The following is a 113146-nucleotide window of genomic DNA, read 5'->3' on the forward strand; positions in this document are numbered from 1 at the left end:
GGCACGCCCAGCGATGCATATGCTTTGCAGGCCTATCCGTCGCCTGGGGCGCCGGTCGTGCGCTCGACCCATCGCCGTCATCGTCGATGATCTAGACGATCTGTCTGGTGTCGGCGGGCTTCTGCAGCGCGCCGACCAGGATGCGTAGCGCTTCCGTCAATTCTGACCTGTTGCGTGCCGCGCCCAGCGAGACGCGCGCCGCGTGCGGCGGTGTCCCATCAAGCGTGAAGGCCTCGCCGGCGACGACCGCAAGTCCGTTTCGCAACAGATGCGCCGCGACATCGGGCCGGTCCTCAGGCAGCTGCAGCCACAGATGATGCGCCGCGGGCTTGGCCAGGAACTGGAAGCCTTTCAATGCGCGCTGCGCGAGCTGCTGACGGCCGACCGCCTCGCTGCGGATGGCGGTAATGATACGATCGGCAATGCCGCTTTCGATCCAATGCGTCACCAGCGCGACCATTAGCGGCGCCGGCATCTGCACGGTCGCCTGCAAATATGTCCGCATCTCCCGCTGCGCCTCGCTGTCGGGCGTCGCCAGATAGGCAACGCGGAGCGCCGGCGAGATGCATTTTGACAGCGTGGTCGCAAGATAGGTCCGCTCGGGAATGAGATTGGCGATCGGCGATGCCGAGCGGTCGAGCAGGCCGTAGGCGTCGTCCTCGATCAGGATCGTGTCGGTATCGCCGATGATCTTTGCGATCGCACTGCGCCGCTCGGCGGCAAGCGTCGCCGTGGTCGGATTGTGCAGCGTCGGAATGAGATAGACGGCCTTCGGCTTGTGCGTGCGGCAGGCCTTTGCCAGCGCATCGGGCAGGATGCCGCCATCATCCATGGCGACGCCGACGAGCTTGATGCCGAGCCGCGCTGCTGCGGCCTTGACGCCGGGGAATGTGAGCGCCTCCGTCAGCACGATGTCGTCGGGCCGCGCCAGATGGGCGAGCAAGTTGAACAGGATCGTCTGTGTGCCGGGAAAGATCACCAGCCTGTCGGCATGCGCGTGCGGCACCCGTGCACGCATCCAACGCGCGGCGACCTCGCGCTCATGCTCGCTGCCGCCAGGCGGCTGATAGTTGAGATACGCCGTCAGGCCCGATTGCGCGCGGATCGCTTCCATCCCGGCGATGATGCGCTCGTCGAGCTGCGCCTCCAGCGGATGCGGCGGCACGTTCATCGAAAGATCGATCGCGACGGGATGCGGCAGATCGACCGTGCGGCGCGCGCTGGTCTCCGACACGAACGAGCCCTGTCCGACCCGCGCCTCCATGATTCCGCGACGCCGCGCCTCGGTGTAGGCGCGCGTCACCGTGGTGAGGTCGACGTCGAGCGCCTTTGCAAGCGCGCGCTGCGTCGGCAGTTGCTGGCCACGCACCAGCCGGCCGGCGGCGATGTCGGCCTCCATGGCCTCGACGATGCGCTGATAGCGCGGCCCTGATAGCTCCGAGATTGTCGGGCTCCAATCCATGCAATTAAGCCCTTATCCTTTGAATGTATGGATGCAAGATATTATTGTATGGATTGTCGAAAAGGAAGGGGTGTGGTCATGGCGGCCGATTCAGTCTCTCTGGCGAAGGCGATGTGGCGCGGCTTTCGCGGCAAGTGCCCGAACTGCGGCGAAGGACATCTGTTCGGCCGTTTCCTGAAGATCGCAAACAGCTGCGATCATTGCGGCGAGGAACTGTTCCACCAGCGCGCCGATGACTTTCCCGCCTATCTCGTGATCGTCGTGGTCGGCCATCTCGTGGTCCCCGCGATCCTCGCGATCGAGACCGCGTATGCGCCGGCGGTCTGGCTGCAACTCGTGGTGTGGTTGCCGGTGACGCTGTTCGCCTCGCTCGCGTTGCTGCAGCCGACCAAGGGCGCCATCGTCGGGCTGCAATGGCAGATCGGCATGCACGGTTTCGAGGCGAGCAAGCAGCGGCGCGAGGCGGACGAGCTTGCGCCGGTGCTGGTAAAAGCGGACACGCGCGCGGCCTGAGGCGCGGCGACGTTGAGGCGTTCCTGAAAATGGTGAGGGGTTCGATGCGGTCAGCATCGAACCCCTCGTTGCAAGATATCAGCCGGCCTGTAAGCCGGGTTCTGTAAGGCACCGTCCGCTTGCGCGAACGATACGTGACGGCCATTCCTCTGGGACCATGTTTGCACATGGCCTCGAGCAACCTACCCGGACGGCGGGCCTGACATCGCCCCGCGGCGTTATCGCTTGCGCGAACAGCCCACTACGCCGTCCCTATTCGGTTTTGCTCCCGGTGGGGTTTGCCATGCCGGCTCCGTTGCCGGACCCGCGGTGCGCTCTTACCGCACCTTTTCACCCTTACCCGTCTACGCAGCGTTCGCTGCTACGACGCGGCAGGCCCGAGGGCTTGCCGCGCCAAAGCCCCGTAGGGGCGAAGGCGGGCGGTTCGTTCTCTGTGGCACTTTCCCTGGGGTCGCCCCCGCCGGACGTTATCCGGCACCGCATGTCAAGGGAGCCCGGACTTTCCTCCCCGGCGGCCTTTCGGCACCTGCCGGAGCGGCCGTCCGGCCGACTGACTGACAACGCATGGGGCATTTGTGACGGTTTCGTCAAGCCGATATCGCGGCCCACGATCCGCCCGAAATAATTTATCCTGAAGGTGTCGTTTGCTGCGTGCCCCGTTCGACTGGATGTCGGCGACACAGCCGAACAACAGGAGTGAAGCGATGCAATATCTGCTGATGATCTACCAGAACGAGGCCGAGTACGCGAAGATTGACACGGGAACCAGCCAGAAGATGTCGGCGGAATACGAAGCCTTCACGCAATCCATCATCCGGAACGGCAATTTCAAGGCCGGGGATCGGCTGCGGCCGACCACGACCGCGACGACGGTGCGTGTGCGCGACGGCAAGATGCTGACGACCGATGGACCGTTTGCGGAGACCCGCGAGCAGCTCGGCGGCTACTATCTGATCGAGGCCAAGGATCTCGACGCCGCGATCGAGATCGCGGCGCGGATTCCGAGCGCGCGCGTCGGTTCGATCGAGGTGCGGCCGATCTGGGTCTACGACAAGTGACGGCCGGGCCGCGCGTCGCCGCATGACCCCTGGCGAGATCGACAAAATCTTCCGCGACGAGGCGGGGCGGGCGCTGGCCACGCTGATTCGCCTCGTCGGCGATTTCGATCTCGCCGAGGACGCGCTTCAGGATGCTTTTGCCGTCGCGCTGGAACGCTGGGCGGCGTGCGAGGTCCCCGACAATCCGCGCGCCTGGCTGGTCAATGTCGCCAGGCACAAGGCGATCGATCGTGTCAGGCGCCAGGCTGTCTTCCGCGGCAAGCAGCAGGCGCTCCTGCACGAGATCGAGCTCAACGCGCAAACGGTCGACGAGCCGGCGACAATGCTCGACGACGATATGCTGCGGCTGATCTTCACCTGTTGCCATCCGGCCTTCGCGCCCGAAGTCCGGGTCGCGCTGACGCTGCGCACAGTCTGCGGGCTGTCGACCACGCAGGTCGCGCGTGCCTTTCTCGTGGGCGAGGAGGCAATGGCGCAGCGGCTGGTCCGCGCCAAGCAGAAGATCAGGCTCGCCGGCATCCCCTACGAGGTACCCGAGCGCGACACGCTGGCGCCGCGGCTCGATGGCGTGCTCGCCGTGATCTATCTGGTCTTCACCGAGGGCTATGTCGCGACCGAGGGCGCGGATCTGATGCGGCCTGATCTTGCGGCCGAAGCCATCCGGCTCGGCCGCTTGCTCGATCGGCTGATGCCGGATCGCGGCGGCATCAAGGGCCTGCTGGCCCTGATGTTGTTGCACGATGCGCGCCGCGCCGGACGCGAGACCGCGGCCGGCGATATCGTGCTGCTCGAGGAGCAGGATCGCATGCTGTGGGATCGCGGGCAGATCGAGGAGGGCCTGGGCCTGGTCGAGGATGCGCTACGCGTGCCGGGACGGCCGCAGCCTTATGCTGTGCAGGCCGCGATCGCCGCGCTGCATGCCCGCGCGCCGAGCTTCGAGCAGACCGACTGGCGGCAGATCGCCGGGCTCTATGAGGTGCTGCTGCGCATCAGTGCCTCTCCGGTGATCGAGCTCAACCACGCTGCCGCCGTGTCGATGGTCGATGGGCCCGCACGAGCGCTCGATCTCGTCGATGCGATCAGCGCCCGAGGCGGGCTCCGCGGCTATGAGCTGCTGCCCGCAGTGCGCGCGGATCTGTTGCGGCGAATGGGGCGCAAGGAGGAGGCGCGCGCGGCGTATCGGGCGGCGACGGAGGCGACGCAGCTCGAGCCGTTGCGGCGGCTCTACGCGCGGCGGGTGAGGGAAATGGAGTAGGGCTCTCGTGCCCCGGACGCAGCGCAGCGCCCCCGGCGATGCGAAGCATCGTCCGGTGCGGTGCGCTGCAGAGCGGGGGCCCATCCCGCAGCAGGGCGTGTCGCTGACTGGGTCCCGGCTCGCGCTTCGCGCGTCCGGGACACGAGAGCGAACTGCGCGGCTACGCCGTCACTTCGACGCGACGGCCGTCCCCTCTGCCGGCAGGCTCGCAAGCAGCGCCTGCAATGTCGACAGCGTCGAGTGGTCCGCGACACCGTCCAGCCGCGCGGGGCGGAAGTGGCGCTGGAAGGCAGTGACGACTTCCATGGTCGCGGCGTCATATTTGCCGGTCAGCGGCACGCCGTAGCCGTATCTGGCGAGCGCCTGCTGCAGGCTCAGCACCTCGTCGCTGATGGTGCCCAGCATCAGGGTCTCGCCGCGCACGACAGGGGCGGGCGTCACCCAGTGACCGACGCCGGAATTGGCCAGCGAGTGCCACGGAAACTTTTCGCCGGGGTCTTTCTTGCGCGCGGGCGCGACGTCGGAATGGCCGAGCACCCGGTGGGCCGGCACCTTGCGGCGAAGCATGATGCCGCGGCACAGCGCGATCACGGCGGCGATCTGGCGCAGCGGATATTCGGGATAGCCCCAGTCGTGGCCGCGATTGATGATCTCGATGCCGATCGAGCAGGAGTTGATGTCGTCCTCGCCCGCCCAGGACGAGACGCCGGCGTGCCAGGCGCGCCTGGTTTCGGGCACGCATTGCACGATGCGGCCGTCCTCCAGCACGACGTAATGCGCCGAGACTTCGGTCCCGGCCGTGCACAGCCGCGCCAGCGCGCCCTCGACATCGGGCATGCCGGTATAGTGCAGCACGATCATATCGGGCTGCCGTGTCTTGTTGCGCTCGCCATGGTTCGGCGAGGGGATGATGTCGGACACGATCGAGGAATCCGGCTCGAATGCCCTCATGCTCGCCGCGGCCTTGGGAACCGGAAGAACGCGTTGACGCTTCGAATCAGATCCAGACGGTGTGGACGAACCGGACGGCGGCATAGACAAACCAAGGTCGGACGGAGAGTTGGGCCAAGCCCTTCTCTTTACTATTCCTTTACCCTCCACCGTACGCAATCGCGCGGCGCGGTTAACGGATGCATTTTGGCGCAAGTGTGTGGATGAAGCATCACCGCCTCATCAGCTTTTCGACTTGTCACGAGCCGAGCAACGCTTTCTTAACGCTAAGGGCCGTTACTGAGGGATGAAGAGCCGACCCGCGTCCGGAGGCGGCCAAAGCGTATTTTGGCTCGAAATCCCATGGCTGCCCGACAAATTCCGCTGGGAACACTGGGTTTGCCGCCCGGGACGACCGGGCGCGGTAACCATGCTGGACGGTGCGGTCGTGGAACCGCCGCGATACGGAGTCATTCGAGGCGTCATGGGCTTGTTCGTCCCCAATCTCGCTTGGACGTCAGGCTGGGCCTCCAGCAGGCCTGGCGCATGAGCTCGGCTCCGCACATTCCCGTTCTTGGCCGTGAGGCCATCGCCCATCTCGTCCCGCGCGATGGCGGTATCTATGTCGATGCCACCTTCGGCGCCGGCGGCTATAGCCGTGCCATCCTCGACGTCCCGGGAACCCGGCTCATTGCCATTGACCGTGACCGCACCGCAATCGCGGGCGGTGCCGAACTGGTCGAACGCTCCGCGGGCCGGTTGACGCTGGTCGAGGACCGATTCTCCAATCTTGCCGAGGTCTGCGCGGCGCAGGGCGTCGAGGCCGTGGACGGTGTCGTGATGGATGTCGGGGTGTCCTCGATGCAGCTCGACCAGGCCGGTCGCGGTTTCTCGTTCCGGCTCGACGGTCCGCTCGACATGCGGATGGGGCAGGCGGGGCCGACCGCGGCGGACGTCGTCGCCCGTGCCTCGGAAGGCGATCTCGCCGACATCATCTATCTCCTCGGCGAGGAGCGGCATTCGCGCCGCGTCGCCCGCGCCATCGTCGCGGACCGTCAGGAGACGCCGTTCACGACCACGCGCGCGCTCGCCGACCTCATCGGTAGGGTGGTGCGCTCCAAGCCCGGCGACATTCATCCGGCGACGCGGACGTTCCAGGCCCTGCGCATCTTCGTCAACGAAGAGCTCGAGGAACTTCAGACCGCGCTCGCTGCGGCCGAGCGCGTGCTCAAGCCGGGCGGACGCCTCGTCGTGGTCTCCTTCCATTCGCTGGAAGATCGCATCGTCAAGAATTTCCTCTCCGAGCGTTCGAAAACCGGCGGCGGCTCGCGGCATCTGCCGGAAGTGGCGCAAGTGCCGCCGAGCTTCCAGCTTCTGACGCGGCGGCCCGTAATCGCCGGTGAGGACGAAGTCGCGCATAACCCGCGCGCGCGTTCCGCAAAGCTTCGCGCCGCCGAGCGCACCTCGGCGCCCGCGCATCAGGATGGCGAGCCATCGTCCTGGCCCAAACTCTCCGACGTGATGAGGGGCGGCTAGCGCATGCGCATCATCCACCTCCTCGTCATCGGCGCGCTGATCTTCGCAGCGGCCTATGTCTACCGGATCAAGATGGACTCCACGGCGCGCACCGAGAGGGTGCTCCGGCTGCATGCGGAGATCCGCGAGCAGCGCGACGCGATCGCCTCGCTACGGTCCGAATGGGCCAAGCTCGACGCGCCTCATCGGCTGCAAGGCCTGTCCGACCGGCATCTGCAGCTCAAGCCGGTCAACGGCACACAATATGACCAGCTGAAGAACCTGCCGGAGCGTCCGCCGCGGATGTTCAGGCCGGGCGAGCCCGATCCGATCGGAGCCATGCTCAACACCATCGAAGCCGCGAGCGATCCTGACAATGTGACGGGCTCCGTGCCTCAGCCCGAGGACAAGCAATGAGCGCTGCAACTCCGGCCAAACCGACGGAACCCTGGCGCCAGCGGCTGATCCGCAGCCTGCTCTACGGGCGCAATGTCGACCGCGCCGCGAAGGCGCGCGCGCGCGTTGGTCTTGCGATGCTCGCCTTCGCCTCGGTCTACGCCCTGATCGGCGGCCGGCTCGTGATGTTTGCCATTGGCGCCGATGCCCATGGCGCACGCCGCGCCGCGGCGCAGGAGGTGGTGGCGACCGCACGGCCCGACATTGTCGACCGCAACGGTGCCATCCTTGCGACCGACGTCAAGGCGGCGAGCCTGTTCGGCGAGCCGCGCCGCATCATCGACAAGGACGAGGCGATCGAGCTTCTCACGGCGACCGTGCCCGACCTCGACGAGGCCGAGGTGCGCGAGCGCCTGAGGACACGCAAGGGCTTCGTCTGGCTCAAGCGCGAGGTCACGGCCAAGCAGCAGCAGGCCATCCACAAGCTCGGCATTCCCGGCATCGGCTTCCTGCGCGAGAACAAGCGCGTCTACCCGACCGGCAACGAGGTTGCCCACCTCATCGGTCTGGTCAACATCGACAACCAGGGCATCGCCGGCATGGAGAAGTGGCTCGACAATCAGGGCCTCGCCGATCTCCACCGCGCCGGCTTTGCCACCGACCGGCTGCAAAAGCCGATCGAGCTCTCGATCGATCTGCGCGTTGAGCACGCGCTGCGCGACGAGCTGTTGAAGGCCAAGGAGAAGTACCACACCAAGGCCGCGTCCGGCATCGTCTCGAACGTCAAGACCGGCGAGATCGTGGCGATGGTCTCGCTTCCGGACTTCGATCCGAACAATCCGAAGGAAGCGCACGACCCGGACCGCATAAACCGCTTAACCACCGGCGTGTACGAGATGGGCTCGACCTTCAAGGCGTTCACGCTGGCGATGGCGCTCGATTCCGGAAAGATCAATTTGAACACGTCGTGGGATGCCCGCGGAAACCTGCACTACGGCAAGTTCACCATTCACGACAGCCACCCGCTCGGACGCTTCATCAACACCAAGGAAGTGTTCACCTACTCGTCCAACATCGGCGCCGCGCGGATCGCGCTCGGCCAGGGTGTCGAGGCGCACAAGGCGTTTCTTGCCAAGATGGGCCAGTTGACGCGGCTGCGCACCGAGCTGCCGGAGAGCGCGGCTCCGCTGATCCCGCGCCGCTGGGGTGAGCTGAACACGGTCACCATCGCGTTCGGCCAGGGCATGTCGGTGGCGCCGCTGCAGGCGGTGATGGGCATCAACGCGCTGGTGAACGGCGGCTATCTGATTCCGCCGACCTTCATGAAGCGCAGCGAATCCGAAGCGGCCGCGATGGCCAAGCGCGTCATCAAGACGGAGACCAGCGACAAGATGCGGTTCCTGATGCGGCTCAATGCCGAAATCGGCACCGCCAAGACCGCTGACGTCAAGGGCTACTATGTCGGCGGCAAGACCGGCACGTCCGAAAAGGTCATCAACGGCCGCTATGCCAAGAAACGCGTGCTCAACTCGTTCACCGCCATCATGCCCTGCGACGATCCGAAATATCAGATCCTGATCATGCTGGACGAGCCGCAGGCGATTCCTGAAACGAAGGGCTTCATCACCTCGGGCTGGAACACGGTGCCGACCGGCGGCAAGGTGATCGAGCGGATCGCGCCGCTTCTCGGCGTCGAGCCGCGGTTCGACCTGCCGCCGTCTGAGCGCCTTATTCTTGCAGCATCCAGGACAACCCAGTAATCAATCGGGTGGGCCGTAGCCGCTGCTGAGTCGGGGATTTCCCTCAAGATTCGGCTTTCCGGTACGGCGACTGGAAGACCATGAAGCTGCGCGACCTCTTAAGCAATGACGCCGCGATCGAGCCCGCCGTCGCGGCGCTCGAGGCGACGGGCATTGCGCTCGACAGCCGCGTGGTCAAGGCCGGCGATCTCTTCTTCGCACTCGCGGGCAGCAAGACGGACGGGGCGCGCTTCATCGACGCTGCGGCGACCGCAGGCGCCGTGGCCGTCGTCGGTGACCATGCGCCTGATACGAGCAGGGTGCCGTTCATCACTGTCGCCAATCCGCGCCGCGCGCTGGCATTGGCCGCTGCAAAATTCTTCCCATCGCAGCCCGCGACCATCGCCGCGGTGACCGGCACCAGCGGCAAGACCTCGGTCGCAGCCTTCACGCGCCAGATCTGGGAACGGCTGGGGCACGCCTCCGCCAGCATCGGCACCATCGGCCTCGTCTCGCCCAAGCGCACCGTCTATGGCTCGCTGACCACGCCGGATCCGATTGCGCTGCACCGGCAGCTCGACGAGATCGCGCGCGAGGGCGTGACGCACCTTGCTTTCGAAGCGTCCTCGCACGGGCTCGATCAGTATCGGCTCGACGGCGTGCGCGTCTCCGCCGGCGGCTTCACCAATCTGTCGCGCGACCACATGGATTATCATCCGACCGTCGCGCATTATCTTGCGGCGAAACTCCGCCTGTTCCGGGAACTCGTTGCTCCGGGCGGCCCGGCGGTGGTCTCGGCCGATCATGATTGCTCGGCGGAAGCGATCGATGCTGCGAAGGCACGCGCCCTGCGCGTGATCGCGGTCGGCCGCAACAGCGACGGGGCAGGCGACGGCATTCGTCTCGCCGACGCCAAGGTCGAAGGATTTTCGCAGGTGCTCGCGCTCGAGCATCACGGTAAGCGCTATGTCGTCCGGCTGCCGCTGGTTGGCGAATTCCAGATCGAGAACGCTCTAGTGTCGGCCGGCCTTGCGATCGGTACCGGCAGCGATGCCGCCAATGTGTTCGCAAGCCTCGAACATCTCGAAGGCGCCAAGGGCCGGCTCGAGCGCGTCGGCGAGCGCAATGGCGCGCCGATCTTCGTCGACTACGCGCACAAGCCCGATGCGCTGGCCAAGGCGCTGCAGGCGCTGCGACCCTACGCGAAACGAAAGCTGGTCGTCGTGTTCGGCGCCGGCGGTGACCGCGATGCCGGCAAGCGTCCGATCATGGGCGAGATCGCGGCCGAGAATGCCGACGGCGTCATCATCACCGACGACAATCCGCGCAGCGAGAAGCCCGAAACCATTCGCGCCGAAATCCTCGCCACCGCAAAAGGCGCCCGCGAGATCGGCGACCGTGCCGCGGCAATCCGAACCGCGATCGAGGAACTACAGGAAGGCGATGCACTGCTCGTCGCCGGCAAGGGACACGAGACCGGACAGATCGTCGGCGGCCAAGTGCTGCCCTTCAGTGATCACGAGGCGGTCGCCGCCGCATTAGCGTCGAGGACAGCATGAGCGCGCCGATATGGACGGTTGGCGAAGTCGCGCGCGCACTGGGCGCTGCCGGATCATTCCCGGACACGCCGATTGATTTCGTCACCCAGGACAGCCGCCTGGTGAAACCGGGCAGCCTGTTCGTGGCGCTGAGCGGCACGCCGAGCGGCGGCTTCATCTCGGCCTTCGCCAGCGCGCGTGACGGCTGGGAGTTCGCGGACAAGGCCGAGGCTTCCGGTGCGGTCGCGATGATCGTGCCGCACGAGATCGCGGGCATCCGCATCCCCCAGATCGTCGTCAAGGACACGCTGATCGACGGCCTCTGGGGCCTCGCACGCGCCGCCCGCGCCCGCTTCCGCGGGCCTGTGATCGGGCTCACCGGCAGCGCGGGCAAGACCAGCACCAAGGAATTTCTGGCGGCCTATCCGAACGCCTATGCAAGTCCGTCCAGCTTCAACAATTTCTGGGGCGTGCCGCTGACGCTGTGCAATGCCAGGCCCGACGCAAGTCTCTGGGTCGTCGAGATGGGCATGAACCAGCAAGGCGAGATCGCGCGGCTCAGCGAACTGACGCGGCCCACCGTTGCACTCGTCGTCAACGTCCAGCCCGTTCATCTGGAGAAGCTCGGTTCGCTCGAAGCCATCCGCCGCGAGAAGGTGTCGATCGCGCTCGGCCTGCCCGAGGACGGCGTGCTGGTGCTGCCGGCCGGGCTGAAGGCATCCGAATGGAAGGGCAAGGTGGTGCGCTTCGGCGAGCATGCCGAGGTGCATGAGGTCACGCACGCGCCGCATGGCGAGAGCTGGCAGGTCGTGGCCATGATCGGCAAGAAGCAGATCGCCTTCAGCCTGACGCCGGGCGCGCCGCACCGCGTGCAGAACGCGCTGGCCGCGCTCGCCGCCATCCGCGCCGCGAGCCTCGATGCGGCGACGCTGGCGATCAAGCTCGACCGGGTCGGCATCATGACCGGCCGCGGCGTCGAGCAGGCGGTCGGCGGTATCACCGTGATCGACGACAGTTTCAACGGCAATCCGGCCAGCGTCGCCGCTGCGCTGCAAAGCCTCCAGGCGCGCAATGTGACCGGCGGCCGCCGCGTTGCGGTGCTCGGTGACATGCTGGAACTCGGCGATGATGCACCGGGGTATCACACCGGCCTTGCCAAGCATCTCGACGGTATCGACGGGATCTACTGCGTCGGCCCTCTGATGCGCCACCTCTATGACGTGCTCCCGGCCGGCAAGGGCCTCGGCTGGCACGGCGATCCCGCCACGCTGAAGCCGAGTGAGGTCGCGAACCTGCTGAAGGCAGGCGACGTCGTGGTTGTCAAGGGCAGCAAGAAGATGTTCTGGGTCAACAAGTTTGTGCCGGGCCTGGTGGCCGCCTTGCAGGCAAAGGCGTAAACTGCTTGGAAGGCGCCGTTCCCGAATCCCACCCTTTGCGGCGCGAAGCCGTCCGGTTTCCCGGAGGTCGCGCGACCCATGATGAAGACCAGCGAATGCGCGTAAGGCACGTTGAGGCCAAGATAAAGACCAAGATCAAGGCCGAGACCGCGTATGCAAAGGCGCCATAGGACCGTCTGAATGTTTTACTGGCTGATCGAGCTCTCCAACACATTTCCGGGCTTCGGTGCCGTTCGCACCTTCCTGAACGTCTTCCGCTACATAACCTTCCGCACCGGCGGCGCCGTCGTCACCGGCGCGCTGTTCGTGTTCCTGTTCGGGCCCTGGATCATCGATCATCTGCGGATCCGCCAGGGCAAGGGTCAGCCGATCCGGACCGACGGCCCGCAATCGCATCTCGCCAAGAAGGGCACGCCCACCATGGGCGGGCTGATGATCCTGTCCGGCCTCACGGTCGGCACGGTGCTGTGGGCCAATCCGCTTAACCCCTATGTCTGGATCGTGCTGGCGGTGACGCTCGGCTTCGGCTTCGTTGGCTTCTATGACGATTACCTCAAGGTGACCAAGCAGACCACGACCGGGTTCGGCAGCAAGCTTCGCCTGCTGATCGAGGCGGCGATCGCGCTGGTGGCCTGCTACGCGCTGGTGCGGCTGAACCGCGATCCCGCATCGACCGCGCTGACGATCCCGTTCCTGAAGGACACCGTGCTGCATTTCGGCTGGTTCTTCGTCATCTTCGGCGCCTTCGTCATCGTCGGCTCCGGCAACGCGGTGAACCTCACCGACGGGCTCGACGGCCTCGCCATTGTGCCGGTGATGATCGCGACAGCGAGCTTCGCGATGATCGCCTATCTCGCCGGCAACGCCGTGTTCGCCGAATATCTGCAGATCAAATATGTCGCCGGCACCGGCGAGCTCGCGGTGCTCTGCGGCGCGTTATTGGGCGCCGGCCTCGGCTTCCTCTGGTTCAACGCGCCGCCGGCCTCGATCTTCATGGGCGACACCGGCTCGCTCGCGCTCGGTGGCATGCTCGGCGCCATCGCGGTCGCGGTGAAGCACGAGATCGTGCTCGCGGTGATCGGCGGCCTGTTCGTGCTGGAGGCGGTCTCCGTCATCGTGCAGGTGGTCTCGTTCAAGCTCACGGGCAAGCGTATCTTCCGGATGGCGCCGATCCATCACCATTTCGAGCAGCTCGGCTGGACCGAGCCGCAGATCGTGATCCGCTTCTGGATCATCTCGGTGATGCTGGCGCTGGCCGGTCTCTCCACCCTGAAGCTGCGGTGATGGTACCGCGATGATCCCGGTCACATCCTTCGCCGGCAAGACCGTCGCGGTGTTCGGCCTCGGCGGCTCGGGGCTTGCCTCCTGCCACGCCTTGAAGGCCGGCGGCGCCGAGGTGATCGCCGCCGACGACAATGCGGACAACGTAGCCAAGGCCGCGCAGGCCGGCTTCATCACCGCCGATTTGCGCAACGTGTCCTGGGCGAATTTTGCCGCGCTCGTGCTCGCGCCCGGCGTGCCGCTGACTCATCCGGTGCCGCACTGGAGCGTGCTGAAGGCGCGCGAGGCAGGTTGCGAGGTAATCGGCGACATCGAGCTGTTCTGCCGTGAGCGGCGGCGCCATGCGCCGGATGCGCCGTTCGTCGCCATCACCGGCACCAATGGCAAGTCGACCACGACGGCGCTGATTGCGCATCTGACGAAAGTCGCCGGCTACGACACCCAGATGGGCGGCAATATCGGCACCGCGATCCTGTCGCTGGAGCCGCCGCGCATGGGCCGCGTCCACGTCATCGAGATGTCGTCCTACCAGATCGACCTCACGCCCTCGCTCGATCCCTCCGTCGGCATCCTGCTCAATGTCAGCGAGGACCACATCGATCGCCACGGCACCATCGCGCACTACGCCGCGGTGAAGGAGCGTTTGGTTGCCGGCGTGCAGGCCGGCGGCACCGCGATCGTCGGCGTCGATGACGGCTTCTGCCGCGACATCGCCGATCGGCTCGACCGCGCCGGCAAGACCGTGGTGCGGATCTCCGTCAAGAACCCGCTGGCTTCAGGCATTCATGTCGAGCACGGCAATATCGTGCGCACCGCGGGCGGCGCCCGCAGCGAGATCGCAAAGCTCGGCGGCATCGGTTCGCTGCGCGGCCAGCACAATGCGCAGAACGCGGCCTGCGCCTCCGCCGCCGCGCTCGCGATGGGCATCCGCCAGGACGTGCTGCAGAATGGCCTGCGCAGCTTTCCAGGCCTTGCGCACCGCATGGAGCAGGTCGGCCGCCGCGGCAACGTGCTGTTCGTCAACGATTCCAAGGGCACCAATGCGGATGCCACGGCGCACGCGCTGTCGTCTTTCGCTGACATCTTCTGGATCGCCGGCGGCAAGCCCAAGGCCGGTGGCATCACTGGCCTGACCGGCTTCTTCCCACGCATCCGCAAGGCCTATCTGATTGGGGAGGCCGCGCAGGAGTTTTCGGGAACGCTGGGCAGCGAGGTTGCGCACGAGATCAGCCAGACGCTGGACGTTGCCGTCGAGCACGCCGCGCGCGATGCGGAAGCGTCGGCTCTTGCCGACGCGGTCGTGCTGCTCTCGCCGGCCTGCGCTTCCTTCGACCAGTACCGCAATTTCGAGATCCGCGGCACCAGGTTCCGCGACCTGGTTCAGGCGCTGCCGGGCGTGAAGCCGGTGGTGTGAGGATGTCGCGGCGACGCTGGATCGGGATCGCCGTCGCTGCTCTTGCTGTTCCGGTCGTCGCGGGTTTTGTCTTCGTTGTTATCGTCGATAATGTCATGAGCGGATTCGGTGCATGCCGCGTCGTTCGCCAGCGCGCCTTCGCCTCGCCAAGCGGTAGCCAGTTGGTCGTCGTGGTCTGGAAGTCGTGCGGAGCGACGGTACCCGACAGCACGCAAGCCAGCATCGTGGCGCGCGGCCGGACGTTCTCGCCTGAGAGCACGCCGACCTTTCTCAGTGTGCGCGAGCACCAGGATGTTAGCGTTGCCTGGCGTAGCGAGCATGCCGTCAGGATCGGGTCCATTTCGGGGACAGTCCAGATTTACAAACGCGACCAACGCGTGGGGGATGTCACGATCAATTACGAGTAGGCCTCTCGTGTCCCGGACGCGGTGCGGCACGAAGTGACGCTCCGCAGAGCCGGGACCCAGGAGCCGCTGGGCCCCGGCTCTGCAGCGCACCACGCCGCGAAGAGGCGGCGCGCTGCGCTGCGTCCGGGGCACGAGACTGTGCACAACTTCATCCACTTCCTTAACCCTGCGGTAACCAACCTCGGCGACCAATGGACGGACCTCTGTCCGAAAGCGGCCGCCCATGCTCTCCCGTGAAGAACGCACCCCCTTTTCCGAGTGGTGGTGGACCGTCGACAAGCCGCTGATGGGCGCCATCCTGGCGCTGATGCTGACCGGGGTGATCCTGTCGCTGGCGGCAAGTCCGCCGGTTGCGACCCGCATCGGGCTCGATCCCTTCCATTTCTTCAGTCGTCACGTGCTGTTCCTGCTGCCGTCCTGCCTGGTGCTGCTCGGGGTGTCCTTCCTGTCGCCGCGCGCAATCCGCCGCTCGGCCCTGATCATCTTCGCGGCGAGCATCATCCTGATCGTGCTCACGCTCGCCATCGGCCCGGAGGTGAAGGGCTCGCGGCGCTGGATCACGCTGCTCGGCGTCAACATCCAGGCCTCCGAAATCGCAAAGCCGTCGTTCGTCGTGATCGCCGCCTGGCTGTTCGCGGAATCGACCAAGCGGCCGGAGATGCCGGCGACCTCGATGGCGCTGGTGCTGCTCATGATGCTGGTCGCGCTGCTGGTGATGGAGCCGGATTTCGGCCAGACCATGCTGATCCTGATGGTGTGGGGCTCGCTGTTCTTCATCGCGGGCATGCGGATGATCTGGGTGTTTGGCCTCGCGGGTCTCGGTGCGGCCGGCCTGTTCAGCGCCTATCTCTTTGTTCCTCACGTGGCCGGACGCATCAAACGCTTCATGAACCCGGCCTCGGGCGACACGTTCCAGGTCGATACCGCCATGGAAGCCTTCTACAATGGCGGCTGGTTCGGGCTCGGACCGGGCGAGGGCATCGCCAAGCGCAGCCTGCCGGACAGTCACACCGACTTCGTGTTCGCGGTTGCCGCTGAAGAGTTCGGCATCATCCTGTGCCTGGCGATGCTGACGCTGTTCGCCTTCGTCGTCATCCGCACGCTGTCGCGCGCCTATGCCAATGAGGACATGTTCTCGCGCTTTGCCGCGTCCGGACTTGCCATCCTGTTCGGCGTGCAGGCCGCGATCAACATGTCGGTGAACCTGCAGCTGATCCCCGCCAAGGGCATGACGCTGCCGTTCATCTCCTACGGCGGCTCCTCGATCGTGTCGCTCGCCTATGGCGTCGGCATGATGCTGGCGCTGACGCGGCTTCGCCCGCGCACCGAGGTCGAAGCCAGCGGCCACGCCGACGCGATGCGGAGTTACGCCTAGCCGCTCTCGTGTCCCGGACAAGCGCAGCGCAGAGCCGGGACACAGCATGCCGCAACCATTGGGCCCCGGTTCAGCAGCGCACCACGTCGCCCAGAGCGACGCGCTGCGCTGCGCCCGCGGCGCGAACACCTTGTGTTGCCGCGCTCGCAATGGCGAAAAAGTCCCTGTAAAACCTTCCACCATGGACAATTTCCCCCTGATTCTTCTCGCCGCAGGCGGCACCGGCGGCCATCTGTTTCCGGCCGAGGCACTCGGCGTCGAATTGATCCGGCGCGGCTTTCGCGTCCGCCTCGTCACCGACGAGCGCGCGCTCCGTTACAGCGGGCTGTTCACCAAGGACATGATCGACGTTGTCGCGAGCGAGACCGCGCGCGGCCGCAATCCGCTCCAGCTCGCCTATGCCGGGCTCACGCTCGCTGCCGGCACGCTGTCCGCCTACGCCCTGATCAAGCGCTTGAAGCCGGTCGCCGTCGTCGGCTTCGGCGGCTATCCGACGCTGCCGCCGCTGGTCGCTGCGAAATTCGCCGGCGTACCCGGCATCATCCACGACGCCAACGCAGTGCTCGGCCGCGCCAACCGGTTCCTCTCGAGCCGCGTACGCGCTATCGCGACGTCGCTGCCCGGCGTGCTTGACCGCGATCCGGCACTCTCCGGCAAGACCACGACGGTCGGCACGCCGATGCGCCCGGCGGTGCTCGCCGCGGCTGCCGTGCCTTACGCCACGCCCGAGGTGAACGGCCCGCTGCGGCTGCTCGTCGTCGGCGGCAGCCAGGGCGCGCGGATAATGGCCGACATCGTGCCCGGTGCGATCGAGCGGCTCGAGCCTGCGCTGTGGGGCCGGCTCATCCTGACCCAGCAGGTGCGGGACGAGGACATGGCGCGTGTGCGCGCGGTCTATGACAAGCTCAAGATCAAGGTGGAGCTGGCGCCGTTCTTCACCGATTTGCCGGCACGGCTTGCCTCCAATCATCTCGTGGTATCGCGCTCCGGCGCCGGCACGGTGGCCGAGCTCGCGGCGATCGGCCGGCCCTCGATCCTGGTGCCGCTGCCCGGCTCGATCGACCAGGACCAGTTCGCCAATGCCGGCGTGCTGGTCAAGGTCGACGGCGCGATCCGCATCCCACAGACCGAGTTCACCTCCGACCGGTTGGCATCCGAAATCTCCGCCTTCGCCGCCGAGCCCGCGCGCCTCGCCGCTATGGCCGAGGCCGCCCGCGGCGCCGGCCGGCTCGACGCCGCCGAGCGACTGGCCGATCTGGTGGTCAAAGTCGCGGGAATCTGACGCGAAAAAGCCCTTGTCTTCGCCTTCTAAAGCGGGGCATCCAGTAGGAAAGGCGCGCGGCTGATTTGGCCGTGACCTTCGCCAGATGCCGCCTCCGCAAGGCGGCGAGGTCAGGGAACAGAGCATGAGACTGCCGCGCGAGATCGGACCCATCCACTTCGTCGGGATCGGCGGGATCGGCATGAGCGGGATCGCCGAGGTGCTGGTCAATCTCGGCTATGCCGTGCAGGGCTCGGACGCCTCCGACAATTACAATCTCGACCGTCTCCGCAAGAAGGGCGCAAAAGTCTCGGTCGGTCACAAGGCCGAGAATGTCGACGGTGCCGAGGTCGTGGTCGTGTCCACCGCGATCAAGCGCGACAATCCGGAATTGATGGCGGCGCGCGAGCGCCGCATTCCCGTGGTGCGCCGCGCCGAGATGCTCGCCGAGCTGATGCGGCTGAAGAGCTGCGTCGCGATCGCCGGCACCCATGGCAAGACCACGACGACCACGATGGTCGCGACGCTGCTCGATGCCGGCGGGCTCGATCCCACTGTGATCAACGGCGGCATCATCAATGCCTATGGCTCCAACGCGCGCCTTGGCGCGGGCGACTGGATGGTGGTGGAAGCCGACGAGAGCGACGGCACGTTCCTGAAGCTGCCGACCGATGTCGCGATCGTCACCAATGTCGACCCCGAGCATCTCGATCACTTCAAGACGTTCGAGGCCGTGCAGGACGCCTTCCGTCATTTCGTCGAGAACCTGCCGTTCTACGGCTTTGCCGTGATGTGCATCGATCATCCCGTGGTGCAGAGCCTCGTCGGCAAGATCGAGGACCGCCGCATCATCACTTATGGCGAGAATCCGCAGGCCGATGCGCGGCTCGTCGATCTGACCCCCATGGGCGGCGGATCGAAGTTCAAGGTCGCGTTCCGCGATCGCAAGACCGGCGCCGTGCACGAGATTCCGGATTTGATGCTGCCGATGCCGGGCCGCCACAACGCCTCCAATGCGACGGCGGCGATTGCTGTCGCGCGCGAGCTCGGCATCTCCGACGAAGCGATCCGCAAGGCGATCGCCGGCTTCGGCGGCGTCAAGCGCCGTTTCACCAAGACCGGCGAATGGAACGGCGTCACCGTGATCGACGATTACGGCCATCACCCCGTCGAGATCGCGGCGGTGCTGAAGGCGGCGCGGGAATCCACCAACGGCAAGATCATCGCCGTGGTGCAGCCGCATCGCTACACCCGCCTGCAATCGCTGTTCGAGGAATTCTGCACCTGTTTCAACGATGCCGATGCGGTCGTTGTCGCCGACGTCTATGCTGCCGGCGAAGCGCCGATCGACGGCATCGACCGCGATCATTTCGTCACGGGCCTGCGCGCCCACGGCCACCGCGAGGTGATCCCGCTGCCGGCCGCGCCAGAGCTCGCGGGCATCGTCAAGGGATTGGCGAAGTCCGGCGATCTCGTCGTGTGCCTTGGCGCCGGTAACATCACGCAATGGGCATATGCGCTGCCGGACCAACTGAAGGCGCTGGGGTAGGGCAGTGGGATTCCCCGATATCACTCCCGATCTCAAAGCAGCGATGCCGGAGCTGCGCGGTCGGCTGCTCGCCAATCAGTCACTGGCCGAGCTGACCTGGTTTCGCGTCGGCGGCCCGGCCCAGGTGCTGTTCACGCCGGCGGATGAGGACGATCTCGCTTACTTCCTCGCGCATCTTTCTCCCGACGTTCCCGTCTATATCGTCGGGGTCGGCTCCAATCTGATCGTGCGCGACGGCGGCATTGCGGGTGTCGTGATCCGGCTGGCGCCGCGCGCCTTCGGCGAGGCCAGCGCCAGCGGCGATGTCGTCACTGCCGGTGCTGCTGCGCTCGACAAGCGCGTGGCGGAGGTTGCCGCGTCGGCCAATATCGGCGGACTCGAATTCTACTTCGGCATTCCCGGCACCATCGGCGGCGCGCTGCGCATGAATGCCGGCGCCAATGGCGGCGAGACCAAGGACGTATTGATCGAGGCGCGAGGTGTGGCGCGCGACGGCACCAAGCACGTCTTCTCCAACGCCGACATGAAATTTGTCTACCGCAACAGCGGCCTCGATCCCTCCATCATCTTCACCTCCGCGCGCTTTCGCGGCGAGATCAGGGACGCGGAAGCGATCCGCGCGCGCATGGCGGAGGTACAGACCCATCGCGAGACCGCGCAGCCGATCCGCGAAAAGACCGGCGGCTCGACCTTCAAGAATCCGCCCGGCCATTCCGCCTGGAAGCTGGTCGACGCCGCCGGCTGCCGCGGTTTGCGCGTCGGCGGCGCGCAGGTCTCCGAGATGCACTGCAATTTCCTGATCAACACGGGCGATGCCACGGCGCACGACATCGAGACGCTGGGCGAGACCGTGCGCGAACGCGTGAAGGCAAATTCCGGGATTGAGCTACACTGGGAAATCAAGCGGATCGGGGTTTCATGATCCCTGTCATTCCGGGATGCGCCGTTAGGCGCAGGCCCGGAATCCATAACCCCAGGCTGTGGTTATGGATTCCTGGCTCGCGACTTCGTCGCGCCCCGGAATGACGAACTGGAGAGATTGCAGGCTATGACCATGCGCATCACCATCCTCTTCGGCGGCTCCAACCGCGAGCGCCTGGTTTCGGTCGCCTCGGCCCAGGCCCTGCATCAGGCATTGCCCGAGGCCGATCTGTGGTGGTGGGACGTCGAGGACAAGGTACACACCGTCCAGTCGAAGCAGTTGCTCGAACATGAGCGCCCCTTCGAGGACGAGTTCTTGCCCGGAACGCGCGGCATCCCGCTTGCGCAGGCGCTCGACCAGGCCAAGGCCGAGGATCGGGTGCTGGTGCTCGGCCTGCATGGCGGGCGCGCCGAGAACGGCGAATTGCAGGTGATGTGCGAAGCGCGCGGCGTACCCTTCACCGGCTCCGGCTCGGCCTCCTCGCATCTGGCCTTCGACAAGATCGCGGCCAAGCATTTCGCCGCGCTCGGTGGCGTGACGCCGCCGGCAAACATTGCGCTCGACGACATCGACGAGGCCTTCGCCGAATATGGCAAGCTGATCGCGAAGCCGGCGCGCGACGGATCGAGCTACGGCCTGATCTTCGTCAATGCCAAGCAGGATCTCGTCGCCGTCCGCAATGCGGCGAAGCACGAAGAGTACGTCATCGAGCCCTACATCGCCGGCATCGAGGCGACCTGCGGCGTGCTGGAGCGCACTGATGGTTCGATCATGTCGCTGCCGCCGATCGAGATCATTCCGGGCGAGGGCAGTTTCGATTACGCTGCAAAATATCTCCTGAAGTCGACCCAGGAGATCTGCCCCGGTCGTTTCGCGCCCGAGATCACCGCGGCGCTGAAGGCGCAGGCGATGTCGGCGCACCGCGCGATGTCCTGCGCCGGCTATTCCCGGTCGGACTTCATCGTCTCGGACAAGGGCCTCATCTATCTCGAGACCAACACGCTGCCCGGGCTGACCAAGTCCTCGCTCTACCCCAAGGCGCTGAAAGCCGAGGGCATCGAATTCGTCGACTTCCTGCGCGGCCTGGTGGAGCTCGCTGGGCGGCGCGTGCGGAAATAATTAGGACTGGTTAACGGCCGAATCGGCGAAACGGGCCGGTTTGGGGTCCAAAACCGGTAAAATGCCGGACATCGCGGCATAAATGCCTCACATCGCGGGGCAAAATGCGCCGGACGTTAACGAACTTTACCTTTTGTTTACCAGGACGTCCGAAGGTTAACGCTGGCGGCGCATATGGCGCTTTGGCTGCCGGCGCGTGAGCTGTCGGGGGTGATGTCACCTCCAGCGAACGCTTTGATGGGGAGAGGCTTCTTCTGCTGAAGACCAGCACCCGGCCCGGCACGTCGAAGACGTCATGTTCGCCAGGATCCGCGCGATGTCGCGGGCAAACTGTTGACGAGCTCGTGCAATGGATGGAGCAGGAAGCCTCACCCGGTCGCTTTTCAGATCGCTGAGGCCCCAAGCTGACCTGAAAGCGGCCGCTGTCGGAGCGGTCGTGCTTCTGCGCGAGTGGCTGCAGGACAAGCGGCAGGAAAGACTTCACGCCGCGCGTGCTGCCGCCAAGATCAAGGCCAAGGCCATCGTCGAGCGTGAGCCGCCGCCGCGCGTGGTCGCGCTGATCGAGCGCTATCTGCCGCGCCGGGTCGGGATCAGCATGACCGTGCTGCTTTTGATCGGCAGCTGCGGTTTCGGCATCGTCAAGGGCGGCCATCTCCAGGATTTCATCACCGCGGTCAGCGATGCCCGCAACGCGCTGGCCAATTCCGCCGGCTTCCGCATCACCTCCGTCGTGATCAACGGCCGCAAGCAGCTCACCCAGGACGAGATCCTGGCCATTGGCGGCGTCAGCGGCCGTTCCTCGCTGCTGTTCCTCGATGCTGACGCGGTGCGCGACAAGCTCAAGGCCAATCCGTGGATCGCCGATGCGACCGTGCTGAAGCTTTATCCGGGCCAGCTGATGATCGAGCTCACCGAGCGCAAGGCATTCGCGCTGTGGCAGGAGGCGGGCCGGCTCTCGGTCATCGCCGATGACGGCGCCGTGCTCGAACCCTACGTTTCTCGGCGCTTCCTGTCGCTGCCGCTCGTGGTCGGCAAGGGCGCCGAGACCCAGGCCCGCGATTTCCTCGCGCTGCTGGCGCGCTATCCGCAGGTCAACTCGATCACCAAGGCCGCGATCTTCGTCGGCGAGCGGCGCTGGAACCTGAGGCTCAAGGACGGTCTCGATATCCGTCTGCCCGAGCAGGACGTCGGCAACGCGCTGGCGATGCTGTCCAAGCTCGACAAGGAGGACAGGCTGTTCTCGCGCGACATCGTCGCCATCGACATGCGCCTGCCTGATCGTCTGGTGGTGCAGCTGTCCGAGGACGCCGCCAAGGCGCGCGAGGAGCTGTTCAAGGACAAGAAGAAAAAGAAGGCCGGGGATTCCGCATGACCGGTCTTGATCGCACCCAGACGCCGAAGACGCGCCCGATGCCGCACAAGCGCGGCGGCCTCGTCGCCTGTCTCGACATCGGCACCAGCAAGATCGCCTGCATGATTGCGCGGCTGAAGCCGTCGCCGCCGAGCGAGGCGCTGCGCGGCCGCACCCATGCGGTGGAACTGATCGGTTACAGCCAGATCCAGTCGCGCGGGATGAAGGCCGGCGCGGTGATCGACCTTACCGAATGCGAGCAGGCCGTGCGCCAGGCCGTCGCGCTCGCGGAGAAAATGGCCAAGGTGCGGGTCGAGTCCGTGCTGCTCTCGGTCTCCGGCGGCCGGCTTTCCGGCCAGCTGGTCGAAGCCGCCGCAGATATCCGTGGTGGCGCGGTGACGCAGGCCGATGTCAGCCGCGTCACCTCGACCGGCATGCGTCACGCCACCGGCGAAGGCCGCACCGTGCTGCACGCGCTGCCGGTCGGCTACACACTCGACGGCGTCAAAGGCATCCGCGACGCCCGCGGCATGGTTGCCCATCAATTCGGTGTCGACATGAACGTCGTGACCTGCGACGCCACCGTGGCGCGGAACCTGATGCTGGCGGTCGAACGCTGCCACATCAATGTCGAAGCCATGGCGGCGAGCCCATATGTCGCCGGGCTGTCGGTGCTGACCGACGACGAGGCCGATCTGGGAGCTGCCGTCGTCGAGATGGGCGCGGGCACCACCACGATCGCGGTCTATTCCGGCGGCCGTTTCGTTCATGCGGCGGGTTTTGCGGTCGGCGGGCAACACATCACGATGGATCTGGCGCGCGGACTCTCCGCGACCATTGCCGATGCCGAGCGAATCAAGACGTTATACGGGACCGTCATCACCGGCGGATCGGACTCGCGTGAGCTGATGTCTGTGCCGACAGCCGGTGACGAGCAGGATCTGCCGCAGATCGTCTCCCGCGCCACCATCGCCAACATCGTCAAGCACCGTGCCGAGGAAGTCTTCGAAATGGTTCGGGACAAGCTGAAGGATTCGCCCTTCGCCTCAGAGCCCAACGGCCGGGTCGTGCTCTCGGGCGGCGCCTCGCAGCTGACCGGCCTCGTCGAACTCGGCACCCAGATTCTCGGCCGGCCCGTGCGGGTCGGACGTCCGCTCGGCTTCGGCCGGCTGCCCAACGAGGCGAAGAACGCCGCGTTCGCGGTGCCGGCCGGACTTCTCGTCTACCCGCAATATGTTCACCACGAACATGTCGAACCGCGGCATACGCGGCAGCAGGTCAAGACAGGGACCGGCGGTTATTTCGGAAAGGTCGGACGATGGCTACGCGAGGGCTTCTGATGATTCCTTTCCGCAATTCCCGACTTTCACCAACTCCCGCGGCCGCCGGCCGGGGCGAACCCACGCGCACGTGATCGAGAGGCAAACATGACCATCAGCATCAACGTTCCTGATATTCACGAGTTGAAGCCCCGGATCACCGTGTTCGGCGTCGGCGGCGCCGGTGGCAACGCCGTCAACAACATGATCACGGCGGGCCTTCAGGGCGTCGACTTCGTGGTCGCCAACACCGACGCGCAGGCGCTGACGATGTCGAAGGCGCAGCGCATCGTGCAGATGGGCACGGCGGTCACGCAAGGCCTCGGCGCCGGCTCGCAGCCGAACGTCGGCGCGGCGGCGGCGGAAGAGGTGATCGACGAGCTGCGCGACCATCTCTCGGGTGCCAACATGGTGTTCGTCACCGCGGGCATGGGCGGCGGCACCGGTACCGGTGCAGCTCCCGTGATCGCCAAGACCGCGCGCGACATGGGCATCCTCACCGTCGGCGTCGTGACCAAGCCCTTCCACTTCGAGGGCGGCCGCCGCATGCGCACGGCCGAAGCCGGCATCAACGAGCTTCACAAGGTCGTGGATACGCTCCTGATCATCCCGAACCAGAACCTGTTCCGGGTCGCCAACGAGAAGACCACCTTCGCCGACGCCTTCGCGATGGCCGACCAGGTGCTCTACTCGGGCGTTGCCTGCATCACCGACCTGATGGTCAAGGAAGGCCTGATCAACCTCGACTTCGCCGACGTCCGCGCCGTCATGCGTGAGATGGGCAAGGCGATGATGGGCACCGGCGAAGCCTCCGGCGACAAGCGCGCGCTGACTGCCGCCGAAGCCGCGATCGCCAACCCGCTGATCGACGATAGCTCGATGAAGGGCGCCAAGGGCCTCCTCATCTCCATCACCGGCGGCAAGGATCTCACCCTGTTCGAGGTCGACGAAGCCGCGACCCGTATCCGCGAGGAAGTCGACCAGGACGCCAACATCATCGTCGGCGCCACCTTCGACGAAGCCCTCGACGGCCTGATCCGCGTCTCGGTCGTTGCAACCGGCATCGAGCAGGCCGCGATCGCCCGCAACAGCCAGGCGACCTCCGCTCCGGTTGCGAACGCGGCGCCGCAGGCGCAGCAGGCTCCCGCAGCTCCGGCCGTCGCCGCCGAGAGCCGTCTTGCCGACCTGACCGCGCGGCTCCGCGCCGACAATCAGCGTATGGCTGAGCGCGCCCAGAAGCTGGAAGGCCAGATTCCGGCCGCAGCCCCGGTCGCTGCCGCGCCGATGGCGCCCCGTCCGAATGTCGAGCGCGCCGCGCTCGCCGCCATCGCCGCCGCCGTTGCGGAGGTCCCGCAGGCGCCCGCGCCGATGCAGACCTATGGCGACGTCACCGTTCGCCCGATCGCGCAGAAGCCGACGCTGTTTCCAGAGCCCGACATGGCCCCGGTCGCGATGCAGGAGCCAATGACGCCGGAAAACTTCATTCCGCCGCAGGCCGAGCGTGCGCCGGCCCGTGCGCCGCGGATGCCGCGCCTCGATGAGCTGCCGATGCCGGCCCAGGCCGAGATTCGCCAGGCCCGCGGCGAGGTCGAGGAGGAGACCCCGCAGAAGACCCGCCTGTCGCTGCTGCAGCGCCTCGCCAATGTCGGCCTCGGCCGTCGCGACGAGGAAAGCGAGCCGCCGGTCGCGGCCCGCACCGCCGGTCCCGCGATGCCGCCGCTGCCCGAGCGTCGGCAGCAGAAGACGGTGGCGCAGCAGATCGCATCGAGCGAGCCGGTATCGGAGTATGCCCGTCGTCCCGCGCCGCAAGGGCTGGACATGCACGGCCGTCCGGCGCCTGTTGCGCCGGCGCCACAGGGTGACGACCATCTTGATATCCCGGCGTTCCTGCGGCGGCAGGCGACCTGAGGATTGTTACAATAAGGCAGACGAAAAAAGGTCCCGGCAACAAGCTTGCCGGGACCTTTCCTTTTGTCCCGTGGATGTCCGGATTGCGCAGGCAAGCAACTGATTTTAAATAATTAATTACGTGTTTGGGTGTTCAGTCAAACTGCCGGAAGCGACCTAAAACCTCGGCGCAATTTGGTTAAGCCTTGGCGCGAATACGGCAGGTTTGGGGTAACAATCGGTAAAAAAGCGTGAGTTGGCGCTGTTTGAGGCAGTGACTATGGTTTGCCGTGACTTGGGGATACGGATTCGCAGGAGCTCGGCACTGGCCGGCCAAGTGAGTCCAGTATAAGTCGCAGTGGGTCGTAGTGGGGCGGGTTCCTGATGAAATTTAGCCGGCAAACAACGCTTCGTGCGCAAGCCTCCGTGGCAGGCGTGGGCGTTCATTCCGGTCTTCCCGTCACTCTCACCCTTGGGCCTGCGCCTGTCGACGCGGGTTTTATTTTTGTCCGCACCGGCCTCGAGGGAAGTGATCGCGAAGTTCAGGCGACCGCCGAGCAGGTGATCGCGACCGACTTCGCCACCGTCCTCGGCGATCGCAACGGTCCGCTGGTGTCCACCGCCGAGCATGTGCTTGCTGCACTGCGGGGTATGGGTGTCGACAACGCCACCATCGAGATCGATGGTCCCGAAGTGCCGATCATGGACGGCAGCGCCGCGGCCTTCATTGCGGCGATCGACCAGGCCGGCATCGTGACCCAGCCCGCACAGCGCCGCTTCATTCAGGTTTTGAAGCCGATCTCGGTCAAGATCGGCGACTCCTTCGGCGAGATCAGGCCCTATGCCAACGGGTTCTGCGTCGAGGTCGAGATCGATTTCACCAATCCCGTCATCGGCCAGCAGAGCTACGCCTTCGACCTCAATCCGGAGCGTTTCCGCCGCGAAGTCGGCCGGGCCCGGACCTTCGGTCTGATGAGCGACGTGGCGCGGCTCTGGAGCGCGGGCTATGCCCTCGGCGCCTCCTTCGACAACACCGTCGTGTTCGACGACGAGCGGCTGCTCAACACCGAGGGCCTGCGCTACGCCGATGAATGCGCCCGCCACAAGGTGCTGGACGTGATCGGCGACCTGTCGCTGGCCGGCCTGCCGCTGCTTGGCGCCTACCGCTCGGTGCGTGGCGGCCACAAGCTCAACCACGCTGTCCTGACCGCGCTGCTCGCCGACCGTACCGCCTGGCGGGTGGTCGAGGGCGAGGCGGCCCGCCGCACCACGCGTCCTGTGGGCGAGGTCGGTCGCGGTATCGTCGGCGGCCGGATCGCTGCGGCCTACGGGCCGGACGTGTCCTGAACAGAGCTATTGCCGCGAGCCTCTGGCAGCGGCTTACCCCGGGAAACTCCTGGTAACCACGATCGGCTAGGATTGCGGCACGTTCGCCTTAATCCGGGCGAAATGCCTGCCTATCCGGTTGGTTAAAGATCGCTTTTCGGATACATCGGCGTGGTCGCATGGCAGGCACCACGGTTACATTTCGCGCCCATGACGGGGTTCATGGGCTGGCGGCACCGCATCACAGGGCGTCAGGGCTTAAACTCATGTCGGCACAGCGTATGACGCGCGGATATTTCTCGGTCTCGTCGCGAGCCCGCGGGCTGCTGCAGGCCGTCACCTTCATGATGCTCGCGCTGCCGCTGGCCGGCTGCGGCACCGGCTCGCTCTGGGACAAGTTCACCGCCAAGGACGACACCTTCGTCGAGGAGCCCGCCGACAAAATCTACAATGAGGGCCTGTACCTCATGAACGAGAAGAAGGACATGAAGGCGGCGAACAAGAAGTTCGAAGAGGTCGACCGCCAGCATCCTTATTCCGACTGGGCCCGCAAATCGCTGCTGATGTCGGCCTATGCGTCCTACCAGGGCGGCGACTTCGACGGCTGCATCGGCGCCGCCACCCGCTACGTCACGCTGCATCCCGGCAGCCCGGATGCTGCCTATGCGCAATATCTGATCGCCGCCTCCCATTACGACCAGATCCCGGACACCAGCCGCGACCAGGCCCGCACCGAGAAGGCGATCGCCGCCCTTGAAGAGGTGGTGCGCAAATATCCGAACTCGGAATACGCGACATCAGCCAAGGCCAAGATCGAGGGTGCGCGCGACCAGCTTGCCGGCAAGGAAATGAATGTCGGCCGCTATTACGCGCAGAAGCGCGACTACACGGCTGCGATCAACCGCTACAAGACCGTCGTCACGCAGTATCAGACCACCCGCCATGTCGAGGAGGCGCTGTTCCGGCTGACCGAGGCCTATATGGCGATCGGCATCGTCGGCGAGGCGCAGACCGCGGCGGCCGTGCTTGGGCACAATTTTCCTGACAGCCGCTGGTACAAGGACGCCTATAATCTTGTAAAATCCGGCGGTCTCGAACCGAGCGAGAATCAGGGGTCTTGGATCAGCCGGACCTTCAAGAAGATGGGTCTCGGCTAGGAAATTTGGTTCCATGCTGGCGCGTCTGTCGATCCGTGACATCGTCCTGATCGAACGGCTCGATATCGAATTCGCCACCGGCCTCGCGGTTTTGACCGGCGAGACTGGTGCGGGCAAATCCATCCTGCTCGATGCCTTTGCGCTGGCACTCGGCGGCCGCGGCGACGCCGGCCTCGTGCGCCACGGCGTGGAGCAGGGGCAGGTGACTGCCGTGTTCGATGTCCCCAAGAATCACCCCGCGACGAAGATCCTTGCCGAGAACGGCCTCGACGACACCGGCGAGATGATTCTCCGCCGCGTGCAGCTCGCCGACGGCCGCACCCGGGCCTTCATCAACGACCAGTCGATCAGCGTGCAGACGCTGAAGGCGGTCGGCGCCGCCCTGGTCGAGATCCACGGCCAGCATGACGAGCGCGCGCTGGTCGACGCCGCCACCCACCGCCGCCTGCTCGACGCGTTCGCCGGCCTGGAGAAGGACGTTGCCGCAGTCGAATCGCTCTGGGACGCACGCCGCACCGCCAACACCGCGCTGGAGGAGCATCGCGCCGGCATGGAACGCGCCGCGCGCGAGGCCGACTATCTGCGTCACGCCTCCGCCGAGTTGAAGCAGCTAGCGCCCAAGGACGGCGAGGAAACCTCCCTCGCCAACCGCCGCACCACCATGATGCAGGGCGAGAAGATCGCTTCCGATTTGCGCGAGGCGCAGGAGGCTGTCGGTGGCCACCATTCGCCGGTCTCGACGCTGTCGGCGGCGGTACGCCGGCTAGAACGCCGCGGCGTCAATTCGCCCGCGCTGGTCGAGCCTGCCGTGAAGGCGATCGACATGGCGATCAACGCGCTGGAGGAAGCCGACCAGCATCTGCAGGCGGCACTCGCCGCGACCGATTTCGATCCGGCCGAGCTCGAACGCATCGAGGAGCGCCTGTTCGCGCTGAGGGCCGCCTCGCGCAAATATTCGACGCCGGTCGACGGGCTCGCCGCCCTGGCCGCCAAATACGCCGCCGATGTCGTGCTGATCGATGCTGGCGCCTCGCGGCTGAAAAAGTTGGAGCAGGCCGCGATCGAGGCAGATAGCCTCTATGCCGCCGCCGCCAAGAAGCTGTCGCTGGTTCGGCAGAAATCGGCGGAGAAGCTCAACAAGGCGGTCAACGCCGAGCTGGCGCCGCTCAAGCTCGAACGCGCCAGGTTCATGACCCAGGTCGCGACCGATGAGGCAGCTCCAGGCCCGCAAGGCTTCGACCGCGTCGAGTTCTGGGTGCAGACCAATCCGGGCACCAAGCCAGGACCGATGATGAAGGTCGCCTCCGGCGGCGAGCTGTCGCGCTTCCTGCTCGCGCTCAAGGTCGTGCTGTCCGACCGCGGCTCGGCGCCGACGCTGGTGTTCGACGAAATCGACACCGGCGTGGGCGGTGCGGTCGCCGACGCCATCGGCGGGCGCTTGGCGCGGCTTGCCGGCAAGGTGCAGGTGATGGCCGTGACCCACGCCCCGCAGGTCGCCGCCCGCGCCGACCAGCACCTCCTGATCTCCAAGGATGCCCTCGACAAGGGCAAGCGTGTCGCCACCCGCGTCAATGCGCTGGCCGCCGACCACCGCCGCGAGGAAATCGCCCGCATGCTGGCCGGCGCCGAGATCACGGCCGAGGCGAGGGCGGCGGCGGAGCGGCTGCTCAAGGCGGCCACGGCTTGATTGTGCGTCCGGGACGCGGCGCAGCGCGTAGCGCTGCTTCGCAGAGCCGGGACACGAGATTTCCACACGCCTTTACCGTGCTACCCGCTCCGTCGTATCCAAGCACCATGGCCAGAGCAGCAAAATCCAAAGCAACACCGCTTCGCGACGTCGCCGACCTCACCAAGGCCCAGGCCAAGGTCGAGCACATGCGGCTCGCGCTTGAGATCGAGGGGCATAACGAGCGCTACTATCAGGAGGACGCGCCCACCGTCACCGACGCCGAGTACGACGCGCTGCGCCAGCGCTTCAACGCGATCGAGAAGCGCTTTCCTGAATTCGTGACCGCGGAATCGCCCTCGCAGAAGGTCGGCGCGGCGCCGTCAGGCCGCTTCAAGAAGGTCCGGCATTCCGTTCCGATGCTGTCGCTCGACAACGCCTTTGCAGAAGAGGACGTGCGCGACTTCGTCGGCCGCATCGTGCGCTTCCTGAAGCTCGACGACGACAAGATCAATTTCTCCGCCGAGCCGAAGATCGACGGCCTCTCGATGTCGCTGCGCTACGAGGGCGGCGAGCTCGTCACCGCGGCGACGCGCGGCGACGGTGCGGTCGGCGAGGATGTCACCGCCAACATCCGCACGCTCGAAGACGTGCCGCAGAAGCTGAAAGGGCGCAACGTGCCCGACATCTGCGAGGTGCGCGGCGAGGTCTACATGACCAAAAAGGCGTTCCTCGCGCTCAACGAGCGGCAGAAGGCGGCCGGCGACACCATCTTTGCCAATCCGCGCAATTCGGCGGCCGGTTCGCTCCGGCAGAAGGACCCGACCATCACGGCCTCGCGCCCCCTCGGCTTCTTCGCCTATGCGTGGGGGCAGATGAGCGCGATGCCGGAAGGGACGCAGAGCGGCATGATCGGCTGGTTCGAGCGCTGCGGCTTCAAGACCAATCCGCTGACCAAGCTGTGCCACTCCGTCGAGGAGCTGGTCGCGTTCCACCAGAGCATCGAGGAAGAGCGCGCCGAGCTCGATTACGATATCGATGGCGTCGTCTACAAGGTCGATCGCATCGACTGGCAGGAGCGGCTCGGCTTCGTCTCGCGCACGCCGCGCTGGGGCATCGCGCACAAATTCCCGGCCGAGCGGGCCATGACTGTGCTGCGCGACATCGAGATTCAGGTTGGTCGCACCGGCTCGTTCACGCCGGTCGGCAAGCTCGAACCGGTCGGCGTCGGCGGCGTGATCGTGCAGAACGTCACGCTGCACAACGAGGACTATATCAAGGGCATCGGCAACAAGGGCGAGGTGCTGCGCGAGGGGCGCGACATCAGGATCGGCGACACCGTCGTGGTCCAGCGCGCCGGCGACGTGATCCCGCAGATCGTCGACGTCGTCCTCGACAAGCGGCCGAAGAGCGCCAAGGAATTCTCCTTCCCGAAGAAGTGCCCGTGCCCGCTGCACACCGACGTTGTCCGCGGCGCAACCGCCGCCGGCGAAGAGGAATCCCGTGCCCGCTGCAGCGGCGAGTTCGCCTGCCCCTATCAGAAGATCGAACACCTCAAGCTGTTCGTCTCGCGCCGTGCTTTCGACATCGACGGTTTAGGGGAGAAGCAGCTGCAGTATTTCTTCGACGAGGAATGGGTCAAGGAGCCCGCCGACATCTTCACGCTGGAGAAGCGCAACGCGAAGCTGAAGCTCGAGGAGATCGAGGGCTACGGTGCCACCTCGGTGCGCAACCTGTTCGGCGCCATCGAGAGTCGGCGCACAATCGCGCTCGAGCGCTTCATTTATGCGCTCGGCATGCGTCATGTCGGCGAGACCACGGCGCTGGCGCTGGCACGCGGCTACGGCTCGTGGGACGCCTTCCACGATGCCTGCCTCAAGGTCGCCAAGGGCGACGAGGAGGCGATGGCGGAGATGGACGCGCTCGACCAGATCGGCGACACCGTGATCAAGAGCATCGCCGATTATTTCGGCGAGAGCCACAACCGCGGCATCGTCGAGCGGCTGACCAAGGAGGTCGAGATCGTCGACGCCGAGAAGCCGAAGAGCAATTCGGCCGTCGCCGGCAAGACCGTGGTGTTCACAGGCTCGCTGGAGAAGTTGACGCGCGACGAAGCGAAGGCGACCGCGGAACGACTGGGTGCGAAAGTGTCCGGCTCGGTGTCGAAGAAGACCGATCTCGTCGTCGCCGGCCCCGGCGCGGGGTCGAAGCTGGCAGAGGCCAACAAGCATGGCGTCAAGGTGCTGACCGAGGACGAGTGGCTGACACTGATCGGGGAGTGAGGGTTCGCGCTTTGCGCCACACACTCCGCCGTCATTCCCCGCGAAGGTGGGGAATCCAGTACGCCCCAGCCTATGCGTATCCCCGCAGCGTCTCTGGAATACTGGATCCCCCGCCTTCGCGGGGGATGACACCGAATGCAGGGTGACGCCGTCGCACCCAGCGACAGCTACATCATCCCGCTCTCTTCCGCCTGCTCGATCAGAGCCTCACTCACCACCACTTCGCGGCGGGGGACGACGAAGATCATCACGCAGGCGCAGAGCAGCGAGATCGCGAGGACTGCGGCGGTGAGTGGCAGCGTCGTTGCGGAGTGGCCGCCGAGATAGGCGCCGAATTGCGACATCAGCGCGCCGATGCCCTGCTGGAGGAAGCCCATCGTGCCGGAAGCGGTGCCGGCGGCTTCGGGGCGGATGCTGATGGCGCCGGCGGCCGAATTCGCCATCACGAAGGCATTGCCGGCCATCACGATCATCTGCGTGCCGAACAGCCAGGCCGGGGCCTCGTTCCAGCCGATGATACTCCAGAGTAGGTTCGCAAGGCTGCCGGCGAGCTGGAGGGCGAGCCCGAACCAGATCAGTTTTTCCAGCGAATGCCGCGGCGCAAAGCGCACGCAGAGCAGATTTCCGACGAGAAACGCAAAGCCCGAGGTCGCAAACCAGGCGCCGTATTCGGCGCTGCTGCGGCCCATCTGCGTCACCACGATGTAGGGGCCGCCGCCGGCGAAGGTGAAGATGATCTGCGAGGCCAGCACCTGGCACATCACATAGCCGACGAAGGCGCGGTTGCGGATCAGGATGCCGACGTCGCCGCGGAAGCCGCTGCCGGCGGCGCGGCTGCGCCGCGTTTCAGGCAGCGCCACTGCGATGCCGACGGCGACAATGATCGCGGCGATGGTGATGGCGTAGAAGATCGCGCGCCAGCCGAACGCGGTCTCGATCAGGCCGCCGGTCAGCGGCGAAACCATCTGCCCGATCATCAGCGCCGCGACCACGAGGCTGATCATCGAGGCGACGCGGTCGCGCTCGTAGATGTCGCGGATGATGGCACGGCTGATCACCATGCCGGAGGCGCCGCCGAGCGCCTGGAAAAAGCGCGCGGCGATCAATTGCGGCAAGGTCTCGGCGAAGATGCACGCGACGCTGGCGACGACCATCAGCGCCAGCCCTCCGAGCAGCACCGGGCGCCGGCCGAACTTGTCCGACAGCGGTCCCATGGTGAGCTGCGACAGCGCGATGCCGACCATGTAGAGCGACACCGTCATCTGCGCGATCGAGATGTCGCTGCCGAAATTCGTCGCCAGCACCGGCAGTGCCGGAACCAGGATGTAGAGCGAGATCGGCGCGATCCCGGTCATCACGACCAGCAACAGCAGCACCAGGCGCGACGTCGCGAGGTTCGCCGCCGCTCCCGGCGGCTTGCTGATCATGCCGTGCATTGTGTCCGTCTTTCGAGTTCGAATCGACTGTAGCGCGCCCGCGCAAGACGGATATCGGTGTTTCGGAATGCGGCTATACGGATTCCGGGATGGTGATAATGGGGGCGCAACGGCGACCGATCGGGCTATGGCTCGTGCCAAAAGTTCGGTGTCATTCCCCGCGAAGGCGGGGAATCCAGTACGCCGCGGTTTATCCGGATACGTCTGCTGTCTCTGGAATACTGGATGCCCCGCCTTCGCGGGGCATGACAGTGAGTTTGAGGTGAGAGCCTTGCGGAAATCGCGTAGCGTCATGCATCCGCCCCGGACGCGCGCCTATGCCTTCAGCTCCGCCGTCGCCTGATCGAGCCAGGCCTGTGTCGCCTCGTCCAGCGCGGGTCGTACCTCGGCCCGGACGCGCGCGTGGTAGGCATTGAGCCAGCCGAGCTCGTCGCGGCTCAGCATCGCCACATCGATCAGCCGCCGGTCGATCGGTGCCAACGTCAGCGTCTCGAACGCGTTCATCGGCTTCTCGGCGCCCTTGATGTCGGCGGCCACCACCAGCTCGAGGTTCTCGATGCGGATGCCGAAACCGTCGGTCTTGTAGTAGCCGGGCTCGTTGGAGAGGATCATGCCGCGCTTCAGCGGCGTGGTGCCGAGCTTCGAGATCCGCGCCGGCCCTTCGTGCACCGAGAGATAGCTGCCGACGCCGTGACCGGTGCCGTGCTCGAAATCGACGCCGGCGGCCCAGAGATATTGCCGTGCCAGCGTGTCGAGCTGCGCGCCCGTGGTGCCGTCCGGAAAGACGGCGCGCGCGATCGCGATATGGCCGCGCAGCACGCGGGTGAAGCGGTCGCGCATCTCAGCGGTGGGTTCGCCCACCGCCATGGTGCGCGTGACGTCGGTGGTGCCGTCTTCGTACTGCGCGCCGGAATCGATCAGCAGCAGGTCGCCGGCTGCGATCCGCCGGTTGCTCTTGCGGGTGACGCGGTAGTGCACGATGGCGCCGTTCGGGCCGGTGCCCGAGATGGTGGGAAACGACACGTCCCTCAGCGCGCCGGTGTCGCGGCGGAATGTCTCCAGCGCCTCGACCGCGTCGATCTCCGTGAGCTTGCCGCTTGCGGCCTCGCGGTCGATGAAGGCGAGGAAGCGCGCCAGCGCCACGGCGTCGCGCCGATGCGCCGTCTGCGTGCCCTTGATCTCGGTCGCGTTCTTGACCGCCTTGAGCAGTGCAATCGGATCGCTGCCGCGTACCGGCTTGCCGCCGGCCCCCGCGATCAGCCGGCTGAGTGCGTCGGCCGCGGTGGCGCTGTCGAGTGCAATCGATCCGCCGCTCTTGGCGAGCGCCATCAGCGTCGGTGCCATCGCATCGGGCTCGCGCACATCGGCGGACTGCTCGAGATGGTCGCGCGTCAGGTTGGAGAGTTTTCGATGATCGATGAAGATGGTGGGGCGACCGTCCTTCGGCACCAGCGCATAGGACAGCGGCAGCGGCGTGTGCGCGACGTCGGCGCCGCGGATGTTGAAGGTCCAGGCCACCGCGTGGCTGTCCGACAGCACCAGCGCGTCGACGCCGAGCTTGCCGATCTCGGCTCTGATCTGCGTCAGCTTCTCGGCTTCAGTGATGCCGGCATTCTGCAGGCTGTGCACGGCGACGGGGGCGAGCGGCGGCTGCGGGCGGTCTTGCCAGATCGCGTCGATGGGATTGCTGTCGACGGCAACCAGCTCGGCGCCGGCCTTGGCGCAGGCGACGGACAGGCGCTCGGCTGCCGCAAAAGTGTGCAGCCACGGATCAAATCCGAGGCGGTCACCGGCTTTCAGATGCGCGGACACCCAGCTTTCCGGCGGCGGGTCGATCAGCGATTCCACGGCCCAGGCCTTTGCATCGACCTGCTTGGCGGCCTGAAGCGTGTAGCGGCCGTCGACGAACAATGCGGCCTCCTGGGTCAGCACCACCGCGAGTCCCGCCGAGCCCGTGAAGCCGGTCAGCCAGGCCAGCCGTTCTTCCGACGGCGGCACATATTCGTTTTGCTGCTGATCGGCGCGCGGGATCACGAAGCCGGTCAGCTTGCGGCGGGCGAGTTCTTCGCGAAGGGCGGCGAGCCGCGCCGTCAATGCGACGCCGGCTTCCGGCTCCTCGAATGTCTGGAAGTGTGCTTCGAACATGGTGGATCACTTTAGGATCATGGGGACGAGTCCGCAATCTGGACGCATTCTGCGTCGCATCTGGCATGGACTGTGCTTGAATGGTTCCATTCGAATTGAGTGGAGTAAAGGATGCGGCAGTTGCGCTTCGTCCGGATGACAGGGAAATTCGAGCAGGTGGTTCATCTCAACGGCGAGGGGACACACGATGCCAGCGTTCACGTTTGAAAAGATTACGCCGCCGGTGCACCGCGCCCCGACTGCGGCTGCAGCGAAGAAGCCGCGCGGCGTCATGCGCCAGATGATCGACCGTATCGCCGAGCGCCGCGCGAGGCGTACCTTGCAGGACGAGCCTCCGATGCGGCGGGACGAGAAGCCCGCGGAGTAGGGCGGCGGAATTTCGTAGGGTGGGTTAGCCGAAGGCGTAACCCACCATGTCTTTTCCCGCGGTGACAGAAGAGGTGGGTTAGCCCTGCGACACCTTCCGCAGCAACAGGCTGCTCCACCCCTCGATCCGCAGATGCTTCAACGGCACGAGGCCGCGCGCGCGATAGGCGGCGATCACGGCGGGGGCCTGATGCGTCAACAGGCCGGAGAGGATGACACGTGCGCCGGGCGCGAGATGCCGCGCCATCGGGCCCGCCAATTGCCTGAGCGGGTTGGCGAGGATGTTGGCCAGCACCAGGTCGAACGGACCGGCCTTTCCGAAATCCGGGGCGGCGAAGCCGGTGGCGCGGATCACCCGGACCCGGTTGCCGACCTCGTTCATTACCGCGTTCTCGGCCGCCACCCGCACCGACGGCGGGTCGATGTCGGAGGCGAGCACCGCGCGATGCAGCGCCTTGGCGGCCGCGATGCCGAGGACGCCGGTTCCGGTACCGAGGTCGAGCAGGTTCCTGGGACGGGAACTCTTAAGGACATGGTCAAGCAGCAGTAAACAGCCACGGGTGGTGCCGTGGTGGCCAGTGCCGAAGGCAAGCGCCGCCTCGATCTCGATGGCGAGCTTGTTCGGCGCCACGCGGTCGCGGTCATGGCTGCCGTGCACGACGAAGCGCCCGGCCGGAACCGGGACGAGATCTTCCAGGCTGGCCTTGACCCAGTCCTTGGCCTCGACGGTGTCGAAGAGAAGCGTCGCGGCGATCGCATTTCCTGCTGAAGTTGCAACGAGTTCACGTAGCCAAGCCTGATCGGGCGCCTCGGCGAAATGGAGCGTGACGTCCCATGGTCCGTCCGGCCGCTCGAAGGCGGCAACCGCCGCATCGCCGTCAAAAAACACCTCGGTGAGCACGTCGACGACGCGTCTGGCGTCGGCCTCGCTGCCGATCGAAAAGCTGGCGCGATGAGTAGGAGAAGGCTGCATTCAGGGTTCCGTTGAGTTCAATTTTTGGAACTTTCGTCGCCGTTTTTCCGCATAGTTTGCGGTTCCCGATTAACCGGGCTGTAGGTTGCGCCCCGTATATTTGCGGATGTCGAAACCCACCAACACAGCTTGGAATTGAAACGGAGGCGAGTTTTGAAGGGCATGGTTCAAAAGTTCTGGTCGGACGAGTCCGGCGCAACCGCGATCGAGTACGGCCTGATTGCCGCAGGTATCGCTCTGGCGATCATCACCGTGGTGAACAGCCTGGGCGTCACCCTGAACGACAAGTTCACCTCGATTAGCAGCTCCTTGAAGTAATTTCCGCCTCCATTTCCCAGCGGGGGCTATTTTTCTTTGAGGTTTTTCCTGATCACCGCCCGCGAGGGGATACCCCTGGCGGGCGAGGTCGTTTTCGGGCGAGCGTTCTCAGGGATCTTCACAAATTGTCCACCGCTTGCCGGGACGCGGTCCACCCGCTTGTCCCGCGATTTTTCACCGGCTTTCCCCAAGTTCGGTCCCGACGTTCTGGCCCATGTATCCTCGGTCTGACCACAGACCATTCAACAGCCAGTCCACAGCTCATCCACAGACCTATCCACGGCTTCCGAACAGCGACCGGTGATCCCTCAAGATCGTCTGCGCGGCGTTATGGCCGGGAGCGCCGGTGACGCCGCCGCCGGGGTGGGCGCCGGAGCCGCAATGGTAGAGGCCCCTCAACGGCCCGCGATAATCGGCATGGCCCAGCATCGGCCGCGCCGAGAACAGCTGGTTCAGCGTCAGCGCGCCATGGAAGATATCGCCGCCGAGGAGGCCGAACTGCCGTTCGAGATCGAGCGGAGACAGGATCTGGCGGCCCAGCACGCTCGCCGCAAAACCCGGCGCGTATCTGTTCACCGTCGCGATCATGAGATCGGCGACCTCTTCGCGATGGTCGTCCCACGATTGTCCGTCGGGAAGCTCCGGCGCGACGTGCTGGCAGAACAGGCTGGCGACGTGCTTTCCCGCTGGGGCCAGCGTGTCGTCGAGCGTGGAGGGGATCAGCATCTCGACGACTGGCTCCCGGCTCCAGCCCTGTGCCCGCGCATCGAGATAAGCGCGGTCCATGTAGCCGAGGCTTGGCGCCAGGATGATGCCGGAGCTGAGATGATCGCCCTCGCCCGGCAATGCCGTGAAGGAGGGCAGGCGGTCCAGCGCAACGTTCATGCGGAAGGTGCCGGAGCCGTTCTTCCAGTGCCGGATGCGGGTGAGGAAGTCCGCAGGAAGCGCGTCGGCCGCGACCAGTCGCGTGTAGAGCAGCTTTGGATTGACATTGGCCGCGACATATTTGGCGCGGATGGCCGTGCCGTTCTCCAGCACGACGCCGACGGCGCGGTCGCGCTCGACGATGATCTCACGGACGCCGGCATCCGTTTCGATCACGACGCCGCGGCCCTGTGCCGCGCGCGCCATCGCCTGCGTGATCGCGCCCATGCCGCCGATGGCGTGACCCCAGACCCCCTTCTTGCCGTTCACCTCGCCGAAGGCGTGATGCAGCATCACATAGGCGGAGCCGGCGGCGTAGGGGCTGGCATAGTTGCCGACGATGGCGTCGAAGCCGAACAGGGCCTTGACCAGATCATGCTCGAAGCGCTCGTCCAGCATCTCGCCGGCCGAGCGGGTGAAGAGATCGAGCAGGCTGCGGCTCTGTTCCAGCGTGAGACCGCGCAGGATGTTGGCCGTCTTCCAGGCGTTGACGCCTTCGCGAACGGCTGCTGTGCCAAAACCGTCGACGAGGTTCGGCGGCGCGCGGAGCACGAACTGCCTGAGCACGTCGGCGATGTCTTCCAGCTCGCGTGAAAACCCGTCGAGCGCGTCTGCGTCATGCGCGCTCAGCCGCGCGACTGATGCCTTCGTCCGTCCTTCGCCGGTCAGGAGATAGCTTCCATCAGGCGCGGGCAGAAAGTTCTGGGCGCGCCGTTCGACGATCCGCAGGCCCTGCTCGGCGAGCTCGAGGTCACGGATCACTTGCGGATTGAGCAGGCTCACAGTGTAGGCCGCGACCGAATTGCGGAATCCGGGGTGAAACTCCTCCGTGACCGCGGCGCCGCCGACCACCTTGCGGCGCTCGACCACGCGCACGCGCAGGCCCGCGCTCGCGAGATAGGCCGCGCAGGTGAGGCCGTTATGGCCAGCGCCGATGATGATGACGTCGGTTTCGTTCATGATTTCCCTGGCGTCATTCCGGGGCGATGCGCAGCATCGAACTATGGTGCGGGCTCCGCACCGGAGAATCTCGAGGTTCCGGGTTCGCGCTTCGCGCGCCCCGGAATGACATCTCTATATCAGGCATTCCTCGCTGCAACATCACGAGTGCCTTTATTGCCCGTTCAGGCGCCTTGTGCTCCATTGCGCGCGTCCGGCGCCCGCCGGGGAATGTAGGCTGGAGCTTCCATGGATTCGATCGTGCAACCTGCCGCCACGGAGCAGCCGTCGTCCTCGCGCAACCGGCTGCTGCTGACGGTCTACACCGCTGCGATCTTCGTCAGCGCGCTGCTGCTGTTCTCGGTGCAGCCGCTGTTCACGAAGATGGTGCTGCCGCGGCTCGGCGGCTCGCCGGCGGTGTGGTCGGTGGCGATGGTGTTCTTCCAGTCGCTGCTGCTGGCGGGCTATGCCTATGCGCATCTGTTGATGCAGGCGAGGAGCCGCGTCGTGCCGGTGGCGGTGCATCTGGTGCTGCTGATCGCGGCCTTCGTGACGCTGCCGCTCGGCATTGCCTCCGCCTATGGCGAGCCGCCCGCTTCGGGCTATGCTTTCTGGCTGCTCGGCCTGTTCGTGGTCTCGATCGGCCTGCCGTTCTTTGCGCTCGCCGCCAACAATCCGCTGCTGCAGGCCTGGTTCGTTCGCACCGGCCATCCCGCTGGGCACGATCCCTATTTCCTCTACGCCTCCTCCAACATCGGCAGCTTCCTGGCGCTGCTGTCCTATCCGTTTCTGCTGGAGCCGATGTTCACGCTGCATGCGCAGAATCGGTTCTGGACCGGTGGCTATGGCCTGTTGATCCTCCTGATCGCCGCCTGCGGCGTGCTGTTGTTGCGCTCGCCGAAGCTCGCGATGGCCGATACGCGGACCGAGGATGCCAATGCGCCGGCGCCTGATATCGTGACGCGGCTGCGCTGGATCTTCCTCGCCGCGGTGCCTTCTGGTCTGCTCATTGCGGTCACCGCACACATCTCGACCGATGTCGCCGCGGCGCCGTTGCTGTGGGTGCTGCCACTGTCGCTGTATCTGCTCACCTGGGTCGTGGTGTTCCAGTCGCGGCCGCTGCTGCCGCACAAATGGATGTTGATGCTGCAGCCGGTCGCGATCGCGGGCGTCATCGTCCTGCTCGCCTTCGGCGGCGAGCAGAATTTGCTGCTGACACTCGGCGGCCATCAATTGTGCTTCTTCGTCATCGCCATGGCCTGCCATGGCGAGCTGGCGCGGACCCGGCCGGCGGCCAGATATCTCACTGGTTTCTATGTCGCACTCTCGTTCGGCGGCATGGTCGGCGGTCTCTTTGCTGGCCTCGTTGCTCCCTTCACCTTCTCGTGGATCGCCGAATACCCGATCCTGATCGCGCTCGCCGCGCTGTGCCGGCCGTCCGCGAACGAGCGTCTCGCCGGCATCGTCAAATGGTACTGGCTGGTGCTCGCCGCGCTCGGGGTGGCGCTCATCGCGCCGTCCTATACCACCGGCGGCCCCTCGACCTGGTTGGAGGATCACCGCGTCTGGGTCGCCGGCGCCGTCGGCGTGCTCGCCGCGCTGCTCGCGCTGGGGCTCAATGCCGGCCGCTGGAAGATCTTCGCCACCGTCGCGCTCGCGCTGGCGTTGATCCGCGTCTATCCGGCGGACGAAGGCCGGGTCACGACGGTGCGCAGCTTCTTCGGCGTGCACAAGATCGTGGTGACGCCCGGCGGCTATTTCCATGTGCTGATGCACGGCACCACCATCCACGGCGCCGAGCGCTTCCGCAACAATGACGGCACGCCGGTCACCGGCCGGCCCGAGCCGATCACCTACTATCACAAGGACGGCGGCATCGGTCAGGCCGTCAGCGCGATCCGCGAGCGCAAGGGCGCGCCGCTCAAGGTCGCCGCGATCGGCGTCGGATCGGGCACGCTCGCCTGCGCCGCCGAACCTGGCGAGGACTGGAAATTCTTCGAGATCGACCAGTCGATGGTGGATGCCGCGCGTGATCCCAAAAATTTCCGCTACATCTCGAGCTGCCTGCCGGACATGAAGCCGGTGATCGGCGATGCGCGCCTCACCTTCGCAAAGGAGCCCGACGGCGCCTACGACCTCATCATCGTCGATGCCTATTCGTCGGATGCGATCCCGATTCATCTCGCCACCGAAGAGGCGATGAAGATCTACAAGGACAAGCTCGCGCCGCACGGGGCCGTGGTGATGCACGTCTCCAACCGGCATCTCGATCTCGAGACCGTCGTGGTCGGCATCGCCGACGCCAACGATCTCAAGAGCTGGGTCTTCAACGAGGATTCCGGGCGTGATGGCGACTACATCTTCTCGACCGACGTCGTCATCTCCGCGCGCGAGGAGGCCGACATCGGTCGGCTCGCGTCCTCCAAGGTCTGGGAGCAGACCGAAGCCGACGACAGGGTGCGGGTCTGGACCGACGACTATTCCAACATCCTGGGCGCCCTGTACCGGCGTTTGAAGAATGGAGAGTAGGGCGGCACGACGACCGCGTCCGGGACACAAGACCGACGGTTACGGCGCGACCGGCGTCCCCGCCGGCAGCACAATGCCCTTCTCGCCGGCAACCTCGCGCAGCAGATCGGGCCTGTCGGAAATGATGCCGTCGACGCCGAGCTCCATCATCCGCGCCATGTCGTCGCGCTTGTTGACCGTCCACACCACGACGCGTAATCCGAGCTCGTGGGCTTCCGCGATGAGTGCGGCGGTGACATCGCCGAAATAGGGCGACCAGACTGCGCCGCCCGCCGCCTTGATCGTCCGTGGCAGCGAGCTGCCATGATCGGCCGGGTTGAAGCCTGCCGTCCAGTTGGTGGCTTTGTCCAGCACGATTGTCTGGCCTGTGCCGCGCTGGAGCGTCAGGTACACCGTCGGTATCTTCGGCGCCTGCTGCTGGACGAGCTGCAGGGTTCTCCAGTCGAAGGACTGGATCATGACGTGGTCGGAGAATTTCTCGGCGTCGATCAGTCCCAGCAGCTTCGTGACAAAGGCTTGCGGATCGAGCGTCTCGTCCGGGCGATTCGGATCGATCTTGGTCTCGATGTTAAAGCGCACACGCGAGTTGCCGGATTTCCGTACCAGCGCGAACAGCTCGCTCAGGGTGGGAATGCGTGTCCCTGGCACGGCGCGCTGGTCGGGGAATTGTTTCGCATAGGCACTGTCCGGCCGGATCTGGCCGACGTCATAGGTCCTGACCTCGTCCAGCCGCAGTTTTACGAAGGGCGTGCCGGGCGGGGTAATGTAAGTCCCGCCTGCGCTGCGTGCGAGATCAGGATTGAGCCCGCGTTCATGCGAGATGACGACCTCGCCGTCCGCGGTTACGCCGACGTCGAGCTCCAGCGTGTCCACGCCGATCGACAGCGCGTTGGCGAAGGCCGCCAGGGTGTTTTCCGGCAACAGCGCTCGCCCGCCGCGATGCGCCTCGATATCAAAGGCCATATCTAGAGCCTTGGCTTGTCCCGTCATGAAAATCGAGAGCAGGGTCAGGATTATCGTGGCAGGTGACGGCATCGGGGATCACAGCGCTCGTGAAAACAGGAGCTTATGAAATCTTTGCGCGTTTCGTCCAGTCTCGCGGTTGACGGCGGCCGTGGAAGGCGGAAACTGTCGCTCAAAAAAGCAACGGTTCAGGGAGCCACTCACATGCGGCTTGTCTTCATCGGAGCGATGGCGGTTCTCATGGTCGGACAGGCGGCAGCCAAGGACGTGCTTTCGGGCGCGAGTCTCTATGAAGATGTGGCGCGCTATGCTTCCTTCGGTCTGCACCGTTTCGGCTCTGCGGGCGATCGCGCGACCGCCGACTGGATTGCCGGCGAGCTTTCGGCCGCGGGCTTTGCAATCAGCTTCCAGCCCGTCGTGCTAGGCCGCCAATATGTCGTCGAGCAGGCCAGCGCCGAAGCTGTCGGCACGATTGTCGAGGCGACGCCATTCTGGTGGCCGCCGGAGGACCGGGCGAGCTTCCGCCTGTCGGCACCGCTCGCACGTGATGGCGATGTCGCCGGCAAGATCCTCTGGTTGGAGCTGCCATTCGATCGCGGTGCCTATCTGGGGCCGACCCATCGCGCGGCCATCACTGAAGCGGCAGCGAAGAAGCCGGCCGCGATCCTGCTGATGATCGGCAATCCCGCCGACGATCGCTTCGTTTACAATGTCACGCAGGAGGATGCGCCCTGGCCGGTGCCGGTGATCGTGGTCGGCGCCAGATCGAAAGCGACGTTCGAGCGCGCGCTCGCCGATGGCGCGGCTGTCAGCTTCGACGTCAAGGGCCACTACGAACGCGATGTCACCGGCCGCAACGTCATCGCCGAGACCGGCGCCGGCCGCGGGCCGACCGTCGTGGTCTCCACGCCGATGACCGGCTGGTATAGCTGCGTCTGCGAGCGCGGCCCGGGCATTGCCAACTTCCTCGCGCTGGCGCGCACCGTCGTCGCCGAGAAATGGCCGGCGCATTTCGTCTTCGTCGCCACCGCCGGCCACGAGATCGGCCATGGCGGCATGGAGCTGTTCCTGAAGCACGGCGCGCCGGCGCCGAAGGACACGCTGGCGTGGATCCACTTCGGCTCGTCGAATGCGTGCTACGGCTTTGCGGAAGGTGCGCGCACCGAGCGGCCCGAGGAAGAACGCTATCTCGTGCTCAGCAAATCCGCGGTTGCGCTCACCGATGAGGCCTTTGCCAAGGTCGCGGCAAAACGCCTGGTGACGGAGAAGCAGGCGGTCGGCGAGCTGCGCGACGTGCACGCGGCGGGCTACGCCAACTTCCTCGGCATGGCCGGCCGCCATCGCACCTTCCACACGCCCTCGGACGATCTCGCAGCGACCGGGCCCGAGATTCTCGAGCCGGTCGTACGCGCCTTCGTCGATGCTGCGCGAAAGATCGTGGAACGCGGCGACGCCGCGTTCAGATAGCGTCAGTTCTGGTAGTAATAGCCGCGCGGCTGGTAAACTTGCCGCGGCTGCGGCTGATAGTAATAGCCCTGCTGGCCGGAGCCTTGGTCGTAATAGGGACGCGGCTGCTGCTGGTAAACCCGCGCGTCATAGAGCGGACGCGTGCCGCGCGGCGCCGGATACCGTGCGCCGGTGTCGCTGCCGTCGGCCGGATAGATGTAATTGTCGTCCTGCGGCATGTAGCGGCGGGCGGGCTGCGCCGGCGGCGTCAGGTTCACGGGATCGCCCGTGGTCGCGTACTGCTCTTCGGCTGGCTGCTGCGGCGCGCGGGCGACTGCATTGTTAGTGCGGCCGCGCGGATTGCGCGCCAGCGCCACCTGCGCCGAGCCGGTCAGCGTCACCGTGGTGTTGAGCACGCCCTGCTGCTGCACCAGCGCGTAGAGCGTCGTGGCATTCTGGCGCGACAGCCGCACGCAGCCATGGGACGCCGGCGAGCCGAGACGGCCGACCGAGTCGGTGCCGTGGATGGCGTGCCCGACCTTGGTGAAGAAGATCGCGTGCGGCATCGGCGCGTCGTCGAATTCCTTGGAGTAGTGATCCTCTTCCATCCGGAAGGTGCGGAACGCGCCATTCGGCGTTTCGCGCGAGGGGATGCCGGTCGACACCGGCCAGTGGTAACGTGCGACGCCGTCGACCGCGACGGTCATCTGCTGATTGTCCTTGTCGACGGTGATCTCGACCTTGGCCTGCGCGCTGCCCGCGCTCAAAAGCATCAGTGAGGTGAAAGCGATAAAAAATGAACGCATCTGGAAACGCATTTGAATCCTGGCCTCCGGCCTGTTCACGCTAGGCGCCGCGGCTCTCCGTCCCCGGCGTGCAATATGCCTGCAATCCGGCTTTCGTTCCAGCGGCCTGCCTGCCCATCGTTAACGCGGCGCGGGGCGTAAGCAAGGCCGCTTTGTGCCGCGCCGCGCGCGGTGGCGCTGACATTTTCGCGAGCGGTGCGCCGTTCACAACGCCGACAATTCGTCACAAAGGCGCAACCATTTGGCCGCCCGGTGCGTTGACGATCACCTGCCTCGACAGGCGGCGTTCGCCGCCATTCACCTTTGGGATCGAAGATGAACAAAGCCCGCATCGCCGCCGCGCCGTCGCCGGCCGGTTCAGCCGTCCGCCTGGCGTTCGCAATCGCCGCCATCCTGCTCGCGCTGTTGGCGCTGCCGCAAGCCGGCCACGCCCAGGGCATCGTGCGCGGCGCCCAGGAAGGCTCGTACGAGGGCAACCGGATTGCCGGCCCCGTGGGTGGCGCGGTCGGAGGCGTCGTCGGTGCCGGCGTCGGCGGCGCCGTTGGTGCAGTCGAGGGCGTGCTCGGTATTCCGCATCGTCACTACCGTCACCGCTGCCACGGCTATTACGACGGCTATCACCGATTCCATTGTTATCGGTGATGACGCGTCAATTCTTCAGCCGATACCCCGTCCGAAAAATCCACCAGATCACGACGAGACAAATCACCAGGAACGCCAGCGTCATGCCGACGCTGACGGACATGCTGACGTCCGCGATCTCGTAAAAGCTCCAGCGGAAGCCGGAGATGAGATAGACGACCGGGTTGAGCATCGCCACCGTGCGCCAGGTTGGCGGCAGCATGTCGATGGAATAGAAGCTGCCGCCGAGGAAGGTCAGCGGCGTCACCACCAGCATCGGGATCATCTGCAGCTTCTCGAAGCCGTCGGCCCAGATGCCGATGATGAAGCCGAACAGGCTGAACGTCACCGCCGTCAGCACCAGGAAGGCCAGCATCCAGACCGGATGATGGATATGCAGCGGCACGAACAGTCCGGCGGTCGCGAGGATGATCAGGCCCAAGATGATCGACTTGGTCGCGGCGGCGCCGACATAGCCGAGCACGATCTCGAAATAGGAGATCGGTGCCGACAGGATCTCGTAGATCGTGCCGGTGAATTTCGGGAAGTAGATGCCGAACGAGGCGTTGGCGATGCTCTGAGTCAGCACCGAGAGCATGATCAGGCCCGGCACGATGAAGGTGCCGTAGCTGACGCCCTCGACCTGGCTGATGCGCGAGCCGATCGCGGCGCCGAACACCACGAAATAAAGTGAGGTCGAGACGACCGGCGAGACGATGCTTTGCAGCAGCGTGCGCCAGGTGCGCGCCATTTCGAACAGATAGATGGCGCGGATGGCGCGGTGGTTCATGACGTCCTCACGAGATCGACGAAGATGTCCTCGAGCGACGATTGTGTCGTGTCGAGATCGTTGAAGCGGATGCCGGCGGTGCGGAGATCGCCGAGCAGGCTGGTGATGCCGGTGCGCTCGCCCTTGGTGTCGTAATCGTAGACCAGCGTCGCGCCGGCATCGCAGAGCTCCAGCTCGTAATGCCCAAGGCTCTCCGGCAGCGCATCGAGCTTGCCCTGCAGATGCAGCGTCAGCCGCTTCTTGCCGAGCTTTTGCATCAACGTCGCCTTGTCCTCGATCAGCACGATCTCGCCCTTGTTGATGACGCCGATGCGGTCGGCCATCTCCTCGGCTTCCTCGATGTAATGCGTGGTGAGGATGATGGTGACGCCGGACTGCTGGAGGGTGCGCACCACTTCCCACATGCCCTTGCGCAGCTCGACGTCGACGCCGGCGGTGGGCTCGTCCAGGAACAGGATCTGCGGCTCGTGCGACAGCGCTTTCGCAATCATCACGCGGCGCTTCATGCCGCCGGAGAGCGTGATGATCTTGTTGTCTTTCTTGTCCCAGAGCGAGAGGTCCTTCAGCACCTTCTCGATGTGATCAGGATTCTTCGGCTTGCCGAACAGGCCGCGGGAGAAGCTCACGGTCGCCCACACGCTCTCGAAGGCGTCGGTATGCAGCTCCTGCGGCACGAGGCCGATCAGCGAGCGCGCCTTGCGGTAGGAGGTCTGGATGTTCTCGCCGCCGACGAGGACGCGGCCCTCGCTCGGATTGGCGATGCCGCAGATGATGGAGATCAGCGTGGTCTTGCCGGCGCCGTTCGGGCCGAGCAACGCGAAGATCTCGCCCCGCTTGATGTCGAGATTGACGTTTTTGAGCGCCTTGAAGCCGGACCCATAGGTCTTCGACAGGTTGGCGACGGAGATGATGGAGGACATGGATGGCCGTCAGGCTGAGGGGCAAAGGCTGGGGAGGGGAGGCTGGAACCTGCCGGGAAGGGCGGGTCAGCGGAGCCCTGAGATAGGAACGCCTTTGCCGGGCCGCAATTGGCGAGAGAAAAATGGTCTCAAAACAGGCCCTTCGGTGGCAGGTTTCGGGCAGGTGTTGCGCGATGGTCACGGGCTGTGGCTAAGATTGCCATTCACGCGGCTCTTTGTTGCGTCTGCGAGCAGGCCATGGCTACGATTCCGGCCAATCGCAAAGCGTATGTCCCCAGGGAAAACACCGATGAGACCGAACGGCCGTCACACCGCCGGCGCCAGCCAGTTGTCCGCCCTCCGTGTATGGGCGATGGGCCTGCTCCTGCTGTCAGCTGTTGCCATCAGCCCGACCACGGCCCGGGCGGCCCCGAGCCAGGCCCAGGTCGCGACCACGCATGTCTATCTGCTCCGCGGCGTGCTCAACATCTTCTCGCTCGGCCTCGACACGATCGGCGCCCGGCTTCAGGCGCAGGGCATCCCGGTGACGGTCGCCAACTTCGTCTCGTGGTCCTCGCTCGCCGATGAAGCCGCGACCGCCTACAAGGCCGGTCGGCTCAAGACCATCGTCCTGGTCGGCCATTCCTCCGGCGCGACCGCGCTGCCGGACATGATCGCGAAGCTCAACCGGCTCGGCGTGCCCGTGAAGCTCGCGATCGGCCTCGATTCCGTGTTCAAGACCAAGCTCTCGACCGGCGCCGAGCGTTACATCAACATCTATATCGGCGACGGCCCCGGCGAGCCGGTCAAGCGTGCCGACGGTTTCCGCGGCAAGCTCGACAATGTCGACGTGCGCGGCACCGGCGTCGGCCACATCTCGATCGACAAGAACGAGGCGATCCAGCGCCGCGTCATCGCCGAGATCGACGCCGCCATCATGCGCTCGCGCGCGCCGGCGGTCCCGGTCGCCGAACCCGGCGCACCGCGGCAGGCGCGCTCGGCGGCCGCAACGGCGCCGGCAAGGAACTGAGCCTGCCAAAGCAACTCGAGACTTCGCAGCTCAAGCTTTCATCGATGCCGCCGCTGGCCTCGGGTCGACGGCGGCTTTGCTTTATGGCCGGTCCTCGCCGCCGGGCGCTTCCGGCTTCAGATAGACGATCAGGCAGCAGCAGCACAGCGCAAGTCCGGCCACCGGGTATCTCAGGGCGACGCCTGCTGCGAGCGCGAAGATGGCGAGCGTGACGACCGAGCGGATGCGCATGATCCTGCGCTCGCGCGGCGGGACCTCGTCCGCCGGCGCCCGCCCCACGAGGTCGAAGATCAGCGCGACATAGGTCGCGTTCACCAGGAAGAACACTGCGGCGTAGAACGCGACCGGCTGCGGTGCGAGCTCGCTGACCGCCATCCACGCCGTAGAGAGTGGCAGCAACGACACCGAGAACAGGTGTGCGAAGTTGAACCACATCAGCCGCGGCGTCGCCTCGTTCGCATAGCGCATCAGATGGTGATGGTTGGCCCAGACGATCGCAATGAAGACGTAGCTCACCGCATAAGAGAGCCAGGTCGGCCATAGCGCGAGCAGCGCCGGGAAGGTCGGGAGCTCCGGCGGGCGCAGCTCCAGCACCAGCACGGTGATCAGGACGGCGAATACGCCGTCGGAGAATGCGCTCAGCCGTTCCGGAGTCCGTCTCGCATGGGCCATGCTGCCGCTCCCGTCATTTCAAGAATGCGCGGATGCTCTCCGCGATCTCCTTCGCATGCGTCTCCAGCGCAAAATGGCCGGTGTCGAAGAACTGCACCACCGCGTTGGGATTGTCGCGCTTGAACGCCTCGGCGCCGGGCGGGATGAAGAACGGATCGTTCTTGCCCCATACCGCCAGGAACGGCGGCTTGTGCGTGCGGAAGTAGCTCTGGAAGAGCGGATAGAGAGCGACGTTGCTCTTGTAATCGCCGAACAGGTCGAGCTGCACCTCGTCCGAGCCCGGGCGCGCCAAGTAGAAATTGTCGAGGTTCTGGCCGTCCGGCGACACCAGGGTCGCGTCAGGGACGCCGTGCGTGTATTGCCAGCGCGTCGCCTCCGGCGTGAGGAAGGCGCGCAGCGCCTCGCGGTTCGCAGGGGAAGGATCCTGCCAATAGGCCTCAATCGGGGTCCAGCCGTCGCTGAGGCCGTCCTCGTAGGCGTTGCCGTTCTGGGAGATGACCGCCGTGATCCGTTCGGGATGGTTCAGCGCCAGCCGAAAGCCCGTCGGCGCGCCATAGTCGAACACGTAGACGGCGAAGCGATCGAAGCCGATCACCTCGGTGAAGCGCTCGATCACATGCGCGATGTTGTCGAAATTGTAGACGAAGTTTTCGCGCGGCGGCATGTCGGACTGGCCGAAACCGGGCAGGTCGGGGGCCACGATGTGAAACCTGTCCGCCAGCAGCGGGATCAGGTCGCGGAACATGTGGCCGGCGCTCGGGAAGCCGTGCAACAGCAGCAGCTTCGGCGCGCCCTTGGGGCCGGTCTCGCGATAGAACACCTTGAAGCCATCGACGCCTGCGGTGCGGTAGGTGGTCGGGGTCATGGGCCGTCTCCAATCGTAACCTGTTAATACCTGTATTGAGGGTTACTTGCACTGATCGTAACTTGTCAACTGCGATTTTAGTGGTTACTAGGTCGTTGCCGCTTGCCGACAGGCCAAGGACCCGATCATGGACAGACCGCCCGCCATGTTCATCGCCGACTCGCTCGGCCTCGATTTCCTCAACTCCGTCGCCACACCGATCGATACGCCCGTCGATTGGATCGACGATGGCGAAGGCCTGATCGACTGGCTGTTGCAGGCGAAGCTGGTGCCGGCGGAGGAGCTGGATGCGCTGAAGGTGCGGGCGAGGCCGAATGAGCTGGACGAGGTGGCCGGTCGGGTCCGGGCCTTGCGCGAGTGGTTTAGGGGCTTCGTTCTGAGGCATGCGGGGCGGCCCCTGACCGCGCACGCGTTGCTGGAGCTTGGCCCGTTGAACAACACCCTGGAGCGCGACGAGGCGTTCCTGCAGATCGTGCCGCCCCGCGGCGAAGGCGGACTTGCGCTGCAGCGGATGCGACGCTGGCGCCCGGAGTCCCTGCTGCTGCCCATCGGCGAAGCGATGGCAAGGTTGGTCTGCGAGGAAGCCTTTTCCGATGTGAAGGCGTGCGAAGGCCACAATTGCACGATGCTGTTCGTCGACCACACCCGCAGGCATGCGCGGCGCTGGTGCACGATGGCGATCTGCGGCAATCGCGCCAAGCAGGCCGCACACCGGAGCCGACTCAAGGGCAGGCCGTGAGCGACGCAGCACCCCTTGCAGTGAGGCCTAAGCTGCCGTCACACGTACGGGCATGCTCTCCAGCCCGCGCAGGGAATTGTTGAGCCTGCGTTTCGGCTCCGCGGTGAGCTCGATGGTCTTCACACGCCTCGCAAGCTCGCTGAAGATCAATTCGCCTTCCAGACGCGCGATCATCTGACCGACGCAGGCGTGGATGCCTGCGCCGAAGCCGACATGGCCGGTCGCGGTCCGTTCGACCTCGAAGCGATCGGCTCCGTCCCATCGCGCCGGATCGCGGTTGGCGGAGGCCATGAACAGCAGCACCTTGCGGTGTGCCGGGATCACGCCGCCGCCGATCTCGACGTCGCGCGAGGTGGTGCGAAAGAACGTCTGCACCGGTGAATCATAGCGTAGGCCTTCCTCGAACGCATTGCGCGCCAGCTCCGGCCTGTGGTGGAGTTTTCGGTATTCATCCGGATGGCTGGCGAGCGCGAGCAGGGTGTTGCCGATGCCGTTGACGGTGGTGTCGATCCCCGCCGTGAGGAACGGCCGCACCAGGTGGGTCGCTTCGTGCTCGGTGATCTCGCCGTCGTCGGCCGCCTGGTAGATCATCATGCCGAGGCTGTCGGGCCGCAACGCATCGCGTGCGCAGCAATCCATGATCCAGCTTTGCGCCGCGAGACCTTCCTTCCGCGAAGCCGCAAGCATCTCGTTCTCGGGGCCAAAGCTGTCGAACACGAATGTGCTCCAGGCCAGCAGCTTCTCGCGGCCGTCCGGCCGGATGCCGATCGCATCCGGAAACACCTTCATCGGATAGGCTTCGGCAAGATCGGTGACGGCATCGAACTTACCTTTGTCGATCAGCTCCGTGACTTTCTTCTCCGCCTCCCGCTGAAACGTCTCGCGCAGCTTCCTCGCGACGCCCGGAGACAGCGTGCGGCCGAGCACCCGCCGGCCCTTGTCGTGATCGGGCGGATCGATCTGGAGCGTCAGCGGCTTTGGCAGCGCAGGGTTCATCCCGTTGAGCCCGACGCCCTCGCCACTGATGAACGTCTTCCAGTCCTTCAAGGCCGGCTCGACCTCGCCATAGCCGGCCATTGCCCACACGCCGTAACGCTCCAGCGCGAACACGGGCCCGAGCGCGCGTAGCGCCTCATAGGCAGGATAGGGGTTCAACAGGAAGTCAGGTGCAAACGGGTCGACCTGACTGGAGGCGATGCCGCTCATGGTCAGCTCCGCTTCTATGGCTTGCTGAGCGGGCACTGGCCATCGCTCTCCGAACGGAACGCGTCCTCGCCCTTGATGGTGGCGACGACCTTCAGCAGATCCCACGCCGAGGTCGATTCCTCGGGCGACTTGACCTGCAACAGGTAGAGCGGGTGGATCTTGCGTCCGTCCTTGCGGATATAGCCCTTGCCGAACAGAACATCGTCGGTCGGCATCTCCTTCATCGCGGCGACGACGGCCTTGCCGTCCTTGGCGCTTCCGACCTTGTCGACCGCCTTGAGATAGTGAATGACCGAGGCATAGACGCCGGCCTGCATGTCGTTCGGATAGGCCTTCGAGGGAATCCGTTCAGCGAAGCGTTTTGCGAAAGCCCGCGTGCCGTCGTTCAGATCCCAGTAGAACGGGTTCATGATCTGCGCGCCTTGCGCAAACTTCAGGCCCAGTGCGGGAAGCCCGTTCATGCCCAGGATCAATCCGACCAGCTTGTGGTCCTTGGTCAGTCCGAACTCGGCGGCCTGCTTCATCGACGTGATGGTGTCGTCACCGGCATTGGCGAAGCCGACGACGTTCGCGCCCGAAGCCTGGGCCTGCAGCAGGAAAGAGGCGTAATCGGCCGTTCCCAGCGGATGCCGCACGCTGCCGAGTACCTCGCCGCCGGCCGCTTTCACCGCCTCCGCAGCCTGCTTTTCCAGATCATGACCGAAGGCGTAGTCGGCGGTGATGAAGAACCATTTCTTGCCGCCCTGCTGCACGATCGCCTTGCCGAGACCGCGGCCGTAAGAATAGGTGTCGTAGGTCCAGTGCACGGTGTTCGGCGTGCACTTCTCGCCGGTCAGCAGCACCGTTCCGGCGCCTGACCCGACGAACACCTTGTTCTTCTCGGCGCTCATGCCGGCCACCGCAAGCGCGATCGACGAGTTCGGAAGGTCGAAGATCGCATCGACGCTGTCGTTCTCGTACCAGCGGCGAGCGATGCCGATCCCGATGTCGGTCTTGTTCTGGTGGTCGGCCGCGACGACCTCGACCGGCTTGCCGGCGGCCTTTCCGCCAAAGTCCTCGACGGCCATTTTGGCGGCGACGACCGAGCCGATGCCCTGATAGCTCGCGAACGGACCCGACTGGTCGTTCAGGATGCCGATCTTCACGACGTCCTGGGCAAACGCCGGCGCCGTGGCCAGCGTTGCGGCCAAAATGCACAGTTTGTGCAGGAATTTGCTGTTCATTGTGTCCCTCCCATAGGCGGTCTTGGTGCCGCTGAATAATAGTTATATTTTATAGCTATTTCTGAGAGTGTCAATTCGGCCGTCCCTTGGATTGAGAATCATGAGCCCGAAGCCTCTAAGACCCGGAGCCAATTCCGCTCCGCAAAAGTCCGCTCCGCAGATGGAGAAATCGCTGGACCTGCGCGCTCTGCAGCGCACCCCCGGCTTCATGCTGCGCCTGGCGCAGCTGAAATTCTTCGAGGGCTTCTACGAGGAGTTCGCCGCCTTGGGCCTGACGCCCGCGACCTATGCGATCTTCGCCGTCATTCGCGACAATCCCGGTGTTCCGCCGAGCAGCCTCGCCAGCCTGCTCCGGCTCCGGCTGCCGAACCTGATCAAGATCCTGAACGAGCTGGAATCATCCGGCTTCATCAAGCGCAACCGCTCGAAGTCCGATCGCCGCGCCGTCGAGCTCATGCTCACGCCGAAGGGCGCAAAGCTCATTGCGGAGGGAGCAAGGCTGACGGAGCCCTATAATCGGAAGATGCTGACGCCGCTCAGCGAGGCCGAGCAGCGCACGCTGCTCGAATTGCTGAACCGGATGCTGCCATTTTAGCCATTCGCGAGCGAGGATTGAGGCCAATCGTCGCAAAGTCCGGTCGCGCCGCCAGGCGTGCGGTGGGAGATCGCGCCCGGAGGGGATGGAGGCCGGTTCCGTGCCCCAAATTCCACCCAATCGGCCGTCACTAAGCCCGCGAGGGAGGTGATCGCCTCCCGTGGCGGGACTGCTGGACTGATGATTGATTTGAGGCGACTAGTCGCGCTGGCAGCCGTTGCGCTGCTCGTCCTGAGCCCCGGCATGGCCGCCGCCTCACCTGCCAAGTCCAAGGCCACCGCGGCCGCACCCGCCGCGCCGCCGCCTCCGCCGTTCGAGCCGTTGCCGCCGCCGAAAATCTACCTGTTCCGCGGCGCCATGGGCCCGATCTTCTCGACCGGCATGGACCGGCTCGGCGAGAAGCTGACACAGGCCGGCTTTTCCGCCGATGTCTATGAATTCACCCTATGCCGGTTCATCGGCAGCCGCGTCATCGCCAGCTACAAGGAGAAGGCGGCGCCGATCGTGCTGATCGGTCATTCCATGGGTGGTCTGTGCTCGATCGTCATCTCCGAGATGGCGGCCAAGGAGAGCATCCCGATCAGCCTCGTCATCGCCATCGATCCCGCGCATGCGACCGGCGACGTGCCGCTCAATGTCGAGCGCTTCATCAACATCTTCCTGTCCGATAGCGTGCTCGGCGGCGGCGACGTCGTCGCGGTCCCCGGCTTTCGCGGCCATTATGCGAGCTATGACCTCAAGGAAAACGCGCGCGTCTCGCACATCAACATCGAGAAGTCCGACGATATCCATCGGCAGATCGTCGAGATGGTGACCCAGTTGCCGCGCATTCCGCCGCAGACCCAGGCTGATGCCGTGCCGCTGCGCTACCTCGTCCCGGCGGACACCTTGGTCGAGTTATGGGACAGCGGCGCGCGGGTGCCGGTGCGCCGCGGCGACACCATGGAGAGCATCGCTGCAGCCAATCGCGTGCCTCTGTGGACGCTCGCGCAGAGCAACTCGCTTGCAGAGAACGCACAGCTCACGCCGGGCCAGACCATTATCGTGCCCCGGCATCTGACACCGCCCGAGCCTGCAGCCGCGATGGTGACGCCGCCGCCGGCTCCGACGAAGCGGAAATAGGGACGTTCTCCCTCTCTCCCCGCGTGCGGGGAGAGAGGGAGAGAGCTACAGGTTCGACCCGTTGATTGCGTCGATCACGGCGTCCGTCACTTCCTTCGTCGTCGCCTTGCCGCCGACATCAGGCGTCAGCACGCCCGCTGCGCAGACGCGCTCGACCGCCGCCATCAGCCTCGAAGCGGCGTCCTTCTCGCCGAGATGCTCGAGCATCTGCGCGCCGGTCCAGAACGTCGCGACCGGATTGGCGATGCCCTTGCCGGTGATGTCGAAGGCCGAGCCGTGGATCGGCTCGAACATCGAGGGGAAGCGGCGCTGCGGATCGATGTTGCCGGTCGGCGCCACGCCGAGGCTGCCGGCCAGCGCGCCGGCGAGGTCGGACAGGATGTCGGCATGGAGATTGGTCGCGACGATGGTGTCGAGGCTCTTCGGATGCAACGTCATGCGCACGGTCATGGCATCGACCAGCATCTTGTCCCAGATGACGTCGGGGAATTCGCCGGCGACTTCGGCCGCGATCTCGTCCCACATCACCATGCCGTGGCGCTGCGCGTTCGACTTGGTCACGACGGTCAGGAATTTACGCGGGCGCGATTGTGCGAGCTGGAACGCATAGCGCATGATCCTGGTGACGCCGACGCGGGTAAAGACCGCGACTTCGGTGCCGACCTCTTCCGGCAGGCCCTTGTGGGCGCGGCCGCCCATGCCGGCATATTCGCCTTCCGAGTTCTCGCGCACGATCACCCAGTCGAGATCGCCGACACCGACATTGCGCAGCGGCGAGGTGACGCCGGGCAGGATCTTCGTGGGGCGCACATTGGCGTATTGGTCAAAGCCCTGGCAGATTGGCAGCCGCAGGCCCCACAGCGTGATGTGGTCGGGCACATCGGGCGCGCCGACCGCACCGAAATAGATCGCGTCGAACTTCTTCAGCTCGGTGAGGCCGTCCGCCGGCATCATCACGCCGTGCTTCTTGTAATAGTCCGAGCCCCAGTCGAACGTCCTGACGTTGAAGGCAAGATCGCCGCTGCGCTTTGCCAGCGCCTCCAGCACGCGCACGCCGGCCGAGATCACCTCGGGGCCGATGCCGTCGGCGGGAATTGCTGCGATCGAATGGGTGCGCATGAGAATGCTCCGTGTGAGAGATCGGGCCGGCATATCAGGCCGGCTGCGTCGTCGGCGAATCTAGACGGGAGTGCAGGGCGGACTCAATTGGCGCTGGTTTATACAAAAAAATGATATAATCCTCGCGAGACGAGAGGATTTGCGGGATGGAATTGCATCAGCTCCGATGCTTCGTGGCGGCCGCCGAGCAGCTGCATTTCGGCCGCGCGGCGCAGCAGCTCCAGATGCTGCCCTCCGCGCTGGGCCGCCAGATCAGGCTGCTGGAGGAGGATCTTGGTACGCGGCTGTTCGCGCGGACGACGCGTGCGGTGTCGCTCACCGAGGACGGCGCAACCCTGCTGCGTGATGCCCGCGCTATCCTCGCCCGCGTCGAGGCGGTCGAGAGCAATTTGCGCAACCGCTCCCGGGCGGGGACCGCGCGGCGGCTCCGGATCGGCGCCATCGACAGCGCAGCCGCCGGGTTGCTGCCGACGCTCTTGCGCGATTTACGCGCCAGGCATCCTGAAATCGCAGTGCAGCTGCTCGAGGACAAGACCGTCCGGCTGCTGCCGAAGATCCTGACCGGTGCGCTCGATCTCGCCTTCGTTCGCCCGCCCGATCGTGCGGACAAGCGGCTCGAATTCCGCGATCTGCTCCAGGAGACCGCGATCGTGGCGTTCCCGCAGCGGCACGCGCTGGCCGCGCGCAAGTGGGTCACGCTGGCCGACATCGCCGACGAGGCGATGCTGGTGCCGGACCGCCGCTCGCGGCCGCACAGCCATGACCTCACGATCAAGCTGTTCGAGCAGGCAGGCCTGACGCCGCGCATCGTGCAGGTCGCCGACGAGAAGCAGACCATCATCAACCTGGTGGCCACGAAGCTCGGAGTTGCGATCGTGCCGCGCTGGACGGCGCGGATGGCGGTCACGGGCGTGCGCTTCGTGCCGCTGCGGCCAAGGCAGAGCGGGCCGGTCGGCCGGCTGCCGCTCGCCGCCGCGTGGCTGCGCGGCTCGCGCGATCCGGCCCGCGATGCCATGCTGGCGATGCTCGAGGCACGCCTGCGCAGCTATGCGCGGGAGGCGTGAGGGGCTATGACGGAAGCTCGGACCAGAGGTTAGTACGATGACTGAACAGAGAGCTTCGAGCGCGTTGCGGGTCGCCATTGCCGGGCTGGGCTCGATCGGCACGAAGATCGCGACCGCGCTCGATCAGGGCATCGAGGGGCTGGCGCTGTCGGCCGTGGCCGTGCGCGATCCCGCCAAGCATCAGGCCTTCATCGGCGGTCTGCGTCATCCCCCAAAGATCCTGCCGATCGATCAGCTCGGTGAGGTCGCCGACATCGTGGTCGAGTGCGCACCGAGCAGCCAGTTGCGCGCGATCGTCGAGCCTGCGGTGAAGCGCGGCAAGGCGGCGGTCGTCGTCAGCGTCGGCGGATTGCTCGACAATTTCGATCTCGTCGATCTCGCGCGCGCCAATGGCGGCCGCATCATCGTGCCGACCGGCGCGCTGATCGGGCTCGATGCCGTCAACGCCGCCGCAATCGGCACCATTCTTTCCGTGAAGATGGTGACGCGCAAGCCGATCGACGGACTGAAGGGCGCGCCCTTCATCGTTCAGAACAAGATCGATATCGACAATCTGCGCGAGCCGCTGAAACTGTTCGAGGGCAGCGCGCGCGAGGCGGCGAAGGGCTTTCCGGCGAACGTCAATGTCGCCGTTGCGCTGTCGCTGGCGGGAATAGGTCCCGATCGCACCCAGATCCAGGTTTGGGCTGATCCAACCGTGACGCGCAACGTTCACCGCATAGAGGTCGAGGCGGATTCGGCGCGGTTCTCGATGTCGATCGAGAACATCCCGTCCGAGAATCCCAAGACCGGTTTGATCACCGCGCTGTCCGTGATCGCGCTGCTGAAGAAGCAGCGCGCCACGCTGTGTGTGGGGACGTGATCCTTTACGCCCCCGTCACGCGCCAGATCACGTTGCCGACGTCGTCGGCCATCAGCAGCGATTTCTTGTCGGGGCCGATCACGACACCGACCGGGCGGCCGTAGGATTCCTTCTCGTCCGGGGACAGGAAGCCCGACAGGATGTCGCGACCGGGGCCGGACGGCTTGCCGTTCTCGAACGGGATGAACACCAGCTTGTAGCCGGACAGCGTGCTGCGATTCCACGAGCCGTGCTGGCCGATGACCATGCCGTCGGAGAAGCCCGGCAGCGTGCCTGCGGGCATCCAGCACAGGCCGAGCGAGGCGGTGTGGCCGCCGAGTGCGTAGTCCGGTTGAATCGCCCTAGCGACCATCGCAGGATCCTGCGGCACGCGGTCGTCCACCGTCTTGCCCCAGTAGCAATAGGGCCAGCCGTAGAAGCCGCCGTCGCGCACCGACGTCAGATAATCCGGCGGCGTCTCGTCGCCGAGCCCGTCGCGCTCGTTGACGACGGTCCAGAGCACACCCGTATTCGGCTCCCACGCCAGCCCGACCGGGTTGCGCAGGCCCGCGCCAAAAATGCGGTGCGTGCCGGCAACGAGGTCGAGCTCGTAGACCGCGGCGCGGCCTTCCTCGACCTCCATGCCCATCTCGGCGATGTTGCTGAGCGAGCCGACGCCGGCATAGAGCTTCTTGCCGTCGGGGCTTGCGAGCAGGCTGCGGGTCCAGTGTCCGCTTGGCTTGAACGTCGTGAGCCGCTTGCCCGGCGCAGTGATGCGGTCGGCATTGGTGACGTAAGGGAAAGCCATCACGCCGTCGGTATTGCCGACATAGAAGGTGTCGCCGACCAGCGCCATGCCGAATGGCTGGCTGAGATTCTCCATGAACGCGCCACGCACCTCGGCGACGCCGTCGCCGTCCTTGTCACGCAGCAGCGTGATGCGGTCGGCGGACACGCCGAGCGCCGCGGCGCGCCGCATCGTCGCCTGCATCGCGTAATGAAACACGCTGCGCGGTGCGCCCGCGATCTGCGTCGCCTCCGCGATCAGCACATCGCCATTGGGCAGCACCTCGATCCAGCGCGGATGGTCGAGCCCGGTCGCGAACGCGTTGACCTTGAGCCCGGGCGCGACGGTCGGCTTTTGGCCCTCGCTCCAGCCGCGCGCGGTCGGCATCTTCAAGGTCGGGATCGCGCCTTGCGGCTTCGCCTCGGGAATGGCGGGCTTCTCTCCCCAGGCCGGCGCAGGCACGGTGCCCGACAGCTTCCGCCATTGCAGTGCGACGCCGCCGAGAAGCGCAACGAACTGCGCAAAGATGCTGGAGAAAGTCATGAGAGGGCCCCTGTTTGCGCGCGCATCCAACTGGCTGACGGGGCAGACGTCAACCGGTGCGGGGCGCCGGCTGGGCCTATTCCCGCGGAATGGCAGCCGATCGATTTTGCATGGGACGAACGTCGATGGCCTTTGCCCGGAGATCAGCGAGAGATTTGCCGCTCCAGCCGCCGTGCCGCGCGAAAATCGTCGAGGTGATGGATGTTCGGCACCAGCGCGGCCTCCTTGGACAGCAGATGATAGACCCGCGCCACCGTGCGCTGCTTCTGCTTCGGCCACCCACAGGGCAGCGCCCGCGCCTTGCGGACGGCGGCGATCGCGTGCTCGCGAAAATAATCGTAGGCGTCCGACATGGCGCAATGCTCGCGCTGGTGGCAGCTGTCGAGGGGTAACGGGCTTGGGGAAGGGCGGTTCCTAGATGGGTCAGATCGTGCGCTCGTGCCGCGGACGCAGCGCAGCGCGCCTTCGCGGTGCGCTGCAGAGCCGGGGCCCATCTCACCGCGCACTATGTCGCTATCTGGGTCCCGGCTCTGCGCAGCAGTTTGCACGCTGCAGCGCGTCCGGGACACGAGAGGGACGCGAGCTGCTAAGCCCTCACCGCGGCGACAGGAACGGGATGATCATCGGAACGCGGCGGCAATAGGCGCCATAGGCGTCCTCGCCGAGCTCCTTCGACAGAAACACCTCTTCCATCCGGCCCTTTTGCCACATGCCAAGCGAGATCAGGATCGCGCCGAGGATCGTCGTTACGAGGCCGATTGCGATGCCGGTGACGAGCATGCCGAATATCAAGCCGGTGTAGATCGGGTGACGCACGATGCCGTAGGGGCCGGTGTCGATAACGCGGTGATCTTCTTTCTGGGTGATGGTGTTCGACCAGAATTTTCCGAGATGCAGCCGGCCCCACCAGGCGAAAGCGATGCCTGCGGCCGAGAGGACCGCGGCGATGTAGATGCCGGTGTTGCCGAGCACCCAAAGCGGCTTCCAGCCCAGCAGCTGTGCAACCCACGGCGTGTACAGGATGCCGCCGACCAGGATCGGCAGACGATAGCGCTGCGACTCCAGCGTCATGACCTGCTTCTTGGTCCGCCCCTGCCAGAACGAGGCGCCGACCCAGCTGGCGAGAAAGGCGAGCCAGACCAGGGCCAGGAGTTCGGTCGGCCAGGCCGTGGTCCAGCCACCCCAGGCGACGGAGAGAAGCTTGCTGAAATCGAAGGACATGAAGGTTCTTTGCGTTGGGCGGCGGCTTTAGCTCGCGCGCGAGGAGAGCGCGTGATGCTTGATGGCGCCGGAGGGCTGCTGGCCGTTGCGGGCGAGCAGATGGGTGATGGTTTCGCGCAGCACCGGCTCGATCGGACGCGGCGCGTAACCGAGCTCGGTGCGCGCCTTGCCGATCGAGAGGTCGCTCGCGGCGAGCGCAATGCGCACGCCCTCGGCGGTGCCGTTGGGCGGCCGCCGCGTGACACGATCGGCGAGGTATTCGAGCATGATGCCGGAGAACTCGGCGATCTTGCCGGGCACGACGACCGGGAACTGCCGGCGGCCGCTCATCGCCGACATCATCCGCAGGATGTTGCCGAGCGGGACGCAGTCGCCGCCGAGGATGTAGCGCTGGCCGATGCGGCCGCGCTCCATGGTCAGCACGAGGCCCATGGCAACGTCGCGGACATCGACGAGGTTGACCAGGAAGTTGAGATGCGGCTGCACCTTCTTCTGGAGGAAGTACCACAGCATCGCCGTCGGCGGCGTCAGATTGTGGTCGGCCGCTCCGATCGGCATGGTCGGCGTGCCGATCACGAGCGGAAAGCCGCTGGCCGCGGCCTTCGCGGCATGATGCTCGGCAAGCGACTTCGAGCGCGTATAGGCACCCGGCATCGCGTCGGCCGGCTGTAGCGCCTCTTCGGCGGCAGCGCCCTTGAGGTCGGAATAGGGGAACAGGATCGATTCCGTCGAGCAGTGCAAAAAGCGCGATACGCCACGCTTCATTGCGGCCGCGAGCACGATTTCGGTGCCGCGACAGTTGACGTCGTGAAAGTCCTGCTTGTTGGCGACCCACATGCCGGGCAAGCCGGCGAGGTGATAGACCTGATCGACCCCGGCAATCGCAGTATCGACCGCGGCGCCATCGAGCACCGAGCCGTGGACATATTCAACATCCGCGTTCGCCGCGGCCGGCGCGCGGACATCGAGAACGCGCACCCGCTGCCCACGGGCGCGGAGCGCTTCGACGAGGTGATGTCCGATGAAGCCACTGCCACCGGTAACCAGTACGAGAGCCATGCAGAAGGTTGCTGTTTCGCGTCTAGAGCTATCGGGTTGAAAGGGAATTGGTCGGAAGAGGCGCCAGAATCGCGGCAAGGTCGCGACGGAAGCCCAATGCAATGAATAATTTTGCCATCACGAACATCGGTCCAAGCAAAAGATGCGAAGGAAAAGTGAACAACGAGGCTTCGCGGCCCTCAAAAACCTTGTGGCCGATGGCCTGCGCGGCGAGGCCGAGCGCCACCAGCGCGGCGAAAACCGCCCACATCGTCGCGATGCTGACTTGCGCCGCAACGGTCGTCGCAACCGAAAACAGCACGATCGAGACGGCCAGAATGCCGATCCCGAGCGCCACATCGAGCAGCAGCCAATACATCAGGACCGGCAAGGCCAGGATCACCGCGAGGCTGACATCGAAACCGAACAGCGGAAGCCTGACCAGCGTCAGCGGCATCACGGCGCCGGTGAACAACAGGAGAATACCGACCACATGCATCGCCGTGTTCCGGGGGTCGCGATGGTACTCGACATAAACGGCAAGTTGGCGCTGAAAATAGCCACCCATTTCGGTCTCATGCAGCACGGGGTCGGGGAAGGGCGAACAGAGGCTATAGCACTGGACCGGGCGGTGCACAAACCGGCGCTTTTGTCGCGTGAAACCGCATTTGTGCGCCCCGGACAGGCTACAAAACGATCAGGACTTCAAAGGGTTCCGTCGGGTGCGAAGCTGCGTTCGCTCAGCGTTTCTTGGCGGGCTTTTTCGCCGCAGGCGCAGGCGCCGCAGCCGGATGCGCAGGAGCGTCCTCGGGCACCTTGGCATAGGTCAGGATTTGCAACTGGCCGTTGACGGCCGAGGTTGGCTTGGCTCGGTCGAGAAACTGCTCCTCGCCGAGCCCGATCGGATGCAGCCGCTTGGTCGAGATCTTGAACGTGTTCACCAGCACGTCGCGGATCGCGTCGGCGCGGCGCTGGCTCAGGATCGCGTTGGCCTCGCGCGTCTTCGAGTTGGATTCGACGTGGCCGACGATCAGGAACGTGTAGGGCAGCAGCGAGGAATGAACCAGCGCGTCCGCGATGCGGCCGACGGTCTGGTAGGAGGCCGGCTGGATGATCGGCGTGTCGGCATCGAACTGGATCTGCGCGTTGAAGGCGGGCAGCTTGGCGAGGTCGGGCGCGATCGGCGGCCGGTTCACCGGACCCGGATCGTTCTTGATCCTGGCCTTGGCGCGCTCCATCACTTGCTGCTTCAGTGCGGGAAGATCGACCTCGGCGGCTTCTTCGAAATGGTTGAGCTTGCCGACGATGTCGTCGCGGGTCGGCGCCGCCGTCTGGGCGACGGCAGTGCCCGCGAGCAAAGCGAGACCGAGCGCGACCGCAGTTCCGGCAATGAGAAGCCTGCTCGCGCGCATCAGCGGTACCCCGCGTCGTCGACGGCTTTCAGGCAGTTGTTGCTGATGCCCTTGGGCGTCGAAACCAGGCAGGGGATCGACTTGCTGGTCTCCTTGGTCGAGCCGCCGCAGACCTTTACGATCTCGCGCTGGCAGGCGTTCGCCACCGTGACGCGCGCGGCGACGCGCTTTTGGATGGCGTCGAACGCGCCGAGATAGTCGCTCGCGCATTGCTGGGACAGCACGTCGCGATTGCGCGACAGGCACTCCTTCAGGCGGGTCGAATCCGGGTTGACGCCGCGGCAATTGGCGACGATTTCCGCACCGCAACTCTTGGCCAGCAGCCCGATCGAATCGCCAAAGCTCATGGTCTCCGCCGCCGCAAGCGACGGCATCCCCAATGCCAGCAAGATCAGTGTGATGGAGCCCCGGACCATGGCTGCATCTGATACGGGGAAGTTCGCGATGGTCAAGGGCTGTTCGGGCGAGAACTGTCGAACGTCCGGCGAGTGCGGCGAACAGTCCTCACTCCGCAGCGTCGAGGGGCGGCCATTCGATCAGGGCGACCGTGTGTTGCCGGAGGTCGTCGGCCACATCGGGGTCGGACTTGAGCTCGTCCAGCGTCCGCGGTGGGGGAAGCTGCTGGCCGTCCGCCATCAGCTCCTGCGCATAGAACGCGAGCGCCTCGGGCGCACTCTCCAGGGCCTCGTCGACGTCATCACCGCCGGAAATGCAGCCGGGCAGGTCGGGAAACCACAGGCTGACGGCGTCGGGGTCTGTGTCCTCGATGATGGCGATGTACTGAGGCATGGCAGAACGGATGGCCCGAAAGTTGTGCCGGGAGGTTTGATTTCAATTATGAGTACCTCATCTGCGGAGGTAAGCAATTGAGCAAATTGACGTTGGCCAAAGGCGTCGGCTCGTTCGTGTTTCGTGATGATGGAGCCGTCCCCCCGCCACGTGCGATGCGGGTCTTCTCATTTTGCCCCCGATCGAGCAGCCCGCGCACGCGCATCATCATGGCGATGCATGGCGTCGATCGCGCTGCCGCCGCGTTTCGCGATCTCCTCGCGCCGCAAGCCGAACGCAACGGGCAAATCGTGCTGGTCCCGGAGTTCGATCCGGATCAGTTCCCGGGCGTCCACGCGTACAATTTCGGCGGAGTGCGGCTGCCGCCGCCGGACAACACGGTCCTGCAGCGCGATCACTGGAATTTCGGGGTGATCGATCGGCTGTTTCACTATGTTCGACAGGCGACCGGGTCCAGCCGCGAGACCTTCGGCCTGTTCGGCAACTCCGCGGGCGCCCAATTCGTCTTGCGCAACGAGGCGACTTCCGTCGATCTGGCCGTTGCCGCCAATTGCGGATGCTACATGCTCCCGGACCTCGCCAAGGACTATCCGGATGGCATGGGAGGGATCGGCCTCAACGCAAGTCATTTGCGGAGGTATCTGGGGCGCTCGCTCGTCATCTTGCTGGGCGACGCCGACAACGACCCGGACGCCCCCGATCTGCCGCGCTGGGACGAGGCGATGGCTCAGGGGCCTCATCGCCTCTCGCGCGGTCTCTGGCATTTCCAACACTGTACCAAGCTGGCCAGGAGCCTTGGTGTGACGCTGGGCTGGAGGCTCGAAATCGCCCCTGGTGCACACGTCGACCAGCCGATCTACGACCAGGGCGCCAACATCTTGAACGGCTGAGTGGAGGGCTTTGCGTGCAAGGGCGCTCACGCCCGCTGCACAAAGCTGTCCACTACCTTCTTCTCGCCGGCCTTGTCGAAAGCAATGGTGAGCTTGTTGCCGTCGATCTTGGTGACGCGGCCGTAGCCGAATTTCTGGTGGAAGACGCGGTCGGACAGCGAGAATTCCGAGGTGGTGCCGGTTGATTTGGCGACCAACTCGCCCTCGATCGTCAGGGGACCGCGGCGGCGCGAGGAGAAGCTGCCGAAGTCGGGGCCGGATGACGAGGTGGATGAGAACGTCGAGGCCTGTTCCTCGAAGCCACCGCTTCCGCCGCCGCCACTGCGGCCGCCGCCCCGGTTGCGGTTGGCCTGGGCGCGCTGCCAGCCCGGGGTCGAATAGGTGGAGCCGAACGCCTCCATGTCGTCGAAACGCGAGGCGCCGTAGCCGCCGGTGCCGCCCCAGGCCGAGCCGCCCTTGGATTCGGTGATCTCGACATTGGCCGCCGGCAGCTCGTCGAGGAAGCGCGACGGGATCGTGGTCGACCAGGTGCCGTGGATGCGCCGGTTGGTGGCGAAATAGATCATGGCGCGGCGGCGGGCGCGGGTCAGGCCGACATGGCCGAGCCTGCGTTCTTCCTCGAGGCCGGCGCGGCCCTGTTCGTCCAGCGTGCGCTGGCTCGGGAACAGGCCTTCCTCCCAGCCGGGCAGGAACACGTTGTCGAATTCGAGGCCCTTGGCCGAGTGCAACGTCATCAGCGACACCGCGTCTTCGTCGGCGCCGCTGTCGCGGTCCATCACCAGCGAGATGTGTTCGAGGAACCCTTGCAGGTTCTCGAACTCCTCCATCGAGCGCACCAGCTCCTTCAGGTTTTCGAGCCGGCCCGCGGCGTCCGCCGAACGGTCCTTCTGCCACATCTCGGTATAGCCGCTCTCGTCGAGCACGATCTGGGCGAGGTCGGTGTGCGCGGTGACCTCGCGCTGGGCGCGCCAGCGGTCGAACTGGGCGACGACTTCGCGAAGCGAGCCGCGCGCCTTCGGCTTCAGCTCGTCGGTCTCGACCACCGCGCGGGCCGCCTCGAACAAGGGAATGCGGCGCTTGCGGGCGTGGTCGTGCAGCATCTGCACGGTGGCATCGCCGAGGCCTCGTTTGGGCACATTGACGATACGCTCAAAGGCAAGGTCGTCGGCCGGCGAGTTGATGACGCGTAAATACGCCAACGCGTCACGGATTTCGGCGCGCTCGTAGAAGCGTGGGCCGCCGATGACGCGATAGGGCAGGCCGAGCGTGACGAAGCGGTCTTCGAATTCGCGCATCTGATAGGAGGCGCGCACCAGGATCGCGATCTCGTTGAGCTTCTCGCCGCGGCGCTGGATCTGCTCGATCTCCTCGCCGATGCCGCGGGCTTCCTCTTCCGAATCCCACGAGCCCGTGACCGTGACCTTCTCGCCGTCCTGGTCCTCGGTGCGCAGCGTCTTGCCGAGCCGGCCTTCGTTGTGCGCGATCAGATGCGAGGCGGCGGCGAGGATGTGGCCGGTCGAGCGATAATTGCGCTCGAGGCGGATGACCTTGGCGCCGGGGAAATCGTGGTCGAAGCGCAGGATGTTGTCGACCTCGGCACCGCGCCAGCCATAGATCGACTGGTCGTCGTCGCCGACGCAGCAGATGTTTTTGGTGGGGCCGGCAGGAACAGCCGCGATCGCCGCTTGCTCGGTCATTCCGGGATGCGCCGAAGGCGCAGACCCGGAATCTAAAGCTGAGGACTCATCTCGAGATTCTCCGACGCGCAATTGCGCATCGTAATTCGCGTCTTCGACGCGTCCCGGAACGACGGCTTTGGTCGCCGCCGGCGCCTGCGACAGCAGCCGCAGCCACAGATATTGCGCGACGTTGGTGTCCTGATATTCGTCGACCAGAATATATTTGAAACGCTGCTGGTACTGCCTGAGGATATCCGGGTGCTCGCGGAAGATGCGTATGTTCTCCAGCAACAGATCGCCGAAATCGGCCGCGTTCAGAATCTTCAGCCGCTCCTGATAGCTCGCATAGAGCTTGCCGCCTTTGCCGTTGGCGAACATGGCGGCTTCGCCGGAGGGCACCTGCGACGGCATCAGGCCGCGGTTCTTCCAGCCGTCGATCAGGCCGGCGAGCATGCGTGCCGGCCAGCGCTTGTCGTCGATGTTCTCGGCCTGCAGCAGCTGCTTCAGCAGCCGCACCTGGTCGTCGACATCGAGCACGGTGAAATTCGACTTGAGCTGCGCCAGCTCGGCATGGACGCGGAGGATGCGGCCGCCGATGGAGTGGAAGGTGCCGAGCCACGGCATGCCCTCGACGGCGTGGCCGAGCATCTGGCCGAGCCGGTGCTTCATCTCGCGCGCGGCCTTGTTGGTGAAGGTCACCGACAGGATCTCGGCGGGGCGGGCGCGGCCCTGGCTCAGGATGTGGGCGATACGCGTCGTCAGCACGCGCGTCTTGCCGGTGCCGGCGCCGGCCAGCACCAGGACCGGGCCGTCCAGCGTCTCCACGGCCTCGCGCTGCTCCGGATTGAGCCCGGACAGATATTTCGGGCCCACCGAGGCGCGCGCACGCGCGGCTATGCCGCCGGCTGCGGGCTGGTGGTCGGGGACGTTCTGGGGCGTGATCTTGCTCGGCTCGGTCATGCGAATCATGGGCCCCACGATGGCACCGCGGGGTGGCGGAAGGGAGCCTTCTAACAGGGATTGGTGCCTATATGGGGCGGCGGAACGAGGTTTTCCACGTGCGGGGCACGTCAATTTGTTCCAGCGGTCCTCGCGAATTTCCACCCTGTCCGGGCCGGAACCATCGTTCTCGCCTCGAGATTGTCTGGACAGGTGGCGCGGCCAGCCGCGCCAGACGCAGACAGACATCAAGACGAGGGTTTGACCATGCTTGGCTGGGTTGTGACGTTTCTGGTTATCGCACTGATCGCCGGCATCCTGGGCTTCGGCGGCATCGCCGGCGCTTCGATCGAGATCGCCAAGATCATCTTCTTCATCGCGGTCGTTCTGTTCCTGGTCTCGGCCGTGGTCGGCCTGGCCCGCGGCCGCAACAGGGTATAGGCCGCCGGATCACGCGCTACCGCTTCGAGGGCATCGCCACGTTCCGGCCGATGCCCTCGGGGCGCGAGACCGCGCTGTGGGCCTTTGTGACCGCAGCGATGCGCTCGCTTATGTCCGGCGGAAAAGGCGCAACCTTGCGCGAGCTCATGTCCATGTGAAGCGACATGTTCTCGGACGTCGCCGACAGCCAGCCCTCGGTTGCGTGCCGCATCTCCTCGAACGTGTGCAGCCGCTTGTCGTCGGCCTCCAGCAGCCAGACCAGGATCTGCACGGGATCGCCGAGGTGGATCTCGCGCAAGTAACGCACATGGCATTCGGCAGTGAAGGTCGAACCGCCTCGCTCCTTCATGTAAGTCGGCCCGATGCCGAGCTCGGCCCAGAGCTGGTCGATCGCGCGGTCGAACATCACGTTGTAATAGGCCATGTTGAGATGGCCGTTATAGTCGATCCATTGCGGCTCGATCTGCATGATCGAGGCGCGGAACGGCTCGGCTTTGGGCGCTGAGGCGGTAGTCTCCGGCATGTTTCCTTCCAGCTATGCGTCCGGTCGCTTGACTTGACCGGTTTTATATCATTTGCCACGGTTCTTCTGTCGGGAGGAATGTCCGTGGGTACCACCATCACCAATAATCCGCCGCGGCCGGAGCCGAAAGCCCTTGCGAGCACGCTGGAGCAGCTTGCCGCACGCTTCGGCAACCGCCTCATCACCTCGCAGGCCGTGCGCGAGCAGCATGGCCATACCACCACCTGGATTCCCAACCAGCCGCCTGATGGCGTGGTGATGGCGCAGGAGACTGCCGACATCCAGGACGTGGTGCGGATCTGCGCCAAAAATCGCGTCCCCGTCATTCCTTTCGGCACCGGCACCTCGCTCGAGGGCCAGGTCAACGCGCCGGCCGGCGGTATCTCGATCGACCTGCGCGACATGAATAAGGTGCTCGCGGTGCATGCCGAGGACCTCGATTGCGTGATCCAGCCCGGTGTCACCCGCAAGGCGCTGAACGAGCATCTACGCGACCAGGGCCTGTTCTTCCCGATCGATCCCGGCGCGGATGCCTCGCTCGGCGGCATGGCCTCGACCCGCGCTTCCGGCACCAATGCGGTGCGCTACGGCACCATCCGCGAGAGCGTGCTGGCGCTGAAGGTGGTGCGCGGCGACGGCGAGATCATCACCACGGGCACGCGCGCCAAGAAGTCATCCGCCGGCTACGACCTCACCCATCTGTTCGTCGGCGCCGAAGGCACGCTCGGCATCATCTCGGAATTGACCATCCGCCTGCGCGGCATCCCCGAGACGATCGCGGCCGGTGCGGTGTCGTTCGAGAGCGTGCACGGGGCCTGTCAGGCCGTGATCCTGGCGATCCAGACCGGCATTCCCGTGGCGCGCATCGAGCTGCTCAACGCCGCGCAGGTGCAAGCCTGTAACGCCTATTCGAAGTTGACGCTGCCGGAGACGCCGCTGCTCCTGATGGAATTCCACGGCAGCGAGATCGAAGTCGCCGAGCAGTCCAAGGCCTTCGGCGAGATCGCAAAGGACTGCGGCGGCGGCGAATTCTCCTGGACCACCAAGCCGGAGGACCGCACGAAACTGTGGCAGGCGCGGCACGATGCCTATTGGTCCGTGAAGGCGCTGCGGCCCGGTGATAGCATCGGCGTGGTCGCGACCGACGTCTGCGTGCCGATCTCGCGGCTCGCCGATTGCGTCAGCGAGACCGAGGAAGATCTCAAGCGGCTCAACCTGCTGTCGCCGATCGTCGGCCATGTCGGCGACGGTAATTTCCATTGCTCGCTGGTCTGCGACACCAAGGATGCCGCCGAGATGGCGCGCGGCGAAGAGTTCATGCATCGCCTGGTCGAGCGCGCGCAGGCGATGGACGGCACCTGCACCGGCGAGCACGGCATCGGCCAGGGCAAGCAGAAATACCTCCAGGCAGAGCTCGGCCCCGAGGCGCTCGATGCGATGCGGGCACTGAAGAAGGCACTCGATCCGCTCAACATCTTCAATCCCGGCAAGATTGTGCCGGAGGCGTAGGCCTTCGGCACAACAAAGCCGCCGCAAGGCCGATGCCGTCCACCGGTCGGGGCGGGAACTTTCGGCAATCCTGTCGGTTCCAATTCCCGCCAAGTTCCGATGCCTCAATGGCGCGGCTCTGCGGGAGGATGCGATGGTGCGACCGGTCATTGGAATTGCCGCGATGGCGCTTGCCTGCATGCTGGCGGGCGCGGCTCTGGCCAAGGGCGGCCATGGGGGCGGACATGGAGGCGGACATGGCGGTGGCCATGGAGGCGGGCACGGCGGTGGCCATCACGGCGGCGGACATTTCCGTGGCCACGGCGGTGGACATGGGCATGCCGGCGGGCATCATCGCGGCATGCGGTTCACGTCCGGGGTCCGACGCGGCGGGCCCAACTTCGGTCAGATCCGCAATGCGGCGATCCGCCCCGCGAGCTTCCGCAACGCCCTGAACACCAGCGCATTCCGGAATGGCCGGCTGATCAGCAATCCGGCAGCGCGTACACAGATCGTGGCAGCGGCCGCATTGGCCGGCTGGAGCGGCGCAAGCAGCGGATGGTGGCAGCATGCGGGCGGCGGCTATGGCTGGGTCGGGCCGCTGTTCTGGCCGTTCGCCTATAACGACCTTTACGACTACACGATCTGGGGCGACGGGCTCGGCTTCTGGGGTTACGGTTACCCCGACATCTATGCAGGCATTTTCGGCCCCTATGGCTATGATCGCCTGTCGGCCTATCTGCCGCAGCAACCGCAGGGACGACGACGGGCGCGTAGCGCACCGCTCGATCAGCTCTGCGGCAGTGACCGCCGTGCCATCGCAGGTCTGCCGATCGATCAGATCGCATCCGCGGTGCAGCCGACAGATGCGCAGGGCGCCGCTCTCGATGCGCTCGGCAATGCCTCAGTCGACGCGGCAGCGCTGATCCGCACATCCTGTCCGACGCAGGTCGCAGCGACGGCGCCCGGTCGGCTCGCAGCGATGCAGCAGCGCATCGAGGCGATGCAGAAGGCTGTCGAGCTGGTCCAGCCCGCGCTCGACCAATTCTATGGCTCGCTGAACGACGAGCAGAAGGCGCGCTTCAATGCGCTGGCCGATGATCAGCGTCGTGCGACGGCATCGAACAATGCGAGGGAAGCGTCGGTGCAGTCTTGCAATGTGACCGCCGCGTTCGATTGGCCCGGTGCTGCGATCGACGAGAGGCTTCGTCCGAGCGACACCCAGCGCGCGGCGCTCCAGGTGCTCCAGGATACAAGCGCCAAGGTCAGCGCATCGCTCAAGGCGGGCTGCGAGCCCAATGACGTGATGACACCGCCGGCACGCATGGCCACAATCCGCAAACGGCTCGATGCGATGCTGGACGGGATCAAGTCGGTGCGCGCGGCGCTCGATGATTTCTACGCCACGCTCAACGACGAGCAGAAGGCGCAGTTCGAGGCCATCGGGCCGCGCCGCACGTCCTGAACGGTGCAAGCCAATAAAGGCCACGGGTGGGGCAATGAAGTGGTTCGCAAGGCGGCAGCCGGCCGACATCTGGGATGAGCCGATCCAGGGACCGATCGGCGATATCGACGCGGCGGAGCGCATTCGTAGCATCTGCGAGGCTGCGAGAGCGGGCGCGGAGGCTGTCGGAGGCTCCGCACAGGCTGATAAGCGCGAACGTGAGCGCTTTGAACGTGCAGCCCGCGTCGCGATGGAAATTGCGATGAAGATCGCAGACGATCTGATGCGCGACGATGCGGTCCGCCGCATCGTCGACCTCTGCGTGAAGGCAAATGATATCAAGACGGCGCAGATCCTGTTTCGCGCGATCCAGGCCGGCTGGATCCGGGAGGCCGTCCAACACGACTATCCGGCGCTGGCGCAGTAGATCCGGCTCGCGCGTCGGGCGCGAGCCAGATCAATGTCTATGCTGGACAGTCTCAGTATCTGCGGTAGTCGCCGCGATAATGGTCGCCGCCGCCGCGGCCGCCCATTCCAATGCCGATCCCGATACCGACGCCGATGCCTTGCATGACGGCGGCTGGCGGCGGCCCCGGGGGCGGCGCGCGCTCGTAGACCACTTCCTCAGGCGGCGGCCGGCGCTTCGGCGGTGTCTCGACCACCTTGCGCTTGGGCGGAGTGTCGTCGACGCGCTTCTTGATCACGGGCGCGACGCTCGGATTGACGGGCGTTGCCGGGCTCGACGGCGTCGAGCACGGGCAGGTCGGCGCCATCGCGACGGCGACCGGGGCAGGGCTCGCGGCGGCGGCGATGGGGACGCCGTAGTTGCGGTTCTGGACGCGGAGCAGCAGCCTGCGCGCGGTTGCCGCGAGATCGCTGTTGTCCCAGTTCGCAAGATAAGCCTCGAACGAGGCGCGGGTGTTGATCGCGGTTGCGCGTTCCCAGGCCAGCATCTGGCGTCGCCGTTCCAGCACCGTGCGCAAGCGCGGCGTGCGGGTGTCCTGAGCGTACAGCTCGATATAGGCCTGATACGCCGGCACCGTGTCGTCGGTGATGACGAGTTCATAGGCGACCATGGCCGGCTTGCCCTGCAAGTCCCTGCGCCAGTCCTCGACGCTGCGCGTGCCGCTGGCGAGCGCCATCGAGGAGGCGCCCGGCATGGCCGGCTGGCTGCCGCTGCTCTCGCCGAAGAACTTGAAGTCCGTCGTCAGCGAGGAGCTTTCCCAGGGGATCTGCCGTCCGTCGGTCGATTGCGCGACGGCGACGCGGATGCGCTTGAACACTTCCTCGATCGGCAAATTGGGCTGCTTGGCAACGGTCAGCGCCGCCGTGGTGTAGGGGCTGTCGATGCCGCTGCCGTCCTCGGCCTCGGCGCCGGGCGAGGTCGAATAGGAGATGAAGGAGCCCGGCGCGCCGGCCTTGGTGTCGACGATCGCAAGCCCGTGGCCGGCGCCGCTGAGCGCCGGGAACGGATTGTTGCGGCAGGCATCGAGCATGAAGATGCGCGCTCGCGTCGGCAGCGCGCCGAGCGTGTTGAGCATGTCGTTCAGCCGCACGCCCTGAAGCGGAATATCGGCCTCGCGCTTGGGATCGAGATCGACCGGCACCAGGTAGTTCTCGCCATCGATCTGCAGGCCATGGCCGGCATAGAACACCAGCGCCACCGTGTCGGCGCCGCTGGCGCTGACCTTGCCGGCGAAATCCGAGATCGCCGCGCGCATCTCGTTCTGCGCCAGGTTGGCGGCCGTGGTGACGGTGAAGCCGGCATTGCCGAGCAGCTCCGTCATGCCCTTGGCGTCGTTGGCGGCGTTGGGCAGCTCGGGCACGGTGCGATAGGCGGATTGGCCGATCACCAGCGCGAGCCGCGCTTCGGCCGCGGCCTCCGCCGGTGTCATCAACTGTGCGAGCGCAAGAAAACCGGATGCAAGAAGCAAACTGGGAAAGGCTGGACGGCGCATGATGTCACCTCCATCGGCAATACGTGCGATGATGTCACTTTTTCTAGGGGGCCGCCATGCGCCTGTCTGTGCACTGGATCACGCTCGGTGTGTGGCAAAATGGGGCAGGGTGTCCGCCGGAGCCTGAAGGGCATCGTTCTGGGCTCATCCATGTGAATTGCGCATTGATCCATGCTCCAATTGGATCGATGCCGGGCCCACGCGAAAGCGCCCTCGCGCAGATGAGGCCACAAGCTGATCCTCGTCGCAAATCCCGGGGATCATAGTCGTTTCGGAGCGCTCACGGACTGACGGAACGCGCCGCGGGCGCGCTCTGCGGCGACCGACCGCCACGCTTGCCTGCGTCGTCGCTTTGGCCATACAGTCCGCGCAACAGGCCACGGCAACGACCGCGGCGAACAAAAATAATGTGGGAGAGACCGCACCATGACCATCGTGCCCGTGAACCGTCGCGCGTTCATCAAGTCATCGGCGGCGGTCACCGCCGGCCTCGTGCTCTCCCCCGCCATCATCGGCCGCGCCGAAGCCGCGACGCTCAAGCTGAAATGCTCCTCCTCGCTGCCGAACGATCCGAAATTTGCCAACGGCCGCGTCTACTACGACAACCTCGTCAAGAATTTGAAGGGCAACGGCCTCGGCGAGCAGATCGAGGTCGCTTTCTTCCCCGACAACCAACTTGGCCAGGAGATCGACGTCATCAACTCGGTGAAGCTCGGCGTCATCGATCTCATGGTGTCGGGCTCCTCGATCTCGGCCAATCTGGTGCCGCTGGTCGGCACCTACGATCTCGGCTTTCTGTTCTCCAGCTTCCCGCAGCAGACCAAGGCGTTCGATGCCGGCGCCGCCAAGCCGATCGAAGACGCCCTGCTCAAGGGCGGCAACATCCGCATCATCGCCTGGGCCTATAATTTCGGCTCGCGCAGCGTGCTGGCGAAGAAGCCGGTGAAGACGCCGGAAGATCTCGCCGGGCTCAAGATCAGGACGCTGCCCAACCCAGTCATCACGGAATGCCTGCGGCTGATGGGCGCCGCCGCGACGCCGCTGGCCTTCGGCGAAATCTACACGGCGTTGCAGGCCGGCGTGCTTGACGGCCTGGAGCACGATCCGCCGACGATCCTGGCCAGCAAGTTCTTCGAGACGGCCAAATTCTACGCCCTGACGCAGCATAATTTCTCGCCGCTTGCGATCTACTTCAGCGACATGACCTACAACCGCATGGACCCGAAGCTGCGCGAGGGCTTTCTCGATGCCGCGAAGAAGGCCGCGGCCGACACGCGTGCGCATGGGCTTGCGGTCGAGAAGGAGGCGCTGGCGGCCTTGACCGAGAAGGGCGTGACGGTTGCCGAATGCGACCGCGAGGCCTTCAAGAAGCGGGTCGCGCCGCAGATCGAGAACTTCATCAAGGCCCGTCCGGAGTCCAAGGCCGTCATCGACATCATCCGCGCGACGCAAGCCTGATGGCCAGGTCTGAGATGGTGGTGACGGCCGCCGTGCCCCTCTCGGCCGGCCGCCACGGTAGCATCGCCCTGCTGCTTCGGCTCAGCGATGCGATCGCGGCCATCCTGCTCGCCGCCGATCTCGCGGTGGTCTGCGTCTCGGTGCTGCTGCGTTTCTTCTTCAACGCGCCGGTCGAATGGTCCGACGACGTCGCACGCGGATTGATGGTCGGCTCGGCCTTCTTCGGTGCGGCGAGCGCGCTCGCGCGCGGCGAGAATGTCGGTGTCTCCTTCTTCCGCGATCTCCTGCCGCTGCGCCTGCGCGCGCTGGTCGATGCCGCCGGCGCGCTGCTGGTCGTGCTGATCTCCGGCTACGTCGCCTACAACGCCATCAAGCTGGGTTCGCTCACAGCAGGCCAGACCACCGGCTCCGGCCTGCCGCTGGAGCTGACCTTCTATCCGATGGGCGTCGGCGCGCTGTTCATGACGGTGTTCGCGATCGACCATCTCTGCGCGAGGCCGCTTCCCGACATCGTCAGGGGGCTCGTTGCGATCATCATCGTCACCGGCCTTTATCTGGCTTGGGATTACCTGTCGCCGTCCTCGGTGCCGTCGGCGGGCACCTTGATGCTGATCGGCTTCTTCGTGACGCTGTTCGGCGGCTTGCCGATCGGTTTTGCGCTGGCGCTCGCCGCGCTGATCTTCATCTGGGTCGAGGGCGCCCTGCCCGGCGTCATCTTCGCCCAGCAGATGGCGCGCGGCATCGACAATTTCGTGCTGCTTGCGATCCCGTTCTTCATTCTCGTCGGCTACCTCATGGAAGCCAACGGCATGTCGGTGCGGTTGATCGAGCTGTTGCAGCGCGCGGTGGGCCGCATACGCGGCGGCCTCAACGTCGTCATGGTCGCTTCCATGGTGCTGTTCTCGGGCATCTCGGGTTCGAAGATGGCCGATGTCGCCGCGGTCGGCTCGGTCTTGATCCCGGCGGCGCGCCGATCGAAGCAGAACCCCGGCGGCGCGGTGGCGCTGCTGGCGGCGTCCGCGGTGATGGCGGAGACCATTCCGCCCTGCATCAACCTCATCATTCTGGGCTTTGTGGCCAATTTGTCGATCGGCGGCCTGTTCGTCGCCGGGCTCTTGCCGTCGGCGCTGATGGCGCTGGTGCTGATTGCGGTCTCCATCATCTTCGGCAAGCGGCCGGACAAGGTCGAGGACGTCGAGCCGCAGATGCCGGTGTCGGGGCTGTGGAGCGGCGCGATCGCCTCGTTCGGCCTGATCTTCATGATCTTCTTCGGCTTCAAGAGCGGCTTTGCCACCGCGACCGAGATCTCGGCCTTCGCCGTGGCCTATGCGCTCGTGGTCGGCAGCGTGGTGTTCCGCGAGCTCAGCTTCAAATCGGCAGCGCACAGTTTCGTGCAGGCGGCGACGCGCGCCGGTCTCGTGCTGTTCATCGTCGCCGCCGCGCAGTCGCTCGCATTCACGCTGACCTTGCAGCAGGTGCCGCATGCGGTCGGCGATTTCATGCTCGGATTGTCGAAGACCTCAGGCGTCTGGCTGTTCATCCTGCTCGCGATCGCCGTGCTGATCGTGATGGGCTCGGTGCTGGAGGGCGCTGCCGCGCTGATCATCTTCGGGCCGCTGCTGTTGCCGGTCGCGGTGCAGCTCGGCGTCGATCCCCTGCATTTCGGCGTCGTGCTGGTCATCGCCATGGGCATCGGCCTGTTCGCGCCGCCGCTCGGGCTCGGGCTCTACGGCGCCTGCCTGATCGGCAACGTCCCGATCGAGCAGACGGTGAAGCCGATCATGGGCTATCTCGGGCTGTTGTTCCTCTGCCTGCTCGTCATCGCCTTCGTGCCATGGCTGAGCACCGCGCTGCCGCGGGCATTCGGCTATTGAAGGAGTTTTGTCGTGAAGGTTCTGCTCGCTCACACACCGGAGATGCGGCGCAATTACTATGGCGATCGCAGCCTGAGCGGCCTGCGCTCGGCCGCCGAGGTGATCCTGCACGAGAGCGATGAAACCCTGGACGCTGCGGGGCTCGTGCGCGCTGCGCAACATGCCGACATCATCGTCGCCGATCGCATGACGGAAGGGCGCGGCGAGATCTTTGCGCAATTGCCGCGCCTGCGGGCCTTCGTCCGCTGCGCGGTCGATATCCGCAACGTCAATGTGGAAGCGGCTTCAAACGCCGGCGTGCTCGTGACCCGCGCCGGGCCCGGCTTCGTGCAGGCGGTCGCTGAGCTCGCGCTCGGCTTCATGGTTGATCTCTCCCGCGGCGTCTCGCGGGCGACGGCGGACTACCAGGCCGGCCGCAAGGTCGAGGCGCGGATGGGCCGCCAGCTCGCCGGCAGCAAAATCGGCATCATCGGTTACGGCAGCATCGGCCGCTATCTCGCCGAGATCGCAAAAGTGCTGCGCATGGAGGTGCTGGTCGCCGATCCCTTCACAACCGTCAGCGACGCGGCGATCCGGCAGGTCGGTCTCGACGAGCTCCTCGCCGCGTCGGACTATGTGGTCTGCCTCGCGATCGCCAACGAGCAGACCGAGAATTTGATCGGCGAAGCGGCGCTGGGGCGCATGCAGAAGCACGCAGTCTTCGTCAATCTCTCGCGCGGCAATCTCGTCGACGAGGCAGCATTGGCGCGCGCGTTGCTAGAGCATCGCATCGCCGGCGCGGCGATGGATGTCGGTCGCGCGCCCGACCAGATGCCGACGCCGGAGCTGGCGAAGCTCCCCAACGTCATCGCGACGCCGCATGTCGGCGGGCTGACGCCGCAGGCGATCGAATATCAGTCGCTGGAAACGGTTCGGCAGGTGGAGGCGATCGTCAAGGGCGAGATCCCGCCGGGTGCCGTCAACGCCGAGCGCTGGACGCGGCGGCCGTGAAGCGGCCTCATAGCCGGTCCACTGCCTTGAACGTCCCGTCCTTCTGGATCACCGTCAAAAACACCTTCGGCGGCGTGTCGATCATGCGCAGGCCGACGGTGACGGCGCTGCCGCTGATGTCGAAGCGGCCGACATCGTTGATCGCGCGCAGCAGGTTTGCGCGCGTCGGTTTTGGTCCGGCCTGTTCCAGCGCCGCGGCCGCGAGGCGGCCGGAGAGATAGCCTTCCAGCGACACGAAGTCCGGTGTCAGCGTCGGATCGAACGCCTTCTGCGCCGCCTGGTAGTCGGCGACGAGCTTGAGCGAGCGATCCCATGGAAACGGCACGACCTGCGAGACGATGACGCCTTCACCCTCGGGGCCCAGCTCCTTGGCCAGCGCATTGGCGCCGACGAAGGAGACGTTGACGAAGGTCGGATGGAAGCCGCTGCGGTGCGCGAGCTTGATGAACTCTGCGCAGGGCCCATAGGTTCCGACCATCACGATGGCCTCGGGTTCTGCGCGCCTGATCACCCGCCAGGCCGCGGTGACCGCGCGGGTGTTGCGCTCGAACGTGCCTTCGGCGGCGAGCTCGAGGCCGCGCTTGGCGAGCGCGCGCTTGACGCCCCTCAGACCGTCGCGGCCGAAGGAATCGTCCTGGTAAAAGATGCCGATGCGGGTGAAGTGGCGATCCTCGGTGAGGTGCTTGATCCACGCCTCGGCCTCCGCACCGTAGCTCGCGCGGATGTTGACGACGTTGGCAAGCTCGAGGTCGCGCAGGAATTCGGCGCCGCTGAACGGGCCGATGAAGGGAACGTTCCTGGCGCTGGTGATCGGAATTGTCGCCATCGCGGTCGGCGTACCCACCGCGCCGATCAGCGCGAACACCTTGTCGTCCTCGATCAGGTGCAGCGTCTGCGCCACCGAACGGTCGGGGTCGTAGCCGTCGTCGCGGCTGATGAGCTGGAGCTTGCGGCCGTGGACCCCGCCCTTGGCGTTGATCTCGGTGAATGCCGCGACGATGCCTTGCCGCATGCGCTGTCCGAGCGCGGAGGAGGGGCCCTCCAGCGCGGCGGCCTGGCCGAACAGGATCGCATCCTCGCTGACGCCGGCCTCGTCGGCTCCGGCTGCGAGCATGGTCGCGGCGAGGAGTGCGACGGTCAGGACGAGGGATGTCGCTGATCGAAATCGATACATCGGGGACGTCTTGCCGAATGATGGGAGGAGCCTCGCGCAACATATTCCCGCGAGCCTGAATAGCTCGCTAACCGGCGACGTGTCGGCAGCCCGTATTACTCCGGGCAAAACCGGCAACTTGTTTCCACAATGCCGGATCATTCGGGCACTTCATTAACTAATTCACGCGTTGCGGAATGGAGGGGTTCCGAAATTGTGCAGTTCTTAACCGCGGTCTTGTTCCGATAGCGGCGCCGGCACCTCAACCAGAGGTTCGGTTCGTCGGGGACAGGGGGACGGCGGCTTCAAGATGGGCGATCGCGATCAGAACGATCAGGATCGGAGGCGTATGACCGGATGGTGGCGTGCCGCGCCGCTGCTCGGGCTGTACCGCCCTGCGCTCGTCGCGGTCGGCGTCGGTCTTCTGTTTTCGGTCGTGGGCGCGGCCGCCGTGGCGCGGTGGGAGGATCGCGTCAACAGGATTGAGTTCGAGAACGCGGCCGAAACCGAAGCGATCGTCGTGCAGAACGGCATGGGCGAATACATCTCCAGGCTCGTCGCGCTGCGCACGCTGTTCGAATCGACCAACGACGAGGTCACCCGCAGCGAGTTCGAGACCTTCAGCGCCCGCCTGTTCGAGCGCCATCCCGGCATGCTGCGCATTGCCTGGCTGCCGCGCGTCAACCGCAAGGAGCGCGCCGAATACGAGGCCGCGGCGATCGCGGACGGCGTGTCCGGCTATCGCATCAAGTCGCTCCAGAGCGCGGGCTTTGCGACGGCGCCGCAGAGCGACGAGTACTTTCCGGTGTTCTACTCGACCCAGCCGAAGACCTCGCCGGTCTACGGCATGGATTACGCCACCGTTCCGGAGCGCCGCTCGGTGCTGGAGCGGGCGCGCGACAGCGACAAGGTCGCGGCCATTCGCACGCGCCTGTTCGAGCCGAAGGAGGGGGGCCGGCTGCCTGACGTCCTCGTTGCCATTCCCGTCTACGCCAAGGGAACGTCGCGCGAGACGGTTGCGGACCGGCGCCGCAATCTGGCCGGCTTCGTGGTCGGCGTCTTCGATCTGCCGCTGCTGATCCAGGCCATTCGCGTCACGACCGGGGCAAGCCCGGCGGTCAGCATGAATGTCTACCCACCCTTCACGGCGCAGATCGTCAGCCTGGAGCAGATGCTTCCGGATTATTCCTCGGCGGCCACGGCGCCGCAGTCGATGCGGGACGTCGCGCGGGCGCTGCACTGGTCGGGCACTCTCAAGATCGGCGATACCGATTGGCAGGTGCGGGCGGTTCCAACCGCGGGCGGCCCGCTGGAGACGACTTACGATCGCGCCGGCGCCGTGCTGATCGTCGGCTTGCTGCTGACGCTGTCGCTGTCGACCTATCTCATGCTCGCGAGCCGCAATTCGCGGCGGCTGTCGCTGGCCAACCGGCGAGTGCTCGAGCTCGCCCAGACCGACATCCTGACCGGACTGCCGAACCGCGCCTTCTTCCTCACCCGGCTCGATGAGATGAACAGCCAGCTGAGCGTGCGGGGCCTGCCGTTCTCGATCCTGATGCTCGACCTCGACCGCTTCAAGAACGTCAACGACTCCCTCGGTCACGGCGCCGGCGATGCATTGCTGCGCCAGGTGGCGCAGCGGCTGAAATCCGCCGTGCGCGCCAACGACGTGCTGGCGCGGCTCGGCGGCGACGAGTTCGCCATCATCCAGGAAGCCGGCGAGGATCAGCGCGCCTGCTCGACCGAGCTGGCGGCGCGGATCGCCAAGCTCTTGACCGAACCGTTCCTGCTGCCGGGTCATCGCGTCGAGATCGGCACCAGCATCGGCATCGCCATCGCGCCGGATCACGGCAGCGATCAGGAGCAATTGCTGAAGAAGGCCGACCTTGCGCTCTATCGTTCGAAATCGGCAGGCCGCAACTGCTTCACCATCTACGACGAGGCGATGTCGGCCGAGCTGGAGGCCCGCAACACGCTGGAGGGGGATCTGCGCGATGCCATCGCGCGGTGCCAGCTGGAGGTGCACTACCAGCCGTTCGTCGACGCCCTCAGCGGCGCACGGCGCGGCTTCGAGGCGCTGGTGCGCTGGCGGCATCCGACACGCGGCCTGATCCCTCCGGACCAGTTCATTTCGCTTGCGGAGGAGACCGGGCTGATCGTGCCGCTCGGCGAATTCGTGCTGCGGCGCGCCTGCGCGGATGCGGCCGGCTGGCCATCGGATCTCGCGGTCGCCGTCAATTTGTCGCCGATCCAGTTCAAGGAGGCCCGGCTGTTCGAGGTGATCTGCGCGGCGCTCGCCGATTCCGGCCTGCCGCCCCAGCGGCTGGAGATCGAGATCACGGAATCCGTGCTGCTGGAGCGCGGCGGCGAGAACCACGCCTTCATGCAGCGGCTGAAGCAGCTCGGCGTCGAGCTCGCGCTCGACGATTTCGGCACCGGCTATTCCTCGCTCAGCTATCTGACGGCGTTCCCGTTCGACAAGATCAAGATCGACAAGTCGTTCATCCGCAACCTCACCCAGCAGCCGCGCAGCTCCGCCATCATTTCCTCGATCGTGACGCTGGCGCGTGGGCTGGACATGTCGGTCACCGCCGAGGGCGTCGAGACCCGCGAGGAGTACGAGCGGCTGAAGGCGCTCGGCGTCAATTTCGCGCAAGGCTATCTGTTCGGCCGCCCGCAGCCGATCGAGCGGATCCTGTTCGACGCACCGGCCAAACCCTCACGGCGCGACGCCGCCTGAGATCGCCCCGACGCATCTCGCTCAAGGGGCATGCGTGAAAAGCGCTTGACCCGGACATCTCCAGATGGTCCGAAAGACCGTCCAGGGATGAAACATACAAACATGCGGCTTCCGTTCTTCTACGGCTGGGTCGTGGTCGCCGTGACCTTCGTCACCATGGCCATTGGCGTCAACGCGCGCACCGCCTTTTCACTGTTCTTTCCTCCCATCGTCTCCGAATTCGGCTGGGAGCGCGGCGTCACCGCGGGCGCCTTCTCCTTCGGCTTCGTGGTGTCGGGCGTGGTCAGCCCGCTGATCGGCCGCCTGATGGACCGCGCCGGGCCGCGCGCGGTGATGGAGCTCGGCGTCGTGCTGATGGGCGGCGGATTGCTGCTTGCGCCGCTTACCAGCGCGCCCTGGCATCTCTATGTCACCATCGGCGTCATGGTCGGCGCCGGCTCGGTGTGTCTTGGCTATTCCGGCCAGTCGCTGTTCCTGCCGAACTGGTTCATCCGCAAGCGCGGCTTCGCCATCGGCATCGCTTTCGCCGGCGTCGGCATCGGCTCGGTGACGTTGCTGCCCTGGGTGCAGCACATGATCGAGCAGACCGGCTGGCGCACTGCCTGCACCGCGATGGGCCTGCTCATCCTGGTCGTGCTGGCGCCGGTCAATCTGCTGCTGCACAAGCGCCCGCAGGACATCGGCCTCGAGCCGGACGGCGATGCCGTCTCGGCCGCGGGCGCGGCCGAACCGATCTCCAACGTCGTCGATCCCGTCTGGGTCGGGACCGACTGGACGCTGAAGCGTGCCGTCGCGACCGCGCGGTTCTGGTGGATCGCACTCGGCTATTTCTGCGGCCTGTACATCTGGTACGCGGTGCAGGTGCACCAGACCAAATTCCTGCTCGACATCGGCTTCAGTCCCGGTGTCGCGGTGTGGGCGCTCGGCATCGTCAGCCTACTCGGCATTCCCGGCCAGATCCTGCTCGGCCATGTCTCCGACCGGATCGGGCGGGAATGGGTGTGGGCCATCAGTTGTGCCGGCTTTGTGATCTGCTTTGCGGCGCTGATGGCGCTGAAGTTCCAGCCGTCGCTATGGCTGGTCTACGTGATGGTGTTCACGCAAGGCGCGCTCGGTTACGGCCTCACCTCGATCATGGGCGCGGTGGTGTTCGAGATTTTCCAGGGCAAGCACCAGGGCAGCATCTTCGGCACGATCATGCTGGCGGCGTTGGCCGGCGGTGCGGCCGGACCGTGGGTGACCGGCTTCCTCTACGATCGCACCGGCGACTACACGCTCGCCTTCGCCATCGCGATGATCGTGAGCGCCTTGTCGGCGCTCTCGATCTGGCAGGCCGCGCCGGGGAAGGTGCGGGCCGTCGCCGGCCGGTTGCACAAGCTTCAGACGGGAACCGGCGTGGATTAGGTTCCGCACGCATCAACATACCGTCGCCGTTTTCGCGGATCGTTAAGCATGCCGCTTCTTGGCGCGGGGCGATGGCGCGACAAAAACGTCTTGGACACCATCGGAGCGTTAGCGTCGGACCGCTTGCCGTATTTTCCCGATATCGCCGGGTCAAACGATGTCCGCCTTCGATTGTCTCACTGAAATTCCGGACGTAGCGCGAGCCGCGCTCGAACGCGCCGACGATGGCGTCGTCATCGTCGATGACGCCCATCGCATCACCCATTTCAACGCCGCGGCGGAGCGCATCTGGAAGTTGGCACGCACCGACGTGCTCGGTCGCGATGCCGAAATTCTCGCCCTCAAGGGCCTTCAGGCCGATCCGGTGGCCGATCTCCGGGACGAGATCAGTCTCGTGCGCCGTGACGGCAGCCGCATCAGGGCGGCTATCGCGCTGTCTTCCGTGAAAATCGGCGGCGCCAACCATTACATCGTGTTTGCGCGCGACGTCACCATCGAAGCCGAGCGCCGCGTCAGGATCGGGCTTCTCCACGCCGTCTCCGACCAGACCAACCGGGCGGTGATCATCAGCGACACCGAGCAGAACATCGTCTACGTCAATTCCGCCTTCACGACGCTGTTCGGCTACACCAACGCGGAGGCCGAGGGTCGCCGCGCAGGCGAGCTGATTGCCGGCCGGCACACCGATCGCAAGGCGATCGCGAAGCTCATCAAGCGCCTGATGCATGGCGGTCGCCGCGGCGAGGCCGAGGTGCTGGCCTACGACAAGGACGGCGAGGAGATCTGGGTCTGCGCCCGGATCGATGTCTTCCGCGACACGAAGGGCCGGGTCAAGCACATCTTCGCGCTGCTCGAGGATATCACCGAGACCAAGCAGCTGCGCTCGCTGCAGCAGCTCATCATGGGCGCGCTCGCCGACGAGGTGCCGATCGTCGAGATCGCCGACAGGCTGTGCCGTCGCGTCGAGGAGATCGCGCCCCACGTGGTCTGCTCGCTGCTTCACGTCGATGCCGCGGGCCTGATCCATCCGCTCGGCGGCCCGAGCCTGCCCGATGATTATTCCCGCGCGCTGGACGGCGTGGCCATCGGCCCCGACGTCGGCTCCTGCGGCACCGCCGCCTTCTACGGCGAACCGGTGCTGGCGACCGATCTGGAGACCGATCCGCGCTGGCAGCCCTACAAGGCCATGCCGCTCGCGATCGGGCTGCGCGCCTGCTGGTCGACCCCGGTCAAGGCCAAGGACGGCCGGGTCATCGCGACCTTCGCCTTCTACTATCGAGAACCGCGCGCGCCGAGCAATTGGCACCGGCGCATCGTCGAGGCCTGCGTCAATCTCGGCGCCTTCGCGATCGAGCGCAAGGAAGCACGCGCCGAGATCGCGCGGCTGGCCTATCACGACATCCTCACCGGCCTGCCGAACCGCGCGCAGCTGCGGAACCTGATCACCACCGCGATCGATGCCTGCCCGACCGGCAGCCACGTCGCACTCGCTTTTCTCGACGTCGATCATTTCAAGGACGTCAATGACACGCTCGGTCACGCCGCCGGCGATGAGCTCCTGATCCAGCTCGCCCAGCGCCTGCGCGAGCAGATCGGCCCCGACGACATGCTGGGACGGCTCGGTGGCGACGAGTTCGTCATCCTGCTGCCGCAACGCAACGCCGAGAGCGCCGCGCGCGTCGCGGCCGGCATCACGGAGGCGCTGGCTGCACCCTTGAAGCTTGGATCGAAGCTGATGCCGATGTCGGCCAGCATCGGCATCAGCCTCTATCCCGACCATGCTACCGACATCGACACCCTGATGCAGCAGGCCGATGCCGCCATGTACATGGCCAAGCAGGCGGGCCGCTCGACCTATCGTATCTTCAGCGCCGAGATGAACGGGCTCACCGAGCAGCGGCTGGCGCTGATTGCGGCGCTCCGCCGTGCCATCGCCGAAGGCGCGCTGACTCTCAGCTACCAGCCGCAGATCCGCAGCTGCGACGGCGCCATCCACGGCGTCGAGGCGCTGTCGCGCTGGCGTGATGCCGTGCTCGGCGACGTCTCGCCAGCAAAGTTCATCCCGCTCGCCGAGGAGTGCGGCCTGATCGAGCAGATCGGCCTGTGGTCGGTACGCGAGGCCTGCCGGCAGATGGCGAGCTGGCGCCGCGCCGGGCTCAACATCCCCAGCGTGTCGGTCAACCTGTCGCCGATCAATTTCCGCAACGTCACGCTGGCGGCGCGGCTCAAGGACATCCTCGCGGAATACGATCTGCCGGCGAACGCCTTGATGCTGGAGATCACCGAAGGTGTGTTCATGCAGGACGGCGTCGCCGCGCTCGAGACCATGAACGCGATCCGCGAGCTCGGCGTCGGGCTCTCCGTGGACGATTTCGGCACCGGCTATTCCAGCCTCAGCCGTCTCGCGCGTCTGCCGATCCGCGAATTGAAGATCGACCGCAGTTTTATGCGCGACATCGAGCGTGACGCGGGCGCGCTCGCAATCGCCAGCGCCGTGGTGCGCGTCGGTCAGGGCCTCGGCATGACCGTCGTCGCCGAGGGTGTCGAGACCGAAGGCCAGCGCAAGACCCTGGCCGAGCTCGGCTGCGACGTCGTGCAAGGCTTCCTCTATGCCCCCGCACTTCCCCCCGTCGCGTTCGAACGCTGGCTGATCGAGCACTGCGCCGAGCAGGCGAAGGCGATGCGGGCGCGGCTGGATGTTGGGCCGGCAGGCAGCGACGCCGTGAGGCGGTCGGCTTAGGGACAGGTTCGAAAGCAGGGTGCAAACTCACTCACGTCGTGAGTACGCACCCCGGTTCGGCTCTAACCCGACGAGCGGTCAGTAGTCCCAGAAAGCCGGCACCCAGCGAAAGTGGTCGCCGTCGACCGCCACCCGGCCGATCGACGGGAACGGCATGTGAGTGGCGACGAGGAGCTCTCCGTTCGCTGCCAACTCCCGCAGAAGACGGACCCGGACGCGGGCCGCCTCTTCGGGATCGTGCTCGAAGCCATTGTGCCAGTCGGGGTGGTCGAACCCGACAGTGAACACGGCGTCGCCGGCGAATGTCAGCCGATCGCCGCCGGATGCCAGGCGGACCACGCTGTGCCCGGGGGTGTGGCCGCCGGTGCGCGTGACCACCACTCCCGGCGCGACCTCATGCTCGTCCTCGAAGGTACGCAGCTGGTTGTGGTATTCTTTCGCGAAGCGCTTGGCGGTCGCGCGAAGCGCGTCCGGGAATCCCGGCGGCATCGAGACGTGGGAGAAATCGGGCGCCTCCCAGAACGCGACCTCGGCAGCTGCCACATGGATGCGCAGGTCCGGGCGCAGCCGCTCCTTCACCTCGTCGACGAGCAGCCCGCCAATGTGGTCCATGTGCATGTGCGTCAGCACCACGTCGGTCACGGACTCAAGATCGATACCGGCGGCTTCCAGTCGCTTGCTCAACTGGCCGGCTCGCGGCAGGTGCAAGTCCGGGTCGGATCCCAGTCCGGCGTCGACGAGGATGGTCCGGTCGCCGCTACGCACCACCACCACGTTCAGCGCCCAATCGAACGCATCCGGCGGCAGAAACATGTCCTTCAGCCACGCCGCGCGGACGGCCGGGTCGGCGTTGTGGGCCAGCATCGCGCCTGGCAGCGTCAGTACGCCGTCGCTGATTACCATCACGTCGATCTCGCCGATCTTCAGCGCGTAGCGCGAAGGAACCAGCTCTTGGGGCCCCGGCGCGCCGGGGCGTGTGGTGTTGTGCAGGTTCATGTTCGTCTCCTCAGTGTTACGGATCGTCTGGTTCATCTTGAAAGCTCCTTCGTTCTGTCTTGACGCAGTTCTGTAAGAGACCGCGTGTCTTCGGTGGGCAGTGCGGCCAATGCTGATGAGGTGTCCAACACGCGGTCAGTAGTCCCACCAGGTCGGTACCCAACGAAACAGGTCGCCTGCGGCCGCGACCCGTCCGATGGACGGGAACGGCATGTGCGTGGCGACCAGCCACGCGCCCGTCTCTGCCAGCTCGCGCATGAGCCGGATCCTGACGCGGGTAGCTTCCTCGGGATCGTGCTCGAAGCCGTTGTGCCATTCGGGGTGGTCGAACGAGACCGGGAATATGGCATCGCCGGCGAACATCAGCCGGTCGCCGCCTGACGCCAGGCGGACCACGCTGTGCCCGGGCGTGTGACCGCCGGTGCGACTGACGACCACGCCCGGCGCCACCTCGTGCTGCTCCTCGAAAATGCGCAGCTGGTTGCGGTATTCGTCCAGGAATTGCCTGGATGCTCGCCGAGCCAGGTCGGCGAGCGCCGGCGGCATGGCGGTGCGGGAGAAATCGGGCGCTCCCCAGAACTTGACCTCGGCCGCAGCCACGTGAATCCGCAGGTCCGGACGCAGCCGCTCCTTCACCCCGTCGACGAGCAGTCCGCCAACATGGTCGAAGTGCATGTGGGTCAGCACCACGTCGGTCACCGATCCAAGATCGATGCCGGCAGCATCGAGTCGCGAGCCCAGCTGCCCGGCGCGCGGAAAGTCCGGGTACTCCACACCGAGCCCGCTGTCGATGAGGATGGTCTGGTCGCCGCTGCGCACCACGACCTCGTTCAGCGCCCAATCGAACGCGTCCCGCGACAGGAACCTGTCGTCCAGCCAGGCCCCTCGGGCAGCGGGGTCGGCGTTGGTGGCCATCGACTCCGCGGGCGGTGTCAGCACGCCATCGCTGACGACAAGCACGTCGATCTCGCCGACGCGGAGCGCATAACGCGACGGAACCAGTTCGTCGGACCGCGCTCTGTCGAAGTGTGTGGCGTCGTGCACGTTCATGCTCGTCTCCTTCTGAGCGTGAGAGATCATCTGATTCATCTTGAAGACTCCTCTGTTCGCATGGGGATTGTTGAAGGGTTGCAGCGGGCCGCGCCCGCAGGGAGCGCGGCCCTCATCAGGTGGGCGTCTAGAGATCAGTCACGCGTTCCGGATCGGCTGACGCGAGCGCGGCGGCGCGCTCGGCGCGCGGCGGGTAGATCCAGACGGTGTTGATCTCTCGCTTCGTCTTCTTGGCGACGTCGCCGACCATCTCGACATTGCGCTCCCAGCCGCGCGTGAACAGCGCGCCGGCTTCGCCGAGGTCGAGACAGGTGACGTAGGTTTTCTGGTGGTAAGGTCTTGTCGCGAGACCGAGCAGTTCGGCCGCGGCATTATTGCCGGCGAAGGCGCCCATCCGCGTGGCGTGCTGGCACGACATCAGCGCGTAATTGCCCTCGTCGTCGCAGGCCGCACGCGCCGCATCGCCGGCCGCGAAGACGCCCTGAACGCCTGTCACCCGCAGGCAGCGGTCGACAAGCAACCGGCCGAAACTGTCGCGCTCGGCGGGAATCTGCGTCGTCAACGGCGCGGCGCGAATGCCCGCCGCCCAGATCACGGTCTCGGTTTCGATGTGCTCGCCACTCGATAGCGTGACGCCGGATTGATCGAGCGAGGCGACGCCAGCGCCGATCCGTGTCTCCACGCCGACCTTGCGTAGGGCTTCCTCGATGACCGGGCGGGGGCCTGCGCCCATGTCGGGCGCGATCGCATTGTTGCGCTCGACGATGATGACGCGAGTCTTTGCGCTCGTGCCGAGGATTTCGCGAAGCCGCGCCGGCATTTCGGTGGCCGCCTCGATGCCGGTGAAGCCGCCGCCGGCGACGACGACCGTGTCGCGCCCGTTCGTGGCGGGCCGCTTGCCGAGGCCTTGCAGATGCTTGTCCAGCGTGATCGCATCCGCGAGCGAATCGACGCTGAAGCCGTGCTCGGCAAGGCCCGGAATGTTGGGGCGAAACAGTCGGCTGCCGGTGGTCACGACGAGGCGGTCGTAGGAGAGGGTCTTCTTCGTGCCCTTCGCCGTGGCGATCTTCACCATGCTGGAACTGGTGTCGACCGTCTCTGCAATGCCCTGCACATAGGTAACATCGATGGCCTCGAGCACGTCGAGCAAGGGCGCCGTCAGGGTCTCGGGCTTTCGTTCATAGAGCCGCGGGCGAACCACGAGCGTCGGCTCGGGGGCAACCAGTGCGATCTCGAGCTGGTCTGGCAAGATGCCCTGGATCTCGCGCAGGCGGGCTGCGGAAAGGGCGGCGTACATGCCGGCGAAGCCGGCGCCGATGATGACTAGTCGCATGAGTTTACTCCTTGATCTCTGCGTTTCGATCTCTGCGTTTCGAAAGTCCGTGCGCGCGCCGTCGCTGCTCCGCTTGAGGCAGCGTCCGGTGACGGCACGAAGGGTTGAAGTGAATCGCCGGCGTTAAGGCGCGGCGCAGCGCGACAGCGGCGAACTCGATGGCCAGCCTTGGTGCGACGAGCCTTGGCGTAACCAACCTTGACGAAAGACGACCGGCTGGGTCGTCCTCGGCCCCCAGTCCTGGTAGGGAAGACCGGAGCCATCCCGGGTCATGATGGACACCAGCGGGTAGGTCGGATGCATGGCTTGCGTCGGAATCTCGACCTGCTCGCCCGTCGCCGACGTGAAGCGAACGGCCAGCGAGAGTCCGTACAAGGTTGCGGTTGCAAGGCCTCGGCGGCGCGAAGCGATCACCCGCCGGCTGATGAAGTTTTTCCAGGTCATCTTCGGTCTCCGTCGATTGGTCTGGGCATGGTGATGGTCTAGCGGATCGAATCTGCCGCTGCGCCAGAGCGATTGCCGTGGTTGCATCGCGATTGCTGCTAACGCTTGTGCCTGCGCCAGTCGCTCGGGCTCTCGCCGGTCAGCTTTTTGAAGGCGACTGCGAACGCCGTTTGCGAGGAATAGCCAAGCGCAGCTGCGATCGAGACCATCGAATCGTCGGAGTCGCGCAGCATCTTCATGGCGTGCTTGAGCCGGTGCCGGCGCAGCCAGGCACGCGACGAAAGTCCGGTGCTTTTCTTGAACGCGCGGCAGAAATGGAAGCGCGACAGGCCGGCATCCGACGCCAGCGTGGCGAGTGAGAGGTCCGTCTCGACTTCGGACCGCAGGCGTTAGGATCGCGCGGTTCAGTGTCGTCGCTGACAACCTGCCGAGGGACGGACCGGATCGGCGGGGCTCGTTAGCGCGCGTGCCGCCTGCGCCAGTCGCTCGGCGTCTCGCCGGTCAGCTTCCTGAAGGCTGCTGCGAACGCCGTCTGCGACGAATAACCCAGCGCCGCGGCGATCGAGACGACCGCTTCGTCGCTGTCGCGCAGCATGCTCATGGCCTGCTCGAGCCGGTGTTGGCGCAGCCACGAGTGCGGGGAAAGCCCGGTGCTTTCCTTGAAGGCGCGGCAGAAGTGAAAGCGTGATAGTCCGGCATCGGAAGCCAGCGCATCGAGCGAGACGTCCGCATCGCTGTCCGAGCGCAACCGTTCGATCGCACGGAGCAGGATCTTCGGCGACAGCCCGCCCATGGTCGGCTGGAGCGTGGTTGGCGAACCTGTGTGCGCAACCAGCAGGCGCGTGGCCAGAAGGTCTGTCAGTTGATGCCGGAACAGCGCATCCAGGGCTTCGTTGCCTCCCAGCGTATCTGCCGCGCTTAGGAGCAGCCGAGACGTAATGGGGTCAGGATGCGCCGTCCGCTCCAGCAGGTCGTCCGTTCCCGTGATCTCGGCTTCGCGAGCAACGCGCTTCAACGTTGCATCAGGAAGATACAGTTGAACCACATCGACGGGCTTCGGGATGTCCCATCGGGAGCTTGATCCTTCCGGAATGATGATCACGACCCCGCGACGAAACGTACCGATCGCAACCGATTTTCCCGTCCGCCGCTCCATGCGTTGCATCACGCCGTTGTAGGCCATGATCACGTGATGGCTCATGGACTCGACGACGTCGTGCAACGGATCATGTTGCCAATGGGCGATCCCGGCACCGGAGGACTCCAATGCCATGCGAAGTGGTTCGGTCCCGAGCACGCGCGCCATCTCCGCCTCGGCGCGTCGCTCGGAATTCGAGCGATCGTCCGGCTGTGAGCCCGGCGCGGGTGGCAAGCCCTTGTGCGAGGGATTGCGCATGAGTGCAGTGCTCCCGGTCATTGGGTGGCTCCTCCTGATCAGCTCAAGCTTTCGATCAGTTGTCCGTATTTGTACGGGTGGGGGCGTGTTCTATGCGCTGCGAAGGTTCCGCGTATTTCCTGAAGCGGTGATGCTTTGTCCGATCCTGCTCCAAGCCGGCGCGCGCTTTCACAAACGCACGATGGGCCGGCGATGCGCTTACCGAGGCACTGAACCGGGATTGCGCGAGAGGAATCAAAACCCGTTGAAATTGCTCGTGAAAGGCGGTCTGAGGCAATAAATGCGGCGGGCCGACATACGGCTGTCGCTCCGACGCGCTGGTCTGGACCGTCGCTTGGCGATGTCGGATAATCGGGCGTGATTTGGCGATGGCGCCGCGCTCCCAAGTCTCCTCTCACACGAGATCCACGCCCGAGATTCCCGCCATGACACAGGCAGCTGCCTTCGCGCAGAAGGTCGAACGGTTTCTGCATCTGAAAGATGCGCCGCCAACGTTGGCCACGCGTTCGCTGCGCAGCGCCGAGCTCGCCGTCACCGAAACCCGGGATGACCATCCCATGCCGCGTCTTTCCGATTCGATGCCCTCGGAGGACGCCTATCTCGTTGGCCTGAAATTTCGCGATTTCGCCGAGTGCGAGTGCTGGGAGCGCGGCCGCTGCGTAATCAAGAGCGATATCCAAGCCGGCGCGACATACCTGTACGACCTGAAACGCGATCCGCGCTACGTGATCGACAAGCCTTTCCATTCCCTGTTGTTCTATCTGCCCCGTTCAGTGCTGGACGACATGGCGAGGCAAGGCGGCGCGCCGCGGATCGGCGAACTTGCCTATCAGCCCGGCGTCGGCCATGACGATATGACAATCCGCCATCTCGGCGCGTCGTTCCTGGCGGCGTTGCGCCAGCCTGATGAGGCCAACCAGCTCTTCATCGACCACATGATGCTTGCGCTCGCCGCACATGTTGCGACGACCTACGGCGGATTGCGGTCCGCCGCCGAGCCAGCGCGCGGCGGCCTTGCCCCTTGGCAGGTCAAGCGGGCTTGCGAAAGGCTGGAATCCGATCTCCGCGGAAAGCTTTCACTGGACAAGATCGCAGCTGAATTCGATCTCTCCGTCAGTCATTTTTCCCGTGCATTTCGCGTCTCCACCGGCCTGCCGCCGCACCAATGGCTGTTGCGCCAGCGCGTGGACACGGCCAAGCAATTGATGACGGTGCGCGACCTGTCGCTGGCGGAGATTGCGATATCGGCCGGGTTTGCCAATCAAAGCCACTTCACCCGGGTATTTTGCTCCGTGGTCGGCATCAGCCCCGGAATGTGGCGCCGCGAGGCGCAGGGCGTGCCGGAAAGCGAAACGTGATCGGGCTCAAGACGCCTTCCGCTCAGCGGCGCCTTGCCTGAGAGATGGCATAGGCGGCGCGACGCGCTGCAAACATCTCGTCCGGCGGGTGGCCGATGCCTTCGGCCAGATTGGCCGGATTGAACGCCGACCCGTCGCACGCCTCGTTTGATTCTGTGCCCGTGATCACGATCGTTCCGAGGCGTACCGCTTCGCGCGCATCCTCATCGGGCCAACGCTCGGTCACATCCATGACGGGGTCGCCGGGCTGGTCCAGCAGCGCAATCACGCTGAACCTGACATCGCGTGCCCTGATCCGGGCTTCGAGCTCGCCGCGCAGAAAGCCGGTGGACTCGGCTGTTGCCGCATCCTCGGGCGGCCTGCCTTCCTCGCCGACCGGCGCGACCTTGAATTTGATGAACCGTGTCTCGCCCTTTGCGTTCGTCGCGGGAAAGGCGTGCACGCCCCAATAGGTCGTGCACGTAAGGCTTGCGGGCGGCGGATGCACGGCAAGGTAGCTTGCCTGATGCAGCGTTTCGGGATTGGCGGCGGAGAATGCCCCGACCTGCGCCATGTCCTGCTTGCCGTCCGGTCCCGGCATGCGCGCCTGGAGGAATGCCAGCATCTGGTCGAGTGTTCTGGCGAAATGAACCGGCGCGCTCTGGGTGAATATCGCGGAGCGCTGCCCCTCGCTGCCGAGCCGGAAGCTGAAGCCCCGCAGCGAGCACCTGTCAGTGACCACCGCATCCGGGGTGCAGCCGTCCGCCGAAAATCGCGCCAGCACCCGGGACGGCTTGGTGAAGCTGCGGGATTTGGTGATCTCCTTGGCCTGATGCGATGGGGTGTAGGTGCCGCGAACGCATTGGCCCCAGGAAAAGCTCGCCCGTGCCTTTGGCGGAAGCCCGGCAACCGCCTTCAGGGCATCGACAACAGACGTCGGCGTGGCAGCGCCGCTAGGGAACTGAGGCAGGACGAAACCCTGGGTTCGAACGATGAGGCTCGTTTGTGGCGCAGGGCCGATCGAGCTTCTTTCCCAAAGCGGACGTGCCTTGTCCGATCCTGCGGCAAATCTCGCAACTCGTTTGCTCCGGCCCGCCGCGCTCTATGAAGACGCCCCCTCATCCGACGCCAGCCCCGTCCTCCGCCGCAAATCCGTGATCGCGCGCAAGAAGCTATCCGCCGGCGTCGTCTCGGGATCGATCAGCCGGTGCAGGCGAAAGCCGTCTTCGAGCGCGAGCACGACGGAGGCAATCCAGGGCGGGTTCAGATTGCCGCCGCTCGCCTTGCTCTTCAACGTGGCCTCGACGATGTCGGCAACAAGCTTGCGCCGCGCGCGCAGGCGTTTGGCGAGCTCGGGGCGGCGCTTCTCGGCGCGCGCGACGAACAAGATCATCTCCATGTGCAGGAGCGGCGAGCGGGCGAGGGGATCCTGCCGCGTGCGGTCCATCGCTTTCAACGCCGCGATGAAGTCGTCGAGATTGTCGTGCTGGGCGAGGATGTCGAGGTTGCGCCGGATCGACTGCTCGACATGGTCCTCGAGCATGGCGATGATCAGCTCGTCCTTGCTCTTGAAGTTGGAATAGAATGCGCCGCGGGTGAAGCCTGCCGCCGCCGCGATCGCCTCGATGCTGGCGCCGCCGATGCCGTCCTGCTCGAACACGCGCGCGGCCGCCTCGAACAATTTGTCGCGCGTATCGTCCCTGGTCGGCCTGGTTCTCACCCTTGACATCGGACGAGGTTAGGGCAGAATGCAACTCGATACAACAATGTATCGAGTTGATATTTCAGGGATGGTTACGCCGGGCAGTGGGGCTGCGATCGGCGTATTCGTGTCATCGGCAACCGATTGAGGTCACCATGAACGAGCACGTGCAAGGCGCCGGCGGACCGCTGTTCAACCCGCTGTCGCCGGACTTCATCCGCGATCCCTATCCGCACTATGAACGGCTGCGCACGAACGATCCGATCCACGTGACGCCGTTCGGCCAGTTCGTCACCAGTCGCCACGCCGACGTCAGCCTCGTGATGCGCGACAAGCGCTTCGGCAAGGATTTCGTCGAGCGCTCCAAGCGCCGATATAGCGCCGCCATCATGGACGAGCCGGTGTTCCGCAGCATGAGCCATTGGATGCTGCAGGCCGATCCGCCCGACCACACCCGCCTGCGCGGCCTCGTCGTGAAGGCCTTCACCGCCCGCCGCGTCGAGGACATGCGGCCGCGCATCCAGGAGATCGTCGACCAGGCCATCGATGCGGTGATCGACCGCGGCCACATGGACCTGATCGAGGATTTCGCCTTCCGCCTGCCCGTGACCATCATCTGCGAGATGCTCGGCATCCCCGAGGACCATCGCGAGGTCTTCTACAAGAGCTCGCGTGACGGCGGGCGGCTGCTCGACCCCGTGCCCCTCACTGCCGAGGAAGTCAGGAAGGGCAACGAGGGCAACCTGATGGCGCAGATGTATTTCCAGCAGCTGTTCGAGCTGCGCCGCAAAAATCCCGGGGACGATCTCACCACTCAGCTGGTGCAGGCCGAGGAGGACGGCAACAAGCTCACCAACGAGGAGCTGACCGCCAACATCATCCTCTTGTTCGGCGCCGGCCACGAGACCACGGTGAACCTGATCGGCAACGGCCTGCTCGCGCTCCACCGCAATCCGGACCAGCTTGCGCTGCTCAAGGCGCGTCCGGAGCTGATGGCAGGCGCGATCGAGGAATTTTTGCGCTACGATTCCTCGGTGCAGATGACCGGACGCGTCGCGCTGGAGGAGATCGAGGATCTCGGCGGCAAGAGGATCCCCAAGGGCGAGACCGTGCTGTGCCTGCTCGGCTCGGCCAACCGCGATCCCGCGGTCTATCCTGATCGGCCGGACCGGCTCGATGTCACCCGCCAGAACGTGAAACCGCTGTCGTTCGGCGGCGGCATCCATTTCTGCCTGGGTGCCCAATTGGCGCGCATCGAGGCCGAGATTGCCATTGCCACGCTGCTGCGGCGGCTGCCCCATTTGCGCATCGACGACGTCGAAAACCCGGAATGGCGGCCGACCTTCGTGCTGCGCGGCCTGAAGCGGCTGCCGGCGAGCTGGTGAGGCGCGCCGGCGTTAACCTCCGCGCGCAACAGTCGCTGTGACTTCGCCACACTTCCCCCTATATAAGGGGCTGTTCCGGCACGCCTGAAGTCCACTTAGGCCAGGGTTTGGTCCGGATTCCGGTTTGGCCGAGGGGAGACCCGTGCAGACGACGCTGCTCGGATTGGCGATTGCCTTCATTATTGCGCTGCTGGCCGCGCTGATCGGGCCTTACTACGTCGACTGGAACCAGTTCAGGCCCCAGTTCGAGGCGGAGGCTGGCAAGATCATCGGCGTACCGGTGCGGGTCGCGGGCGAGCTCGACGCGCGGCTGTTGCCGGCGCCGACGCTGCGGCTGCGCCAGGTCACCTTCGGCGGCAACAACGATCTCGGCCGCCTGCGCGCCGACAAGCTCGACGTCGAGTTCAGCCTGGGCTCCTTGATGCGCGGCGAATGGCGCGCCACCGAGCTTTCGGTGGGCGGCATGGCGGTCGACCTCGGCCTCGATGCCCGGGGGCGGGTCGATTTGCCCTCCACCGCGAGCGGCACCTTCAATCTGGCGTCTCTCGCCATCGAGCGGCTGAATCTCACCGGCCGCATTGCGCTCCACGATGCCGCCAGCCGCTCGACGCTGGAGCTGAACGACATCGCCTTCTCCGGCGACGTCCGCTCACTCGCGGGCTCGGTGCGCGGCGACGGAAGATTCACGGCCGCCGGGGTGCGCTATCCGTTCCGCGTCTCCTCCGGCCCGAGCGCCGACGGCAACGCCACCCGTCTCCACCTCAACATCGATCCCGGCGAGCGCGCCATCCTCGCCGATCTCGAGGGCGTGCTCGCCTTCGACAACCGCCTGCCGAAATTCGACGGTGCGCTGACGCTGGCCGTGCCGGCGGTCAAGAAGGCGGGCGAGGCGGGTCCGACGCCGTGGAAGCTCACGACCAAGCTTAGGGCGGATCCAGCCGGTGCGAAGTTCGAGCAGATCGACGCGAGCTTTGGCGCTGAAGACAATGCGCTGAAGCTCGGCGGCGTCGGCGACCTCAGGCTCGGTGCCTCGCCGCTGCTGCGCGCGGTGCTGTCGGCGCGCCAGGTCGATGCCGACAAGCTCGCGGGCAAGGACGATGCCGAGCCGCTCCGCATCCTGCCGGCGCTGCGCGCGGGGTTAGCTGCAATTCCGCAGGCGCCAATCCCGGCGCAGATCGAGTTCAACTCCGACCAGATCATGCTCGGCGGCCGCCCGCTGCAGAACATCGCGGCCGAGCTTCAGACCGATGGACGATCCTGGACCTTCCAGCGGCTCGAGCTGCGCGCGCCTGGCATGACGCAGCTCTCGCTCAACGGCGCAGCTCCCGGCGCCGACAGTTTCAGCGGTCGTCTCAGCGTCGAATCCTCCGATCCTGACGCGCTGGTGGCCTGGCTGCAGGGCCGCAGCGAGATCAACCGCCGCAGCACGCGGCCGCTGCGCCTTGCCGGCAACGTGACCATCGCCGCCAACCATCTCGCCATCGACAGGCTGAAGGCCGACATCGAAGGCGGCGCCGTCGAGGGCCGCATCGCCTTCGTGCAAACAGGCGCGAGCAAGGGCTCGCGGATCGACGCCGAGCTGAAGGCCGACCGGCTCGACCTCGATGCCGCCGCGAGCTTCGTGCGCGCGCTTGCGGGGCCCCAAGGCGAATGGCCGGAAGAGGCAAAGCTCTCGCTCGACATCGGCCGCGCCATCTCCGCCGGCCAGGAGCTGCGGCCATTCGGGGCAAAGCTCGGTTACGGCCCGGCATCGCTGTCGCTGGAGCAGCTGCGCTTCGGCCAGGCCAGCGGCGTGACCACGGAGGCGAGCGGCAGCTTCGACCGCACCAAAGCCACCGGCAAGCTCGCGCTGAAATCGTCGGCCAATTCGCTGCGCGAGCTCACCGCGCTGATCGAGCCGTTTGCGCCTGCGGCGCGCGCGCGTTTCGATGCCATGCCGACATTGCCAGGCGCGACCCGCCTCAAGCTCGATCTCAGCCTCGACAGGAATGCCGAGCATGCCGATCGCAGCAATGCCCGCGCCGTGCTCGATCTCGACGCGCCGCAGCTCAAGGCCACCGCGACGCTGTCCGCGCAGACGCCGGTGGCGGCGATCAACGGCATCGACATCGACAAATTGCGCGACAGCGACTTCACGCTGGACTCGAAGGTATCGACGCCGCAGGCCGGCGCGCTGCTGGCGCTGCTCGGGCTCGATCGCGTGGTGGCCGCAGGCCAGGGCGCTTCGCAATTCGAAGGCAAGCTGACCGGTGCATGGCGGCGGCCGCTGCAATTGAACGCCAAGCTCAGCGGCGGCGGGCTGGACGCCGATGCGCAGGGCAGCGTCGAATTGTCGGAGCCGAAAGCCAGCGTGAATCTGCGCGTGCGCAACGCTAATCTGGCGCCGCTGTTCGGGACCGGCCCGGCCGACAAATCGATGCAGGCCGTCAGCCTGTCCTCCCGCCTCACGATCTCCGGCAACCGCCTGACCTTCGACGATCTCGATGGCAATGCGGCCGGCTCGCATTTGCGCGGTCATCTTGCGGTGACGCTCGATCAGGAAAGGAGCGTCGACGGCGAAGTCGGCCTCGATACGCTCGATCTGGCGCCCGCGCTCGCGATGGCGATCGGCGCCGCCGGGCATGAGTCCGGCGAGCCGCTGAGTGCGGGGTTGTTGGACGGCTGGCGCGGCCGCATCGCTTTCCAGGCGCTGCGCGGGATGTTGCCCGGTGGCATCGAGCTGCGCCCGTTCGGCGGCACGCTGCGAAGCGACGGCCAGTCGCTCGCGCTCGATGCACTGAAGGGCGGCCTCAGTGGCGGCGAGATGTCGGCGAGCTTCGACGCACGCAACGGCGCGAATGGTCTTGCGCTGAACGCGCGCATCGATCTCAGAAATGTCGATGCGGCGACGCTGCGCTATCGCGATCTCGCGCTGCCGAAGGGTCGCGCCACGGTGCAGATGGCGCTGACCAGCCAGGGCCGCAGCGTCGCGGCGCTCACCGGTGCGCTCGCCGGCAACGGCACGGTGACGCTGGACTCCGCGGAAATCGGCGGCCTCAATCCGCGCGCCTTCGAGATCGCGATCCGCGCCAGCGACGGTGGCCAGGTCGCCGACGACAACCGCCTGCGCCAGCTCGTCGAGCCCGCGCTTGCCGCCGCGCCGATCGCGGTGGCCTCGGCGCAGATCCCGTTCACGATCCGCGACGGACGCTTGCGCGTCGGCGCGACGCCGCTGGAAGCGAAGAACGCCCGCGCCATCGTCTCCGGTGGCTACGACATTCCCGCCGACCAGGCCGACATCCGCGCCAGCCTGACGCCGATCATGACCGGCCTCTCCGGCGCCCCGCCGGAGATCCAGCTGTTCGCGGCGGGCCCTCCCGACAGGCTCAATCGCACGATCGATCTTGCGCCGCTGTCGTCGTGGCTGGCGGTGCGCACGATCGACCGCGAGACGCGCCGGCTCGACGCCATCGAGCGCGGCGAGCCGCCGCCGGCAACCGCGGCGCTGCCGACGCTGGTGTCTCCGGATGCAGCGCCCGAGCAGGCGCCGGTTAACGTGCCGCTGCCGGGCCAGGATCCGCGCCGCGCGCCGCCAAAGCCGAAAGCCGCGCCGCTGCCGAAGGCTCCGCAAGCCGCGCCCGCAGCGCCAAGCCCGCCGCTTGCCAGCCAACAGGTCGCGCCCTTGCCGCCGGCCATCGACGTGAGGCCCGCCCCGGGCCCGCCGCCCGCCAAGCCCAAGCCGAAGCCGCCGCTGGTGCTGACGCCGCAAAATCCGTAAGGGTGCCCTTGTTTAGTGAGATGAACCCACGGGCTCGGTGCAACCTCTCCCGCTTGCGGGGGAGGTCGGCGCGAAGCGCCGGGTGGGGGCTCTCGCCACATTGGGAGTCTCTCCGTTGAGACACCCTCTCCCCAACCCTCTCCCGCAAGCGGGAGAGGGAGCGCACCTTCCGAGCCGCCTTGTCCGCCCGTAAACCCATTCCCTCGCATTTGAATGAATTTTGCCCGGCAAAACTGATTTGCCGATTTTACCGAATTCTCGCGTTTGATCTCTAGCGTCAGTTCTCAGAGGAATCCGGTGTCCCGCCACGAGCGGCGGGGCGGCGCGCCAAAAGAACTGCCAAGAATTACTCGCCAAGAACTGGGGTTATCGAGATGAACGGGGCGAAAACGCTTCTACAGGATCTGGACGACGCGATCGCGCGCGGCACTGACGAGAGCCGGGCCAAGGCGTTGTGGCATGCGACCGACATTCTGATCACCGGCCGCTACAGCGACGACGAGATCAGCATGTTCGGCGAGGTCATCGGGCGGCTCGCCGACGAGATCGAGGTCGCTGCGCGGGCGCAGCTCTCGGAGCTGATGTCGGCGTGCGATCACGCTCCGCTCAACGTCATCGAAAAGCTGGCGCTCGACGACGAGATCGAGGTCGCCGGTCCCGTGCTGCGCGACTCCACTCGTCTCGACGAGAAGATGCTGGTCGAGAGCGCCATGACCAAGGGCCAGTCGCATCTGCTCGCAATCGCCCAGCGCAAATCGATCGGCGAGGCCGTCACCGACGTGCTGGTCAAGCGCGGCGATCAGGAGGTCGTGACGTCGGTTGCCAGGAACGAGGGCGCGCGCTTCTCCGGCTCGGGCCTGTTGCACATGGTCCGCCGCGCCGAGGGCGATTCGATCCTCGCCGAGCAGCTTGGCCTGCGCAAGGACGTGCCGCGCCACATCTTCCAGCAACTGATCTCGAAGGCGTCGGAAGACGTCCGCCGCCGCCTCGAGACCGAGCGGCCCGAAATGATGGCGCAGATCCAGAGCTCGGTGACCGAGGTCACCGGCGATCTTCAGTCCAAGTTCGGCCCGTCCTCGCGCAGCTATTTCGTCGCCAAGCGCGTGGTGACGACGCAGTATCGCCAGGGCAACCTCAACCAGGATTCGATCTCGAACTATGCGCGCCAGCACCGCTTCGACGAGGTGCAGATCGGCCTGTCGCTGCTGTCGGCGTTGCCGGTCGACGTGATCGAGCGCGCGATGATGGACCGCAACCGCGAGATGATTCTGGTGCTGTGCAAGGCGCTCGACTTCTCCTGGGACACGACCATGTCGCTGCTGTTCCTCGGCGCCAAGGATCATCTGATCACGGCGCGCGAGCTCCACGACAACGAGCGCGATTTCGGCCGGCTCAAGATCGAGACCTCGCGCAGCGTCTTGAAGTTCTACCAGTCGCGCAAGACCGCCGCTGACTCCGCCTCAGGCGGCCGTCAGCCCGAGCTTCAGGTCCACTGAACAGGTGCACTGAGCATCGTCCCGGACTTCAAAGGGGAGTATTTGCAATGTTGCCTCAATTCGGCACCGCGGTTCGCAAGAAGAACCTCAACAGCGCCGTCACCGCCGATCTCGGCGGCGGAGCACCCGACAAGGCGTCGGTGGACGCGGCCTGGCTCGTGCTGGAAGCCGCCAACGACCTCGGTGACCACGCCGCGATCGACGCCTGCCGCCGCGTCATCGACGCCGAGCTGACCGGCACGGTGGCCGGAAGCTCCGACATCGATCTCGTGCTGGGGTATTTCAGGTAAGATCCGCGAGGCCCCGCGGCGACGTCATCCGCCGGTCAGATTGCGCGGCACCGGTTTGTTCGCGGCGATCGCCGAGATGATCCTGATGAACGTCGTCACCGCCGGAGCCGGCGTGCGGTGACGTTGGGTAATGAGGCCGAATTCAATGTCGATCGGCGCCGGCTTCATCACCAAATGGGCGAGTTCGCGCCTGCGCCAATAGGGCTCCAGGAGCGGCACCGGTGCCCAGCCGATCGCGTCGCTCGCCATCACCACCTGGCGCATCGCTGCGAAGCTCTCGGCCCAGATTCGCGGAACGAACCCTCCGGATTTCGGTACGGTCAATGCGCGATTGTCGCCAGCGCCGTCGACCAGCTCGGATGAATAGTGCGAGGGGCGGGGACCGGTCAGGGGATAATCCAGCAGATCCTCCGCTTTGATCACCTTGTGCCGCAGCAGCGGATGGCCGCGCCGGCAATACAGGGCGACCTTGGCGGTGACCAGCTTCTCGAACGCGAGATCATCGAGGTCGCGGACCTCGATCTGGTCGCAGATCGCGATATCGGCGCTGCCGTTCAGCACCTCCTTGACCGCGAACCGGGCTTCAGTCGAGCGCAGGCGACAGCGGATGTTCGGGAATTCCATCGCGAGACGTCCGAGCGCCTGAGGCACCCAGAGCTCGGAGGGAAATGTGCCAGCGACAACGGTGATCTCGCCGACCTCCAGTCCCCTGGCCAGACGAATCTCGCGGGACAGGATATCCATGCTGCGCGCGACCGGCTCGCCGTGCTCCAGCACGATGCGGCCGAACATCGTCGGCTCTGGAACGCCCGTTCCCCTGTCGAACAGCCGCACCCCGAGATCGCCTTCAAGCGCCTGAAGCGCGCGCGTCAGTGCCGACTGTGTGATGCCCAGGGATTCGGCGGCACGGCCGAAGTGACGATGGTGGTCCAGGGCTTTGACGATCTCGATGTGCCGGATGGTGATCATGATGCGCTTAGCTCATTGAGTTTTGTGTTTGATGAATTTGACACATGTAGCAACGCTTTGTCATCTCACGCGAGGCGGCAGGTGATTCATCGCTGAATCAGTTTGATCCGTCAGGAATGGGAATGAGCGCGGACGCGCGTGGGGGCAAGTTGACTATGAGCAATTATCAGGCGCGATCGGAATTCGATCGCGGCAACGGATCGTCGCGGCCTGCGAAGAGGCATCGCCCGGCGTCACGCAATATGCTGCGCCGCCATTGGCTCTGTGGTGCTGCGTTAATGGCGCTCTCGGCCCCGGCCGCCGCCCAGACGATCGATACGCTTCCGGCCTGGAACGGCACGGCGGGATTCAGCACTTGGGGCGCCGGCGCCACGGCGACCTACGGGCAGACCATCACGGCGCCGGGCCAGAGCCGGCTCACTGGATTTTCGTTCGAGCTGGCGAACTACTTTGGCGCCCAGTCGCAATTCACGGCATCGGTCTATAGGTGGGATTCGGTCAACAACCAGATCACCGGAAGCTCCCTGTTCACTTCAGCGGTGATGACCTCGCCGGCCAGCACGACATTCACGCCTGTCACGGCCAATACCGGCGGCGTGGTGCTCACGCCAGGGCAGCAGTATGTGTTGTTCCTGACCACGATCAACGTGACGCAGTCGGGTCCGTCATCCTACAACAAGTTCGGGCGGGTGCTCGGCTCGCCCTATGCCGGCGGCACGATCGTGTACCAGAACAGCACGACCGCCGCTGATCTCACCACCCAGCCCTGGGACGTGGTCGGTGACGACTTCGCATTTGTCGCGGTGTTCGGTCCCGGATCGCTGTCGCCGCAGCTGCCCACGGGCACGCCGCGAAATCCGGTCAATGTCGCCGGCGGCATCGACAAGTTTCTCGACGGCGGCGGCAGCCCGTCGGGCGGATTTCAGATATTGACCGGGCTTGCTCCGGCGCAATTGCCCGGCGCCTTGACCCAACTCTCCGGCGAGAACGGCACGGCGACCCAGCAGGGCGGCGTGCAGCTGACGAATCTCTACCTGTCGCTGCTGACCGATCCGTTTGCGGTCGATCGCGGCGCCGGCGGCAGTAGTGGTGCGATGGGCTTTGCGGCGGAGCGTCCGAGTGCGAATCTGCCGCCCGCCATCGCCTCGGCCTATGCCGCGGTCGGCAAGGCGCCGTCGCTGGAGCAGGCGGCCGCGCCGCGCTGGAACGTGTGGGGCACCGCATTTGGCGGCAGCAGCAAGACCAACGGCGATGCCGTCATCGTCGGCAGTCACGACGTCAGGTCGAGTGCCGGCGGCTTCGCAGCGGGCGCCGACTATCGCTTGTCTGCGGACACGCGCGTCGGCTTTTCGCTGGCGGGCGGCTCGACCTCATGGTCGCTGGCCGGTGATCTCGGCAATGGCCGCAGTGACGTGCTGCTGGCCGGTCTTTACGGTTCGCACAAGTTTGGTGCCGCCTATGTCTCGGGCGCCGTCTCCTACGGCAATTACTGGACCTCCGCCTTCCGAACCGTGCGCGTCGCGGGTGCCGATACGCTGCGTGCCGATTTCAACGCCCAGGATCTTGGTGCGCGCATCGAAGGTGGCTACCGCATTCCGCTGTGGGCGGCGCTCGACATGACGCCCTATGCGGTGGTTCAGGTGCAGGAGTTCCGCACGCCGTCCTACGCCGAAGCGGCGACCGTGGGCTCGGCGCAGTTCGCGCTCAACTACGAGGCGCGCACGGTCACGGCGGTGCGCACCGAGCTGGGCAACCGGATCGGCAAGTCGTGGCACGTGCCCGACGGCAGCGTGCTGAACCTGTTCGGCAAGGCGGCGTGGGCCCGTGACGAGATCAGCGATCCCAGGCTGAACGTCAGCTTCGTCGGCCTTCCCGTGGCGAGCTTCGCGGTCAACGGCGCGACGCCGGCCCGTGACCTGGCGCTGGTCACCGCCGGCGCGGAATGGCAGTTCAGGAGCGGCATCTCGGTGATGGCGAAGTTCGACGGCGAGTTTGCCGAGCGGTCGCTGACCTATGCCGGCACCGCCCGGCTGCGCTACGCGTGGTGATCGCGGCGCGGATCGGGCCGCTCTAAAGCATGATCCGGAAAAGTGCGCAGCGGTTTTCCGAGAAGATCATGCTTAAACAACAAGCTAAAGCGCGATGACGCTTCATCCTGATCGCATCGCGCCTTAAGGGGCTGGGCGGCTCAACCTCTTGCGCGGTGGTTTCGTTGTCACCGCGCAGGAGGACCCGCGGCTCTTATCGGCGGATTCGGTAGATCACCACGTCCTCGCCGTGACGGTTCGTGCTCCGCTCGAGCAGGTAATTCGACTTCTCCAGCACGCGGCGCGATGCGCCGTTTGCGACATAGACGATGCCGATGAGGGACGGCAGCTCGAGCTGTGACAGGGCGATCCGAGTGAGCGCAGTCGCGATCTCGCTGGCAAGTCCCCGGCCCCAGAGGCTGCGGTTGAACGCGTAGGCGATCTCGATCTCGTCGACGTCGTCCACCAGGATATGCCGGATGCCCGCCCGTCCGGCAAATGCGCCGTCTTTCGTGCGCAGCGTCCACAGGCCGAAGCCGTGCTGATCCCAATGCGCCATGTTGGCGACGAGATATTTCTCCGTTGCCTCCGCCGAGCGCACGCCGCCGATATAACGCGACGCCTCGGGATCCAGATGGAGCGCGACGAGATCGGGGAGGTGACTTTCGTTCAGCCTCTCGGCGGTCAGGTTGTCGGTACTGAAGCGATTCATGGAAGCAGAGTGTCGCCCGGAGCTGGTCGCGATCTGGATGTTATCGAGGCCGATGATGCCATCGTGCCGCTGTTTTGCCCGACAGGTCAACCGGCGCGCGGCGCGTAGCCTAAAGCGCGATGCGATCAGGATGAATCGTCATCGCGCTTTAGGTTGTTGTTTAGGCATGATCCGGAAAACCAGCTGCGCACTTTTCCGGATCATGCTTCAGACTGGCCCGTGCGAGCCGGGCGGGACCATGTAGAGCGTCATCGCGAAGATCGCGTAGATGCAGAGCAGGAGCGCGCCGACGAACCAGGCCGAGCGACCGCCATTGGTGACGAAGCTCGTCACCACGGCGGCGATCATGACCATGGTCACCGCGCCCGGCCAGAATTGAAGGTCCATGGGCTGCGGCCCGACGACGTAGCTCAGCAGCACGAGAACGGGTGCGACGAACAACGCGATCTGGCTTGCGCTTCCGAGCGCGATGCTCACGCTCATGTCGAGCCGGTTGCGGCGTGCCGCGGAAAACGCCACGGCCATCTCGGCCGCGGCCCCGACCAGGGCAACGACGATGAACCCCACGAAGGCCGGGGTCATGCCGAGCGTTTCGGCCGCCTTCTGCACCGACGCGACGAAGATCTCGCTCACGAGCGCAACCAGCACGGTGACGATCCCCAGGGTTGGAACGGCGATCGCGACCGGCAGTATCGGGCCGCCAGCCTCGCCATGGTCGCTGCTTGCAAACAGCTCCTTGTGCGTCTTCAGCGAGAACAGCAGGCTGAGACCGTAGGCCGCAATCAGCAGGACCGCCAAGGCGGTGCTCAAGCGCTGCACCGTCGCCTCGTGTCCGGGAAAGTCGAGATCGGCTACGGCCGAGGGTGACAACAGGGCAATCGTGGCCATCAGCAGCAGCGCGGAATGGAGCCTGCCGCCCGCCCGGTTGTATTCCTGCACGCGATGCCTCAATCCGCCCAGAAACAGCGATGCGCCCAGCATGAACAGCGAGTTGGTCACGATCGCACCCGCGATCGAGGCTTTGACCAGCATGTATTGACCGGCCTGCAACGCTGTGACCGCGATGATGAGCTCCGTGAGATTGCCAAGCGTGGCGTTCAACAGTCCGCCGACCGCATCGCCGGTCTTCTCGGCCACGGCCTCCGTCGCATGGCTGAGCAGGCTCGCGAGCGGCACGATGGCGATCACGGCCAGCACGAACAGCAGCGTATGCGCGTCCGGCATGACATGCTCGAGCACGATCACGACGGGCACGACAATCAGCAGCCACAGCAGCGGGCTGTGCCGGATTTCCCTGAGCAGCGCATTCATGGTCCGTCCTTCGCGGCCAGACCTCGACGCTGCCGCCGGAGAGGGGCCCGGTGTTGATCTAGCTCAACGGCTTGTGCGCCCTCGAACCGGCGCCTCAATAGCAGGGCGGATAGGGCTGATATCCGCACGCCCGACGATAGCCATAGGCGCCATAGGCGGCAGCTCCCGCCGCCGCTGCACCGTAGTAGGCGCGCCGATGGACCCTGCGGTTGACGCCGGCAACGCTTCCCGGCGTGAGCGGGCGCCCGACGCGGGCCTCGGCGGTGTCAACGGACACGGCGAGCGGATTCAACTGCGAGGTGTGGAACGACAGGGGCGCTGCCGTGAACAGCGCGGCGATGACGAACAGTCCGATCAGCTTGGCATGTTCGGTCATGTGCTCTCTCCCTTTGCAGGACGACGAGAAAGCGTGACAGGCCGGTGAGGTAGACCATTGACCGAGATCAACGGTCGAACTTCCGCGTAGAGCGCAAGCATCGTCCCCGGGCCGCATCTGGCCTTCCTCGCTGGCGAATTCGACAAGCCATTCGAGTTGATCTGCATCAAGCGCTGCGATCGCGGCCCAACCACAACAGCAACCGGGCTGGTTGGCGAGGCGTTGGTGAGAGCGATGATTCCGACTTGGTACGTCACCTTTGAAGTTCGAAAACGGGGGCTACTTTTGAGAAAGCGGAGTCCGCGTGAGACGAAGACTTTCGCGACCGAGCATGAAGCCAAGCTGTTCGCGCGTGCCAGGCTCGACGAGGGGCTTGCAGTCTTTGCAGGCACGATCAACCCCCACCTTCCCAGGCGGCTCATCCCATCCTCCGGCGTCCACGCTTGGCTTGCCGACGAACAAGACAGCACCTCGCTCCGAGATGAATAGCGAATAAGCACGTTGTCGTGCACAGACGTGGCGCTTGAGTGTTGCCATTTTGGTACGGGCCAAAGCCTCCCTCGCGCGTAACCTCGAGACGTTCGCAATATGCACGCTAGCCTGCATAAGGCTCAATTTTTGAACGGAAGAGATCTAGGAAAAGGGGATACGACGATGAAGAAGCTCTCGATAGCTGCGATCGGCTTCGCGGCGCTGAGCATGGTGGCTCCGGCCATGGCTGCCGATATGGCTGTCAAGGCAGCGCCGCCGCCGGTACCTGTGATGGCAGTCTATAACTGGACGGGATTCTACATCGGCGCCAACGGCGGCTGGGGGCAGAGCCACGGCTGCGTCGACTTCGTGACGGCTGCAGGGACGCTCGCAAGTGGTTGCGCCGATCGCTCCGGCGGCTTGATCGGCGGACAGCTCGGGTATCGCTGGCAGACCAATCAGTTTGTGCTCGGCCTGGAAGCGCAGGGCGATTGGGCCGAGATCAAGAACACGCGTGTCAGCCTGATTGATCCGCTGGTCTCGACCACGGGCAAGACAGATGGCATCGGGCTCTTCACGGCCCAGGTAGGTTGGGCATGGAACGCCTCGCTGTTCTACCTGAAGGGCGGCGCGGCGGTGACCCGTAATCGCTTCGATATCTTCAACAACGTCACGGGCGTTGGCCTCGCCTCCGCAGGTCACACGCGCTGGGGCGGTGCTCTCGGTGTCGGCTGGGAATACGGCTTCACGCCGAACTGGTCGGTCGGTGTCGAGTACGACCATCTCTGGATGGGGCGGGACAACACCGCCTTCGCAGCCGGCGTGGTCACGCCCGGCGGGCTCGCGCTCACGGGCAGCGGCGTCACCCAGGATATCGACATGGTCACACTTCGGCTGAACTATCGCTTCGGCGGTTACGGCGCGCCGGTCACGGCTCGCTATTGATCTCAAATCTTCCCAGTGAACTCAGGCCCCGGCATCAACCGGGGCCTTTTTCGTGGGAGACGAACAGACGCGAGAATGTCTGGCGCGTTTAGAGTTCACTCTGTCCGCAAGGGCCTCGAGGCTTTCACGCTTGATCGTTTTCGAATGCGATGGAATGACGCAGATCAACGGATGATATGGACGGCTCGGGTTTGATCTAGCGCAACAAGGACATGCTGCGACTTTCCATGCTCCGCATGCGTTTGAATATCCGTGCAGATGGCAACGTGACTGGAAAGGATCAAGGATCGTCCGACAGGCCTTCGTTCCCTGGACAAAAGGAGATAGGCAATGATCAAGTGGATCGCTGTTGTGACTTTCGCCTTGTTGGTCGGAACTTCGGCCCAAGGCATGACCCCCGCGCCGCTTGTCCAACCCGAGAGCATGATCACGCCGGTCGCAGCAGCATGCGGACCGGGACGAACACGGATCAACGGCATATGCGTCGCAAGGACCACGGTCCGCCACACACGTCGGGCCGTGCGTCGATGCCTCCGCTGGCAGGGAGGCGTCTGCGCCCAGTTCGAATAGATGCCATGCAGATCGGCGTCCGGATCATCGCCGGGCGCCGGCATCGCCGAGCGTGGTCGAGTGCCGCACGAGCGCCGTTGCGATCACCAGTACCGGTAGCCAAACCACCCGAACTGTGGTTGCCGCGCCGCCAGGACCATCTGCGGTGTCGGGTGTCGTTTCGATCGCGGCGCATTGTGTTGCGGCTTTCGCGGCCGCTTGTGCTCGACGGCTTCGCGCGGCGGCGAGTCCGCGCGCGCCATCGCGAGTGCATTGGCAACCGCGGGTGTCTCCGCTCGAATGACCGGCGGCTCTGTGCGGGCGAGGGAAGGAGGCTCCGTAATCGAAGGTGCAGATGCGACCGCCACGATCACTGGCGCGGTCATATCGAGGACCACACGCTCGGGCAATTTGCGGTCCGAGTGAATGCGTATGGTCGCCCGATCCGCGGTCGTCCTCTCGGCGACTTGCACGCCGGGCAGACAGAAGTCCGCAACGAACAGGAGCGCGAGCAATGCCGCTCCGACCTTACAGAAATAGGCCAATAACGGCATCCCGGTCGCTCCGTGCCCCCACAATGGCCCAGCTTGCGACGACGTTCCGCCAGTCTCCGACTCGTTGCGCGAGGTAGCTTGATCCAGATCAAGCGCGCGAAATATCTCCAACCTGGTCCTGGCGAATCTTTGATGATGTCATTGGATCAATGCTTTGCCCGACGATGTAGCGCCTCGGAAGCAGCATGCAGCTCGACCGCTGCCGCAGCTTCGGAGCGTCTGGTCGCGCGTCGCACAGCTCGTGACTTGCAAGCCAGACCTGTGCGGCATCGATCATTTTCGGGAGAATGGCATCGTGCCAGTGTTTTGCCCGACCAGGCAACCGAGACGACTTTCGCTCGCGCGTAAGCCATTGATTTCACAACCCCCGTCTACTGTGCATGGGGTTGTTTTCGCGAGTTTTGTTTTGGGAGGGCCTAGCCGGCCCCGAGCGCCACCGCGACGTTGTACGTCAGGAGGCTCGCGGCATAGGCCAGCACCAGCATGTAGGTGAAGGTCACGGCCATCCAGGTCCAGCTTCCGGTCTCGCGCCGGATCACGGCCAGCGTCGAGGCGCATTGCGGGGCGAAGATGTACCAGGCCAGCATCGACAGCGCGGTGGCGAGCGACCATTTCGTCGCCAGCACCTGGCCGATCTGCTCGGCCGCTTCCTTGCCGCCTTCGATCGCATAGACGGTGCCGAGGGCGGCGACCGCGACCTCGCGCGCCGCCATGCCCGGGATCAGCGCGACCGCGATCTGCCAGTTGAAGCCGACCGGCGCGAGCAGCGGTTCGAGCGCCTTGCCGATGATCGCGGCCAGGCTGAAGTCGATGGCGGGCTCGGTGGCGCCCGCCGGCGGCTGCGGGAACGAGGCCAGGAACCAGATCAGCACCATCATCGAGAAGATCGTGGTGCCGGCGCGGTACAGGAACATCTTGGCGCGGGTGAAGATGCCGATCACGATCGATTTCAACCGCGGCATCTTGTAGTCCGGCAGCTCGAGCATGAACGGCGCCGGCGCATAGTCGCGCAGCATGAAGAACTTGATCAGGAACGAGACGAGAAGCGCGCTGATGATGCCGCAGGAATAGAGGCCGAACATCACGAGGCCCTGCAGGTTGATGAAGCCCCAGATATCCTTCGCAGGGATGAAAGCCGAGATGATCAGCGTGTAGACGGGAATGCGCGCCGAGCAGGTCATCAGCGGCGCGATCAGGATCGTGGTCAGCCGGTCGCGCTTGTTGTCGATCACGCGCGTCGCCATGATGCCGGGAATGGCGCAGGCAAAGCTCGACAGCAGCGGAATGAAGGCGCGGCCGTGCAGGCCGGCGCCGCCCATGATGCGGTCCATCAGGAACGCGGCGCGCGCCATGTAGCCGAAATCTTCCAGCAGCAGGATGAACAGGAAGATGAGGATGATCTGCGGCAGGAACACGATGACGCTGCCGACGCCGGAGATCACGCCATTCTGCAGGAAGCTCTGCAACAGGCCGTCGGGCAGGGTGGCCTGCACGAGCTCCCCGAGCGCGTCGAAGCCGGACTTGAGCACGTCCATTGCCGGTTGCGCCCAGGCGAACACCGCCTGGAACATCACGAACAGGATCAGCGCGAGCACGATGAGACCGCCGACCGGATGCAGCACGATCGCGTCGATCCGCGCGGTCCAGGTGTCGGGCCTAGCAGGCAGGCTGACGCAGTCGGCGATGATGCGGTCGGCCTCGCGCTGGGTCGCGCGCAATTCGGAGACGCTGAGCGCGCGCCAGTTGTTCGCCTCCGCCTCGGCGGCGAGCTTTGCCGAGATCTCGTCGGTCAGCTTCAAGAGGTCGGCGGTGCCGCCCTTGCGCACCGCGATCGAGGTGACCACGGGCAGGCCGAGCTCCTTGGCGAGCCGCTCCGTATCGACGGTGATGCCGCGGCGGGCCGCGATGTCGAACATGTTGAGCACGAGCAGCATCGGCCGTCCGGTGCGCTTGAGCTCAAGCAGCAGGCGGATGGTCAGCCGTAGATTTGTGGAATCGGCCACGCACAGCACGAGGTCGGGCACGGTCTCGCCGGAGGCCTTGCCGAGCACGAAGTCGCGGGTGATCTCCTCGTCCGGGCTGCGGCCGCGCAGCGAATAGGTGCCGGGCAGGTCGACCACCGAGACCTGACGTCCCAGCGGAGTGACGAAGAAGCCTTCCTTGCGCTCGACGGTGACGCCCGGATAGTTCGCAACCTTCTGCCGGCTGCCGGTCAGGGCATTGAACAGCGAGGTCTTGCCGCTGTTCGGCGTGCCCACCAGGGCCAGATGCAGCAGGGGTAATTCCATGGAATCACTGGTCCGGGATCAGAGGTCCGGTCGCTGTCTAGGCGACGATGATGGCCATGGCTTCGCGGCGTCGGACCGCAATCGTGATGCTGTCGACCCGCACGGCGATCGGGTCACGCCCGACCAGCCCCTCGTGCAGGACCTCGACCCGGGCGCCCTCGACGAAGCCGAGCTCGATCAGGCGGCTCTCGAGCTCGATGTCGGAGAGCGCCGAGCCCGCCTCGCGAGCGGAAAGATGCTGGATGACGCCGGTATAGCCGCGCTGGGCCAGACCCAGCGGCATGTGCGGGCGCGTGTCATTGGTGTCGGTCATGCCCTGTATTTTCAACGCAAGGCATTGAGGTCAAGCGCGCGGGCTCGCTGAAACCGCACCTTAGAGTGATTTTAAAGTGCAGATCGCGGAGCGCCGTCGAAAGCGCCCCCGGCGGCTACTGGGCCGGGACCTTGTCCGGCTGGGGGGCCATGGCCCGGCTCTTGAAGTAGTCCAGCACGAACAGGCGGATCGCCGACGACAAATTGCCCTGCTGGCGGTTGTTGTCGATCTCGCCGACCAGCTCGGACAACGTCATGTTGCGCAAGCCGGAGATCTCCTTCATGCCGTTCCAGAACGCCTCTTCCAGGCTGACGCTGGTCTTGTGCCCGGCGACGACGATCGACCGTTTCACGACGGGCGACTTCATGGCTGCTCCTCGCGATCGATCTGGTGCTGGTCCAGGTGCGCCTTCGCCTTGTCCGCGCGCGTCTCCTGCGCCGACCGTTCCGCCTTCGTGCGGCCGAACTTCGTCCGGTTGGCGTCCGCCTGCTTCGCCGAGGTTTCCCGTTCGGCGCGCTTCCTGAAACGATTCAGGTTGATGACGTTCCCCATGCCGCGTCTCCATCATCCGATCCTTTCCAGGCAGGATGAAACATTCAGAAACAGGGTGCCGCACTGCGCCCCACAAGACTTGATCGCCATTCGCTTGTCCTCGTCAATCGGCCTCTCGGGCCATCAAACGATGAATTTCGCCCCCGTCGAGGGGCGGAAGGGCTGCGTAGCACGCCGTCCTGCCGGAACATTGACGGTAATCAAATCCCGCCCCCAAAGCCGCACATTTCTAGGGCGCCGAGCGTCCGTATCATTACGGATGGCTATCGGAATTCGGAGTTCTATCCCGGGCTGGTCATCTTCTCGGGCCGTACCAGGCGATCGAACTCGTCGGCCGAGACGAAGCCGAGCCGCAGCGCTTCCTCCTTCAGCGTGGTGCCGTTGGCATGGGCCGTCTTGGCCACCTTGGCGGCGTTGTCGTAGCCGATCTTCGGGGCGAGCGCAGTCACCAGCATCAACGAGCGCTGCATCAGCTCACTTATGCGCTTTTCGTCGGCACGGATGCCGCTCACGCAATGCTCGGTAAAGGATCGCGCGGCATCCGCCATCAGGCGGATCGAGTGCAGCATGTTGTAGGCGAGCACGGGCTTGTAGACGTTGAGCTCGAAATGGCCCTGGCTGCCGGCCACCGTGATCGCGGTGTGATTGCCGAACACCTGGCAGCAGACCATGGTCATCGCCTCGCACTGGGTCGGATTGACCTTGCCCGGCATGATCGAGGAGCCCGGCTCGTTCTCCGGCAGGACCAGCTCGCCTAGCCCCGAGCGCGGGCCCGATCCCAAGAGGCGGATGTCGTTGGCGATCTTGAACAGCCCTGTCGCGACCGAATTGATGGCGCCGTGCGCCAGCACGTAGGCGTCGTTGGAGGCCAGTGCCTCGAATTTGTTGGCGGCGCTGGTGAAGGGCAGCTTCGTGATCCCGACCACGTGCTTGGCGAAAAGCTTCGCGAAGCGCGGCTTCGAGTTGAGGCCGGTGCCGACGGCGGTGCCGCCCTGCGCTAGCGGATAGAGGTCCTTCACCGCGACCTTGAGCCGGGCGATGCCGCTTTCGACCTGCGCGGCATAGCCGGAAAACTCCTGGCCGAGCGTCAGGGGCGTGGCATCCTGCGTATGAGTCCGGCCGATCTTGACGATGTTTGCGAACGCCTTCTCCTTCTTGCGCAGCGCGCGGAGCAGCTCACCGAGCGCAGGAATGAGGTCGGCATTGATGCGACTTGCGGCCGCGATGTGCATCGCGGTCGGAAACGAATCGTTCGACGACTGGCTCATGTTGACGTGATCGTTGGGATGCACCGGCTTCTTGGCGCCGAGCTCGCCGCCCAAGAGCTCGTTGGCGCGGTTGGCGATCACCTCGTTGAGATTCATGTTGCTCTGGGTGCCCGAGCCGGTCTGCCACACCACCAGCGGGAAATGATCGTCCAGCCTGCCCTCGATCACCTCGCGGGCGGCGCGGATGATGGCGCCCGCGCGGCGCCGGTCGAGCAGGCCGAGCTCGAGGTTGGACTGCGCGGCCGCGAGCTTGACGATGCCGAGCGCGTGCACGAGCGAGATCGGCATGCGGTCGGTGCCGATGCGAAAGTTCTGGCGCGAGCGTTCGGTCTGCGCACCCCAATAGCGATCGGCGAGAACCTCG

The 113146-nt window shown here is 65.5% G+C and carries 98 protein-coding genes, 1 other RNA gene and 1 pseudogene (2 of these 100 only partly in view); 54 read left to right on the forward strand and 46 right to left on the reverse strand.

What is annotated here, in order from left to right; translation table 11 throughout:
• Nucleotides 1-90, forward strand: the final stretch of a protein-coding gene (locus RAD10_RS12740) for a hypothetical protein (protein WP_165637551.1). It extends 174 nt beyond the left edge of the window; 90 of the gene's 264 nt are visible here — the last part of the coding sequence; its start codon lies beyond the left edge, outside the window; it ends in the stop codon at nucleotides 88-90.
• Between the two features lies 1 nt (nucleotide 91).
• On the opposite strand, the gene RAD10_RS12745 is transcribed toward RAD10_RS12740, so the two are convergent.
• Nucleotides 92-1462 carry an aminotransferase-like domain-containing protein gene (locus tag RAD10_RS12745; RefSeq protein ID WP_461617748.1) on the reverse strand — a complete coding sequence of 457 codons (1371 nt, stop codon included), beginning with the start codon at nucleotides 1460-1462 and terminating at the stop codon, nucleotides 92-94.
• A gap of 48 nt (nucleotides 1463-1510) precedes the next feature.
• On the opposite strand from RAD10_RS12745, the gene RAD10_RS12750 reads away from it, so the two are divergent.
• On the forward strand, nucleotides 1511-1975 hold the full coding sequence (locus RAD10_RS12750; protein ID WP_461617749.1) for a DUF983 domain-containing protein: 465 nt from the start codon (nucleotides 1511-1513) through the stop codon (nucleotides 1973-1975).
• Nucleotides 1976-2049: 74 nt separating this feature from the next.
• Here the strand turns inward: RAD10_RS12750 and rnpB are convergent.
• An RNA gene (rnpB, locus tag RAD10_RS12755) (RNase P RNA component class A) lies at nucleotides 2050-2529 on the reverse strand.
• Nucleotides 2530-2679: 150 nt separating this feature from the next.
• On the opposite strand from rnpB, the gene RAD10_RS12760 reads away from it, so the two are divergent.
• Both RAD10_RS12760 and RAD10_RS12765 read left to right on the forward strand, forming a co-directional pair.
• Nucleotides 2680-3033, forward strand: a complete 354-nt coding sequence (locus RAD10_RS12760) for a YciI family protein (protein ID WP_026202052.1) — start codon at nucleotides 2680-2682, stop codon at nucleotides 3031-3033.
• Nucleotides 3034-3055: 22 nt separating this feature from the next.
• On the forward strand, nucleotides 3056-4288 hold the full coding sequence (locus RAD10_RS12765) for an RNA polymerase sigma factor (RefSeq protein WP_461617750.1): 1233 nt from the start codon (nucleotides 3056-3058) through the stop codon (nucleotides 4286-4288).
• Between the two features lie 168 nt (nucleotides 4289-4456).
• On the opposite strand, the gene RAD10_RS12770 is transcribed toward RAD10_RS12765, so the two are convergent.
• Nucleotides 4457-5239: an N-acetylmuramoyl-L-alanine amidase gene (locus RAD10_RS12770; protein WP_461617751.1), complete on the reverse strand. Its 783-nt coding sequence runs from the start codon at nucleotides 5237-5239 to the stop codon at nucleotides 4457-4459.
• Nucleotides 5240-5764: 525 nt separating this feature from the next.
• Here RAD10_RS12770 and rsmH point away from each other — a divergent pair.
• The 20 genes from rsmH (at nucleotide 5765) to ligA (ending at nucleotide 32119) form a co-directional block, all read left to right on the forward strand.
• On the forward strand, nucleotides 5765-6754 hold the full coding sequence (rsmH, locus tag RAD10_RS12775; protein ID WP_461617752.1) for a 16S rRNA (cytosine(1402)-N(4))-methyltransferase RsmH: 990 nt from the start codon (nucleotides 5765-5767) through the stop codon (nucleotides 6752-6754).
• 3 nt (nucleotides 6755-6757) lie between these two features.
• Nucleotides 6758-7150 carry a cell division protein FtsL gene (gene ftsL, locus RAD10_RS12780; RefSeq protein ID WP_461617753.1) on the forward strand — a complete coding sequence of 131 codons (393 nt, stop codon included), beginning with the start codon at nucleotides 6758-6760 and terminating at the stop codon, nucleotides 7148-7150.
• Complete coding sequence (locus tag RAD10_RS12785; protein WP_461617754.1) at nucleotides 7147-8889, forward strand: peptidoglycan D,D-transpeptidase FtsI family protein; 1743 nt, start codon at nucleotides 7147-7149, stop codon at nucleotides 8887-8889. Before ftsL ends, RAD10_RS12785 begins: the two co-directional genes overlap by 4 nt.
• A gap of 80 nt (nucleotides 8890-8969) precedes the next feature.
• Nucleotides 8970-10427: a UDP-N-acetylmuramoyl-L-alanyl-D-glutamate--2,6-diaminopimelate ligase gene (locus RAD10_RS12790; protein ID WP_461617755.1), complete on the forward strand. Its 1458-nt coding sequence runs from the start codon at nucleotides 8970-8972 to the stop codon at nucleotides 10425-10427.
• Nucleotides 10424-11803 carry a UDP-N-acetylmuramoyl-tripeptide--D-alanyl-D-alanine ligase gene (locus RAD10_RS12795; RefSeq protein ID WP_461617756.1) on the forward strand — a complete coding sequence of 460 codons (1380 nt, stop codon included), beginning with the start codon at nucleotides 10424-10426 and terminating at the stop codon, nucleotides 11801-11803. Before RAD10_RS12790 ends, RAD10_RS12795 begins: the two co-directional genes overlap by 4 nt.
• A gap of 180 nt (nucleotides 11804-11983) precedes the next feature.
• Nucleotides 11984-13087 carry a phospho-N-acetylmuramoyl-pentapeptide-transferase gene (mraY, locus tag RAD10_RS12800; protein ID WP_018318673.1) on the forward strand — a complete coding sequence of 368 codons (1104 nt, stop codon included), beginning with the start codon at nucleotides 11984-11986 and terminating at the stop codon, nucleotides 13085-13087.
• Nucleotides 13088-13097: 10 nt separating this feature from the next.
• A complete protein-coding gene (gene murD, locus RAD10_RS12805; RefSeq protein WP_461617757.1) occupies nucleotides 13098-14498 on the forward strand; it encodes a UDP-N-acetylmuramoyl-L-alanine--D-glutamate ligase in 1401 nt (466 codons plus the stop codon).
• A gap of 2 nt (nucleotides 14499-14500) precedes the next feature.
• The gene (locus RAD10_RS12810) at nucleotides 14501-14905 is read left to right on the forward strand and encodes a hypothetical protein (protein WP_461617758.1); all 405 of its coding nucleotides are present in this window, start codon (nucleotides 14501-14503) and stop codon (nucleotides 14903-14905) included.
• Between the two features lie 223 nt (nucleotides 14906-15128).
• Nucleotides 15129-16280 (forward strand): putative lipid II flippase FtsW, encoded by a 1152-nt coding sequence (gene ftsW, locus RAD10_RS12815; RefSeq protein WP_018318676.1) that lies wholly within the window; start codon nucleotides 15129-15131, stop codon nucleotides 16278-16280.
• Nucleotides 16281-16461: 181 nt separating this feature from the next.
• A complete protein-coding gene (murG, locus tag RAD10_RS12820; RefSeq protein ID WP_461617759.1) occupies nucleotides 16462-17562 on the forward strand; it encodes an undecaprenyldiphospho-muramoylpentapeptide beta-N-acetylglucosaminyltransferase in 1101 nt (366 codons plus the stop codon).
• Nucleotides 17563-17686: 124 nt separating this feature from the next.
• Nucleotides 17687-19090, forward strand: a complete 1404-nt coding sequence (gene murC / locus RAD10_RS12825) for a UDP-N-acetylmuramate--L-alanine ligase (RefSeq protein WP_461617760.1) — start codon at nucleotides 17687-17689, stop codon at nucleotides 19088-19090.
• Between the two features lie 4 nt (nucleotides 19091-19094).
• Entirely contained in the window at nucleotides 19095-20012 is a 918-nt protein-coding gene (murB, locus tag RAD10_RS12830; RefSeq protein ID WP_461617761.1) for a UDP-N-acetylmuramate dehydrogenase, read from the forward strand.
• A gap of 132 nt (nucleotides 20013-20144) precedes the next feature.
• The gene (locus RAD10_RS12835) at nucleotides 20145-21131 is read left to right on the forward strand and encodes a D-alanine--D-alanine ligase family protein (protein ID WP_461617899.1); all 987 of its coding nucleotides are present in this window, start codon (nucleotides 20145-20147) and stop codon (nucleotides 21129-21131) included.
• A gap of 349 nt (nucleotides 21132-21480) precedes the next feature.
• The gene (locus RAD10_RS12840) at nucleotides 21481-22503 is read left to right on the forward strand and encodes a cell division protein FtsQ/DivIB (RefSeq protein ID WP_461617762.1); all 1023 of its coding nucleotides are present in this window, start codon (nucleotides 21481-21483) and stop codon (nucleotides 22501-22503) included.
• A complete protein-coding gene (ftsA, locus tag RAD10_RS12845; protein ID WP_461617763.1) occupies nucleotides 22500-23822 on the forward strand; it encodes a cell division protein FtsA in 1323 nt (440 codons plus the stop codon). Before RAD10_RS12840 ends, ftsA begins: the two co-directional genes overlap by 4 nt.
• 87 nt (nucleotides 23823-23909) lie before the next feature.
• Nucleotides 23910-25709: a cell division protein FtsZ gene (gene ftsZ / locus RAD10_RS12850; protein WP_461617764.1), complete on the forward strand. Its 1800-nt coding sequence runs from the start codon at nucleotides 23910-23912 to the stop codon at nucleotides 25707-25709.
• Nucleotides 25710-26072: 363 nt separating this feature from the next.
• On the forward strand, nucleotides 26073-27035 hold the full coding sequence (gene lpxC / locus RAD10_RS12855; RefSeq protein ID WP_092253452.1) for a UDP-3-O-acyl-N-acetylglucosamine deacetylase: 963 nt from the start codon (nucleotides 26073-26075) through the stop codon (nucleotides 27033-27035).
• Nucleotides 27036-27280: 245 nt separating this feature from the next.
• Nucleotides 27281-28171 carry an outer membrane protein assembly factor BamD gene (locus tag RAD10_RS12860; RefSeq protein ID WP_461617765.1) on the forward strand — a complete coding sequence of 297 codons (891 nt, stop codon included), beginning with the start codon at nucleotides 27281-27283 and terminating at the stop codon, nucleotides 28169-28171.
• 13 nt (nucleotides 28172-28184) lie between these two features.
• Nucleotides 28185-29858: a DNA repair protein RecN gene (recN, locus tag RAD10_RS12865; RefSeq protein ID WP_461617766.1), complete on the forward strand. Its 1674-nt coding sequence runs from the start codon at nucleotides 28185-28187 to the stop codon at nucleotides 29856-29858.
• 107 nt (nucleotides 29859-29965) lie between these two features.
• Nucleotides 29966-32119: an NAD-dependent DNA ligase LigA gene (gene ligA, locus RAD10_RS12870; RefSeq protein ID WP_461617767.1), complete on the forward strand. Its 2154-nt coding sequence runs from the start codon at nucleotides 29966-29968 to the stop codon at nucleotides 32117-32119.
• Nucleotides 32120-32286: 167 nt separating this feature from the next.
• Here ligA and RAD10_RS12875 read toward each other — a convergent pair whose 3' ends face one another.
• Both RAD10_RS12875 and RAD10_RS12880 read right to left on the reverse strand, forming a co-directional pair.
• Nucleotides 32287-33555: a multidrug effflux MFS transporter gene (locus tag RAD10_RS12875; protein WP_461617768.1), complete on the reverse strand. Its 1269-nt coding sequence runs from the start codon at nucleotides 33553-33555 to the stop codon at nucleotides 32287-32289.
• A 315-nt stretch (nucleotides 33556-33870) separates the two neighbouring features.
• Nucleotides 33871-35700: an aminopeptidase P family protein gene (locus tag RAD10_RS12880; protein WP_461617769.1), complete on the reverse strand. Its 1830-nt coding sequence runs from the start codon at nucleotides 35698-35700 to the stop codon at nucleotides 33871-33873.
• Nucleotides 35701-35887: 187 nt separating this feature from the next.
• Here RAD10_RS12880 and RAD10_RS12885 point away from each other — a divergent pair, with 187 nt between their 5' ends.
• A complete protein-coding gene (locus RAD10_RS12885) occupies nucleotides 35888-36067 on the forward strand; it encodes a hypothetical protein (protein ID WP_461617770.1) in 180 nt (59 codons plus the stop codon).
• Nucleotides 36068-36145: 78 nt separating this feature from the next.
• Here RAD10_RS12885 and RAD10_RS12890 read toward each other — a convergent pair whose 3' ends face one another.
• Nucleotides 36146-37039, reverse strand: coding sequence for a 50S ribosomal protein L11 methyltransferase (locus RAD10_RS12890; protein WP_461617771.1), 894 nt, complete (start codon nucleotides 37037-37039; stop codon nucleotides 36146-36148).
• Nucleotides 37040-37201: 162 nt separating this feature from the next.
• On the opposite strand from RAD10_RS12890, the gene RAD10_RS12895 reads away from it, so the two are divergent.
• Nucleotides 37202-37357 (forward strand): Flp family type IVb pilin, encoded by a 156-nt coding sequence (locus tag RAD10_RS12895; RefSeq protein WP_018322539.1) that lies wholly within the window; start codon nucleotides 37202-37204, stop codon nucleotides 37355-37357.
• 273 nt (nucleotides 37358-37630) lie between these two features.
• Here the strand turns inward: RAD10_RS12895 and RAD10_RS12900 are convergent, their stop codons facing one another.
• The gene (locus tag RAD10_RS12900; protein ID WP_461617772.1) at nucleotides 37631-39241 is read right to left on the reverse strand and encodes a phytoene desaturase family protein; all 1611 of its coding nucleotides are present in this window, start codon (nucleotides 39239-39241) and stop codon (nucleotides 37631-37633) included.
• A 228-nt stretch (nucleotides 39242-39469) separates the two neighbouring features.
• Between RAD10_RS12900 and RAD10_RS12905 the strand changes: the two genes are divergently transcribed.
• Complete coding sequence (locus tag RAD10_RS12905) at nucleotides 39470-41749, forward strand: fused MFS/spermidine synthase (RefSeq protein WP_461617773.1); 2280 nt, start codon at nucleotides 39470-39472, stop codon at nucleotides 41747-41749.
• A 39-nt stretch (nucleotides 41750-41788) separates the two neighbouring features.
• Here RAD10_RS12905 and RAD10_RS12910 read toward each other — a convergent pair whose 3' ends face one another.
• Nucleotides 41789-42784 carry a glycerophosphodiester phosphodiesterase gene (locus tag RAD10_RS12910; protein ID WP_461617774.1) on the reverse strand — a complete coding sequence of 332 codons (996 nt, stop codon included), beginning with the start codon at nucleotides 42782-42784 and terminating at the stop codon, nucleotides 41789-41791.
• A gap of 132 nt (nucleotides 42785-42916) precedes the next feature.
• Here RAD10_RS12910 and RAD10_RS12915 point away from each other — a divergent pair, with 132 nt between their 5' ends.
• The gene (locus RAD10_RS12915) at nucleotides 42917-44179 is read left to right on the forward strand and encodes a hypothetical protein (RefSeq protein ID WP_461617775.1); all 1263 of its coding nucleotides are present in this window, start codon (nucleotides 42917-42919) and stop codon (nucleotides 44177-44179) included.
• A gap of 2 nt (nucleotides 44180-44181) precedes the next feature.
• Here the strand turns inward: RAD10_RS12915 and RAD10_RS12920 are convergent, their stop codons facing one another.
• Nucleotides 44182-44976, reverse strand: a complete 795-nt coding sequence (locus RAD10_RS12920; protein ID WP_461617776.1) for a L,D-transpeptidase — start codon at nucleotides 44974-44976, stop codon at nucleotides 44182-44184.
• Between the two features lie 303 nt (nucleotides 44977-45279).
• On the opposite strand from RAD10_RS12920, the gene RAD10_RS12925 reads away from it, so the two are divergent.
• The gene (locus RAD10_RS12925) at nucleotides 45280-45606 is read left to right on the forward strand and encodes a hypothetical protein (protein ID WP_091961637.1); all 327 of its coding nucleotides are present in this window, start codon (nucleotides 45280-45282) and stop codon (nucleotides 45604-45606) included.
• Between the two features lie 7 nt (nucleotides 45607-45613).
• Here RAD10_RS12925 and RAD10_RS12930 read toward each other — a convergent pair whose 3' ends face one another.
• Together RAD10_RS12930 and RAD10_RS12935 are read right to left on the reverse strand one after the other, a co-directional pair.
• A complete protein-coding gene (locus RAD10_RS12930) occupies nucleotides 45614-46375 on the reverse strand; it encodes an ABC transporter permease (RefSeq protein WP_018322533.1) in 762 nt (253 codons plus the stop codon).
• A complete protein-coding gene (locus tag RAD10_RS12935) occupies nucleotides 46372-47295 on the reverse strand; it encodes an ABC transporter ATP-binding protein (RefSeq protein ID WP_104463460.1) in 924 nt (307 codons plus the stop codon). The genes RAD10_RS12930 and RAD10_RS12935 overlap by 4 nt, the downstream gene beginning before the upstream one ends.
• Before the next feature lie 289 nt (nucleotides 47296-47584).
• Here RAD10_RS12935 and RAD10_RS12940 point away from each other — a divergent pair, with 289 nt between their 5' ends.
• The gene (locus RAD10_RS12940; protein WP_461617777.1) at nucleotides 47585-48304 is read left to right on the forward strand and encodes a hypothetical protein; all 720 of its coding nucleotides are present in this window, start codon (nucleotides 47585-47587) and stop codon (nucleotides 48302-48304) included.
• An 81-nt stretch (nucleotides 48305-48385) separates the two neighbouring features.
• On the opposite strand, the gene RAD10_RS12945 is transcribed toward RAD10_RS12940, so the two are convergent.
• Nucleotides 48386-48976, reverse strand: a complete 591-nt coding sequence (locus RAD10_RS12945; protein WP_461617778.1) for a TMEM175 family protein — start codon at nucleotides 48974-48976, stop codon at nucleotides 48386-48388.
• Between the two features lie 13 nt (nucleotides 48977-48989).
• Nucleotides 48990-49841: an alpha/beta fold hydrolase gene (locus tag RAD10_RS12950; RefSeq protein WP_461617779.1), complete on the reverse strand. Its 852-nt coding sequence runs from the start codon at nucleotides 49839-49841 to the stop codon at nucleotides 48990-48992.
• Nucleotides 49842-49968: 127 nt separating this feature from the next.
• On the opposite strand from RAD10_RS12950, the gene RAD10_RS12955 reads away from it, so the two are divergent.
• The gene (locus tag RAD10_RS12955) at nucleotides 49969-50580 is read left to right on the forward strand and encodes a CGNR zinc finger domain-containing protein (protein WP_461617780.1); all 612 of its coding nucleotides are present in this window, start codon (nucleotides 49969-49971) and stop codon (nucleotides 50578-50580) included.
• A gap of 27 nt (nucleotides 50581-50607) precedes the next feature.
• On the opposite strand, the gene RAD10_RS12960 is transcribed toward RAD10_RS12955, so the two are convergent.
• Together RAD10_RS12960 and RAD10_RS12965 are read right to left on the reverse strand one after the other, a co-directional pair.
• Nucleotides 50608-51786, reverse strand: coding sequence for a cytochrome P450 (locus RAD10_RS12960; protein ID WP_461617781.1), 1179 nt, complete (start codon nucleotides 51784-51786; stop codon nucleotides 50608-50610).
• A 14-nt stretch (nucleotides 51787-51800) separates the two neighbouring features.
• Nucleotides 51801-53009 (reverse strand): ABC transporter substrate-binding protein, encoded by a 1209-nt coding sequence (locus tag RAD10_RS12965; RefSeq protein ID WP_461617782.1) that lies wholly within the window; start codon nucleotides 53007-53009, stop codon nucleotides 51801-51803.
• 100 nt (nucleotides 53010-53109) lie between these two features.
• On the opposite strand from RAD10_RS12965, the gene RAD10_RS12970 reads away from it, so the two are divergent.
• Nucleotides 53110-53604, forward strand: coding sequence for a MarR family winged helix-turn-helix transcriptional regulator (locus RAD10_RS12970; protein WP_461617783.1), 495 nt, complete (start codon nucleotides 53110-53112; stop codon nucleotides 53602-53604).
• A 180-nt stretch (nucleotides 53605-53784) separates the two neighbouring features.
• Nucleotides 53785-54726 (forward strand): LysM peptidoglycan-binding domain-containing protein, encoded by a 942-nt coding sequence (locus RAD10_RS12975; protein WP_461617784.1) that lies wholly within the window; start codon nucleotides 53785-53787, stop codon nucleotides 54724-54726.
• Between the two features lie 45 nt (nucleotides 54727-54771).
• On the opposite strand, the gene RAD10_RS12980 is transcribed toward RAD10_RS12975, so the two are convergent.
• The gene (locus RAD10_RS12980) at nucleotides 54772-55845 is read right to left on the reverse strand and encodes a tartrate dehydrogenase (protein WP_461617785.1); all 1074 of its coding nucleotides are present in this window, start codon (nucleotides 55843-55845) and stop codon (nucleotides 54772-54774) included.
• 146 nt (nucleotides 55846-55991) lie between these two features.
• Between RAD10_RS12980 and RAD10_RS12985 the strand changes: the two genes are divergently transcribed.
• Together RAD10_RS12985 and RAD10_RS12990 are read left to right on the forward strand one after the other, a co-directional pair.
• The gene (locus tag RAD10_RS12985) at nucleotides 55992-56909 is read left to right on the forward strand and encodes a LysR family transcriptional regulator (protein WP_461617786.1); all 918 of its coding nucleotides are present in this window, start codon (nucleotides 55992-55994) and stop codon (nucleotides 56907-56909) included.
• Nucleotides 56910-56946: 37 nt separating this feature from the next.
• On the forward strand, nucleotides 56947-57771 hold the full coding sequence (locus RAD10_RS12990; protein WP_461617787.1) for an aspartate dehydrogenase: 825 nt from the start codon (nucleotides 56947-56949) through the stop codon (nucleotides 57769-57771).
• Nucleotides 57772-57775: 4 nt separating this feature from the next.
• On the opposite strand, the gene RAD10_RS12995 is transcribed toward RAD10_RS12990, so the two are convergent.
• The 8 genes from RAD10_RS12995 to RAD10_RS13030 all read right to left on the reverse strand — a co-directional run bounded on the left by RAD10_RS12995 (nucleotide 57776) and on the right by RAD10_RS13030 (nucleotide 63540).
• A complete protein-coding gene (locus RAD10_RS12995) occupies nucleotides 57776-59080 on the reverse strand; it encodes a PQQ-dependent sugar dehydrogenase (RefSeq protein ID WP_461617788.1) in 1305 nt (434 codons plus the stop codon).
• Between the two features lie 143 nt (nucleotides 59081-59223).
• Nucleotides 59224-59433 carry a hypothetical protein gene (locus RAD10_RS13000; protein ID WP_461617789.1) on the reverse strand — a complete coding sequence of 70 codons (210 nt, stop codon included), beginning with the start codon at nucleotides 59431-59433 and terminating at the stop codon, nucleotides 59224-59226.
• A gap of 241 nt (nucleotides 59434-59674) precedes the next feature.
• On the reverse strand, nucleotides 59675-60301 hold the full coding sequence (locus RAD10_RS13005; RefSeq protein WP_091961596.1) for a methyltransferase family protein: 627 nt from the start codon (nucleotides 60299-60301) through the stop codon (nucleotides 59675-59677).
• A gap of 27 nt (nucleotides 60302-60328) precedes the next feature.
• Entirely contained in the window at nucleotides 60329-61360 is a 1032-nt protein-coding gene (locus RAD10_RS13010; protein ID WP_461617790.1) for an NAD-dependent epimerase/dehydratase family protein, read from the reverse strand.
• Nucleotides 61361-61388: 28 nt separating this feature from the next.
• Nucleotides 61389-61907: an Mpo1 family 2-hydroxy fatty acid dioxygenase gene (locus RAD10_RS13015; protein WP_461617791.1), complete on the reverse strand. Its 519-nt coding sequence runs from the start codon at nucleotides 61905-61907 to the stop codon at nucleotides 61389-61391.
• Nucleotides 61908-62079: 172 nt separating this feature from the next.
• Complete coding sequence (locus RAD10_RS13020) at nucleotides 62080-62751, reverse strand: OmpA family protein (protein ID WP_461617792.1); 672 nt, start codon at nucleotides 62749-62751, stop codon at nucleotides 62080-62082.
• A complete protein-coding gene (locus RAD10_RS13025; protein ID WP_028145495.1) occupies nucleotides 62751-63167 on the reverse strand; it encodes a hypothetical protein in 417 nt (138 codons plus the stop codon). The genes RAD10_RS13020 and RAD10_RS13025 overlap by 1 nt, the downstream gene beginning before the upstream one ends.
• Before the next feature lie 88 nt (nucleotides 63168-63255).
• Nucleotides 63256-63540 (reverse strand): type II toxin-antitoxin system HicB family antitoxin, encoded by a 285-nt coding sequence (locus tag RAD10_RS13030; protein WP_461617793.1) that lies wholly within the window; start codon nucleotides 63538-63540, stop codon nucleotides 63256-63258.
• Between the two features lie 92 nt (nucleotides 63541-63632).
• Here RAD10_RS13030 and RAD10_RS13035 point away from each other — a divergent pair, with 92 nt between their 5' ends.
• Complete coding sequence (locus tag RAD10_RS13035; protein ID WP_461617794.1) at nucleotides 63633-64430, forward strand: hypothetical protein; 798 nt, start codon at nucleotides 63633-63635, stop codon at nucleotides 64428-64430.
• Between the two features lie 26 nt (nucleotides 64431-64456).
• On the opposite strand, the gene RAD10_RS13040 is transcribed toward RAD10_RS13035, so the two are convergent.
• Nucleotides 64457-67078 carry an ATP-dependent helicase gene (locus RAD10_RS13040; RefSeq protein ID WP_461617795.1) on the reverse strand — a complete coding sequence of 874 codons (2622 nt, stop codon included), beginning with the start codon at nucleotides 67076-67078 and terminating at the stop codon, nucleotides 64457-64459.
• Between the two features lie 237 nt (nucleotides 67079-67315).
• Here RAD10_RS13040 and RAD10_RS13045 point away from each other — a divergent pair, with 237 nt between their 5' ends.
• A complete protein-coding gene (locus RAD10_RS13045) occupies nucleotides 67316-67489 on the forward strand; it encodes a DUF1328 domain-containing protein (protein WP_018319670.1) in 174 nt (57 codons plus the stop codon).
• A 16-nt stretch (nucleotides 67490-67505) separates the two neighbouring features.
• Here RAD10_RS13045 and RAD10_RS13050 read toward each other — a convergent pair whose 3' ends face one another.
• A complete protein-coding gene (locus RAD10_RS13050; protein ID WP_461617796.1) occupies nucleotides 67506-68012 on the reverse strand; it encodes a thioesterase family protein in 507 nt (168 codons plus the stop codon).
• An 84-nt stretch (nucleotides 68013-68096) separates the two neighbouring features.
• Between RAD10_RS13050 and RAD10_RS13055 the strand changes: the two genes are divergently transcribed.
• The 3 genes from RAD10_RS13055 to RAD10_RS13065 all read left to right on the forward strand — a co-directional run bounded on the left by RAD10_RS13055 (nucleotide 68097) and on the right by RAD10_RS13065 (nucleotide 71371).
• Nucleotides 68097-69521 carry an FAD-binding oxidoreductase gene (locus tag RAD10_RS13055; RefSeq protein ID WP_461617797.1) on the forward strand — a complete coding sequence of 475 codons (1425 nt, stop codon included), beginning with the start codon at nucleotides 68097-68099 and terminating at the stop codon, nucleotides 69519-69521.
• Between the two features lie 133 nt (nucleotides 69522-69654).
• On the forward strand, nucleotides 69655-70965 hold the full coding sequence (locus tag RAD10_RS13060; protein WP_461617798.1) for a Spy/CpxP family protein refolding chaperone: 1311 nt from the start codon (nucleotides 69655-69657) through the stop codon (nucleotides 70963-70965).
• A 34-nt stretch (nucleotides 70966-70999) separates the two neighbouring features.
• Entirely contained in the window at nucleotides 71000-71371 is a 372-nt protein-coding gene (locus RAD10_RS13065; protein WP_461617799.1) for a hypothetical protein, read from the forward strand.
• Between the two features lie 52 nt (nucleotides 71372-71423).
• Here RAD10_RS13065 and RAD10_RS13070 read toward each other — a convergent pair whose 3' ends face one another.
• Nucleotides 71424-72902, reverse strand: coding sequence for a caspase family protein (locus RAD10_RS13070; RefSeq protein ID WP_461617800.1), 1479 nt, complete (start codon nucleotides 72900-72902; stop codon nucleotides 71424-71426).
• A gap of 426 nt (nucleotides 72903-73328) precedes the next feature.
• On the opposite strand from RAD10_RS13070, the gene RAD10_RS13075 reads away from it, so the two are divergent.
• The 3 genes from RAD10_RS13075 to RAD10_RS13085 are packed head-to-tail and all read left to right on the forward strand — an operon-like array spanning nucleotide 73329 to nucleotide 77224.
• The gene (locus tag RAD10_RS13075) at nucleotides 73329-74360 is read left to right on the forward strand and encodes a TRAP transporter substrate-binding protein (protein ID WP_179736134.1); all 1032 of its coding nucleotides are present in this window, start codon (nucleotides 73329-73331) and stop codon (nucleotides 74358-74360) included.
• The gene (locus RAD10_RS13080; RefSeq protein ID WP_461617801.1) at nucleotides 74360-76234 is read left to right on the forward strand and encodes a TRAP transporter large permease; all 1875 of its coding nucleotides are present in this window, start codon (nucleotides 74360-74362) and stop codon (nucleotides 76232-76234) included. The genes RAD10_RS13075 and RAD10_RS13080 overlap by 1 nt, the downstream gene beginning before the upstream one ends.
• Before the next feature lie 12 nt (nucleotides 76235-76246).
• Nucleotides 76247-77224, forward strand: a complete 978-nt coding sequence (locus RAD10_RS13085; RefSeq protein ID WP_461617802.1) for an NAD(P)-dependent oxidoreductase — start codon at nucleotides 76247-76249, stop codon at nucleotides 77222-77224.
• A 7-nt stretch (nucleotides 77225-77231) separates the two neighbouring features.
• Here RAD10_RS13085 and RAD10_RS13090 read toward each other — a convergent pair whose 3' ends face one another.
• Nucleotides 77232-78398: an ABC transporter substrate-binding protein gene (locus tag RAD10_RS13090; RefSeq protein WP_461617803.1), complete on the reverse strand. Its 1167-nt coding sequence runs from the start codon at nucleotides 78396-78398 to the stop codon at nucleotides 77232-77234.
• A gap of 328 nt (nucleotides 78399-78726) precedes the next feature.
• Here RAD10_RS13090 and RAD10_RS13095 point away from each other — a divergent pair, with 328 nt between their 5' ends.
• The 3 genes from RAD10_RS13095 to RAD10_RS13105 all read left to right on the forward strand — a co-directional run bounded on the left by RAD10_RS13095 (nucleotide 78727) and on the right by RAD10_RS13105 (nucleotide 85261).
• Entirely contained in the window at nucleotides 78727-81117 is a 2391-nt protein-coding gene (locus RAD10_RS13095) for a bifunctional diguanylate cyclase/phosphodiesterase (RefSeq protein WP_461617804.1), read from the forward strand.
• 102 nt (nucleotides 81118-81219) lie between these two features.
• Complete coding sequence (locus RAD10_RS13100) at nucleotides 81220-82521, forward strand: MFS transporter (protein ID WP_461617900.1); 1302 nt, start codon at nucleotides 81220-81222, stop codon at nucleotides 82519-82521.
• 157 nt (nucleotides 82522-82678) lie between these two features.
• Nucleotides 82679-85261, forward strand: coding sequence for an EAL domain-containing protein (locus RAD10_RS13105; protein ID WP_461617805.1), 2583 nt, complete (start codon nucleotides 82679-82681; stop codon nucleotides 85259-85261).
• Nucleotides 85262-85339: 78 nt separating this feature from the next.
• Here the strand turns inward: RAD10_RS13105 and RAD10_RS13110 are convergent, their stop codons facing one another.
• The 6 genes and pseudogenes from RAD10_RS13110 to RAD10_RS13135 form a co-directional block, all read right to left on the reverse strand.
• Nucleotides 85340-86293 carry an MBL fold metallo-hydrolase gene (locus RAD10_RS13110; RefSeq protein ID WP_461617806.1) on the reverse strand — a complete coding sequence of 318 codons (954 nt, stop codon included), beginning with the start codon at nucleotides 86291-86293 and terminating at the stop codon, nucleotides 85340-85342.
• A gap of 99 nt (nucleotides 86294-86392) precedes the next feature.
• Nucleotides 86393-87346: an MBL fold metallo-hydrolase gene (locus RAD10_RS13115; protein WP_461617807.1), complete on the reverse strand. Its 954-nt coding sequence runs from the start codon at nucleotides 87344-87346 to the stop codon at nucleotides 86393-86395.
• Between the two features lie 88 nt (nucleotides 87347-87434).
• Entirely contained in the window at nucleotides 87435-88640 is a 1206-nt protein-coding gene (locus RAD10_RS13120) for an NAD(P)/FAD-dependent oxidoreductase (RefSeq protein WP_461617808.1), read from the reverse strand.
• A gap of 123 nt (nucleotides 88641-88763) precedes the next feature.
• Nucleotides 88764-89084, reverse strand: coding sequence for a hypothetical protein (locus RAD10_RS13125; RefSeq protein ID WP_461617809.1), 321 nt, complete (start codon nucleotides 89082-89084; stop codon nucleotides 88764-88766).
• A gap of 98 nt (nucleotides 89085-89182) precedes the next feature.
• Nucleotides 89183-89513: pseudogene (locus RAD10_RS13130) on the reverse strand (helix-turn-helix transcriptional regulator); the annotation flags it as partial.
• Between the two features lie 28 nt (nucleotides 89514-89541).
• Nucleotides 89542-90501 carry a helix-turn-helix transcriptional regulator gene (locus RAD10_RS13135; RefSeq protein WP_461617810.1) on the reverse strand — a complete coding sequence of 320 codons (960 nt, stop codon included), beginning with the start codon at nucleotides 90499-90501 and terminating at the stop codon, nucleotides 89542-89544.
• A gap of 404 nt (nucleotides 90502-90905) precedes the next feature.
• Here RAD10_RS13135 and RAD10_RS13140 point away from each other — a divergent pair, with 404 nt between their 5' ends.
• On the forward strand, nucleotides 90906-91838 hold the full coding sequence (locus tag RAD10_RS13140; RefSeq protein ID WP_461617901.1) for a helix-turn-helix domain-containing protein: 933 nt from the start codon (nucleotides 90906-90908) through the stop codon (nucleotides 91836-91838).
• 22 nt (nucleotides 91839-91860) lie between these two features.
• Here RAD10_RS13140 and RAD10_RS13145 read toward each other — a convergent pair whose 3' ends face one another.
• Nucleotides 91861-92787 carry a catalase gene (locus tag RAD10_RS13145; protein WP_461617902.1) on the reverse strand — a complete coding sequence of 309 codons (927 nt, stop codon included), beginning with the start codon at nucleotides 92785-92787 and terminating at the stop codon, nucleotides 91861-91863.
• A 132-nt stretch (nucleotides 92788-92919) separates the two neighbouring features.
• The gene (locus RAD10_RS13150) at nucleotides 92920-93546 is read right to left on the reverse strand and encodes a TetR/AcrR family transcriptional regulator (RefSeq protein ID WP_461617811.1); all 627 of its coding nucleotides are present in this window, start codon (nucleotides 93544-93546) and stop codon (nucleotides 92920-92922) included.
• Nucleotides 93547-93674: 128 nt separating this feature from the next.
• On the opposite strand from RAD10_RS13150, the gene RAD10_RS13155 reads away from it, so the two are divergent.
• The 4 genes from RAD10_RS13155 (at nucleotide 93675) to RAD10_RS13170 (ending at nucleotide 100447) form a co-directional block, all read left to right on the forward strand.
• Entirely contained in the window at nucleotides 93675-94904 is a 1230-nt protein-coding gene (locus RAD10_RS13155; protein WP_461617812.1) for a cytochrome P450, read from the forward strand.
• 142 nt (nucleotides 94905-95046) lie between these two features.
• Nucleotides 95047-98661: an AsmA family protein gene (locus RAD10_RS13160; RefSeq protein ID WP_461617813.1), complete on the forward strand. Its 3615-nt coding sequence runs from the start codon at nucleotides 95047-95049 to the stop codon at nucleotides 98659-98661.
• A gap of 374 nt (nucleotides 98662-99035) precedes the next feature.
• On the forward strand, nucleotides 99036-100157 hold the full coding sequence (locus RAD10_RS13165) for a DUF2336 domain-containing protein (protein ID WP_104463261.1): 1122 nt from the start codon (nucleotides 99036-99038) through the stop codon (nucleotides 100155-100157).
• A 47-nt stretch (nucleotides 100158-100204) separates the two neighbouring features.
• Complete coding sequence (locus RAD10_RS13170) at nucleotides 100205-100447, forward strand: hypothetical protein (protein WP_092253357.1); 243 nt, start codon at nucleotides 100205-100207, stop codon at nucleotides 100445-100447.
• A 24-nt stretch (nucleotides 100448-100471) separates the two neighbouring features.
• Here the strand turns inward: RAD10_RS13170 and RAD10_RS13175 are convergent, their stop codons facing one another.
• Entirely contained in the window at nucleotides 100472-101416 is a 945-nt protein-coding gene (locus tag RAD10_RS13175; protein WP_461617814.1) for a LysR family transcriptional regulator, read from the reverse strand.
• Nucleotides 101417-101694: 278 nt separating this feature from the next.
• On the opposite strand from RAD10_RS13175, the gene RAD10_RS13180 reads away from it, so the two are divergent.
• The gene (locus RAD10_RS13180) at nucleotides 101695-103464 is read left to right on the forward strand and encodes an autotransporter family protein (RefSeq protein WP_461617815.1); all 1770 of its coding nucleotides are present in this window, start codon (nucleotides 101695-101697) and stop codon (nucleotides 103462-103464) included.
• Between the two features lie 193 nt (nucleotides 103465-103657).
• On the opposite strand, the gene RAD10_RS13185 is transcribed toward RAD10_RS13180, so the two are convergent.
• The 3 genes from RAD10_RS13185 to RAD10_RS13195 form a co-directional block, all read right to left on the reverse strand.
• Nucleotides 103658-104155, reverse strand: a complete 498-nt coding sequence (locus RAD10_RS13185; protein ID WP_461617816.1) for a GNAT family N-acetyltransferase — start codon at nucleotides 104153-104155, stop codon at nucleotides 103658-103660.
• A 207-nt stretch (nucleotides 104156-104362) separates the two neighbouring features.
• On the reverse strand, nucleotides 104363-105466 hold the full coding sequence (cax, locus tag RAD10_RS13190; protein ID WP_461617817.1) for a calcium/proton exchanger: 1104 nt from the start codon (nucleotides 105464-105466) through the stop codon (nucleotides 104363-104365).
• 94 nt (nucleotides 105467-105560) lie between these two features.
• Nucleotides 105561-105842 (reverse strand): hypothetical protein, encoded by a 282-nt coding sequence (locus RAD10_RS13195; RefSeq protein WP_461617818.1) that lies wholly within the window; start codon nucleotides 105840-105842, stop codon nucleotides 105561-105563.
• 156 nt (nucleotides 105843-105998) lie between these two features.
• Between RAD10_RS13195 and RAD10_RS13200 the strand changes: the two genes are divergently transcribed.
• Together RAD10_RS13200 and RAD10_RS13205 are read left to right on the forward strand one after the other, a co-directional pair.
• Entirely contained in the window at nucleotides 105999-106331 is a 333-nt protein-coding gene (locus RAD10_RS13200) for a hypothetical protein (RefSeq protein WP_461617819.1), read from the forward strand.
• A gap of 165 nt (nucleotides 106332-106496) precedes the next feature.
• Nucleotides 106497-107258, forward strand: coding sequence for an outer membrane protein (locus RAD10_RS13205; RefSeq protein WP_461617820.1), 762 nt, complete (start codon nucleotides 106497-106499; stop codon nucleotides 107256-107258).
• Between the two features lie 653 nt (nucleotides 107259-107911).
• Here the strand turns inward: RAD10_RS13205 and RAD10_RS13210 are convergent.
• The 6 genes from RAD10_RS13210 to fumC all read right to left on the reverse strand — a co-directional run.
• Nucleotides 107912-108361 (reverse strand): hypothetical protein, encoded by a 450-nt coding sequence (locus RAD10_RS13210; protein WP_461617821.1) that lies wholly within the window; start codon nucleotides 108359-108361, stop codon nucleotides 107912-107914.
• A 416-nt stretch (nucleotides 108362-108777) separates the two neighbouring features.
• Nucleotides 108778-110649 (reverse strand): ferrous iron transporter B, encoded by a 1872-nt coding sequence (feoB, locus tag RAD10_RS13215; RefSeq protein ID WP_461617822.1) that lies wholly within the window; start codon nucleotides 110647-110649, stop codon nucleotides 108778-108780.
• Between the two features lie 37 nt (nucleotides 110650-110686).
• A complete protein-coding gene (locus RAD10_RS13220) occupies nucleotides 110687-110962 on the reverse strand; it encodes a FeoA family protein (RefSeq protein WP_018319701.1) in 276 nt (91 codons plus the stop codon).
• A 115-nt stretch (nucleotides 110963-111077) separates the two neighbouring features.
• Nucleotides 111078-111329 carry a ribbon-helix-helix domain-containing protein gene (locus tag RAD10_RS13225; protein ID WP_063202285.1) on the reverse strand — a complete coding sequence of 84 codons (252 nt, stop codon included), beginning with the start codon at nucleotides 111327-111329 and terminating at the stop codon, nucleotides 111078-111080.
• Nucleotides 111326-111514: a DUF4169 family protein gene (locus RAD10_RS13230; RefSeq protein WP_461617823.1), complete on the reverse strand. Its 189-nt coding sequence runs from the start codon at nucleotides 111512-111514 to the stop codon at nucleotides 111326-111328. Before RAD10_RS13230 ends, RAD10_RS13225 begins: the two co-directional genes overlap by 4 nt.
• A 281-nt stretch (nucleotides 111515-111795) precedes the next feature.
• A protein-coding gene (gene fumC, locus RAD10_RS13235) for a class II fumarate hydratase (RefSeq protein ID WP_461617903.1) crosses the window boundary here: on the reverse strand, nucleotides 111796-113146 show its 3' portion. It continues 98 nt past the right edge of the window; 1351 of the gene's 1449 nt are visible here — the last part of the coding sequence; its start codon lies off the right edge, out of view; the stop codon is at nucleotides 111796-111798.

Source organism: Bradyrhizobium sp. 23AC, from assembly GCF_054863025.1.

What these genes read in the sequence shown, in the direction of transcription:
- RAD10_RS13070 (WP_461617800.1), bottom strand. Translation starts at nt 72,902, where the DNA reads ATGCGCCGTCCAGCCTTTCCCAGTTTGCTTCTTGCATCCGGTTTTCTT.
- murC (WP_461617760.1), top strand. Translation starts at nt 17,687, where the DNA reads ATGAGACTGCCGCGCGAGATCGGACCCATCCACTTCGTCGGGATCGGC.
- RAD10_RS13205 (WP_461617820.1), top strand. Translation starts at nt 106,497, where the DNA reads ATGAAGAAGCTCTCGATAGCTGCGATCGGCTTCGCGGCGCTGAGCATG.
- RAD10_RS13045 (WP_018319670.1), top strand. Translation starts at nt 67,316, where the DNA reads ATGCTTGGCTGGGTTGTGACGTTTCTGGTTATCGCACTGATCGCCGGC.
- RAD10_RS13050 (WP_461617796.1), bottom strand. Translation starts at nt 68,012, where the DNA reads ATGCCGGAGACTACCGCCTCAGCGCCCAAAGCCGAGCCGTTCCGCGCC.
- RAD10_RS13025 (WP_028145495.1), bottom strand. Translation starts at nt 63,167, where the DNA reads ATGGTCCGGGGCTCCATCACACTGATCTTGCTGGCATTGGGGATGCCG.
- RAD10_RS12935 (WP_104463460.1), bottom strand. Translation starts at nt 47,295, where the DNA reads ATGTCCTCCATCATCTCCGTCGCCAACCTGTCGAAGACCTATGGGTCC.
- RAD10_RS13195 (WP_461617818.1), bottom strand. Translation starts at nt 105,842, where the DNA reads ATGACCGAACATGCCAAGCTGATCGGACTGTTCGTCATCGCCGCGCTG.
- RAD10_RS12860 (WP_461617765.1), top strand. Translation starts at nt 27,281, where the DNA reads ATGTCGGCACAGCGTATGACGCGCGGATATTTCTCGGTCTCGTCGCGA.
- RAD10_RS12745 (WP_461617748.1), bottom strand. Translation starts at nt 1,462, where the DNA reads ATGGATTGGAGCCCGACAATCTCGGAGCTATCAGGGCCGCGCTATCAG.
- RAD10_RS12880 (WP_461617769.1), bottom strand. Translation starts at nt 35,700, where the DNA reads ATGTTCGAAGCACACTTCCAGACATTCGAGGAGCCGGAAGCCGGCGTC.
- RAD10_RS13185 (WP_461617816.1), bottom strand. Translation starts at nt 104,155, where the DNA reads ATGAATCGCTTCAGTACCGACAACCTGACCGCCGAGAGGCTGAACGAA.
- RAD10_RS12760 (WP_026202052.1), top strand. Translation starts at nt 2,680, where the DNA reads ATGCAATATCTGCTGATGATCTACCAGAACGAGGCCGAGTACGCGAAG.
- RAD10_RS13165 (WP_104463261.1), top strand. Translation starts at nt 99,036, where the DNA reads ATGAACGGGGCGAAAACGCTTCTACAGGATCTGGACGACGCGATCGCG.
- RAD10_RS13040 (WP_461617795.1), bottom strand. Translation starts at nt 67,078, where the DNA reads ATGATTCGCATGACCGAGCCGAGCAAGATCACGCCCCAGAACGTCCCC.
- RAD10_RS12975 (WP_461617784.1), top strand. Translation starts at nt 53,785, where the DNA reads ATGATTGATTTGAGGCGACTAGTCGCGCTGGCAGCCGTTGCGCTGCTC.
- RAD10_RS12770 (WP_461617751.1), bottom strand. Translation starts at nt 5,239, where the DNA reads ATGAGGGCATTCGAGCCGGATTCCTCGATCGTGTCCGACATCATCCCC.
- RAD10_RS13170 (WP_092253357.1), top strand. Translation starts at nt 100,205, where the DNA reads ATGTTGCCTCAATTCGGCACCGCGGTTCGCAAGAAGAACCTCAACAGC.
- ftsL (WP_461617753.1), top strand. Translation starts at nt 6,758, where the DNA reads ATGCGCATCATCCACCTCCTCGTCATCGGCGCGCTGATCTTCGCAGCG.
- RAD10_RS12795 (WP_461617756.1), top strand. Translation starts at nt 10,424, where the DNA reads ATGAGCGCGCCGATATGGACGGTTGGCGAAGTCGCGCGCGCACTGGGC.
- RAD10_RS12875 (WP_461617768.1), bottom strand. Translation starts at nt 33,555, where the DNA reads ATGCACGGCATGATCAGCAAGCCGCCGGGAGCGGCGGCGAACCTCGCG.
- ftsA (WP_461617763.1), top strand. Translation starts at nt 22,500, where the DNA reads ATGACCGGTCTTGATCGCACCCAGACGCCGAAGACGCGCCCGATGCCG.
- RAD10_RS13005 (WP_091961596.1), bottom strand. Translation starts at nt 60,301, where the DNA reads ATGTCCTTCGATTTCAGCAAGCTTCTCTCCGTCGCCTGGGGTGGCTGG.
- RAD10_RS12930 (WP_018322533.1), bottom strand. Translation starts at nt 46,375, where the DNA reads ATGAACCACCGCGCCATCCGCGCCATCTATCTGTTCGAAATGGCGCGC.
- RAD10_RS13225 (WP_063202285.1), bottom strand. Translation starts at nt 111,329, where the DNA reads ATGAAGTCGCCCGTCGTGAAACGGTCGATCGTCGTCGCCGGGCACAAG.
- ftsZ (WP_461617764.1), top strand. Translation starts at nt 23,910, where the DNA reads ATGACCATCAGCATCAACGTTCCTGATATTCACGAGTTGAAGCCCCGG.
- RAD10_RS12885 (WP_461617770.1), top strand. Translation starts at nt 35,888, where the DNA reads ATGCCAGCGTTCACGTTTGAAAAGATTACGCCGCCGGTGCACCGCGCC.
- RAD10_RS12920 (WP_461617776.1), bottom strand. Translation starts at nt 44,976, where the DNA reads ATGCGTTTCCAGATGCGTTCATTTTTTATCGCTTTCACCTCACTGATG.
- RAD10_RS13010 (WP_461617790.1), bottom strand. Translation starts at nt 61,360, where the DNA reads ATGGCTCTCGTACTGGTTACCGGTGGCAGTGGCTTCATCGGACATCAC.
- RAD10_RS12810 (WP_461617758.1), top strand. Translation starts at nt 14,501, where the DNA reads ATGTCGCGGCGACGCTGGATCGGGATCGCCGTCGCTGCTCTTGCTGTT.
- RAD10_RS13150 (WP_461617811.1), bottom strand. Translation starts at nt 93,546, where the DNA reads ATGTCAAGGGTGAGAACCAGGCCGACCAGGGACGATACGCGCGACAAA.
- RAD10_RS13125 (WP_461617809.1), bottom strand. Translation starts at nt 89,084, where the DNA reads ATGACCTGGAAAAACTTCATCAGCCGGCGGGTGATCGCTTCGCGCCGC.
- RAD10_RS13000 (WP_461617789.1), bottom strand. Translation starts at nt 59,433, where the DNA reads ATGTCGGACGCCTACGATTATTTTCGCGAGCACGCGATCGCCGCCGTC.
- RAD10_RS12985 (WP_461617786.1), top strand. Translation starts at nt 55,992, where the DNA reads ATGGAATTGCATCAGCTCCGATGCTTCGTGGCGGCCGCCGAGCAGCTG.
- RAD10_RS12980 (WP_461617785.1), bottom strand. Translation starts at nt 55,845, where the DNA reads ATGCGCACCCATTCGATCGCAGCAATTCCCGCCGACGGCATCGGCCCC.
- RAD10_RS12785 (WP_461617754.1), top strand. Translation starts at nt 7,147, where the DNA reads ATGAGCGCTGCAACTCCGGCCAAACCGACGGAACCCTGGCGCCAGCGG.
- recN (WP_461617766.1), top strand. Translation starts at nt 28,185, where the DNA reads ATGCTGGCGCGTCTGTCGATCCGTGACATCGTCCTGATCGAACGGCTC.
- RAD10_RS13030 (WP_461617793.1), bottom strand. Translation starts at nt 63,540, where the DNA reads ATGCCTCAGTACATCGCCATCATCGAGGACACAGACCCCGACGCCGTC.
- RAD10_RS12995 (WP_461617788.1), bottom strand. Translation starts at nt 59,080, where the DNA reads ATGACTTTCTCCAGCATCTTTGCGCAGTTCGTTGCGCTTCTCGGCGGC.
- RAD10_RS12950 (WP_461617779.1), bottom strand. Translation starts at nt 49,841, where the DNA reads ATGACCCCGACCACCTACCGCACCGCAGGCGTCGATGGCTTCAAGGTG.
- RAD10_RS13015 (WP_461617791.1), bottom strand. Translation starts at nt 61,907, where the DNA reads ATGGGTGGCTATTTTCAGCGCCAACTTGCCGTTTATGTCGAGTACCAT.
- RAD10_RS12965 (WP_461617782.1), bottom strand. Translation starts at nt 53,009, where the DNA reads ATGAACAGCAAATTCCTGCACAAACTGTGCATTTTGGCCGCAACGCTG.
- RAD10_RS13100 (WP_461617900.1), top strand. Translation starts at nt 81,220, where the DNA reads ATGCGGCTTCCGTTCTTCTACGGCTGGGTCGTGGTCGCCGTGACCTTC.
- RAD10_RS13135 (WP_461617810.1), bottom strand. Translation starts at nt 90,501, where the DNA reads ATGACCGGGAGCACTGCACTCATGCGCAATCCCTCGCACAAGGGCTTG.
- RAD10_RS13230 (WP_461617823.1), bottom strand. Translation starts at nt 111,514, where the DNA reads ATGGGGAACGTCATCAACCTGAATCGTTTCAGGAAGCGCGCCGAACGG.
- RAD10_RS12835 (WP_461617899.1), top strand. Translation starts at nt 20,145, where the DNA reads ATGCGCATCACCATCCTCTTCGGCGGCTCCAACCGCGAGCGCCTGGTT.
- RAD10_RS13155 (WP_461617812.1), top strand. Translation starts at nt 93,675, where the DNA reads ATGAACGAGCACGTGCAAGGCGCCGGCGGACCGCTGTTCAACCCGCTG.
- RAD10_RS13180 (WP_461617815.1), top strand. Translation starts at nt 101,695, where the DNA reads ATGGCGCTCTCGGCCCCGGCCGCCGCCCAGACGATCGATACGCTTCCG.
- RAD10_RS13020 (WP_461617792.1), bottom strand. Translation starts at nt 62,751, where the DNA reads ATGCGCGCGAGCAGGCTTCTCATTGCCGGAACTGCGGTCGCGCTCGGT.
- RAD10_RS13065 (WP_461617799.1), top strand. Translation starts at nt 71,000, where the DNA reads ATGAAGTGGTTCGCAAGGCGGCAGCCGGCCGACATCTGGGATGAGCCG.
- ftsW (WP_018318676.1), top strand. Translation starts at nt 15,129, where the DNA reads ATGCTCTCCCGTGAAGAACGCACCCCCTTTTCCGAGTGGTGGTGGACC.
- ligA (WP_461617767.1), top strand. Translation starts at nt 29,966, where the DNA reads ATGGCCAGAGCAGCAAAATCCAAAGCAACACCGCTTCGCGACGTCGCC.
- mraY (WP_018318673.1), top strand. Translation starts at nt 11,984, where the DNA reads ATGTTTTACTGGCTGATCGAGCTCTCCAACACATTTCCGGGCTTCGGT.
- lpxC (WP_092253452.1), top strand. Translation starts at nt 26,073, where the DNA reads ATGAAATTTAGCCGGCAAACAACGCTTCGTGCGCAAGCCTCCGTGGCA.
- RAD10_RS12960 (WP_461617781.1), bottom strand. Translation starts at nt 51,786, where the DNA reads ATGAGCGGCATCGCCTCCAGTCAGGTCGACCCGTTTGCACCTGACTTC.
- RAD10_RS12910 (WP_461617774.1), bottom strand. Translation starts at nt 42,784, where the DNA reads ATGCCGTCACCTGCCACGATAATCCTGACCCTGCTCTCGATTTTCATG.
- RAD10_RS13060 (WP_461617798.1), top strand. Translation starts at nt 69,655, where the DNA reads ATGGTGCGACCGGTCATTGGAATTGCCGCGATGGCGCTTGCCTGCATG.
- RAD10_RS12890 (WP_461617771.1), bottom strand. Translation starts at nt 37,039, where the DNA reads ATGCAGCCTTCTCCTACTCATCGCGCCAGCTTTTCGATCGGCAGCGAG.
- RAD10_RS13080 (WP_461617801.1), top strand. Translation starts at nt 74,360, where the DNA reads ATGGCCAGGTCTGAGATGGTGGTGACGGCCGCCGTGCCCCTCTCGGCC.
- RAD10_RS13210 (WP_461617821.1), bottom strand. Translation starts at nt 108,361, where the DNA reads ATGCCGTTATTGGCCTATTTCTGTAAGGTCGGAGCGGCATTGCTCGCG.
- RAD10_RS12955 (WP_461617780.1), top strand. Translation starts at nt 49,969, where the DNA reads ATGGACAGACCGCCCGCCATGTTCATCGCCGACTCGCTCGGCCTCGAT.
- RAD10_RS12905 (WP_461617773.1), top strand. Translation starts at nt 39,470, where the DNA reads ATGGATTCGATCGTGCAACCTGCCGCCACGGAGCAGCCGTCGTCCTCG.
- RAD10_RS13075 (WP_179736134.1), top strand. Translation starts at nt 73,329, where the DNA reads ATGACCATCGTGCCCGTGAACCGTCGCGCGTTCATCAAGTCATCGGCG.
- rsmH (WP_461617752.1), top strand. Translation starts at nt 5,765, where the DNA reads ATGAGCTCGGCTCCGCACATTCCCGTTCTTGGCCGTGAGGCCATCGCC.
- feoB (WP_461617822.1), bottom strand. Translation starts at nt 110,649, where the DNA reads ATGGAATTACCCCTGCTGCATCTGGCCCTGGTGGGCACGCCGAACAGC.
- RAD10_RS12900 (WP_461617772.1), bottom strand. Translation starts at nt 39,241, where the DNA reads ATGAACGAAACCGACGTCATCATCATCGGCGCTGGCCATAACGGCCTC.
- RAD10_RS12765 (WP_461617750.1), top strand. Translation starts at nt 3,056, where the DNA reads ATGACCCCTGGCGAGATCGACAAAATCTTCCGCGACGAGGCGGGGCGG.
- RAD10_RS12840 (WP_461617762.1), top strand. Translation starts at nt 21,481, where the DNA reads ATGGATGGAGCAGGAAGCCTCACCCGGTCGCTTTTCAGATCGCTGAGG.
- RAD10_RS12750 (WP_461617749.1), top strand. Translation starts at nt 1,511, where the DNA reads ATGGATTGTCGAAAAGGAAGGGGTGTGGTCATGGCGGCCGATTCAGTC.
- RAD10_RS13105 (WP_461617805.1), top strand. Translation starts at nt 82,679, where the DNA reads ATGTCCGCCTTCGATTGTCTCACTGAAATTCCGGACGTAGCGCGAGCC.
- RAD10_RS13110 (WP_461617806.1), bottom strand. Translation starts at nt 86,293, where the DNA reads ATGAACCAGACGATCCGTAACACTGAGGAGACGAACATGAACCTGCAC.
- RAD10_RS13095 (WP_461617804.1), top strand. Translation starts at nt 78,727, where the DNA reads ATGACCGGATGGTGGCGTGCCGCGCCGCTGCTCGGGCTGTACCGCCCT.
- cax (WP_461617817.1), bottom strand. Translation starts at nt 105,466, where the DNA reads ATGAATGCGCTGCTCAGGGAAATCCGGCACAGCCCGCTGCTGTGGCTG.
- RAD10_RS13090 (WP_461617803.1), bottom strand. Translation starts at nt 78,398, where the DNA reads ATGTATCGATTTCGATCAGCGACATCCCTCGTCCTGACCGTCGCACTC.
- RAD10_RS13115 (WP_461617807.1), bottom strand. Translation starts at nt 87,346, where the DNA reads ATGAATCAGATGATCTCTCACGCTCAGAAGGAGACGAGCATGAACGTG.
- murD (WP_461617757.1), top strand. Translation starts at nt 13,098, where the DNA reads ATGATCCCGGTCACATCCTTCGCCGGCAAGACCGTCGCGGTGTTCGGC.
- RAD10_RS12945 (WP_461617778.1), bottom strand. Translation starts at nt 48,976, where the DNA reads ATGGCCCATGCGAGACGGACTCCGGAACGGCTGAGCGCATTCTCCGAC.
- RAD10_RS13175 (WP_461617814.1), bottom strand. Translation starts at nt 101,416, where the DNA reads ATGATCACCATCCGGCACATCGAGATCGTCAAAGCCCTGGACCACCAT.
- RAD10_RS12990 (WP_461617787.1), top strand. Translation starts at nt 56,947, where the DNA reads ATGACTGAACAGAGAGCTTCGAGCGCGTTGCGGGTCGCCATTGCCGGG.
- RAD10_RS13140 (WP_461617901.1), top strand. Translation starts at nt 90,906, where the DNA reads ATGACACAGGCAGCTGCCTTCGCGCAGAAGGTCGAACGGTTTCTGCAT.
- RAD10_RS13220 (WP_018319701.1), bottom strand. Translation starts at nt 110,962, where the DNA reads ATGACCGACACCAATGACACGCGCCCGCACATGCCGCTGGGTCTGGCC.
- RAD10_RS13120 (WP_461617808.1), bottom strand. Translation starts at nt 88,640, where the DNA reads ATGCGACTAGTCATCATCGGCGCCGGCTTCGCCGGCATGTACGCCGCC.
- RAD10_RS12790 (WP_461617755.1), top strand. Translation starts at nt 8,970, where the DNA reads ATGAAGCTGCGCGACCTCTTAAGCAATGACGCCGCGATCGAGCCCGCC.
- RAD10_RS12970 (WP_461617783.1), top strand. Translation starts at nt 53,110, where the DNA reads ATGAGCCCGAAGCCTCTAAGACCCGGAGCCAATTCCGCTCCGCAAAAG.
- RAD10_RS12915 (WP_461617775.1), top strand. Translation starts at nt 42,917, where the DNA reads ATGCGGCTTGTCTTCATCGGAGCGATGGCGGTTCTCATGGTCGGACAG.
- RAD10_RS12925 (WP_091961637.1), top strand. Translation starts at nt 45,280, where the DNA reads ATGAACAAAGCCCGCATCGCCGCCGCGCCGTCGCCGGCCGGTTCAGCC.
- RAD10_RS12895 (WP_018322539.1), top strand. Translation starts at nt 37,202, where the DNA reads ATGGTTCAAAAGTTCTGGTCGGACGAGTCCGGCGCAACCGCGATCGAG.
- murG (WP_461617759.1), top strand. Translation starts at nt 16,462, where the DNA reads ATGGACAATTTCCCCCTGATTCTTCTCGCCGCAGGCGGCACCGGCGGC.
- RAD10_RS12940 (WP_461617777.1), top strand. Translation starts at nt 47,585, where the DNA reads ATGAGACCGAACGGCCGTCACACCGCCGGCGCCAGCCAGTTGTCCGCC.